Annotated in this window: 90 protein-coding genes, 3 other RNA genes, 5 pseudogenes and 1 riboswitch (2 of these 99 only partly in view); of the genes and pseudogenes, 54 read left to right on the forward strand and 44 right to left on the reverse strand. The window is 62.4% G+C overall.

Annotated elements, in window-relative coordinates:
* Positions 1-454: the start of a TonB-dependent receptor domain-containing protein gene (locus M0D43_RS15315; RefSeq protein WP_260807343.1), read on the reverse strand. 1991 nt of this gene lie to the left of the window's left edge; the window shows 454 of its 2445 coding nt (coding positions 1-454); its start codon is at positions 452-454; its stop codon lies off the left edge, out of view.
* Between the two features lie 269 nt (positions 455-723).
* On the opposite strand from M0D43_RS15315, the gene M0D43_RS15320 reads away from it, so the two are divergent.
* A complete protein-coding gene (locus tag M0D43_RS15320) occupies positions 724-2043 on the forward strand; it encodes an MFS transporter (RefSeq protein ID WP_252162088.1) in 1320 nt (439 codons plus the stop codon).
* Positions 2044-2192: 149 nt separating this feature from the next.
* Here the strand turns inward: M0D43_RS15320 and M0D43_RS15325 are convergent, their stop codons facing one another.
* The 4 genes from M0D43_RS15325 to M0D43_RS15340 form a co-directional block, all read right to left on the reverse strand.
* Positions 2193-3224: a LacI family DNA-binding transcriptional regulator gene (locus M0D43_RS15325; protein ID WP_252162089.1), complete on the reverse strand. Its 1032-nt coding sequence runs from the start codon at positions 3222-3224 to the stop codon at positions 2193-2195.
* 254 nt (positions 3225-3478) lie between these two features.
* Positions 3479-4219, reverse strand: a complete 741-nt coding sequence (gene phbB / locus M0D43_RS15330) for an acetoacetyl-CoA reductase (RefSeq protein WP_252162090.1) — start codon at positions 4217-4219, stop codon at positions 3479-3481.
* A 118-nt stretch (positions 4220-4337) separates the two neighbouring features.
* The gene (locus tag M0D43_RS15335; protein WP_252162091.1) at positions 4338-5666 is read right to left on the reverse strand and encodes a CitMHS family transporter; all 1329 of its coding nucleotides are present in this window, start codon (positions 5664-5666) and stop codon (positions 4338-4340) included.
* Positions 5667-5870: 204 nt separating this feature from the next.
* Positions 5871-7064, reverse strand: coding sequence for an OprO/OprP family phosphate-selective porin (locus tag M0D43_RS15340; protein WP_252162092.1), 1194 nt, complete (start codon positions 7062-7064; stop codon positions 5871-5873).
* 265 nt (positions 7065-7329) lie between these two features.
* Between M0D43_RS15340 and M0D43_RS15345 the strand changes: the two genes are divergently transcribed.
* The 5 genes from M0D43_RS15345 (at position 7330) to M0D43_RS15365 (ending at position 11663) form a co-directional block, all read left to right on the forward strand.
* Positions 7330-8031 carry a response regulator transcription factor gene (locus M0D43_RS15345; RefSeq protein ID WP_252162093.1) on the forward strand — a complete coding sequence of 234 codons (702 nt, stop codon included), beginning with the start codon at positions 7330-7332 and terminating at the stop codon, positions 8029-8031.
* Entirely contained in the window at positions 8024-9409 is a 1386-nt protein-coding gene (locus M0D43_RS15350; protein ID WP_252162094.1) for a sensor histidine kinase, read from the forward strand. Before M0D43_RS15345 ends, M0D43_RS15350 begins: the two co-directional genes overlap by 8 nt.
* Positions 9409-10458, forward strand: a complete 1050-nt coding sequence (locus M0D43_RS15355; protein ID WP_252165083.1) for an ABC transporter substrate-binding protein — start codon at positions 9409-9411, stop codon at positions 10456-10458. Before M0D43_RS15350 ends, M0D43_RS15355 begins: the two co-directional genes overlap by 1 nt.
* Before the next feature lie 305 nt (positions 10459-10763).
* Entirely contained in the window at positions 10764-11402 is a 639-nt protein-coding gene (locus M0D43_RS15360) for a response regulator transcription factor (RefSeq protein WP_010365497.1), read from the forward strand.
* Positions 11403-11586: 184 nt separating this feature from the next.
* A non-coding RNA gene (locus M0D43_RS15365) (sX9 sRNA) lies at positions 11587-11663 on the forward strand.
* Between the two features lie 13 nt (positions 11664-11676).
* Here M0D43_RS15365 and M0D43_RS15370 read toward each other — a convergent pair.
* Genes M0D43_RS15370 through M0D43_RS15380 form a run of 3 tightly spaced genes read right to left on the reverse strand, consistent with a single transcriptional unit; the run spans position 11677 to position 13689 of the window.
* Positions 11677-12045: an Atu4866 domain-containing protein gene (locus M0D43_RS15370; RefSeq protein ID WP_252165084.1), complete on the reverse strand. Its 369-nt coding sequence runs from the start codon at positions 12043-12045 to the stop codon at positions 11677-11679.
* Between the two features lie 11 nt (positions 12046-12056).
* Positions 12057-12602, reverse strand: a complete 546-nt coding sequence (locus tag M0D43_RS15375) for a nuclear transport factor 2 family protein (RefSeq protein WP_252162095.1) — start codon at positions 12600-12602, stop codon at positions 12057-12059.
* A gap of 16 nt (positions 12603-12618) precedes the next feature.
* On the reverse strand, positions 12619-13689 hold the full coding sequence (locus tag M0D43_RS15380; RefSeq protein WP_252162096.1) for an aldo/keto reductase: 1071 nt from the start codon (positions 13687-13689) through the stop codon (positions 12619-12621).
* A 307-nt stretch (positions 13690-13996) separates the two neighbouring features.
* On the opposite strand from M0D43_RS15380, the gene M0D43_RS15385 reads away from it, so the two are divergent.
* Positions 13997-14899, forward strand: a complete 903-nt coding sequence (locus M0D43_RS15385; protein WP_252162097.1) for a LysR family transcriptional regulator — start codon at positions 13997-13999, stop codon at positions 14897-14899.
* Here the strand turns inward: M0D43_RS15385 and M0D43_RS15390 are convergent.
* The 3 genes from M0D43_RS15390 to M0D43_RS15400 form a co-directional block, all read right to left on the reverse strand.
* Positions 14891-15658, reverse strand: coding sequence for a substrate-binding domain-containing protein (locus tag M0D43_RS15390; protein WP_252162098.1), 768 nt, complete (start codon positions 15656-15658; stop codon positions 14891-14893). The two genes, M0D43_RS15385 and M0D43_RS15390, sit on opposite strands and share 9 nt — an antisense overlap.
* Before the next feature lie 8 nt (positions 15659-15666).
* The gene (gene tcuC, locus M0D43_RS15395) at positions 15667-17016 is read right to left on the reverse strand and encodes an MFS transporter (protein ID WP_252165085.1); all 1350 of its coding nucleotides are present in this window, start codon (positions 17014-17016) and stop codon (positions 15667-15669) included.
* A 313-nt stretch (positions 17017-17329) separates the two neighbouring features.
* On the reverse strand, positions 17330-19975 hold the full coding sequence (locus M0D43_RS15400) for a hybrid sensor histidine kinase/response regulator (RefSeq protein ID WP_252162099.1): 2646 nt from the start codon (positions 19973-19975) through the stop codon (positions 17330-17332).
* Positions 19976-20083: 108 nt separating this feature from the next.
* Here M0D43_RS15400 and M0D43_RS15405 point away from each other — a divergent pair.
* Positions 20084-20160, forward strand: a non-coding RNA gene (locus tag M0D43_RS15405) — sX9 sRNA.
* A 141-nt stretch (positions 20161-20301) separates the two neighbouring features.
* Here M0D43_RS15405 and M0D43_RS15410 read toward each other — a convergent pair.
* A complete protein-coding gene (locus tag M0D43_RS15410; RefSeq protein WP_252162100.1) occupies positions 20302-21474 on the reverse strand; it encodes an OprO/OprP family phosphate-selective porin in 1173 nt (390 codons plus the stop codon).
* Positions 21475-21761: 287 nt separating this feature from the next.
* On the opposite strand from M0D43_RS15410, the gene M0D43_RS15415 reads away from it, so the two are divergent.
* Both M0D43_RS15415 and M0D43_RS15420 read left to right on the forward strand, forming a co-directional pair.
* The gene (locus M0D43_RS15415) at positions 21762-23135 is read left to right on the forward strand and encodes a dicarboxylate/amino acid:cation symporter (RefSeq protein WP_260807346.1); all 1374 of its coding nucleotides are present in this window, start codon (positions 21762-21764) and stop codon (positions 23133-23135) included.
* A gap of 198 nt (positions 23136-23333) precedes the next feature.
* A complete protein-coding gene (locus tag M0D43_RS15420) occupies positions 23334-25607 on the forward strand; it encodes an NADP-dependent malic enzyme (protein ID WP_252162101.1) in 2274 nt (757 codons plus the stop codon).
* A 299-nt stretch (positions 25608-25906) separates the two neighbouring features.
* Here the strand turns inward: M0D43_RS15420 and M0D43_RS15425 are convergent.
* A non-coding RNA gene (locus M0D43_RS15425) (sX9 sRNA) lies at positions 25907-25982 on the reverse strand.
* A 364-nt stretch (positions 25983-26346) separates the two neighbouring features.
* Between M0D43_RS15425 and M0D43_RS15430 the strand changes: the two genes are divergently transcribed.
* The 13 genes and pseudogenes from M0D43_RS15430 to M0D43_RS22205 all read left to right on the forward strand — a co-directional run.
* On the forward strand, positions 26347-27870 hold the full coding sequence (locus M0D43_RS15430) for a hypothetical protein (protein WP_252162102.1): 1524 nt from the start codon (positions 26347-26349) through the stop codon (positions 27868-27870).
* Between the two features lie 189 nt (positions 27871-28059).
* A complete protein-coding gene (locus tag M0D43_RS15435) occupies positions 28060-29091 on the forward strand; it encodes an RHS repeat domain-containing protein (protein ID WP_252162103.1) in 1032 nt (343 codons plus the stop codon).
* A gap of 87 nt (positions 29092-29178) precedes the next feature.
* Positions 29179-32280: an RHS repeat-associated core domain-containing protein gene (locus tag M0D43_RS15440; protein ID WP_252162104.1), complete on the forward strand. Its 3102-nt coding sequence runs from the start codon at positions 29179-29181 to the stop codon at positions 32278-32280.
* 20 nt (positions 32281-32300) lie between these two features.
* Entirely contained in the window at positions 32301-32918 is a 618-nt protein-coding gene (locus tag M0D43_RS15445) for a hypothetical protein (RefSeq protein ID WP_313905081.1), read from the forward strand.
* A gap of 76 nt (positions 32919-32994) precedes the next feature.
* Positions 32995-33840: an RHS repeat domain-containing protein gene (locus M0D43_RS15450; RefSeq protein WP_252162106.1), complete on the forward strand. Its 846-nt coding sequence runs from the start codon at positions 32995-32997 to the stop codon at positions 33838-33840.
* Positions 33841-33852: 12 nt separating this feature from the next.
* Positions 33853-34245 carry a PX domain-containing protein gene (locus M0D43_RS15455; RefSeq protein ID WP_252162107.1) on the forward strand — a complete coding sequence of 131 codons (393 nt, stop codon included), beginning with the start codon at positions 33853-33855 and terminating at the stop codon, positions 34243-34245.
* 73 nt (positions 34246-34318) lie between these two features.
* Positions 34319-34480 (forward strand): annotated as a pseudogene (locus M0D43_RS15460) (IS3 family transposase); the annotation flags it as partial.
* Positions 34481-34699: 219 nt separating this feature from the next.
* Positions 34700-35827 carry an RHS repeat domain-containing protein gene (locus tag M0D43_RS22200; protein ID WP_484637057.1) on the forward strand — a complete coding sequence of 376 codons (1128 nt, stop codon included), beginning with the start codon at positions 34700-34702 and terminating at the stop codon, positions 35825-35827.
* Positions 35824-36060: a hypothetical protein gene (locus M0D43_RS15470; protein WP_252162108.1), complete on the forward strand. Its 237-nt coding sequence runs from the start codon at positions 35824-35826 to the stop codon at positions 36058-36060. Before M0D43_RS22200 ends, M0D43_RS15470 begins: the two co-directional genes overlap by 4 nt.
* Positions 36061-36144: 84 nt before the next feature.
* The gene (locus tag M0D43_RS15475; protein WP_252162109.1) at positions 36145-36678 is read left to right on the forward strand and encodes a putative toxin; all 534 of its coding nucleotides are present in this window, start codon (positions 36145-36147) and stop codon (positions 36676-36678) included.
* Between the two features lie 99 nt (positions 36679-36777).
* Entirely contained in the window at positions 36778-37398 is a 621-nt protein-coding gene (locus tag M0D43_RS15480) for a hypothetical protein (RefSeq protein ID WP_252162110.1), read from the forward strand.
* Positions 37399-37497: 99 nt separating this feature from the next.
* A complete protein-coding gene (locus tag M0D43_RS15485; protein ID WP_484637058.1) occupies positions 37498-37866 on the forward strand; it encodes a hypothetical protein in 369 nt (122 codons plus the stop codon).
* 134 nt (positions 37867-38000) lie between these two features.
* Positions 38001-38207: pseudogene (locus M0D43_RS22205) on the forward strand (phosphate acyltransferase); the annotation flags it as partial.
* A gap of 18 nt (positions 38208-38225) precedes the next feature.
* Here the strand turns inward: M0D43_RS22205 and M0D43_RS15495 are convergent.
* Positions 38226-39313 (reverse strand): IS3 family transposase gene (locus M0D43_RS15495; protein ID WP_252162113.1). Its coding sequence is split into 2 segments (ribosomal slippage): positions 38226-39061 and positions 39061-39313, totalling 1089 coding nucleotides; the frame shifts between segments, so codons are not numbered across the junction.
* Positions 39314-39510: 197 nt separating this feature from the next.
* Positions 39511-42873: a GH92 family glycosyl hydrolase gene (locus M0D43_RS15500; RefSeq protein ID WP_252162114.1), complete on the reverse strand. Its 3363-nt coding sequence runs from the start codon at positions 42871-42873 to the stop codon at positions 39511-39513.
* Positions 42874-42889: 16 nt separating this feature from the next.
* On the opposite strand from M0D43_RS15500, the gene M0D43_RS15505 reads away from it, so the two are divergent.
* The 3 genes from M0D43_RS15505 (at position 42890) to M0D43_RS15515 (ending at position 45520) form a co-directional block, all read left to right on the forward strand.
* Positions 42890-43633 carry a helix-turn-helix transcriptional regulator gene (locus M0D43_RS15505; protein WP_260807348.1) on the forward strand — a complete coding sequence of 248 codons (744 nt, stop codon included), beginning with the start codon at positions 42890-42892 and terminating at the stop codon, positions 43631-43633.
* Between the two features lie 608 nt (positions 43634-44241).
* Positions 44242-44412, forward strand: coding sequence for a hypothetical protein (locus M0D43_RS15510; RefSeq protein WP_252162115.1), 171 nt, complete (start codon positions 44242-44244; stop codon positions 44410-44412).
* Between the two features lie 229 nt (positions 44413-44641).
* Complete coding sequence (locus tag M0D43_RS15515; RefSeq protein WP_252162116.1) at positions 44642-45520, forward strand: rhomboid family intramembrane serine protease; 879 nt, start codon at positions 44642-44644, stop codon at positions 45518-45520.
* Positions 45521-45815: 295 nt separating this feature from the next.
* On the opposite strand, the pseudogene M0D43_RS15520 reads toward M0D43_RS15515, so the two are convergent.
* The 4 genes and pseudogenes from M0D43_RS15520 to M0D43_RS15535 form a co-directional block, all read right to left on the reverse strand.
* A pseudogene (locus M0D43_RS15520) lies at positions 45816-46207 on the reverse strand (DDE-type integrase/transposase/recombinase); the annotation flags it as partial.
* 32 nt (positions 46208-46239) lie between these two features.
* Positions 46240-47100: an IS3 family transposase gene (locus tag M0D43_RS15525; RefSeq protein WP_252162117.1), complete on the reverse strand. Its 861-nt coding sequence runs from the start codon at positions 47098-47100 to the stop codon at positions 46240-46242.
* The gene (locus M0D43_RS15530) at positions 47097-47390 is read right to left on the reverse strand and encodes a transposase (RefSeq protein WP_252162118.1); all 294 of its coding nucleotides are present in this window, start codon (positions 47388-47390) and stop codon (positions 47097-47099) included. The genes M0D43_RS15525 and M0D43_RS15530 overlap by 4 nt, the downstream gene beginning before the upstream one ends.
* Before the next feature lie 94 nt (positions 47391-47484).
* Positions 47485-47649, reverse strand: a pseudogene (locus M0D43_RS15535) (IS3 family transposase); the annotation flags it as partial.
* A 211-nt stretch (positions 47650-47860) separates the two neighbouring features.
* Here M0D43_RS15535 and M0D43_RS15540 point away from each other — a divergent pair.
* From M0D43_RS15540 to M0D43_RS15580, 9 genes are all read left to right on the forward strand, one after another.
* Positions 47861-48139: a hypothetical protein gene (locus tag M0D43_RS15540; RefSeq protein ID WP_252162119.1), complete on the forward strand. Its 279-nt coding sequence runs from the start codon at positions 47861-47863 to the stop codon at positions 48137-48139.
* Entirely contained in the window at positions 48136-49401 is a 1266-nt protein-coding gene (locus tag M0D43_RS15545; RefSeq protein WP_252162120.1) for an HlyD family secretion protein, read from the forward strand. Before M0D43_RS15540 ends, M0D43_RS15545 begins: the two co-directional genes overlap by 4 nt.
* Before the next feature lie 87 nt (positions 49402-49488).
* Positions 49489-49689 carry a hypothetical protein gene (locus M0D43_RS15550; RefSeq protein ID WP_252162121.1) on the forward strand — a complete coding sequence of 67 codons (201 nt, stop codon included), beginning with the start codon at positions 49489-49491 and terminating at the stop codon, positions 49687-49689.
* Positions 49690-49845: 156 nt separating this feature from the next.
* Positions 49846-50223, forward strand: coding sequence for a hypothetical protein (locus M0D43_RS15555; RefSeq protein WP_252162122.1), 378 nt, complete (start codon positions 49846-49848; stop codon positions 50221-50223).
* A gap of 149 nt (positions 50224-50372) precedes the next feature.
* Positions 50373-52472 carry a peptidase domain-containing ABC transporter gene (locus M0D43_RS15560; protein ID WP_252162123.1) on the forward strand — a complete coding sequence of 700 codons (2100 nt, stop codon included), beginning with the start codon at positions 50373-50375 and terminating at the stop codon, positions 52470-52472.
* 84 nt (positions 52473-52556) lie between these two features.
* Complete coding sequence (locus M0D43_RS15565; protein WP_252162124.1) at positions 52557-52823, forward strand: hypothetical protein; 267 nt, start codon at positions 52557-52559, stop codon at positions 52821-52823.
* Between the two features lie 104 nt (positions 52824-52927).
* The gene (locus M0D43_RS15570) at positions 52928-53125 is read left to right on the forward strand and encodes a zinc-finger domain-containing protein (protein ID WP_014504522.1); all 198 of its coding nucleotides are present in this window, start codon (positions 52928-52930) and stop codon (positions 53123-53125) included.
* Between the two features lie 10 nt (positions 53126-53135).
* Positions 53136-54248, forward strand: a complete 1113-nt coding sequence (locus M0D43_RS15575) for a glycosyltransferase (RefSeq protein ID WP_252162125.1) — start codon at positions 53136-53138, stop codon at positions 54246-54248.
* Entirely contained in the window at positions 54229-55563 is a 1335-nt protein-coding gene (locus tag M0D43_RS15580; RefSeq protein WP_252162126.1) for an O-antigen ligase family protein, read from the forward strand. Before M0D43_RS15575 ends, M0D43_RS15580 begins: the two co-directional genes overlap by 20 nt.
* 55 nt (positions 55564-55618) lie before the next feature.
* Here the strand turns inward: M0D43_RS15580 and M0D43_RS15585 are convergent, their stop codons facing one another.
* Positions 55619-56539 carry an LpxL/LpxP family Kdo(2)-lipid IV(A) lauroyl/palmitoleoyl acyltransferase gene (locus tag M0D43_RS15585; protein ID WP_252162127.1) on the reverse strand — a complete coding sequence of 307 codons (921 nt, stop codon included), beginning with the start codon at positions 56537-56539 and terminating at the stop codon, positions 55619-55621.
* Between the two features lie 76 nt (positions 56540-56615).
* On the opposite strand from M0D43_RS15585, the gene waaA reads away from it, so the two are divergent.
* A complete protein-coding gene (gene waaA / locus M0D43_RS15590) occupies positions 56616-57932 on the forward strand; it encodes a lipid IV(A) 3-deoxy-D-manno-octulosonic acid transferase (RefSeq protein WP_252162128.1) in 1317 nt (438 codons plus the stop codon).
* Positions 57933-58203: 271 nt separating this feature from the next.
* Here waaA and M0D43_RS15595 read toward each other — a convergent pair whose 3' ends face one another.
* The 3 genes from M0D43_RS15595 to M0D43_RS15605 form a co-directional block, all read right to left on the reverse strand.
* A complete protein-coding gene (locus M0D43_RS15595; protein ID WP_260807350.1) occupies positions 58204-59583 on the reverse strand; it encodes a TolC family outer membrane protein in 1380 nt (459 codons plus the stop codon).
* A 20-nt stretch (positions 59584-59603) separates the two neighbouring features.
* A complete protein-coding gene (locus M0D43_RS15600) occupies positions 59604-60260 on the reverse strand; it encodes a protein-L-isoaspartate O-methyltransferase family protein (RefSeq protein WP_252162130.1) in 657 nt (218 codons plus the stop codon).
* A 128-nt stretch (positions 60261-60388) separates the two neighbouring features.
* Positions 60389-61042 (reverse strand): TetR/AcrR family transcriptional regulator, encoded by a 654-nt coding sequence (locus M0D43_RS15605; RefSeq protein ID WP_252162131.1) that lies wholly within the window; start codon positions 61040-61042, stop codon positions 60389-60391.
* Between the two features lie 217 nt (positions 61043-61259).
* Here M0D43_RS15605 and M0D43_RS15610 point away from each other — a divergent pair, with 217 nt between their 5' ends.
* The gene (locus tag M0D43_RS15610) at positions 61260-64262 is read left to right on the forward strand and encodes a ligand-binding sensor domain-containing diguanylate cyclase (RefSeq protein WP_252162132.1); all 3003 of its coding nucleotides are present in this window, start codon (positions 61260-61262) and stop codon (positions 64260-64262) included.
* Positions 64263-64304: 42 nt separating this feature from the next.
* On the opposite strand, the gene M0D43_RS15615 is transcribed toward M0D43_RS15610, so the two are convergent.
* The gene (locus tag M0D43_RS15615; protein ID WP_252162133.1) at positions 64305-65228 is read right to left on the reverse strand and encodes a LysR family transcriptional regulator; all 924 of its coding nucleotides are present in this window, start codon (positions 65226-65228) and stop codon (positions 64305-64307) included.
* A 120-nt stretch (positions 65229-65348) separates the two neighbouring features.
* Between M0D43_RS15615 and leuC the strand changes: the two genes are divergently transcribed.
* From leuC to leuB, 4 genes are all read left to right on the forward strand, one after another.
* Complete coding sequence (gene leuC / locus M0D43_RS15620; protein WP_252162134.1) at positions 65349-66788, forward strand: 3-isopropylmalate dehydratase large subunit; 1440 nt, start codon at positions 65349-65351, stop codon at positions 66786-66788.
* Between the two features lie 68 nt (positions 66789-66856).
* Positions 66857-67504 (forward strand): 3-isopropylmalate dehydratase small subunit, encoded by a 648-nt coding sequence (gene leuD, locus M0D43_RS15625; protein WP_252162135.1) that lies wholly within the window; start codon positions 66857-66859, stop codon positions 67502-67504.
* Complete coding sequence (locus M0D43_RS15630; protein ID WP_425510600.1) at positions 67501-67653, forward strand: hypothetical protein; 153 nt, start codon at positions 67501-67503, stop codon at positions 67651-67653. The genes leuD and M0D43_RS15630 overlap by 4 nt, the downstream gene beginning before the upstream one ends.
* Positions 67654-67689: 36 nt before the next feature.
* Positions 67690-68763 carry a 3-isopropylmalate dehydrogenase gene (leuB, locus tag M0D43_RS15635; protein ID WP_252162136.1) on the forward strand — a complete coding sequence of 358 codons (1074 nt, stop codon included), beginning with the start codon at positions 67690-67692 and terminating at the stop codon, positions 68761-68763.
* Between the two features lie 772 nt (positions 68764-69535).
* On the opposite strand, the gene M0D43_RS15640 is transcribed toward leuB, so the two are convergent.
* From M0D43_RS15640 to ilvC, 5 genes are all read right to left on the reverse strand, one after another.
* A complete protein-coding gene (locus M0D43_RS15640; RefSeq protein WP_252162137.1) occupies positions 69536-71098 on the reverse strand; it encodes a 2-isopropylmalate synthase in 1563 nt (520 codons plus the stop codon).
* On the reverse strand, positions 71095-72165 hold the full coding sequence (locus M0D43_RS15645; protein ID WP_243391057.1) for a threonine dehydratase: 1071 nt from the start codon (positions 72163-72165) through the stop codon (positions 71095-71097). Before M0D43_RS15645 ends, M0D43_RS15640 begins: the two co-directional genes overlap by 4 nt.
* A 129-nt stretch (positions 72166-72294) precedes the next feature.
* Positions 72295-72552, reverse strand: coding sequence for an ACT domain-containing protein (locus tag M0D43_RS15650; RefSeq protein ID WP_252162138.1), 258 nt, complete (start codon positions 72550-72552; stop codon positions 72295-72297).
* A complete protein-coding gene (gene ilvG, locus M0D43_RS15655) occupies positions 72536-74257 on the reverse strand; it encodes an acetolactate synthase 2 catalytic subunit (protein WP_252162139.1) in 1722 nt (573 codons plus the stop codon). Before ilvG ends, M0D43_RS15650 begins: the two co-directional genes overlap by 17 nt.
* 42 nt (positions 74258-74299) lie before the next feature.
* Positions 74300-75301 carry a ketol-acid reductoisomerase gene (gene ilvC, locus M0D43_RS15660; RefSeq protein ID WP_252162140.1) on the reverse strand — a complete coding sequence of 334 codons (1002 nt, stop codon included), beginning with the start codon at positions 75299-75301 and terminating at the stop codon, positions 74300-74302.
* Positions 75302-75955: 654 nt separating this feature from the next.
* On the opposite strand from ilvC, the gene ggt reads away from it, so the two are divergent.
* Positions 75956-77665, forward strand: coding sequence for a gamma-glutamyltransferase (ggt, locus tag M0D43_RS15665; protein ID WP_260807352.1), 1710 nt, complete (start codon positions 75956-75958; stop codon positions 77663-77665).
* A gap of 77 nt (positions 77666-77742) precedes the next feature.
* Positions 77743-79581, forward strand: a complete 1839-nt coding sequence (locus M0D43_RS15670) for a methyl-accepting chemotaxis protein (RefSeq protein ID WP_252162142.1) — start codon at positions 77743-77745, stop codon at positions 79579-79581.
* 6 nt (positions 79582-79587) lie between these two features.
* Here M0D43_RS15670 and M0D43_RS15675 read toward each other — a convergent pair whose 3' ends face one another.
* Positions 79588-81555 (reverse strand): alpha/beta hydrolase family protein, encoded by a 1968-nt coding sequence (locus M0D43_RS15675; RefSeq protein ID WP_425510601.1) that lies wholly within the window; start codon positions 81553-81555, stop codon positions 79588-79590.
* Positions 81556-82213: 658 nt separating this feature from the next.
* Positions 82214-82311, forward strand: a riboswitch (TPP riboswitch).
* Positions 82312-82402: 91 nt separating this feature from the next.
* Between M0D43_RS15675 and thiC the strand changes: the two genes are divergently transcribed.
* From thiC to M0D43_RS15695, 4 genes are all read left to right on the forward strand, one after another.
* Entirely contained in the window at positions 82403-84280 is a 1878-nt protein-coding gene (gene thiC, locus M0D43_RS15680) for a phosphomethylpyrimidine synthase ThiC (RefSeq protein WP_252162143.1), read from the forward strand.
* 424 nt (positions 84281-84704) lie between these two features.
* On the forward strand, positions 84705-87053 hold the full coding sequence (locus tag M0D43_RS15685; protein ID WP_252165087.1) for a winged helix-turn-helix transcriptional regulator: 2349 nt from the start codon (positions 84705-84707) through the stop codon (positions 87051-87053).
* Positions 87054-87163: 110 nt separating this feature from the next.
* Entirely contained in the window at positions 87164-88057 is an 894-nt protein-coding gene (locus M0D43_RS15690; RefSeq protein ID WP_252162144.1) for a helix-turn-helix domain-containing protein, read from the forward strand.
* 48 nt (positions 88058-88105) lie between these two features.
* The gene (locus tag M0D43_RS15695) at positions 88106-90994 is read left to right on the forward strand and encodes a TonB-dependent receptor plug domain-containing protein (protein WP_162300937.1); all 2889 of its coding nucleotides are present in this window, start codon (positions 88106-88108) and stop codon (positions 90992-90994) included.
* A 291-nt stretch (positions 90995-91285) separates the two neighbouring features.
* Here the strand turns inward: M0D43_RS15695 and M0D43_RS15700 are convergent, their stop codons facing one another.
* Together M0D43_RS15700 and ppa are read right to left on the reverse strand one after the other, a co-directional pair.
* Entirely contained in the window at positions 91286-92434 is a 1149-nt protein-coding gene (locus M0D43_RS15700; RefSeq protein ID WP_252162145.1) for an HDOD domain-containing protein, read from the reverse strand.
* Positions 92435-92547: 113 nt separating this feature from the next.
* Complete coding sequence (gene ppa / locus M0D43_RS15705; protein ID WP_005990841.1) at positions 92548-93084, reverse strand: inorganic diphosphatase; 537 nt, start codon at positions 93082-93084, stop codon at positions 92548-92550.
* A gap of 196 nt (positions 93085-93280) precedes the next feature.
* Here ppa and M0D43_RS15710 point away from each other — a divergent pair, with 196 nt between their 5' ends.
* Positions 93281-93763: a hypothetical protein gene (locus M0D43_RS15710; protein WP_101362034.1), complete on the forward strand. Its 483-nt coding sequence runs from the start codon at positions 93281-93283 to the stop codon at positions 93761-93763.
* 292 nt (positions 93764-94055) lie between these two features.
* Here M0D43_RS15710 and M0D43_RS15715 read toward each other — a convergent pair whose 3' ends face one another.
* A complete protein-coding gene (locus M0D43_RS15715; protein WP_252162146.1) occupies positions 94056-96083 on the reverse strand; it encodes a sodium-translocating pyrophosphatase in 2028 nt (675 codons plus the stop codon).
* 250 nt (positions 96084-96333) lie between these two features.
* On the opposite strand from M0D43_RS15715, the gene M0D43_RS15720 reads away from it, so the two are divergent.
* Positions 96334-96858: a hypothetical protein gene (locus M0D43_RS15720; RefSeq protein WP_252162147.1), complete on the forward strand. Its 525-nt coding sequence runs from the start codon at positions 96334-96336 to the stop codon at positions 96856-96858.
* Between the two features lie 307 nt (positions 96859-97165).
* Here the strand turns inward: M0D43_RS15720 and M0D43_RS15725 are convergent.
* The 10 genes and pseudogenes from M0D43_RS15725 to M0D43_RS15770 all read right to left on the reverse strand — a co-directional run bounded on the left by M0D43_RS15725 (position 97166) and on the right by M0D43_RS15770 (position 107932).
* Positions 97166-98351, reverse strand: a pseudogene (locus M0D43_RS15725) (Tle-like phospholipase domain-containing protein).
* Entirely contained in the window at positions 98348-99007 is a 660-nt protein-coding gene (locus tag M0D43_RS15730) for a hypothetical protein (RefSeq protein ID WP_252162148.1), read from the reverse strand. Before M0D43_RS15730 ends, M0D43_RS15725 begins: the two are co-directional and overlap by 4 nt.
* 298 nt (positions 99008-99305) lie before the next feature.
* Positions 99306-99833 (reverse strand): DUF4189 domain-containing protein, encoded by a 528-nt coding sequence (locus tag M0D43_RS15735; protein ID WP_252162149.1) that lies wholly within the window; start codon positions 99831-99833, stop codon positions 99306-99308.
* A gap of 45 nt (positions 99834-99878) precedes the next feature.
* Positions 99879-101021 carry a TrbL/VirB6 family protein gene (locus M0D43_RS15740; RefSeq protein WP_252165088.1) on the reverse strand — a complete coding sequence of 381 codons (1143 nt, stop codon included), beginning with the start codon at positions 101019-101021 and terminating at the stop codon, positions 99879-99881.
* A gap of 37 nt (positions 101022-101058) precedes the next feature.
* Complete coding sequence (locus M0D43_RS15745; RefSeq protein WP_252162150.1) at positions 101059-102411, reverse strand: Tle-like phospholipase domain-containing protein; 1353 nt, start codon at positions 102409-102411, stop codon at positions 101059-101061.
* Entirely contained in the window at positions 102408-102986 is a 579-nt protein-coding gene (locus M0D43_RS15750) for a hypothetical protein (protein WP_252162151.1), read from the reverse strand. The genes M0D43_RS15745 and M0D43_RS15750 overlap by 4 nt, the downstream gene beginning before the upstream one ends.
* A gap of 625 nt (positions 102987-103611) precedes the next feature.
* On the reverse strand, positions 103612-104139 hold the full coding sequence (locus M0D43_RS15755; protein WP_260807353.1) for a DUF4189 domain-containing protein: 528 nt from the start codon (positions 104137-104139) through the stop codon (positions 103612-103614).
* Positions 104140-104169: 30 nt separating this feature from the next.
* The gene (locus M0D43_RS15760) at positions 104170-105297 is read right to left on the reverse strand and encodes a TrbL/VirB6 family protein (protein WP_252162152.1); all 1128 of its coding nucleotides are present in this window, start codon (positions 105295-105297) and stop codon (positions 104170-104172) included.
* Positions 105298-105347: 50 nt separating this feature from the next.
* On the reverse strand, positions 105348-106109 hold the full coding sequence (locus tag M0D43_RS15765; protein ID WP_252162153.1) for a hypothetical protein: 762 nt from the start codon (positions 106107-106109) through the stop codon (positions 105348-105350).
* Between the two features lie 566 nt (positions 106110-106675).
* Complete coding sequence (locus M0D43_RS15770) at positions 106676-107932, reverse strand: 6-phosphofructokinase (protein ID WP_252162154.1); 1257 nt, start codon at positions 107930-107932, stop codon at positions 106676-106678.
* 160 nt (positions 107933-108092) lie between these two features.
* Here M0D43_RS15770 and M0D43_RS15775 point away from each other — a divergent pair, with 160 nt between their 5' ends.
* The 4 genes from M0D43_RS15775 to M0D43_RS15790 all read left to right on the forward strand — a co-directional run bounded on the left by M0D43_RS15775 (position 108093) and on the right by M0D43_RS15790 (position 111994).
* Entirely contained in the window at positions 108093-108656 is a 564-nt protein-coding gene (locus tag M0D43_RS15775) for an adenylate kinase (RefSeq protein ID WP_252162155.1), read from the forward strand.
* Between the two features lie 342 nt (positions 108657-108998).
* Positions 108999-110366, forward strand: a complete 1368-nt coding sequence (gene mpl, locus M0D43_RS15780; protein ID WP_252162156.1) for a UDP-N-acetylmuramate:L-alanyl-gamma-D-glutamyl-meso-diaminopimelate ligase — start codon at positions 108999-109001, stop codon at positions 110364-110366.
* Positions 110366-110962 carry an LON peptidase substrate-binding domain-containing protein gene (locus M0D43_RS15785; RefSeq protein ID WP_252162157.1) on the forward strand — a complete coding sequence of 199 codons (597 nt, stop codon included), beginning with the start codon at positions 110366-110368 and terminating at the stop codon, positions 110960-110962. Before mpl ends, M0D43_RS15785 begins: the two co-directional genes overlap by 1 nt.
* Before the next feature lie 147 nt (positions 110963-111109).
* Positions 111110-111994: a bestrophin family protein gene (locus M0D43_RS15790; RefSeq protein ID WP_252162158.1), complete on the forward strand. Its 885-nt coding sequence runs from the start codon at positions 111110-111112 to the stop codon at positions 111992-111994.
* Positions 111995-112545: 551 nt separating this feature from the next.
* Here M0D43_RS15790 and M0D43_RS15795 read toward each other — a convergent pair.
* Positions 112546-114633 carry a bifunctional DedA family/phosphatase PAP2 family protein gene (locus M0D43_RS15795; protein WP_252162159.1) on the reverse strand — a complete coding sequence of 696 codons (2088 nt, stop codon included), beginning with the start codon at positions 114631-114633 and terminating at the stop codon, positions 112546-112548.
* A 162-nt stretch (positions 114634-114795) separates the two neighbouring features.
* Here M0D43_RS15795 and M0D43_RS15800 point away from each other — a divergent pair, with 162 nt between their 5' ends.
* On the forward strand, positions 114796-115343 hold the 5' portion of the coding sequence (locus tag M0D43_RS15800; RefSeq protein ID WP_101362025.1) for a serine/threonine-protein kinase. 112 nt of this gene lie beyond the right edge of the window; the window shows 548 of its 660 coding nt (coding positions 1-548); its start codon is at positions 114796-114798; its stop codon lies off the right edge, out of view.

Genomic DNA, 115343 nt, shown 5'->3' on the forward strand with positions numbered 1-115343 from the left:
TGCGGTCCAGGGTGAAATCCGAGCGCAGGAAAATGTCGGAGTTGCCGAAGGCGATATCGCCGAACTCCATGACCGGCAGGCCGTCTTCCTGCAGCTGCAGGAACTTGGCGCCACCGGAAGCCACCGGCAAGCCGCGCACGGCGATGTTGGCATTGCCTTCGCCACCGCTGGATTCGGAGCGAATGCCGGGAATGTTGCGGAAGATTTCTGCGGTACTGCGTGGCGCCGATTGTTCGATCGCCTCGGCGCCGACGGTGCTGACCGAGACGCTGGATTTCAGTTTGGTGGTGGCGGTGGAGGTACCGGTGACGAACACCGAATCCAGGTTGACCGCGGCGCTGTCGGCAGCCCGTGCAGCAGCGGCGGTGTCCTGGGCCAGCGCGGCAGGCGCGCACAGGCAGGAAACGACCGCACAGGCCAGGGCATGCAGGCGCAGGGTGTGCAAGGTGGACATTGCGATTCTCTCTCTCTCACGGATGGTGGTGTGCCGACGCCTGCATCGTCCCCTCCCAGGGAGTGGCCGTGTGGCCTGCAGTGCGAGCGCAGTAATACGCTGCACTACAATCGATTGCAATCTTGCAGTGCAGCATGCGGACCGAGCGAATAAGGCAGAGATTTAAAGTGCGGCGATGTGTTGCGGCGCAGCGTTACAATCGATTGCAATGACGGCAGGGTACAGTGCGCTGCGGCCACTGGGAGCCGCACCGATGCCCAGGGCTCTGCATGTCGTCGACCGTTTCTCCGCTCTCTTTCGCGCGCATCCTGGCGCTCAATGCCGGATTTTTCGGCGTGCAGTACAGCTTTGGGCTGCAGCAGAGCAACATGAGCCCGATCTACAACTATCTGGGCGCCGACCACGCCAACCTGCCGTACCTGTGGCTGGCCGGGCCGATCACCGGCCTGGTGCTGCAGCCGTTCGTGGGAGCCTGGAGCGACCGCTCGGTCACGCGTTGGGGCCGGCGCATGCCGTACATGGTGCTGGGCGCGCTGGTATGCAGCCTGTGCCTGCTGGCGATGCCGTTCAGTACCGCGCTGTGGATGGCGGTGTGCCTGCTGTGGATGCTGGATGCAGCCAACAACGTGGCCATGGAGCCTTACCGTGCGCTGGTGAGCGACGTGCTGGCACCGCCGCAGCGGCCGCTTGGCTATCTCACCCAAAGCGCGTTTACGGGCTTGGCGCAGACGTTGGCCTACCTCACACCACCGCTGCTGGTATGGATGGGCATGAATCAGGACGCCGCCAACGCGCACCATATTCCCTACGTCACCATCGCCGCGTTCGTGATCGGCGCGGGTTTTTCCGCTGCATCGATTCTGCTCACGGCGCGCAGTGTGCGCGAGCCGGCGATCCCGCCAGCGGAGATCGCACGCATGCGCCAGGCCGGCGCTGGCCTGGGAGCAACCGTGCGCGAAATCGGCAGCGCGTTGCGCCAGATGCCACCGACCATGCGCCAGTTGGCGCCGGTGATGCTGTTCCAGTGGTACGGGATCTTTTGCTATTGGCAGTACATCGTGCTGTCGCTGTCGACCACGTTGTTCGGCACCACCGATGCCACCTCGCATGGCTTCCGCGAGGCCGGCCTGGTCAATGGGCAGATCGGAGGTTTCTACAATTTCGTTGCGTTTCTGGCGGCATTTGCGATGGTACCGGTGGTGCGTCGCTTCGGCCCCAAGTACACGCATGCGGCCTGCCTGGTCGCCGCCGGCATCGGCATGTGGCTGCTGCCGGGGATCGAGAACCGCTGGCTGATGTTGCTGCCGATGACCGGCATCGGCCTGGCCTGGGCCAGCATGATGGGTAATCCCTACCTGATGCTGGCCGACAGTATCCCGCCCGAGCGCACTGGTGTGTACATGGGCTTGTTCAACCTGTTCATTGTGTTGCCGATGCTGATCCAGATCGTCACCTTGCCGCTGTATTACGAACGCCTGCTGCACGGCGACCCGCGCAACGTGATCCGCCTGGCCGGCGCGCTGATGCTGGCAGCCGCAGTGGCGATGCTATGCGTGCGCTTGCGTAGGCTGAAGGCAGTGGTGGCCTAGTCACCACGCATGCGTTGCTGCGAACCAGGTGCCGTCGAGTGCTGTAGCGACAACGCTTAGTTGCGAGCAATTGCGCTCAGCTCGCCATCACGCACGCTCTTACGATTCCCGATTCCCGATTCCCGATTCCCGATTCCCGATTCCCCGCTTCACGCCGACTCGCGCACCACCAGCTTCACCGGCATCTGAACCGATTGCACCGTCTCGCCGGCAATCAGCGCCAGCAGGCGGTCCACCAGGAGCCGCGCGGCCAGACCCAGATCTTGCTGCACGGTGGTCAATGGCGGCTGGCTGTAGGCAGCCAGCGGGATATCGTCGAAGCCCACCAGCGAGATGTCCTGCGGTACGCGGTGGCCGGCCTCGACCAGTGCGCGGATCGCGCCAACGGCGATCACGTCCGAGGCAGCGAACAAGCCATCGGGCGGATCGGCCTTCTTGAGCATCGCGCGGGTGAGGCGGTAAGCATCTTCGCTGACGAAATGGCTGCGCGCGTGCAGCCGCGTATCGAATTCCAGCCCGTGCCGTTCCAGCGCGTGGCGGTAGCCGGCAAACCGCGGCGCCACCTCGGGCAACTGGTCATCGCCCAGGAAGGCGATGCGCTGGCGGCCGCTGGCGATGAGATGTTCAGTCGCGAGCACGCCGCCCTGGAAATTGTCGCTGCCCACGCTGATGTACGACTGCCCATCGATCCGGCTGCCCCACACCGCCATCGGCAGGCCGTCGCGTGCGGCCGCATCCAGCGCGGCATGTTCGGAACTTTGCCCGAGCACGATGACGCCGTCGGAGCGGCTGCCGCGCGCAAGTTGTTCTACCCAGCCGTCCTGATGTCGGTCCAGTTTGGAGAGCAGCATGCTGTAGCCGCGCCCGGTGAGTTCTTCTGCCAGTAGCGCCAGCATGGTCATCAGGAATGGGTCCGAGAGCGGCTGATCCAGCGCATGCATCATCGGTACCGCCACGCTCACCGTGTTGGAGCGCTTGGCGCGCAGGCTGCGTGCCACCGGGTCGACCTGGTAGCCGGCATCGGCAGCAATCTGCTTGATGTAGGCACGCGTGCGCTCTGCCACGACCGGGCTGCCTGCCAGGGCACGCGACACGGTGGATTCGGAAACACCGGCCATGCGCGCGATATCGGCCATCTGCGGGCGGGTAGTGAGCGTGGTGCGTTCTGAAGGTTTGGCCATGGCAGCGCGCTGCGGAAAAGCCAGAGTGTAATCAGTTCGCACTAGAGGCGGGTTGTTCGCGCGGTGGCGGCCGCTTGCGCGCAGCTGCGCTGCGCCGCCGCGCAGCTGCGCGCGGGTGCTGCGGTTTGATGCGCGCCCTGGGTCGGCAGGCAGGCCGGCTGCGCAAGTCCGGCACGCGTTGATGCGCGCGTGACGTGGCATGCATGGCACATGACGTCACTGCATGGCAGCAATTGCGCAGCCGTGCTGGCAGCTCAGCCCATGTAGAGCCCGCCATTGACCGCGTAATCGGCTCCGGTGACATAGGCAGCCTCATCAGACGCAAGCCAGGCACACAGGCCGGCAACTTCGATGGGTTTGCCGAGCCGGCGCACCGGCACCGAGGTGGCCAGGCGATCGAGCACATCCGGGGGAAAGCTGCTGATCGAGGCGCTGGCGATATAGCCCGGCGAGATGGTGTTGACGGTGACCCCGCGCGAGGCGACCTCTTGCGCCAACGCGCGACTAAAGCCGTGCATCGCCGCCTTGGCAGTGGCGAAATTGATCTGCCCGATCTGGCCCTTGTGCGCGCTGACCGAGCCGATGTTGACGATGCGTCCCCAGCCGCGTGATGTCATGCCATCGACCACCTGCTTGGTGATGTTGAACAACGAATGCAGGTTGCTGGCGATCACCGCATTCCAATCGTCGCGTGTCATCTGCCGAAACAAGGTGTCGCGGCTGCCGCCGGCATTGTTCACCAGCACATCGATCTCGCCGACTTCGGCCTTGACCTTGGCGAACGCGGCGACGGTGGACTCCCAATCGGCAGCATTGCCTTCGGAGGCCACGAAATCGAAGCCCAGCTCGCGCTGCTCGCGCAACCACGCCGCCTTGCGCGGCGAATTGGGCCCGCAACCGGCAACCACGGTATGCCCGCTGCGCGCCAGCTTCTGGCAGATCGCGGTGCCGACACTGCCCATGCCACTGGTGACGTATGCGATGCGGAGAGTCATTGGGTGTAACTCCTTCGGAGTTGGGGATTCGGGATTGGGGATAACGGGATTTGCAACAGCGGGCATCGGTATTGGCTTTTGCGAATCTCCAATCCCGAATGCCAGATCCCGGAAGCTGTCAGCGCGCCAACGGAAACAAGCCAAACAACAATCCGCCGGCCAGCATCAACATCGAAATCAGCACCGCCCACTTGAGTGTGAAGCGTTGATGGTCGGCGAAGTCGACCTTGGCCAAACCGACCAGCAGATAGGTCGATGGCACCAAGGGGCTGAGCAGGTGCACCGGCTGGCCGGCGAGCGAAGCGCGGGCCATTTCCACCGGGGTGATGCCGTAGTGGCCTGCGGCTTCGGACAGGATCGGCAGCACGCCGAAATAGAATGCGTCGTTGGACATGAAGAACGTAAACGGCATGCTGACGATCGCCGTGATCACCGCCAGATAGGGGCCCCAGCTGTCGGGAATGACAGCCAGAAAACTGCGCGACATCGCTTCGACCATGCCGGTGTTGGACAAGATGCCGGTGAAGATACCCGCGGCGAAAATCAGCGATACCACCGACAACACGTTGCCGGCGTGATTGACCAAGCGGCGGCGCTGCTCGGCCAGATTCGGGTAATTGATCATCAGTGCCAGCGCGAAGCCGATCATGAACAACACCGGCATCGGCAGCACGCCCTTCACCAGCGCGCCCATCAAGGCCAACGTCAACAGCAGATTCACCCACAGCAACTTCGGCCGCTTCATGTCCTCGGTGTCTTCCACGCGCGGCAGGGCGTCGTTGTCTTCGGGGATGCTGGTGTCCAGCCAGTTGCCGTCGGCCGGCAGGCGCACCACGCCCAGGCGGCGCCGTTCGCGCATGCCCAGATACCAGGCCAGCGTGAGGATGCCGGCGATTGCCAACACCATGGCCGGCACCAACGGCACGAACACATCGGCAGGATCCACATGCAGCGCGGTCGCGGCGCGGGCGGTCGGGCCGCCCCACGGAGTCAGGTTCATCACGCCGCTGGACAGGATGGTCACGCAGGTCAGATTGAGCGCGTTCATGCCCAGGCGCCGGTACAGCGGCAACATCGCAGAGACGGTGATCATGTACGTGGTGGAGCCGTCGCCGTCGAGCGAGATCAGCAGCGCCAGGATCGCCGTGCCCATCACGATCTTGAGCGGGTCGCCCTTGACCAGACGCAGGATGCGGCCGACCAATGGGTCGAACAGCCCGGCATCGATCATGACCCCGAAATACAGGATGGCGAACATCAGCATCACGCCGGTGGGCGCGATTTTCTTGATGCCCTCAAGCATCATCTCGTTGATACCGGTGCCGAAGCCGCCCAGCAACGCGAACACGATCGGTACCGTGATCAGAGCCACCAGCGGCGACAGCCGCTTGCTCATGATCAAGTACATGAAGGTGATCACCATTCCGAAACCGAGCGCGGTCAGCATGCGGGCGAATCCTTTGAGGCGTACAGCAGGGGAGAGTGGAGCGCATCGCAACACAGGGTGTGCAGCGATGACCAGGCAGGCGTGCGGTTGCTACTGCACACACGCTACTTGGCGCAGGCAACGCGTTGCACGTGATTGCACCGGTGCGCGCTGCCGCTGTGCGCAGATCGATGTTTCTGACGACCGGTGCGATGCAGCTGCGCATCAGAAATCGTATTGAAAGCGGCCGGTGACCGCCCGCGTGTGATCGACCACTGCGTCGGAGAGACGATTTCGGTTGTGGCTGTCGATCAGGTTGAGCATCACGCGCAGGTTAGGTTTGAAATACCAGTTGCCGCCCAGCGTCCACGACTGCGTGCTGGCATTGATGAAGTCCGGTTGCCCATCCAGATGCTGGTCGCCACGCATGTAGTCGTAGCGCAGTGCCAGCTCGAACGCACCGGAGGGGCGGTTGGGCGTGGCAATGCGGCTGAAGCGGCCGGTCTTGCGGTCGTAACCGCGCGATTCGCCGGTGACGAACCAGCTGACCAACCCGTAGCTGGCCAGCACCTTGGCATGCTGCGCGCCGTCGTCGAGCAGGCCGCCACTGAATTCGCTCTGCCACGACCATGGGCCGAGCACTTCGGCATATTCCAGCGACCATTTGTCGAAATCGGTATCGCGGCCATCGGCAAAGCGCGCCAGGGTGATGCGGCTGTTGTCGGCCAGATCGTTTTCCGGACGCGGGCGGATCAGCAGCGATGCCGCGCCACCACTACCGGGATGCGAATAGCGCTCGTGCGCCAGCGACAGACCTAGGTGACGCAAGCGCGCCTCGCCCATGTCCGGTGCATAGGTCAGACGCGTACCGAGCGCACCGCCCTTGGTCGACGAATTGTCGATGCTTTCCAGGCTGTAGGCCGACGTGGACCAGGTCGCATCCGGGCGATTGGCCTGCCACGAAATGGCTTTGCGGTAGATCGGCGCCAGCGTGGTCGAAGCGTAGCCGCGTTCCAGGAACGGGCCGTAGTTGGAGCCGGTGCGATCGTCCAGCGAGAAGTACTGCTTGAACTGGCCAACGGTCAGCGTACCGGCCGAAAATTTCTTGGCGATATAGACATCGCGTGCCAGGATGCCGCGGCTACCGGCTTCGTACTGCAGGCCGGCGAAATCTGCCTCGGCCTTGTAATTGAACCCGTAGAACTTGCCGGACACATCCAGCCACACGCGGCGGAACTGGGTGTCGTTGCGTTCGGGCGCACCGCGGTCGTCATTGCCGAATACGGTGAAGTCCCAATGCACACGCCCGCCGATTTCGGCAGTGACCGGGCCGGCTTCATCGGCTGCATATGCCGTTGGTGCCAGGCAGATCGCCGCGCAGGCGCTGAAGGCACGCAGACGCAAAGTGTCTTTGCTCACAGACCCTCCCAGGGACATGTGTGAATCACGTTAGCGATGCACCGCACAACCGCCGCGGCGCGTTGGCAGCAGCCTATTCCCGGGAAGCTGTCATGGACCTGTCAGCACGCGGGAATGGAGAATCGGGAGTAGGGAATCGCAACAGCGGGATCGCGGCAGCGCAATTGCCGTGGCGGAGAAGCTTTTGTTCGTGAGGCCTGTTACCTTCCGGCCGCGGCCCAACGCCGTTGCGATTCCCCATTCCCCATTCACGATTCCCACCTCCATGCGCCTGCTCCTAGTCGAAGACAACGCCGATCTTGCCGATGCCATCGTGCGGCGCATGCGCCGTAGCGGGCATGCGGTGGATTGGCAGGCCGATGGGTTGGCGGCGGCGAGTGTGTTGCGGTATCAAAGCTTTGATCTGGTGGTACTGGATATCGGGTTGCCCAAGCTCGATGGGTTGCGGGTGTTGGCCGGCATGCGCGAGCGGGGCGACACCACGCCGGTGTTGATGTTGACCGCACGCGATGGCATCGAAGACCGCGTGCAGGCGCTGGATGTCGGTGCGGACGACTACCTGGGCAAGCCGTTCGACTTTCGCGAGTTCGAGGCGCGTTGCCGCGTGTTGCTGCGGCGTAATCGCGGCCAGGCCAGCGAGGTGGTGCAGATCGGCGGCTTCGTGTTCGACAACGCCGCGCACACGCTGATGCTGGACGGCGTGCCGATCGAGCTACCCAATCGCGAATATCGCCTGTTCGAAATCCTGATCGGTCGCCTCGGGCAAGTGGTCGGCAAGGACGAGATCGGCAACGGCTTGTTCGGCTTCGACGACGATGCCGGCCCCAATGCGATCGAGCTGTATGTCGGGCGGCTGCGACGCAAACTGGCCGCGGCACCGTTGCGCATCGTGACCGTGCGTGGCGCCGGCTACAAACTCGAACAAGCCGACCCACATGCACCGGTGGAGCCAGGCACCGATGGCTGAGCCGCTGACGGTGGCACCGTCGATCCGGCGCACCTTGCTGCTGTATCTAGGCAGCCTGTCGCTGCTGGGTGCGGTGGTGCTGTTCTTTGCCGCGCGCGACTACGGCGAGCGCGCTGCCAATCGCTCCTACGATCATCTGCTGGTGTCCTCGGCCTTGTCGATCATCGACAGCGTGGCGTTGGTCGGCGGCGATTGGCAGGTGGATTTGCCATACGCGGCGCTCGATCTGCTCGGCATGGCGCCGGAAGACCGCGTCTTCTATCGCGTGTTCGACGCGCAGGGCCGCACCATCACCGGCGAGGACACGCTGCCGCTGCCGCCGCGCTCGCCGCGCGACGAGCGGCCGCTGTTGTTCGATGCGCAGTACAGCGGCGAACCGGTGCGCTTTGCGGTGGTGATGCATCGGGTGGCGTCGGCGTCGGAGCAGGGTGAGGTACGCGTGCAGGTGGGCCAGACCCGGCGCGCACGCGATGCCGTGGCGCGCGATGTGGTGCTCAACGCCTTGGTCGCGATCGGGGTGCTGTCGCTGCTGGCACTGGGACTGGTGTGGTTGGGTGTGTACCGCGCGTTGCGGCCGTTGCAGCGCATCGAAGGCGATCTGTCGCGGCGCGAACCCTCCGACCTCAAACCGCTCAATGTGCCGGCACCGCAAGAAATGCAGTTGATGGTGACTGCCCTCAACCGTTTCATGGCGCGGCTATCGACCAGCAATGAAACCCTGCGCGCGTTCATGGCCGAGGCCGCGCACCAGATGCGCACGCCCTTGGCGGCCTTGCGTGCGCAGGCGCAGCTGGCGATGGACGACGACGACCCGCGCGAGATGCAACGCAGCCTGGTGGCGATCGAGCGCAATGCTAGCCACATGAGCCGGCTGCTCAACCAATTGCTCAGCGATGCCAGCGTGATCCATCGCTCCAACCTGCAGCGCTTTGCCACCGTGGACCTGGCCGAAGTGTTGCATCAGGCCCTGTACGAAGCGCTGCCGCGCAACGAGGGCGCGCCGCGCGTGCAACTGGCGATCGACCCGCAGCCGGCGCTGCTGCGTGGCGATGCCTTGCTATTGCGCGAGGCGCTGAAAAACCTGATCGACAATGCTTGCAAATATGGCGTCTGTGCACCGCTGCAAGTGGCGCTCACCAGCGACGGCAACCATCACGTGCTGACCATCGCCGATCACGGCCCAGGCATTCCGGCTGCCGAAGCCGAGCGCGTCTTCGAGCGTTTCGTCCGTGGGCCGGATGCGCCGGCCGGCGGCGCCGGGCTGGGCCTGGCCATCGTCAAGCGCGTGGTGGAAGCGCATGGCGGGCGGATCGATCTGGCCAACCGTATTGGCGGCGGCTTGATCGCGTCGCTGCATTTTCCCGGAGGAACTGCGTGATGCGTCTGATCTGGATGCTGGTATTGCTTCTAATCCATGGCATCGCCTGCGCAGAGCCCGGCGAGGTGCGTCGCTTCCCTGCACAGGGCCCCGTACGTGTGCAGTTGCGCGTGCAGGGCTCCACCGATCTGGAAGTCTTCGGTGCAGTCATTCAGGACTACCAACGTCTGCATCCCGGTACCGAGGTGATCTACGAAGACGTCATTGCCTGGGATATCTACGATCACTACGTGCACCCTGCCCGGAATGCGATCAAGGCAGACATGCTGATCAGCGCCAGCATGGATCTGCAGACCAAGCTGGTGAACGATGGCCACGCGCTGGCGCATCGGTCCGCACAGACCGAAGCATTGCCGGCATGGGCGCAATGGCGCCATGAAGTCTTCGGCATCAGCTACGAACCGGTTGCCATCGTCTACAACACCCGCAAGCTGGATGCCGCCCGCGTGCCGCACACGCGCCGGCAATTGCTGGCGTTGTTGCGCGCGCCCGATGCACCGCTGCGTGGCAAGGTGGGCACCTACGATGTCGAACGCAGCGGCGTGGGGTATCTGTTCGCCACCCAGGACGGGCAGGTGGGCAGCATCGCCGGTGCGTTGCTGGCTGCGTTGGGGGCCAACCGGGTTGCGTTGGAAGAGCGCACCGGCACCTTGCTCGACCGCGTCAGCCGTGGGGAGTTGCTGCTGGCCTACAACGTGCTCGGCTCCTACGCGCAGGCCCGCATCGATGCCGGCGCGCCGCTGGGCATCGTGCAGCCGCAGGACTACACGTTGGTGGCGCTACGCACCGCGGTGATCCCCAAGACTGCGCCGCATGCGCTGGAGGCGCGCAGATTTCTCGACTATCTGCTCTCGCCGCGCGGCCAGCAGGTGCTTTCGCGTGAGGCGCGGCTGATGCCGATCCTGCAGGCGGCCGGTGGCCGCGGCGGTTCGGCGCAACCACCGTTCCGCCCGATCCCGCTCGGCCCCGGTCTGCTGGTGTATCTGGACAAACTCAAACGCCGCCAGTTTCTGGATGCCTGGCGTGCGAGCACGCAGCCGCCGCGTTAGAGCGTGTTATGTACTTTGAGGTGAGTGCGAAGCGTCCTGTGGCGCGTCGAGACAAGGCGTGCGCTGCGGCCCAGGCTGGCCGCCTGGGCAAGGCGCGCAACGCGGTATCGGCGCGCCACAGGGCGCTTCCCTGAGGGTTGGCCGTCAGCGGCACGGAGCGCGCGCTGCGCGGCTTGCCTTGGCGCCAGCCAAGCCGGTGCCATGCAGCACCCGCTCCGCACCGCTGACGGCCAACGCATCTCATCTCAAAGTGCATAACACGCTAGGGCAAGGCATCGGCGGCGGCCATGTGCCAGACTTGGCGCATGGCCGATCTCACCATTCTCGTCGCCGACGACCACCCGCTGTTTCGCGCTGCCGTGATCCATGTGCTGCAGCAGACCTTGCCGCACGCCAATGTGGTGGAGGCTTCCAGCGCCGCCACCTTGAGCGCGATGTTGCGTTCGCACCCGCAGGCAGAGTTGGTGTTGCTGGATCTGGCCATGCCGGGCGCTCGCGGTTTTTCGGCGCTGTTGCATGTGCGTGGCGAGCACCCGGACATCCCGGTGGTGGTGATCTCCTCCAACGATCATCCGCGGGTGATCCGGCGTGCGCAGCAGTTTGGTGCGGCCGGTTTCATTCCCAAATCCACTCCGGCCGAATCGATCGGCACCGCAGTGGCGAGTGTCCTGGAGGGTGGTACCTGGTTCCCGCCAATGACCGCCGAGCGCTCCGAGGCGGATGCGCAACTGGCCTCCAAACTCGCTCAGCTCACGCCGCAACAGTTCCGTGTGTTGCTGAGCCTGGCCGATGGCCTGCTCAACAAGCAGATCGCACACGAACTGGGCCTGGCCGAGAACACCGTCAAGGTGCACGTGACCGCAATCCTGAAAAAGCTCGACTGCTACAGCCGCACCCAGGCTGCGGTATTGGTCAAGGCGCTGGAGCCGGAAGGCGAGGGTTGATCCAGGGTTGGAGCTATTGGTTGCTGTGCATTGCGGCCTGCAGCCCGCACCACACACAACGGATGCAGGTAGTAGGCCGCGCATTAAGAGCGGCTATCAATCCTGGCGAGCAGTATTTTTTAGAGCAGCCAACAAAACGGCTGCGCGCATCGCCAGGCGGGCGCGGCCGGTGCTCGGAATCGGCATGGACCGCTCGTACACTGCGGTTCTGAGCGCGCCGTCCCCGCCCACCTGACTACTGCTCGCTACATTTTGTTAGCCGCTCTTAGTCGCTCTACGCCGGCGGCTGCCGATAGAACACCATGCCGCCGTGATGCAGCTCGTCGTCGTTGACGAAGCGTCCATCGGCGGTGAATCCTGTGTCGTCCCAGTACGCGATGTGATTGCCGGTGATCGCGTAACGGCCTTGGTAGGCGCTTTGGCGTGTGCCGCGGGCTTCGTCGTAGCGGCCGTTCGGCAGTAGTTCCTGCCGAATCCGTCCGTCGCCGGTGACCCACATGCCGAGATAGGGATGCGCGTGCATGGGATGTCCTGGTTGCTGTGTCGATACGGTGCTAGGAGCGCTGGAGGGCTGCGCAGCTGCCACGGCCGGACAGGCGAGCGCCGAGCCTGCGCCAAGCGCCACCGCAACGGCGGCTTTCATCGGCATGTCGCTCATGGGCTGGCCCTGCGTTGCATTTGGCGGTAGCCACGCTGCAGCACGGCGTCGTAGGCGGGCAGGTCGAGGAACGCATTGACCTCGACCGCCTTGCCATCGCGCATCCGCATGATCCATGCGTAGCGATTGCGATAGCTGCCGCCATCGCGCAGCGTGGCGGCGCCTTCCCACTGCACGATGACGTGCTCGCCATCGGCCCAAACGCGTTGCTGCACTGGCCGCAGTGGCGCGGCCAGGCGCTCGGTCAGCGGCCGCACCGCGGTGTCGACCAACGCGTGGCGACCACGCAAGGTGCCGGCGCTCGGGCCGGAGCCTTCGATGGTCCACACCACGTCGGGCGACAGCAGTGTCTCGAAGATGCCGCTGCCGCCGGCCTGCCACTGCCCAAACGCCGCTTCGACAATACGCTTGTTGCAGGCGGGCACCGGTTGCTCTGCACAGGTGTCTGTGGATGCAGTGTCTTTCGATGTGGCGCCGGCGTTGCCTGTGAACGATGCGGCGACAAGCAGCGCTGCCGCCGCGATGGCTGAGAGTCTGGTCATGAGCGCTCCGAGGGAATCAGGTGCGCAGCTGCACGCGATGGGTGCCGTAGATCAACTGCTGCGCCATCGGCCTGCCCATGAAGCGTTCTGGGAAAATCGGCGGCACTGCGCTGACGGCATCCAGGCGCGCGATCTGGTCGTCGTTGAGCACGATCTCCAGCGCACCGAAGTTGTCTTCGGCCTGTTGCAACGTGCGTGCGCCCATCACCGGCGAAACCACGGCCGGGTTGCGCAGGGTCCAGGCCAGCGCCACCTGCGAGCGCGACGCGCCCAGTTCATCGGCGACCGCTCCGACCACCTCGGCAATCTCCAGCGAGCGCGCAGTGAGATGCCCGGTCGAGGCGATCACGCCCTTGCGGCTGCTCGACACCTCCGCCGCATTGTCGTCGGAGAGATCGGCGCGGCTGTACTTGCCAGTGAGGATGCCGCCACCCAGCGGCGACCACGGCAATACACCCAGGCCGAGTTCGCGCGCCATCGGCAGCAGCTCATGTTCGACGCTGCGCTCGACCAGGCTGTACTCGATCTGCAGCGCCACCAGCGGCGACCAGCCGCGCAGATCGGCCAGGGTCTGCAATTGCGCCACGCGCCAGGCCGGCGTATTGCAGATGCCCAGGTAAAGCACCTTGCCCGATTGCACCAGATGCTCCAGCCCACGCATCACTTCGTCCGGTGCGGTGGTGAAATCCCAGGCGTGCAAATACAGCAGATCGATCCGGTCGGTGGCGAGCTGGCGCAGGCTGGTTTCCACCGAGCGGATCAGGTTCAGGCGATGATTGCCGCCGGAATTGATATTGTCCGCATCGCGCGCCATGGTGAATTTGGTGGCCAGCACGAAGCGTTCGCGACGGTCTTTGATCAACTCGCCGAGGATGCGTTCGGAGCCGCCGTTGGTGTAGTTCACTGCAGTGTCGATGAAATTGCCGCCGCGATCGGCGTAGGCATCGAAGATGCGCTGGGCTTCGCCCGCATCGGCGCCCCAGCCCCATGCTTCACCGAAGGTCATGGTGCCCAGCGCCAGTGGGCAGACGCGCAGGCCGGAGCGGCCGAGCAGGCGGTAGTGGTCCAGTGAGCGTGGCTGATGCATGCGTGAGATCTCCCGTCAGTGGCGTGGTGCGTGTTGCCAGCCACTGTGCCGCGGCGCGGGAAGGGAGCGTGAGCCTGGTTATCCGGCATCCTTGCCTGATCGTCCGAATGGTCGATGCAGCGCCATCGCACAAGGCAGTGCCTTGCAGGGTATGGCGCTGCGTCGCGTTCGATGTCAGTGGCGGCGCTTGCCAATTCACACGCACGCAGGACACCCGCATGCAATGACACTCTCAGCGCCACACGCAGCGCAGCAGGCAAGGGTCTATGCTATTGCGACCGCCATCGACCACTGAAACTGCGGCATCGTGACCATCAAATTCGACCTCAACGATCTGCAGGCATTCCGTGCGGTTGCCGAGAACGGCAGCTTTCGCCGCGCTGCCGAACGTATTCGCATCACGCAGCCGGCGCTGAGTCGCAGGATCGACAAGCTCGAGTCGGCGTTGAACGTCAAGCTGTTCGAGCGCACCACGCGCAAGGTCTCGCTCACCACCGTCGGCCAGGCGTTCATGCCCCAGGTCGAGCGCATGCTCGACGATCTGGATATGGCGCTGATGAGCATCGGCGATTCAGGCTCCAGCAGGATGGGCACTGTGACTGTAGCCTGTGTGCCATCGGCGGCGTACTACTTCATGCCGCAGGCGATCCACGGGCTGCATCAGCTGTTTCCGAGAATCCGCATCAGGCTGTTCGATGGCAGTGCCAGTCACGTCAGTGCGGCAGTGGCCTCCGGCGAAGCGGATTTCGGCGTCAGCTTCAGTGGCAACTTGGCGCCGGAGGTCGAGTTCGAACCGTTGCTGCAAGAGCGCTATGTGATTGCCTGTCGCCAAGACCATCCCTTGTCCGGGCGCGCACAGGTTAGCTGGCAGGAAGCGTACGGTTACGACTACATCACGCTCGACAAGACATCGGGCAATCGTCTGGTGCTGGATCGGGCGCTGTCTGCATTCACGCCGGACAAGCCGAGCATCTGCGAGACCCGGCATGTCACCACGTTGCTGGGATTGGTGGAGGCCGGCGTCGGCATTGCCGCCGTGCCGTCGATCGCAATGCCGGCCGGCCCGCATCCGGTGCTGGCGACGGTGCCGCTGGTCGAGCCAGAGGTGTCGCGCAACGTGGGAATCCTCAAACGTCGCGGACGTACGCTGACACCTACCGCGCTGGAACTGGCGGAACTGGTGCGACGGATGCCCGCACGCTCAGGGTGAGACCGCGTCTAGACCAGTCACTCGCGCAACTGCCTGCGCATCACCCGACTGCAGGTACGCAAGCAGGCGCTTGGCCGCCTCCGGATGCTCCGCGTTGACCGGAACACCCGCCGCATAGCGCGTGATCGACTGCAGCGGTTCGGGAATCTTGCCGACAAAATCCACCCCTGCCACCGGAAGCAGTTCGGCCACCTGCTGAAAGCCGAGCTGATAGCTGCCATCGGCTACCACCGTGCCCACCGGGATGCGCGGGATCTTCTTGCTCTTGGCCATCATCGGGCCTTCGATATGCAACTGCTTGAACAGCGTGGTCTCGATGTAGACGCCGCTGGCGCTGTCGGAGTAGGCCACCGAATCGGCGTGCAGCAACGTCTGTTTGAAGTGGTCGACGTTGTCGATCTTCGGTTTGGGTGCACCGCTGCGCACCACCATGCCGATTCTGGAGTCGGCCAGTTCCACCCGCGATGCCGGGTCTACCAGGCCTGTGTCGATCAGCTTCTGCAGCGCGCTACCGACCATGATCACCACATCGGCATGCTCCCCGTGGGCGAGCCGGTTGGGAATCGCTTGTGGCGTCTCGCCCATTGAAGGACCGAGCAGCGTGGTGACCTTCACCCCGGTCTGCTTGGTGTATTGCGGGGCCAGGCGTTCAAAGGCGGCCGTGAAACCCCCGGAGGTCATCACGGTCAAGTCCTGCGCGCTTGCCGCTGTCGGCAACAGCGCCGTTGCAACAATCGCAGCCAGTATTTTTTTCCACATGGTCCGTATCATTTCGTGGCTCCCGCAGCAGCATCCAGGCCGGTCGCCGTCGCTGTGTTGCCTTGGCGGCGATATAAAAACAAGGTTGCCACCAGCGCGCACACCGACGCGAAGATCAGCCAGTAACCAGGCGCTGCCTTGTCGCCAGTGACATGGATCAGCCAGGTGGACATCACCGGCGTAAACCCGCCAAAGACTGCGGTGGCCAGGCTGTAGGCGAGCGAGAAGCCTGCCACTCGCACATGTGCCGGCATGAGTTCGGTGAGTGCGGGAATCATGGCGCCGTTGTAGATGCCATAGAGGAAGGACAGCCACAGCAGCGCCTGCAACATATGCGCAAAGCTCGGTGCGGCGGCAAGGAACGCGAGCACCGGGTAGGCAGTCAGGATGCACACCACCGACATGGTCACCAGCAGCGGCTTGCGACCGAAGCGGTCGCTGAGCGTGCCGCCGATGGGGAGCCAAATGAAATTGGACACGCCCACCAGCAGTGTCACGATCAACGCATCACCCGTGCTGAGTTTGAGCACGCTCTTGCCAAACGTCGGTGCGTACACGGTGATCAGATAGAACGCGGTCGTCGTCAGCGCGACCATCAAGCCGCCGGCGATCACGATGCTGGCATTGTTCGCCAGCCCACGCATCACCTGCTTCATCGTGACCGGCTGCCTGCGCTGCGCAAACTCCGCAGTCTCTTCCAGGCTTCGCCGCAGCAAGAAGATGAAAGGGATGATGACGCAACCGATGGCGAAGGGAATCCGCCAGCCCCATTGCGCCAGATCCTGCGGGGCCATGAGCTGATTGAGCGCAAACCCGATTGCAGCCGCAGCGACGATGGCAAGCTGCTGGCTGGCCGATTGCCAACTGGCATAGAAGCCGCGCCGACCCGGTGTCGCCATCTCAGCCAGATACACCGACACGCCGCCCATTTCGGCACCGGCCGAGAATCCTTGCAACAAGCGACCGAGCAGCACCAGTGCCGGGGCCCACAAACCAATGCTGGCGTAGCCTGGCACCAGCACGATCAGGACGGTACCGCTGGCCATGATCGCCAAGGTGACGATCAAGCCTTTGCGACGTCCGACATCGTCGATGTAGGCGCCCAGGATCACCGCACCCAACGGCCGCATCAAAAAGCCCGCACCAAACACGGCGAACGTCATCATCAACGAAGCGAATTCGTTGCTCGCCGGGAAGAACGCTGCGGCGATCTGCGTTGCGTAGAAACCGAATAGGAAAAAGTCGAACTGCTCGAGGAAGTTGCCCGAGGTCACCCTCAGCACCATCCCAAGTTTCGACTGCTGTTTTGCCTCAATGCGGGAAGTCTGCATCAATCGCCCTCCACGATAGGTATGCACGTACGTATGACATCTGAGGCAGCCGATTCTGGTCGAGATGGTCGATGTTGATAATTGCTGCTTTCGCATCGACTGATGTGGTTTGAACATCAGTCGATGCGAAAGCAGTGCTAGCGCTCAGTCGCCTTGCTACCGCGGGCACGGCGCAGGTGCCGGCTGCAGCTGGAGTTTCTGCCAGGGATGGCGATGGATCGGTCTACGCTATTGCCGCAGGCGCTCCATCGTTTTGACGATACGCCGATCACCCCTGATCGGTGCATGCGCTGCCGGTGTCGTTGAAGTGCGGCCAGGCATGTAGCGCGGGCCGCCGCGCCTATCCGCGCCGCATCAGCATCTGCGTCACCAGCGCACGCAGGGCAGGCGGGCGTACCGGTTTGGACAGAAAGCCCCAGCCCAGGTCCAGTGCATGCTCGCGCAGGGCGGGGTCGGGTTCTGCGGTGACCAGGATCACGCGCGGTTCGCGTTGCCAGCGCTGTACCAGTTGCGGCAGCAGCATGGGACCGTAATGCGCGCCCATGCGCACATCCAGCAGCAGCAATTCCGGCACCTCATCTGCATTGGCAGCGTTCAATGCCTCATCCGGGCCGCCGGCAAAATCCACTCGGCATTCCCAGCGTTCCAGCAGGGTGCGGGTGGCCTCGCACACCAGTGGCTCATCGTCCACGCACCACACGCGGCAGCCATGCAGGATGGGGTCGTTGCCGTGTTCTGCCGTCGTGGCGGGCGCTGGCAGGTGGCGTGCGATTGCAGCGCGTTCGCCCAGCGGCACGGTCACCGAAAACACGCTGCCACTGCCCAGGGTGGAACGTAGCCCGATGCGATGGCCGAGCAGACGGCCGATGCGCTCGACGATGGCCAGTCCCAGTCCCGCACCGCGGTCGTTGGCCACACCGTCATCCAGGCGGCGGAATTCTTCGAAAATTTCGTGCTGCAAGGCATCTGGAATGCCGGGACCCTGGTCGTGCACCTCGATGCGCAGCCAGCCGCCGCGGCGACGGCAGCCGATCAGCACGCGTCCGCGCGGCGTGTAGCGGATGGCGTTGGAGAGAAAGTTCTGCAGGATGCGGCGCAGCAGGTTTTCATCGCTCAACACCACCGCCGAGGTGGGTACCGATTCCAGCACCAGCCCGCGGTCTTCGGCCAGGATGCCGAATTCGCGCGCCAAGGTGTCCAGCAAGGGTGCCAGCGCAAAGTCGCGCACCTGGGTCTTCAGGCTGCCGGCTTCCAGGCGCGAGATGTCGAGCAAACTGTTGAGGATGGCGTCCTGCGCCGCCAGCGCTCCGTCGATGTTGTCGACCACGCGCGCGCTGCCAGCCTCGCGCACTTGCCCACGCAACACCGAGACGAACATGCGCGCAGCGTTAAGCGGCTGCAGCAGGTCGTGCACCGCCGAGGCGACGAAGCGGGTTTTGTAGCGATTGGCGCTTTCGGCCTCGCGCTTGGCCGCCGCCAGATCGCGGGTACGTTCGGCCACGCGGTGTTCCAGCGCGTCGGCCAGCGAGCGCAGTTCGCGTGCGGCGTTCTTGTAGCTGGTGATGTCGGCGTAACTGGTGACAAAGCCGCCATCGGGCAGCGGATTGCCGCGGATTTCCAGCACCGTGCCGTCTTCTTTTTCGCTCTCGCGCATATGCGGTTTGCCGCTGCGCAAGTGATTCAGGCGCCGCTCGATCGCCGCTTCGATCGGTCCTGGCCCCAGCAAGCCGCGGCGTGCATTGAAGCGGAACAGGTCTTCGATCGGGCGGCCGATCTTCAGCAGCTCCTGCGGGAAACGGAACAGTTCTACATAGCGCGAATTCCACGCCACCAGGTTGAGCGCCTCGTCGATCACCACCACGCCTTGCGGCAGATGTTCCAGGCTGCGACTCAGGCCGGCATTGGCCTGCTGGGCGGCGGTGACCACGCCGTCCTGCGCGGTGCGCAGTTCTTCGGCGTGTTGCTGCAACAGGGTTTCCAGTTCGTGCCGGCTACGCTGGCGCAACGCCGACAGCCGCCGCCGTTGCTGCACGAACAACCACAGCAAGGCCAGCGCCAGCCATGCGCCGGCGGCGGCAATCGCCGCGGCGCGGCCGGCAGCGGCGCTGGCGCGGGTGTCGTGCAGCAGGTGCAGGCGCCAGCCGCTTGCGGGCACTTCCAGGGTCTGCCACAGCACCTGCGCGCCGAGCGGCGGGTCGCGGATGTCGGCCAGCACACCGCCGTAGCCGGTCTGCTCGATCAGCCGGCGCCGGAGCGGCAGCAACTCCTGATCGGCGTACTGGCGGGTGCTCTGCAGTTCGCGGCGATCGCGGTCGCTGAGCGGGGCCAGCATGCGGTAGCGCCATTCCGGCCGGCTGGCCAGAAACACCACATCGTGTGCGTCCGATGCCAGCACGATATCCGGGGTCTGCAGCCACTCGCGTTCCAGCGCAGCCAGCGCAATCTTGATCACCACCACGCCCTGCACCTGGCCGGCACCGTCGACAATGGCCTGCGACAGGAAATAGCCTGGCTCGCTGGTGGTCATGCCGATGCCGTAGAAGCTGCCGCTGCCGGTGGCCAGCGCCTGCTGGTAATACGGCCGGAAGGCGTAATCCACGCCAACGTTGTTGCGCGGCGCCCGCCAGTTGCTGGCCGCCAGCGCCACGCCATCGCGGTTGATCACGGTCAGCGTGGACGATTGGGTGACGTTGTTGGCGCGTTCGAGCTTGCGATTGAGCGCATCCACCTGGGCCGGCGACAGTGGGCCTGACACGGCGGCACGTAGCTCCGGGTCCAACGCCAGAATCTGCGGCAACGTGCGATAGCGGTCGATGCGCTGCTGCAGCGCCTGCGCGTACAGGCGCAGCTGGCGGCGCACAGTGGCGCTTTCATCGTGCAGCGCGCTTTGTTCGACGAAGCGCCCGGCCGCGACCATGGCCACCACCATGCCGCCCAGCACGATGGACAGGGTGAGCAGCAGACGGCGGCGTTGCGAAGCGTACATGGCTGCAAGTATGGCGGTGTGCCGGCGGATCGCGCAGCCATCACTGAGAGCGGCTAACAAAACACCTGTGCGCATCGCCAGCTGGGCGCGGCTGGTGCTCGGTACGGCATGTGCCACTTTGGCACTGCGGTTCTGAGGGCACGGTCCACGCCCGCCTGACGGCTGCTCGCGACGTTTTGTTGTTCGCTCTCATCGCAGGCTGGACCAGCGCCCAAAACGACAACGGCCGCACCCGTGATGGATGCGGCCGTGGCAAAAGCCTGTTGCGAATCGCTACAGAGCGCGCCGGAGCGAATCGCCGGCGTGCTGCAGAGCCTCAGTGTTGCTTAGAACTGCACCTGCGCACGCAGTTCCATCACGTGCGGGGTTTCATGTACGCCGTTGCGCGAGGAATCCACCCAGCTGTAGTTGGCCTGGAACTTGAAGTGGCTGGTGAGGTACCAGTTGGCGCCGATGGTGGTGTCGTGCTGACGGCCGCCATGGACGTTGTTGTCTTCCAGGTTCAGGTGGCTGTAGCGGGCAGTCAGCTCGACCGCGCCGTAGTCGTGCGTTGGCTTGATGTTGCCCGGCACGCCGCCCGCATAGCTGCGCGACTCGCCGGTCAGCGACCAGGTGCCGTAGATGTACTGGCCCTGGGCGATGAAGTGCGGCTGGTTCGCGTTGCGCGCCACTTCGGCACGCAGCGCTTCGCTCTGCAGCGAGAACGGGCCGTGGATCCAGACCCCTTCCAGGCCGGTACGGATCACGTGGTCCACATCGAGGATGGTGCCGGTGTCGATCAGCCGCACGTCGGTCAGGCCCGCTTCCGGGCGCGCCCGTAGACGCACGCGCGGGCTGAAGGACACGCCGCGGCCGTCGGTGTAGCCACGCGGGTTTTCGATTGCGCCGGCAAAGCCCAGGTGCAGCACGTCGCCTTCGCTCTTGAACGGAGTCCACACCGCATGCACGGCCTGGGTGGTGCCCGGGTTGTCGCCCTGCAGGTCCTTGCCGCCGTATGCGCCGGCCTGCAGCAGGTATTGCTGGCGCTCCAGCGTCCATTCCACGCCGGTACGCCGGCCCTCGAACACTGCCTGGCTCGGCAGACCCAGTTCCATGAAGCTGCCGGCTCGGGAGCTCTGCACCGCTTCCAGGCCCACCGGCACCTTGATGTAGCCCAGGCGCACGCGGCCGTAATCCTGGCCAAACAGGGCCTTGGTCTCGAACCGGTAGAACACGTCCAGCCACAGCTTGGATTCGAAATCGTAATAGACCATGGCGTCGTAAACGCCCTTCTTCTTGATGGTGGCGCCGAATTCCTTGCGGCGGAAGTCGGTGCGGTCTTCCAGGCGGTCGTCGCCGGAGAAGTTGTTGTCGTCGTAGGCGTAGTTGCCGGTCAGACCCAGCTCGGTGCCATCACCGAAGGTGTACTTGGTCGGCCAGTTTTCGATCGAGGTGGCTGCATTGGCAGCGGCGGGGACGATGGCGGCAGCCACCGCGAGGACAAGTAGATTGAGGCGCATAGGTATGGTCTTGGGCAATGAAGAGGGGCCGGGCGTCCTGCCATGGCGGTCGCAATGAATGTCTTCAGCAAGCGCGCAGGGTCCGGGCGACGGCAGCACAGAAACGGGGGTGTCTGCGTTAAACGGAATTAACGGCCGGCGGCGGCGCGGCTGAAGTGTAAGCTGACGTTCAGCCGCTGGACATGGAGTAGTACCAATGGGCTATCGGCCAGGGCTGTGACGTATGGCCAGAATGCGCGCAACGGGTACCTGCTCAGGCACCCCCTCTCGTCCCTCGGAGTGGTGTCATGCACATCAGCAAGCCTACCGGTCCCCTGCCGGCATCCGTCCCCTTCTATCGCCAGCTGTATTTTCAGGTGGTGGTGGCGATCGTTCTGGGTGCCCTGCTGGGCCATTTCGAGCCCGCCTTCGCCGAAAGCCTCAAGCCGCTGGGCGACGCCTTCATCAAGCTGGTGAAGATGATCATCGCCCCGGTGATCTTTCTGACCATCGTCACCGGCATCGCCGGCATGACCCACCTCAAGACGGTGGGCCGGGTGTTCGGCAAGGCGATGGCCTACTTCCTGTTCTTCTCCACCTTGGCCCTGGTGGTCGGTCTGGTCGTCGCCCATGTGGTGCAACCCGGCGCCGGCATGAACATCAACCCGGCCGATCTGGACCAGAGCGCGGTCAAGAGCTATGTCGAGAAGTCGCACGACCTGACCCTGGTCGGCTTCCTGATGGACATCATCCCCAACTCGCTGATCGGCGCCTTCACCGGCGATCAGGTCGTCAACGGCAAGCTGACCGGGCCGAACATCCTGCAGGTGCTGTTTGTGGCGGTGCTGTTCGGTGTGTCGCTGGCGTTGGTGGGCGAGCGCGGCAAGCCGGTGTTGAACCTGCTGGAAGCGCTGATCGCCCCGGTGTTCAAGCTGGTGCACATTCTGATGCGTGCCGCGCCGATCGGTGCGTTCGGCGCGATCGCCTTCACCATCGGCAAGTACGGCGTCGAGTCGCTGGTCAATCTGGCCTGGTTGGTGGGGTCGTTTTACCTAACCTCCTTGTTGTTCGTGCTGGTGATTCTGGGGGTGGTGTGTCGGCTGTGCGGGTTTTCGGTGCTCAAGCTGATTCGCTATCTGAAGGCCGAACTGCTGCTGGTGCTGGGCACGTCCTCGTCGGAGTCGGCGTTGCCGTCGCTGATGGAGAAGATGGAAAAAGCCGGTTGCGAGAAGTCGGTGGTGGGCCTGGTGGTGCCGACCGGGTACTCGTTCAATCTGGACGGCACCAACATCTATATGACGCTGGCGGCGCTGTTCATCGCCCAGGCGACCAATACCGAGCTGACCCTGGGCCATCAGATCGCACTGCTGGCAGTGGCGATGCTCAGCTCCAAGGGCGCAGCCGGCGTCACCGGTGCCGGCTTCATTACCCTGGCCGCCACGCTGGCGGTGGTGCCTGAGGTGCCGGTAGCCGGCATGGCGCTGATCCTGGGCGTGGACCGTTTCATGAGCGAATGTCGTTCGTTGACCAACTTCATCGGCAATGCGGTGGCCACTGTGGTGGTCTCGCGTTGGGAAAACGCCTTGGACCGCGACCGCCTCAAGCTCGTCCTGGACGGCGGAGAACCGCCGCTGCTGGCTCCTGTCGGCGAACCCGGCGTGGCGCCTGCCACCCTGCGTTGATGCTTCCTACGGCCCTGTCTTCCGTCGGTATTGCCGGCGGGAGACAGGGCCGTTCTGCTTTGGCCTGCACCTCGGCTGCGCCGCCCGCCGCGCCGCAGCATGCGATCTCCCTGCCGCGCTGACAGCTGCGCGACAGGCCCTTGTTCAGGCAGGAGGGTAGAATTCAGTTCTCCTGCGCCTTCGAGACACACACAGCCGATGTCCACCGACGACTTCAAACAGGCCGCCCTCGACTACCACCGCCAGCAGCCGGCCGGCAAGATCAAGGTCACCGCGACCAAGCCGATGCTGACCCAGCGCGATCTGTCGCTGGCGTATTCGCCAGGCGTGGCCTTCGCCTGCGAGGCGATCGTCGAAGAACCCACCCAGGCCAGCGAGCTCACCGCGCGCGGCAATCTGGTGGCGGTCATCACCAACGGCACCGCCGTGTTGGGCCTGGGCAATATCGGCCCGCTGGCCTCCAAGCCGGTGATGGAAGGCAAGGGCGTGCTATTCCAGAAGTTCGCCGGCATCGACGTGTTCGATATCGAGATCAACGAGAACGACCCGGACAAGCTGGTCGACATCATCGCCAGCCTGGAGCCGACCTTCGGCGGCATCAACCTGGAAGACATCAAGGCGCCGGAGTGCTTCATCGTCGAGCGCAAGCTGCGCGAGCGCATGAACATCCCGGTGTTCCATGACGACCAGCACGGCACTGCGATCATTGTTGGCGCGGCCGTGCTCAATGCGCTGGTGGTCACCGGCAAGAAGATCGAAGAGGTCAAGCTGGCCACCACCGGCATGGGCGCGGCGGGCATTTCCTGCGTCAACATGCTGGTTTCGCTGGGCCTGAAGCCGGAGAACATCCTGGCGCTGGACCGCGATGGTGTGATCCACACCGGCCGCACCGACCTGGATCCGGACAAGCAGCGCTACGCACGCGATACCGACAAGCGCACCCTCGCCGAGATCGTTGAAGGCGCCGATATCTTCCTGGGCCTGTCGGCCGCCGGCATCCTCAAGCCGGAGATGGTCGCCAGCATGGCGCGCCAGCCGGTGATCTTCGCGCTGGCCAATCCCAACCCGGAGATCACCCCGGAAGCGGCCAAGGCGGTGCGCCCGGATTGCATCATTGGCACCGGCCGTTCGGACTACCCGAACCAGATCAACAACGTGCTGTGCTTCCCTTACCTGTTCCGCGGCGCGCTGGATGTGGGCGCCACCGGCATCAACGAGGAGATGAAGATTGCCTGTGTCAAGGCCATCGCGGCGATGGCGCGGCGTGAGGCCTCCGACCTGGGTGCGGCCTACGGCGGCGAGACCCCGAGCTTCGGTCCGGAATACCTGATTCCGCGTCCGCTCGACCCGCGCCTGCTGGTGGAACTGTCGTCTGCCGTTGCGCAGGCGGCGATGGACTCGGGCGTGGCCACGCGCCCGATCACCGACATGGAGGCCTATCGCGACAAGCTCGGTCAGTTCGTCTACCGCACCAGCCTGATGATGAAGCCGGTCTACGACCGCGCGCGTGCCGACAAACAGCGCGTGGTGTATGCCGAAGGCGAAGAAGAAGTGGTGCTGCGCGCAGTGCAGAGCGTGGTCGACGAAGGCCTGGCGTTCCCGATCCTGATCGGCCGCCCGGACGTGATCGAAGCGCGTATCGAACGCATGGGGCTGCGCCTGACCGCCGGGGTGGACTTCGAGATCACCAATATTCTCGACGACCCCCGCTTCAACGATTACTGGCAGTACTACCACGCGCTGACCGAGCGTCGCGGCGTGACCGTCACTGCGGCCAAGGAACTGATGCGCTCGCGTCCGACCCTGATCGCCGCGGTCATGGTGGCGCGCGGCGAAGCCGACGCGATGCTGTCCGGCGTGGTCGGCCGCTTCCACAAAAAGCTGGGCTATGCGCGCAGCGTGATTCCGCTGGAACCGCGGGTGAGCTCCACCTCGGCGATGACGGGTGTGATCAACCAGCTCGGTGTGTTCTTCTTCCTGGACACGCACGTGCAGGAAGACCCCACCGTCGAGCAGGTGGTCGAAGCCACGCTGCAGGCCGCGTACCGTCTCAAGCTGTTCGGCATCGAGCCCAACATCGCGTTGCTGTCGCACTCCAACTTCGGTAGCCACGACTCGCGCGACGCGCTGAAGATGCGCCAGGTGCGCGAAGCGCTGCTCAAGCGCAAGCCCGAGCTCAACATCGACGGCGAAATGCAGGGCGACACCGCCTGGGACGAAGCGCTGCGCAAGCAGATCATGCCCAACAGCACGCTCAAGGGCCGCGCCAACCTGTTCGTGCTGCCGAATCTGGAAGCGGCCAACATCGCCTACAACCTGGTGCGCGTGTTCACCGACGGCGTGGCGATCGGTCCGATCCTGATGGGCATCTCCAAGCCGGTGCATATCCTCACCACCAGCGCCACCTCGCGCCGGGTGATGAACATGACCGCCATCGCGGCGGTGGATGCGCAGATCCGCAAGCAGTTGTAGGACGAGCAATTCGGCAGATTTGCCCGCTGCGGCCGTTGGTTTCTCGCACTCGGGCCCTTGGTCGCTCTGCACACAAGTTGGGTGCAGAGCGATAGCAAATCGATTTGCATCATCTCCCGGCATGCCCGTTCGCGGATGGTTGAAGCACCCCGATAACTGAAGCGAACCACGGCAGCCCCTGCGGCATAAGAACCTCATCGAACAATATTCTCGTGACCTTCTTCATTGCGGTAACGAGCAGTTCGCTGTTGGGCTCGACACGCTGCTGCGCGCTATAGCAGGGATATGCAGCTTAGGGTGGCTAACGAAACGTAGCGAGCAGTTGTCAGATGGATGTGGACGGCGCGCAGGAACCGGAGTGTACGCGTGGCACATGAGGATTCCGAGCACCAGCCGCGCCCGCCTGGCGGCTGCATGGTAGTTTTGTCAAACGCTCTTAAGCTGAAAGAATGCGCCGATGCGTTGTCCTCGCGCGCAGTGAGCTCTATCAGCAACAAGCCCGCCTGCGGAGGTTGCGCCGATGCTGAACGCGGCACCTTGCTAGTTTTCATCGGAAGAGGCTGCATCACCTCGCACGGCAACCTCCTTTGCAAGATCGGCTGGAGCGATGGCGGGCAAGGTTAGTTACGATGAAATTCCATTTTTTATATTACTTATTATAATTTAAATTATTTCTTGACGCCTGTGGCGGCGTGCCTGGATGATTCGGGCCAGACAGGGATGCCAATGGAGACCCGAAATGCCTTTGAGCTGGAAACGGCTTGTAGTGATGTGGGGAATTTTCTTCTCAGGATTGGCCGGCGCACAGTCGAATGGCAAGGCGCCTTGGGAAGAGTACGACAAGCTGATACACAACCGACAGGCCCTGACCGTGCTTGGGCCGACGCTGTTCGGCGATCAGGTGGATCTTTATAGCGGAGCGCTGAGTTTTTCCTCGGTCGATATCGAGGTGCCGGGCAATGCGCTGAATTTGAATGTCGGCCGTAGTTTGACGGTCGGCAACCGTCAGGGCTACGCGATCAACGACCTTCCGTTCGCAGACTGGGATCTGGAGGTTCCGCGCCTTTCCGGGGTCTTTGCCAGCACGACGGGCTGGGCGAGTGCCTGCACCCACAATGGCAATGGCCAACCGCCGATGGTCGGGTCTTCCGGCAGTGGCGGTTTGTTCCTCGCCAGCGAGTATTGGCACGGCAACCAAGTCATCATTCCCGGACGCGGGCGCCAAGATATGCTCGTCGCCAGCAATGGTAATTTGCCCAAGCCTGGCAGCGGCGGTCCCTACACCTGGCTGGCGCCGGATTTCACCTATTTTTCGTGTATCCCCCAGCAGAAGAATGCCTCTGGCGAGGGCTTCCTGGCGATCACCCCAGATGGTGTGAAGTATTGGTTCGACTGGCAGGCGCAGTATATGGAGCCGATCTTGGAGCGTCCCGATCCCGATGGCAGCGTAAAAACGCTGGGGAGGCGCCAGGCGGTGCTTTACGCCACCAGGGTCGAAGACCGCTTCGGCAATTGGGTCAACTACACTTATACCAATGCCGCCAATGCGCCTGCCACGCTGGCCTCCGTTTCCAGCAGCGATGGTCGTGCTATCGCGTTGAGTTACAACGAGCGTGGACATATCTCGCAGATCCGCAACGGCACCCAGTCGTGGACATACCATTACAGCTATCCGTCGGCTACCGCAGGACATCTGAGCGCGGTCGACTTGCCTGATGGCAGCCACTGGGCATTCGATCTGTCAGGATTGGCGTCGGCGGCCATTTTTTATGAGCAGGCAGTCTCGCCTGGAGATATCGTCCGTACCTGCGGCTATCCGGGATTTGTCGTCAGTCCGCCCAACGCAAAAGGGACGATCACTCATCCTTCCGGTGCAATCGGTGAGTTCACTGTCAGCGTCGTAGCACGGGGACGTTCGAATGTGCCACGTGTGTGCAACAACTACACAGCACGCAACAACGATCCCAACGACGACATCGCGCGTTATGCGATGACTTACGACGGCTTTGCCCTCACCCAGAAACGTCTATCCGGTCCGGGTATCGATGCGGCGGAATGGAATTATGCGTACGGCGGAACGGCCTCGTTCGCCTCCGGTACCGGTCCCACTTGCACCAGCGGCGAGTGTGGCGCAGTGATCTGCAAGTCGGAGAGCTGTTCAGGCAGCCAAATAACCCAAGTCAGCGAGCCGGAAGGAATCTGGGTGCGCTACACCTTTGGCAATAGCTATCGCTACAACGAAGGCAAACTGCTAAAGGTGTAGAAAGGGTCGGGACCCACCTCCATCCAGCAAGTCGATACCTTCACCTACCTATGGCCTTTCGAGGGTCAGCAGTTCGCCACCAGGATCGGAAACACCCAACAGGAAAGAGGCGATGGATTCTCCTCGGAGTACTTGCGTCCGGAAAGCGCAAAGAGTGTGTCGCTTGACGGCGTTACGTTCAATCGCAGCGTGAACGTGTTTGATGCGATGGCAAGGCCGCTGACGACGACGCGATGGAGCAGTCTGGGTTTCAGCCGTCAAGACGTGTTGACATATTACGATCAGCCCGCGCTCTGGACGATGGGGCAGATCCTGCGTCAGGTCAATTCGGAAACCGGAAAAGTCGTTGTCAGCACCGACTACGACGACACCACCGCGCTGCCAGTCCGGCAATATGCGTTCGGCAAGCTGCAACAAACGCTGTCCTATTCTGCCAATGGCTTGGTGGCGAGCGCCGCCGATGCGGGGGGCAATACGACCACCGTGTCCTCATGGAAACGCGGGATTCCCGAGTCGATCCGTTATGCGGATGGTAACGTCGTGTCCGCCGCGATCAACGACATGGGCTGGATCGAGTCCACGACCGATGCCAACGGCTACGCGTCCACCTACGGTTACGATGCGATGGGGCGCTTGACGCGATTGAGCTATCCCGCCAGCGATGAAACCGCATGGAATCCCCTCATATCGGATTTCCGAATCGTCGCCAGTTCGGAATTGGGGCTTGCACCCGGACACTGGCGCGTTACCACGACACAAGGGAACAAGCAGGTCATCCACTATCTCGACGCGCTGTGGCGTCCGGTAGTGGAAGAAACGTTCGATCAAGCAAATCGAGCCGCGACGTCGATGCAGGTGATCAAGCGTTATGACCGCGCCGGGCGTTTGGTCTTTCAGTCCTACCCGCAACGGGGGATTACCGACTACTCCCAATCCGTACCGGGAACACGCACTCAGTACGACATGCTGGGGCGTGCCACGCGGGTGGAACGCGACGCCGAAGGCGGCGTGCTCGCCACCACCATGGCGTATCTGGCCGGCTTTCAGCGCCTGACCACCGATCCGCGCGGCAACACGACCGCCGAACGCTTCCAGGTCTTCGATCAGCCCAGCGACGCGCTGCCTGTGACGATCGACGAGCCGGAAGGCGTTTCGACTGTTATCACCCGTGACATCTTCGGCAAGCCGTTGGAGCTGCTGCGCTCCGGGCCGGACCGTTAACCGAGAAGTGCGATCGAAGGGAACTTGGCACCGCTGGGCTCTGACGGGCCTGGCGGCAGGCATTGGCTAACATCGAAGGCAAGCCGAATGTTGCGTCGTTTACTTATATTATGCGGCTGGACGCTGCTGTCCACGGTCGCGTATGCGCAGAAAGTCAACCCATACGTCTGGGTACAGCTTGGCGCCCCCGCGGCCAATACCGTGCTGACCGCGCCGGCTAGCGTGGTGGTCAGCGCCTCCGCCGGCACCATCGACGATGGAGTCAACGTCTCCTCCATCACGCTCTATCAAGGTGGTGCCGCGATAGCGCAAGTTGGCTACAAGGAGAGCATCTCGTTCGTCGTCAATGGATTGCAACCGGGCACATACAACTTTTCCGCACGCGCGACCAGCGATCATGGCGGTTCGGCGACCACGCCGACGCGTGCAGTCAGCGTCGTCGCTGCGGGCGACAAGCCGCCCAGCATCAGCCTGTACGATGCAATCGGCGGGCCCTTCTTTGCACCAGCAATTGTGGGTCTGGAAGCCAACGCCTCCGATAGCGATGGCAACGTGGTACAGGTCGACTATTTCGCCGATGGCAACGCCATCGGCAGCAGCACCATTTCTCCCTACTACCTGTCATGGACAGGGGCGCCAGCGGGAGGCCACAGCATCACCGCGCGCGCGACCGACAACAACGGCAAGCAAACCACATCGGCGCCACTGTCGGTCACCGTCGAGCAGTCGGTCATTACCGGCAACATCGACGGGGTTGCGGCCGCGCAAGGTGGGCCGTACAGCATCGGTGGCTGGGCATGCTCGACCGGCCGTAATACGTCGGTAGACGTCCATGTCTACCTCGGCGGCCCGGCGGGCAGCGGCACGTTCTTCACTGCCGTGACCGCCAATCAAGCCAGCGATGCAGCAATTGCCGGCGCATGTCGCGCACAGGGCAGTGCCTATCGCTTCTCGATTCCGCTGGATGCCGCAGCACGCCAGCGCTATGCCAATCAGGCGATCTATATCCATGGCATCTCGCCGGTTGGCGGGGGGAACAATCTGCTCGCCAATTCCGGCATCTTCAAGGTTCCCGCCCCCGCATCGGTCGCGCGTCGCTACGTGTACGACGAATACGAGCGCCTGTGCAAGACCATCGAGCCGGAGACCGGTGCCACGGTGGTCGATTACGATACTGCTGGGAATATCGGTTGGACGGCCGGAGGCCTCTCGCTTCCTGAGCTGCACAATTGCAACCGTGAGGAGGCATTGGCATCGGGGCGTGTGGTCCTGCGCAACTACGATGTACGCAATCGATTGTCCTGGCTCTCTTTCCCCGACAAGAATGGAGATCAGCGCTGGAAATATACCCCCGATGGTTTGCCAGCGCGGATCGAGACCAACACGACCGATGGTGGCGGCAAGGTGGTAGTCAACACCTATAGCTACAACAAACGGCGTTTGCTGACCGGCGAAGGAACCGACGGATGGACCAGTCTAATGGTCGGCTACGCCTACGACGCCAATGGCGCGTTGGCACGCCTGCTGTATCCGAGCAGCCTGTTGGTGGACTATGCGCCCAATGCGCTTGGTCAGCCGACTCAGGTTGGCAGCTTTGCCTACGGGATCAGGTACCACCCCAACGGAGCGGTTGCTCAATTCACTTACGGCAACGGTGTCGTCCACAGCATGTCCATGAACGTGCGCCAGCTGCCAGCAGTGGTGTCCGATTCGGGGGTACAGCAATATCAATACAGCTATGATCCCAACGACAATGTCACCGCGATTCTGGATCAGACCCAAGGCGATACGTACAGCCGGACGTTGGAGTACGACGCACGCAACCGGCTGAAAGTGGCGGCCTCGCCCAGCTTCGGCGGCAACGGCGTGCATCGTTACAGCTATGACGGACAGGACAACCTGCGCACGCATGCGACGGGAACGACGAGCTACGACTATTACTACGACAGCGCCAACCGCCTGACCAACCTGACGGAGACAACGACCGGCGCGAGCGTGGTGGGCCTGGGTTACGACGCGCAGGGCAACCTGACCAACAAGAACGGCCAAGCATACAGCTTCACGCTGGGCAACCAACTGCGTTCGGTGGTCGGCAAGCAATGGTATGCCTACGACGGGTACGGCAGGCGTGTCATCGCCTGCGGCTCGGGGCCTTGCACCTACCAGTTGTATAGCCAGGCGGGCGCGTTGCTCTATACCCAGGATGCCAGGAAGAGCATCGACACCGATTACCTCTATCTGGCGGGCAGCGTCGTGGCGACGCGGGCGCGCCCTGCGGCGGGCGGCGCGGAAACGGTGACCTACCAGCACACCGACGCATTGGGCAGCCCGGTGGCGACGACCAACGCAGCCGGGCAGGTGGTCGAGCGCACTCAGTACGAACCCTACGGCGCGGCGATCGGCAAGACGGTGGACGGCATCGGCTACACCGGCCATGCGATGGATGGCGGGACCGGGCTGATCTATATGCAGCAGCGGTATTACGACCCGGCGATTCCACGGTTCCTGTCGGTCGATCCGATGACCGTTGACACCACCAGCGGTGCCAACGTCAATCGTTACTGGTATGCGGCTAACAATCCCTATCGGTTTACCGATCCGGATGGGCGCTGCGAAAAGCCCACTGGCTCGAACATCTGCGCAAGCGGCGGATACTCGGGCTCCACGCCCCAGGGCGGCGCTGCTGGGGAGAAACGATCTGCCAGTGCTGGCTTCGCGGCTACCTCATCCAATAACGGGTTCGTCTCTGCCTTCACCGACCGGAACTGGCTCACAGGTGACGGAAGCCTTACCGATTTCGGTGCGATCGCGCATGATGTCTGGTACCCGTTGCTCGATATGCCGGAAGGGGCTGGCTTCAAGCTGGCGGGTGGCGGTTTGATGGCTGTCAGGCTTGGTAGGATGGGCGAGGACGCGGTGCGTGCTGCGTATGACATTGGAGGTAAGGAATTCTTCGTCTTAAATGGAAGGCTAAGGATGCCTGATGGTATAAATTGGACGCTCGGGACAATTAGTGAGGTCAAAAATACACAATCCTTGAGCTACACCAGGCAGTTACGAGACTATGTCAGTTTTTCTAAAGCGAATGGCCTTGATTTTTATCTCTATGTGAGGCCGGGTGCGAAAATTTCAGCCCCACTTCGTCAAGCGGAAGCGGCAGGCGATATTGTGATAAAGGATATTCCGTGAAAAAAGATAAATCCGGCTGGATGACTCTTCAGGAGCATCACGCGCAGCTTAAAGCTGAGGGTAAATGGGACGATTATCTTGCAATGAGGGCGGCCAAGGAGGAGGCTCGTCAGAAGACGATAGAGGAATATGTAAAAAATTCCGCTCCTGTCGTCGCCGCCTTAAGAAGGGCAGGTGTTAACGTCAATTCCATTGAGGAGTTGGGCGGAAACGGTGAATTTGATCCGAGGGCCGTTCCTGTATTGCTCGAACATGTGTCATTTGATTACCCAAAACGAGTACGGGAGGTAATCCTACGGAGGCTGGCAACGCCCCATGCACGCAAGTACTGGGATCAGCTCGTAGAAATCTTCGAGAAGAACACCCTCAGCCTTGCGCCGGAAATCCGTTACGTGGCAGCGCTTGCCTTGAGCGGCGCAGCGGACGATACGGTGCTGGACGATGTGATCCGGTTGTTGGACGAAAAGAGTCTTGGGCTGGATCGCGCTCCCTTGCTGATCGCCTTGATCCGCTCCAAATCGCCGAAGGCGAAGATGAAGCTGCTGGAGCTGCGCGACGATCCGGATCTTGGCAAGCAGATCAAGATCTTTCGTCGGCTGGAAAGACACCAAAAAGCGAGCGGCACTCTCTCCCTGTGAGGAGCCAAAGGATCTCTATCTGGCGAGCAGCGTCGTGGCAACGCGGGCGCGCCCTGCGGTGGGCGGCGCGGAAACGGTGACCTACCAGCACACCGACGCGCTGGGCAGCCCGGTGGCGACGACCAACGCAGCCGGGCAGGTGGTCGAGCGCACCCAGTACGAACCCTACGGCACGGCGATCGGCAAGACGGTGGACGGCATCGGCTACACCGGCCATGCGATGGATGGCGGGACCGGGCTGATCTATATGCAGCAGCGGTTCTATGACCCGCAACTGGGTATGATGCTAAGCGTTGATCCAGTTACTGCTTACGATAAGCCGATAACGAACTTTTGTCGTTACTGCTACGCACGCAATAACCCATACAAGTTCGTCGATCCAGACGGAAACGAAGGGAAGGTGGCTTGGCTTGTCAAGCTCACTGCTGACGGCATGCGTAAGTTAGGTCGGATTACGCAAGAACAGGCTGTCCTCGCCAGACGCGCGGAGCAAAACGTCGTGGCGGACAGAAGACAGGTGGCAAGCCAGATTGAAACAGCAGCCCATGGTGGCAGAGATGGTCAGTTAAAGCATGCGGCTCATGAATTGGAAGATGGAAGCAAAGGGTTGCCTCATTATCAGGTCGAGGGAAAGCTAGGCCATACGTTCTGGGGTAAGTTAAGTGTCGCCACGATTGCGGCGGCAGGTGCCCTAGATCAAGTCGCTGAAGCTGCGGAATACATGCCTGACCCTGCCCCAAGACCCGCCGAGCAATCAGATGTATCGCGTTGGAACAATGCTATGGGCGCTATAAGTGATGCGACTGGGGTGCCAATGCCGGGGGTCAAGATGGGGCAAGACGGTGGTTTCCAGGGCTACTTCCGAGTGGAGGGTCGGCTTGACTCAAAACGTCTATCTGAAGAGTTGGATAAGAAGAGATAAGTACACATCTGCATGAACGCATATCAAATTATGATAGAAGGGGTGTTTGTGAAATCCCCGGAAATGGGTCGGCTTACAGGTGGGTTCCATACCACTTTCTTTGTCATAGCGGTCAATGCTGCTAATGCCTCGCATAAGGCAAAAGAACTGCTGGAAAAGAGAATGGCAGCGCACTCCGTAGTTGGTGTTGGTGCAGGATGGTTTGCGTCTTATTACTGGGTTCACGACATATGGGAAGTCACTGCGGGAAAGTACTCAGAGAACGAGGGGCATGATTCTGGCTTCACCTTCTTCCTCATCGGTCGGATGGAAAAGTTCTTTTTGGCTGCTCGTCGGCTGTTTTTCAGTAACTATCGTCAGTGGATTTTGGTCCATCCGGAACTGGCGGAGTCGGAACCTAAGTAGGTGTTGTTGTAATGATCCACAGGTTTTTTTCAGGTTATGCGGTTAACGTTGCGGCATAGTGAATCGCCCACCGGTGTGCAGCATGAGTCGGCGCGGCAACTGCCACGACAATGCGCCGGAGGAGAGCTTATTTGGCTTGCTCAAGCGCGAGCGGATCAGACGACGGACCTATCCAGCAAAGGATACCGAACGGGCTCAAGCGTGCGACTACATCGAGATTTTCTACAATCCGAGAGCGTCTCCACCAACATACTCAGGGACGCGTTCGGCAAACCCACGGAGATCGATCGCGGAGGGCTGGCGCGATGAGCATCGATGCATTGCCCACGCGCAAGCCGCAGATGACCCGGTGGACAAGCGGCTGGGTCGGCTTGCTGCTGGCCCTCGCGACCGGCCCTGTGCTGTGCGCCAGCACAACTACTGGTACGACGCCAATCAACGGCTGACCAATGTGGTGGACGATGCCGGCGCGACCATCGTGGGGCTGAGCTACGACGCCCAGGGCAATCTGCGGCAGAAGAATGCGCAGGCGTACACGTTCGACTACGGCAACCGCCTGCGCGAAGTGCAAGGCAAGGAAACCTACCGCTACGACGCGCAAGGCCTGCGGACCAATGCGCTGGATGCGTCAGGTAGCCGGTTGAAGGCGTTCTACAATAAGTCCGGGCAGCTGCTATACGAAGAACGGCGCGGACAAGGCACCATGGAGTACGTCTACCTGGCCGGCAGTCTGCTGGCCACGCGCAGCAACGGCACGGTGACCTACCAGCACACCGACGCCCTGGGCAGCCCGGTGGCGACGACCAACGCGGCCGGGCAGGTGGTCGAGCGCACCCAGTACGAACCCTACGGCGCGGCGATCGGCAAGACGGTGGACGGCATCGGCTACACCGGCCATCCGATGGATGGCGGGACCGGGCTGATCTATATGCAGCAGCGCTACTACGATCCGGCGATTCCTCGGTTCTTGTCCATCGATCCGGTGACGGCGTATGAAAAGCCCGGCCAGAACTTCAATCGTTACTGGTACGCAAACAATAATCCGTATCGTTTCTCCGATCCAGATGGTCGTCAAAGTGTCGGCGAGATGATCGATGAAAATGCGATGGCTGCGGCATCGCGTGGCGATAATGCTTCAACCTATGGTTGGGCATTTGCAGGGACGACCTGGAATTTCTTTGGGGCGGAAGGGCTGAGTCAAGTTGCTGACAAGGGCGCTGCTGCAGGGAAAGGCAACGGCGCAATGGCCATTCTTGAGGTTGCGACCTTGGGGAAAGGCGGGGCTGTCTTAAAAGCAGGCGAGGCAGTTGCAGAAGGTGCCGCAAAGCTATCTATTAAAGGTATGACCGCGCACGCGGTTGATCAGGCAATCAATCGAGGAGTTAAGCCTGGTCAGATTTTAGATGCTATCAAGAATCCATTGAAAGTGGCTGAAGCAAAAGTCGATGCATTGGGACGCCAGAGTCAGAAAGTGGTGGGGTCGCAAGTTACAGTGGTAGTTAATCCTGAAACGGGGAAGATTGTCACGGTGTATCCTACATCGACGAGGACAGCCGAAAAGTTGCTTGAGAAGCAGAGATGACCATTGAAATAACAGCGTTCGTTAGTGACTTGCTTCTGTCTCATCCTGAGACAATGGCAATTGCTGAGAGGCTTCTTGTTGATAAATCCCTTCTTATAGGGACGGAATCGCAGTACAACGAGATGAGAGATGCGTGCTCTGATCTTCTCCAGCGCATTGGTTTTGACGAGAATTATGAGCCGACCAAGGAAGGGGTTGCCCTCGAAAGCCTGATAGATAGGCTGCTTATATAGTGACTGGCGTCCAGTTGTCTAGTGTGCCTGTCGCTTCTACGGCTTCGCTGGCGGCGCGAAGAACGCCCGTTCTCGGATGGCGACATGCGTCTAGTACGAACTCTGGATCGCCATTGGTATGCGGCCAGCAATCCCTACAGGTTCACCGATCCGGATGGGCGTTGCGAAAAGCCTACCGGGTCGAATATCTGTGCGTATATCGGAAATTCGGGTTCCAGGACGCAAGGCGGGGCGACGGGAAGTGCCCAGTCCGCTAGTTCGACGAATGGATTCATCTCCGCTTTCACTGACAGGAACTGGGTCACTGGCGATGGCAGCATCACCGATTTCGGTGCGATCGCGCATGATGTCTGGTACCCGTTGCTCGATATGCCGGAAGGGGCCGGATTCAAGTTGGCGGGTGGCGGTTTGATGGCTGTCAGGCTTGGTAGGATGGGCGAGGACGCGGTGCGTGCTGCGTATGACATTGGAGGTAAGGAATTCTTCGTCTTAAATGGAAGGCTAAGGATGCCTGATGGTATAAATTGGACGCTCGGGACAATTAGTGAGGTCAAAAATACACAATCCTTGAGCTACACCAGGCAGTTACGAGACTATGTCAGTTTTTCTAAAGCGTAATGGCCTTGATTTTCATCTCTATGTGAGGCCGGGCGCAAAACTTTCAGAGCCGCTTGAGGATGCAGTTAAGTCTAAGGAAATAATGTTGAGGGATATTCAATGAAGGACAGAAAAACAGCTGCAGAGTTGATGGCTGAACTGAATAAGGACGAAGAGTATTTGGCGCTGAGTCGCGCTAAAGAACTGGCTCATCAGAAAGCGATAGAGGAATATGTAAAAAATTCCGCTCCTGTCGTCGCCGCCTTAAGAAGGGCAGGTGTTAACGTCAATTCCATTGAGGAGTTGGGCGGAAACGGTGAATTTGATCCGAGGGCCGTTCCTGTATTGCTCGAACATGTGTCATTTGATTACCCAAAACGAGTACGGGAGGTAATCCTACGGAGGCTGGCAACGCCCCATGCACGCAAGTACTGGGATCAGCTCGTAGAAATCTTCGAGAAGAACACCCTCAGCCTTGCGCCGGAAATCCGTTACGTGGCAGCGCTTGCCTTGAGCGGCGCAGCGGACGATACGGTGCTGGACGATGTGATCCGGTTGTTGGACGAAAAGAGTCTTGGGCTGGATCGCGCTCCCTTGCTGATTGCCTTGATCCGCTCCAAATCGCCGAAGGCGAAGATGAAGCTGCTGGAGCTGCGCGACGATCTGGATCTTGGCAAGCAGATCAAGATCTTTCGTCGGCTGGAAAGACACCAAAAAGCGAGCGGCACTCTCTCCCTGTGAGGAGCCAAAGGATCTCGTTATCGTAATCGCCAGAGCAAACGTTCGCCCAGCTTCGGCGGCGCCGGCGCGCACCGTTACAGCTATGACGGACAGGACAACCTGCGCACGCATGCGACAGGAACGACGAGCTACGACTATTACTACGACAGCGCCAACCGCCTGACCAACCTGACGGAGACAACGACCGGCGCGAGCGTGGTGGGCCTGGGTTACGACGCGCAGGGCAACCTGACCAACAAGAACGGCCAGGCGTACAGCTTCACGCTGGGCAACCAACTGCGTTCGGTGGTCGGCAAGCAATGGTATGCCTACGACGGGTACGGCAGGCGTGTCATCGCCTGCGGCTCGGGGGCCTGCAATTACCAGCTGTATAGCCAGGCCGACGCATCGACACCGATTACCTCTATTTGGCGGGTAGCGTCGTGGCAACGCGGGCGCGCCCTGCGTCGGGCGGCGCGGAAACGGTGACCTACCAACACAACGACGCGCTGGGCAGCCCGGTGGCGACCACCAACGCAGCCGGGCAGGTCGTCGAGGTAACTATCATCTGTATGGACAAGCAGGCGCAGCGTCACGTAAGTGGCGGCCTACCAACATACCGGGCCTATAGCCTGGTGCGCGTGTTCACCGACGGCGTGGCGATCGGTCCGATCCTGATGGGCATCTCCAAGCCGGTGCATATCCTCACCACCAGCGCCACCTCGCGCCGGGTGATGAACATGACCGCCATCGCGGCGGTGGATGCGCAGATCCGCAGACAGCGCGACGCGGAAAAAGCTGCAGCCGATAAGGTAATCCCCCGCTTTTAGCGTTCGCCAAAAGTGGAGCTACGCGGCCATCGCCAATTTCATTGCTGGGGTGATACCGCCGAGCGCCATGTTGGGGCGCTCATGGTTATACGTCCATAGCCAGCGCGTGGCCTTGTCCTGAACCTGCTCGATGGTGTCGAACAACGTTGTGGCCAGCCAAGCGTAGCGGACGGTGCGGTTGTAACGTTCGACGTAGGCATTTTGCTGCGGTTTGCCCGGCTGGATGTGCTCGATCCGAATGCCGCGCTGCTGTGCCCAAGCTAGCAGCGCGCCGCTGATGTACTCCGGGCCGTTGTCGCAGCGAATGGCGTTTGGCTTGCCGCGCCAGTCGATGATCTGATCCAACGAGCGGATCACCCGGGCCGATGGCAGCGACAGGTCGACCTCAATGCCCAGACCCTCGCGATTGAAGTCGTCGAGCACGTTAAATAACCGGAAGCTGCGACCATCGGCTAACTGGTCGTGCATGAAGTCCATCGACCAGACCTGGTTGATCGTCTCCGGTACCGACAACGGCTCTGGACGCTCACGTACCAGCCGTTTCTTCGGCTTGATCCGCAGGTTCAACTCCAGCTCCCGGTAGATGCGGTACACCCGCTTGTGGTTCCAGCCGAAGCCCTTCACGTTGCGCAGGTGCAGAAAGCATAGGCCGAACCCCCAATCACGATAGGTCGTGGTCAACCGGACAAGCCAATCGGCAATCTGGACGTTCTCCTCGCTGGCCTTGGCTTGATAGCGGTAGCAGGTCTGGCTGACCTCAAACGCCTGGCAGGCATGCCGGATGCTCATCGCCTTGTTCGCCACCGCCCATCGGGCCATCTCCCGGCGTTGAGATGGCCTCACCATTTTTTTGCCATCGCCTCACGAAGTACTTCGGCAGCCATTTGCGATTCGGCGTACATCTTCTTCAGGCGCCGGTTCTCGTCCTGCAGCTCCTTGAGCTGGGACATCAGCGACGCATCCATGCCGCCGAACTTGCTGCGCCACTCATAGAACGTTGCCGAGCTGATGCCGTGCTCTCGGCACAACTCCGGCACTGACGTGCCGGCCTCGGCCTGTTTGAGGACGGCGATGATCTGGCTGTCGGTGAAACGGGATGTCTTCATGGAACCTCATCAGAAAAGGGTACGAGAAAATTCCACTTCTGGCGTCAGCTAACCTGTGGGGGGATTACCGGGCCCAGCCCCGGTCTCGAATCAGCGCTGGCATAAAAAGCTGAAGCCGAAAGCACGGATTCAACGCAAGCAACAATGCTTGCCGATCAGATGTCAGCGAAAACCAAACGCACTAAAACTGCCCGGCTTCATCGCGTCTGCGGCACATCGCTCAGTAACTCGATTTCTGCCAGTTCCGCACGCGCCGGCATCTTCAGTCGCAGCCGATACTCCGCATACGCACCAGGGGTTTTTATCCGGAATGGACGCGTCTGCAGCGGCCACTGAAACCGCTCGTCGCTGCGTTGATCGACGATCTTCCACGCACCGCCCGCAGTGCGTGCTTCCAGTGTCCATGCACTAGCGCCAATTGCCGCAGTGCCACTGGTCAAGGTATACAGCGTCGGTGTGCCGTTCTGGAGTCCACTCAACGTGATGGTGGACGCACGCGACACCGCCACCACCGTCCCCGCATCGTCGTCATGCAATGCTGCTGCATCGCCACCATCGTCCAGCGCAACGCGCGCATCCGTCCCAAGCAGATCGGCCAACCGGGTAGGGGGTTTCCCCGGCGCGGTCAACGACGGCGGCACATCGTCCGCTCCGCTGCCCCAGCGCGAGGGCGTGGGCCCCATGTCGAAGTCCAGCGTCGCACCCTCGGCAATCGCCGCATGCGGCAACCAGGTCTTGCGCCACGGTGTGCCATTGAGCCTGAGCGATTGCACATACACATTCTGCGGCGAATTCTGTGGCGCATTGACGGTCAGCGTGCCGCCGCCAGGCAGGCGCACGCGCGCCTGCTTGAACGATGGAGAGCCGATCACGTACTCCGGCGCGCCCATGCGCAGCGGATACAGCCCCAGCGCGGCGAACAGATACCACGCCGACATCTCGCCATTGTCTTCGTCGCCAGCGTAACCCTGGCCGATCTCGCTACCCAGGAACAGGCGGGCCAGGATCTCGCGGGTAATGCGCTGTGTTTCCCACGGTTGCCCGGCATACAAATACATCCACGGAATATGGTGCGCAGTCTGATTGCTATGCGCGTACATCCCCATGCGCACATCGCGCGCTTCGGTCATCTCGTGAATCGTGTTGCCATACGAGCCTGCAAACTGCGCTTGGGCAGTCTCGGGCGTGGCGAAAAACGTGTCCAGTTTTGCGGCCAATGCGGCGCGGCCACCATAGAGCGCAGCAAGACCTTCGCCATCGTGCGGCGCAGTGAACGCAAACGTCCACCCGCTGGATTCGGTGTAATCGTTGCCCCACACGCGTGGATCGTACTGTGCCGCATCCACGCGCCATGTCCCATCGGGTTTGCGACCCTGGAAGAAGCCGATCGCCGGATCGAACAGTACCGCATACCCCGCCGCGCGGTGGCGAAAATACAGCGCCTCGGTCGCATACCGCTCGCGCGCTGCCGCGGTGGTCGTCTGGCGGGATAACGCCTCAGCCATATTGGCGATGCCGAAGTCGTTGAGCGCACCTTCCATCGACCACGACATGCCTTCGTGCGTATCGGTATCGGTGTAGCCGCGGAAGGTCGAGCGCGCCATACCCTTGCGCCCGACATGCCGGTCCGATGCAACGACCGTGGCGTTTTTCAGCGCAGCGGCGTAGGCCTCGGCGGGGTCGAAGCCTTGCACGCCTTTTCGCCATGCATCGGCAAACGCCACATCGGAGCTGGTGCCCACCATCAGGTCTGCATAACCAGGCGATGACCAGCGCGCAATCCATCCGCCCGCCCGCGATTGCTCTATAAACCCCTGCACCAAGGTGCCGGCATCGTCGGGCGCGAAGAGTGCATACGCCGGCCACGCCGTACGAAAGGTATCCCACAGCCCGTTGTTGACGTACACCCGGCCATCGCGGATCGGTGCGAAGCTGCGCACCGCGCTGCCGTCGATATTGTCGTCCGACCAGCTGTTCTGGCTGGCGTAGCGCCAATCCGGCGCACTCGCAGTGCCCACGTTTTCATGCGCTGAGTTCGGATACAGGTACAGCCGGTACAGGTTGGAATACAGCGTGGTTTTCTGATCGGCAGTGGCATCGGGCACCTCGAAGCGCCCCAGTAATGCATCCCAGGCATCCTGCGCGCGCGCGGCGACCTGCTCGAAATCCGCGTCTGCTGCAATCTCCAGTTCCAGATTGTGCTTGGCCTGATCCACCGACATCAGCGAGGTGGCGATGCGCATCTGCACCTGTCGCGCGCTGCCAGCATCGAACTTGATCCAACCGGTCGGGCGGCCAGTGTCGAGCAGGCCGCTGCTGTGCCAGGGCGCATCGAAGCTGGCATAGATGTACATGCGCGTCGCACCCGTCGACAGACCACTGCGCACATCGGTGTAACCGGAGAGTGTCTGGGTTGCCGCATCCAGTTGCAGCCCGCCGCGCGCATCCACGTTGTCGAACAGCAGATTGGCATCGCCCCGCGCCGGGAAGCGAAAGCGAAACAGCGCCGCGTGATCGGTCGGTGCGATTTCGGCATGAATGCCGTTGTCCAGCTGCACGGCATAGCGATAGGGGCGGGCCTGCTCGTCGTCATGCGAAAACCCCAGCGCCCGCTTGCTGCGATCGGCTTCCGGCACGCCGGCAGTAAGCGAAGGCATCACCTGAAACGTCTGCCGATCACCCATCCACGGACTGGGTTGGTGACTCAGCGATAGCGCCTGCAGGCGCGGGCGATTGTCAGCACCGTTGTGTTCGTTCCAGCGGTACAGCCAGGTCAGCGTTCCCGCATCGGTCACCGGCGTCCAGAAGTTGAAGCCATGCGGCAGCGCCGTCGCAGGAAAATTATTGCCGCGCGAAAACGTGCCATTGGATTGCGTGCCGCGCGTGGTCAACACCCAATCTGATGGCCGCCCCGGCGTTGTCGGCGGCACCTCGGCAATGGCGATATCGTCGATCCAACCGGCCGCGCTGGCGCCGGCCGGCGGCGTCACTTCCAGCTCGATCGCACGCACGCGGCGCCCGCGCAGCCCGGCCACCTCGCCCAGCCGCACTTGCTTGCGCGCCCACTGCTGCGGGTACAGCGTCTTCGAATCGCCTTGCGCTTTTGCACCCAGCGCAACGCCGTGCTGATCGCGTGCTGCGGTGCTCGATAGCCGAGTGCCATCGTCGAACACGAGATCCAGCGATACATAGGTCGAGGCCACATGATCGCTGCCCAAACTTTCCGGCAACACTAACCACGACACCGTCGTATCGGCACCGATCAAGAGATCGCTGGTAAACAACGTCCGCCGCCCGCCTGCACCACCACTGTCGTAGCGCAGTGCATGCGCACCGCTGTAACCAGCGTTGGGCTTGGCCGCATATGGCACAGCAGGGCCGGTGCCGATGGCGATTCGCACATTACCCACTGCCGCGCTCACGGGCCGAGGCTGACCATCGTCGAATCCGCTTGAAAACCCGGTCGCCGCGCTCAGCGGCTGCGAAGCGGCGCCGGTCAGCGCATACACGATCATCAGCGCTAAACCACGCGGGCGTAGCAGGACAGCGGGCAACGTCATGTAGCGATATCTCCTGTTGGCGCGAGCGGGTCGCGCGTCCATCCGGCTGGAAGCGCGACTAGCCATTCGCCAGCTCGGTGGTGGCCTACCCTGCCAGCATTGTCGTGCAAACCCGAGCCAGACAGCACAGCAGCGCTGCCGAACCGGAAGCGAAGCATACCTTCGCTATGCGTTAGTAGTAGAAAATATTTCTTCTATTTTCGATTTGGTTAATCAATCGAACGTCGGTTTGCGTGGCGCCGTGGCGAGGAAAACGACGGTACAGGCTGGAGATGATCCGTCACCGCGGTCCAGCGCCATCGCCGCAACGATTGACAGAGTTCGCAGTTTGCGCAGAATCCAACTGGGCGCATGGGTGGAAGCCGATGCGTATGGAAGCTCTCAACCGGAGGGTCGTCAGGTGGATCATGCTGTGATTGCGGGACGCATCAAATCGGCACGCAGGGCGCTGGGCATTTCGCAAGGAGCGCTGGCGAACAAGTTGGGAGTACATCGCGCCACGATCGCGCACTGGGAGCGCGAAGGCGGCTTTGTTCCAAGCGTCGACAATCTGCGCGCGCTGAGCCAGGAGTTGCAGGTCGGCTTCGAGTGGCTCGCAGTCGGCGAGGTCTCGCCCAGACTGGCAGTGCACAGTGGTGCCCGATTCGCGGCGCCGCCTGGAGTCGCGCATGCTGCAACTTTCCCGGCACGTTCCGGTGTCGTTCCTGGCGACGGTGATCGCGCTACTGGAAAGCGCGTCGGCCTACCTGGAATGACATAAACCGTCGGGCTGGCATGCAGGGTGGTTTTCATGCGATCTGCATCGCCAGACGGCCAGCGGTACCGTGCAGATCTGGCCTGGTGGGTCGATTGCCGATGTCGCATCAGCGCGGTGTGCTGGCATGCAGATGTAGGGGCTGGCCTAGCTCTTGGCAGGAGCGGGCGCTGGCCGGCGCTGCATGTCGTGTCGGTCCGACATGGCCCCGAGCGGCTGTCGGTTCTGGCACACCATTGCGCTTGAGCTTCGGCGGGCTCAGGCCCCTAATTGAAGCGCAGGACGGGAACCTTCGGCGCGGTCGAAGCGGGAATCTCGTCCGGTCAGCCCGAGGACTGTGGCTTGCTTTATTTTTGATGCGGATATTGATCGGCGCGCCTGCGGAATGGCAGATGATCGTCGGCATTGCCGGGCCGAGAGGTAATAAACCAAGTCGGCAAGTGATGATCGCAGCGGTGATCGGTTGCGCGTTTTCGCCTTGCATCCAGTCTGGGTTCGAACTTTTTGAGTCATTCGTTTACTATATTAAGTTAATTTTTTAATTGGTAAAATTTTTGGGGTCAGCCCGAAACCCGAGGCACGGGGCACTGTGTCAGAAGAGAAAGGAGACGGTAATGCATGAACTAGAGGAAGCTGAAATTGAGCAGGTCGACGGCGGCATGAGCGACTTTACAACCGGTGGTATTGCTGTCATTGGCATCGGCTTTGCTGGTGGCCCGGTGACTGGAGCCTTTGGCCTGCTGGTGGGTGGTGCGATGCTGATCGTTGGGCACTATCAGCAGTAACTTTTTTTTAAACTGTCGCCTCGCTGACCGCTAGGCGACAGTTCTCATCGTAACGTGGAGTGGCATGTACTGGAATTCCGACAAAAGCTTTCCTCCCGCATCAGGTAGTTGGTCTGTATGGCGTCCTCCTTTCGGTAGGCAGCTTGACAGTGAATCTGCGGTACGACGCGCGACGCTACGTTGGCATCCGTTTGATCCAGTATTGGTCTCGGTGCCTGGTGATGCTCGCATGCTTCCTCCCATCTGCATCAAGTCGCTTTCAGAGCGACTCCAACAGAGAGCCTTGCGGCAGTATCTTCTATTGCTCTTGCTGATGGTGTGCATGGCGACAGGATTTTTTACGGCCAGTGTGGTGATGCAAGACGCTTTCTTCGCCAAGGCTGGTGGAGCAATCGTCTTGCTTGCTTTATTTGTCGCTTTCCAATGGGCTGTGATATTTCGTCGGCGCGTGAATATTTGTGAATATTCGCGATTTTGCGCCTGGTGTTATTTGCAGCCCAATCGGCAATTGGTCGCCATTGCACTCCTGATGCTTGCGATAGGGGGAGCGCAGTTTGCTTTACAGGCAGGTTCTGGCGATATTCTCAGCTTGATCAATCAGTATGGCCTGGTTTTCGAACGTGCGCACGACGAACCATGGCGCTATCTGTCAGGGCCATTTCTGCATGCAGGACTGGTCCATTGGATCTCCAACGTGTCCTTGCTGATGGTGATAGCTGGTTTGTGCTTCGCAATTGGTCGAGCATATGCCATCTGGCTGGTTTTCCTTTCTGGCGTTCTGTTGCCGTCGTTCATCCTGGGATTTCTCCCGCACTGGGTGTCTTCGGATGCTTTTTTGGGAATGTCCGGCGGGGTGTTCGCACTGTATGGCTGGTTCATCGGTTTGACTATTCGCCATCGAAAGATATTTCCTTCTGCACTGGGATGGATGATCGCCTACTTCGCATGCGCGACACTGGTGGTTTCCTCGTTGCTGGATCCCAGGTCAAGTTGGTTCGTGCATGCAGCCGGGTTGCTATTGGGTAGCATTGCGGGTTTTCTGGTATTCGGATTGAAAATTGATATTGACCAAGATATGCATCGGCTTCAACTTCCAGGGATGCCTTGACTTATGCGAGCAATCGTCCAATCTGGAACCATTGAATGTGGCTTGGCTGCGATTGCCATGGTCGTCTCCGAGAATGGAATGAGAATGCCTCTGACGAAGCGGAGGCACCGTTTCTCAGTTTCGCTGAAATTTTTTGAGAATGAGACAGATCATTCGTATTGCGCAAAAGTTGGGATTCTCTGCTCGTCCGTTACGACTGGATGTCGAGCTCTGAACCGCCCCAGTTTTTCAGGAGGCCCGTTGGTTTGAGTCATGCCGACATGACGGACTCAGGGGAGTGCGAATGGTAGTGGGCCTAAGCCTCGGTCAGTGGGATATTGCCGATCGGCTCCAGCAATCGGCGGTTGTTGAACCAGTCGACCCAGGAGAGCGTGGCCCGCTCGAAGTCCTGGCGCGTGCGCCAAGACCACTTGCGATGGCCTTGTAGAGACCGTTGATGATCTCGGCCAGCGCGTTGTCGTAGGAGTTGCCCACGTTGGCGGTAGGCGGCTCCAGGCCGGCCTCAGCGAGCCATTCTGTTTAGCGGATCGACACGTAATGAACGCCTCGGTTGCTGTGATGGATCAAGCAACTCGGGCCGGCCGGCCTTCTTACCTAGAGCGCCTGTTCGAGCGCGTCCAACACGAAGTCGGTCTGCAGCGAGGACGACGCCTTCCAGCCCACGATGCGACGGGCGAAGAGGTCGATGTGAGCTACCCCCGATTTCTCGGACAGGTTAATTAGGGAACAACAACCATCTTTTCGAACTCGGCCGGCGAGCGGTAGCCCAGCGCACTGTGCAACCGCTGCCGGTTGTAGAACGCTTCGATGTACTCGAACACCTTCCCGCGCGCTTCGTCGAGACTGGCGAAGCGCTCGTGGTGCGTCAGTTCCTGCTTGAGCGAGCTGAAGAAGCTTTCCATCACTGCATTGTCGTAAGGCATGCCCTTGCGACTCATGCTCGCGACTAGCCCGGCTTCCTGCAATTGCCGCTGATATGCACCGCTGGTGTATTGCGTGCCCTGGTCGCTATGGTGGATTGCGCCCTGCGCTGGCCGCCGGCGGTGCAGGGCCATGGCCAGTGCAGCGCTGGCCAACGCCTGGTCGGCCCGCTCACCCATCGCCCAGCCCGCGATCTGCCGGCTGTGCATGTCCAGCACCGCCGCCAAGTACAACCAGCCCATCCGGGTCGGCACGAAGGTGATGTCCGCCACCCACACCCGATCTGGCCCCGGACTGACGAACGGCCATGCCAGCCGGTTAGGCGCCACCGCCACACGCTGATAGGTGCTGCGCGTGCGCAGGTAGCGTTGCCGCCGTTTGGTGCGGATCGCATGTACCCGCCGCAGGCGCCGCACCCGATGCCGGCCGCAGGTCTCACCTTGCTGACGCAACGCGCGCCAGAGGCGCTCGCTGCCATACGCCTCGCGGGTGTGTGCGTGCAACTGCTCGATCCGCTGCAATAGCCGGGCATTCTCCTGTGCGCGCGGCCCCGGACGGCGAGCGCACCACGCGTAGTAGCCGCTGGGCGATACGCCCAGCGCATGGCAGAGCCAGCGCACCCGGTAACCTCGCTGGTCTCGGATCCAGGCGTACTTCACGGTAGCTCCCGCGCAAAGTACGCCGCCGCTTTTTTTAGGATCTCGTTCTCTTGGCGCAGCCGCTCGTTCTCGCGCTGCAGCTTGGCCAGTTCATCCGGGTTGGCCTTGGGCCGGCCACTGCCGCCAAAGGCGCCAGCGCCCTTCGCATCGAGATCCGTAGCCCACTTGTAGAGACGGTTGCGCGGGATGCCTAACTCCCGCGCGATCACGGCCGCTGGCCGATCTCCCGCCTTGAGTAACCGCACTGCTTCCCGCTTGAACTCCGCCGTGAACCGCTGCCGCTTCTGCATCGAACACCTCCGTGCGAGGATTGTCCTCGCTTTCAGGTGTCCGAGTTATTAGGGGTGGCTCAATGACGAAGGTGAGATAGACCCATCCCTGTCACATCGAGACGTAGGTGAATTCGCTGACCTACAGCGCATTAGGCCGGTCGGCCTTGAATTTTCGTTTCACATGATCGAGCTGGCACGGCGCCTTCGGGCCACTTACCGTCGTGCGCGGCGTCTTGCCCCGTATGACGCCGCGCAGACCCTGCCGCTTCATCAGCCGCAATATAGGGGCTGGCCTAGCTCTTGGCAGGAGCGGGCGCTGGCCGGCGCTGCATGTCGTGTCGGTCCGACATGGCCCCGAGCGGCTGTCGGTTCTGGCACACCATTGCGCTTGAGCTTCGGCAGGCTCAGGCCCCTAATTGAAGCGCAGGACGGGAACCTTCGGCGCGGTCGAAGCGGGAATCTCGTCCGGTCAGCCCGAGGACTGTGGCTTGCTTTATTTTTTGATGCGGATATTGATCGGCGCGCCTGCGGAATGGCAGATGATCGTCGGCATTGCCGGGCCGAGAGGTAATAAACCAAGTCGGCAAGTGATGATCGCAGCGGTGATCGGTTGCGCGTTTTCGCCTTGCATCCAGTCTGGGTTCGAACTGTCGCGACACCTGTTCCTGTTCTTTGCTGGATGCGTAGGCCTGCGCGTCTACCTGGCGGTGGCGTTGTGGGGCAGGGACACGCTGCATTCTGGTTCCAGCTGCGATGCCGCTCGATGAATCAGCCCTTGTTCCGCGCAGAAGTTTTGCAAGCGCGCCGCGCCGGTTGGCTTGGCGGGATCTCCCTGGCCCAGCCGCTACGCAGCTGGGTGCTTGGGGCGGCTGCCGTATTCGTTGCGGTGTCCGCGATGACGTTCCTTTGCATCGGGACCTATGCCCACCGTTCCATCGTCACCGGGCAGCTGGTGCCGACCAGGGGCCTTGCTACCGTCATGGCGCCTGCTACGGGCGTGGTGACCCGGCTCGACGTCAGCGAAGGACAGCGCGTGAAAGTCGGGCAGCTCCTTGCCGTGGTGACTGTCCCGCGTGCAACCCTGGGGAGTGGAGATACGGAGCAAGCGCTGCAACATCAGTTGCGTCAGCGCGGCGAAGGGTTGAAATCATCAGAGCAGGCGCAGTTGCAACAGCTCGATGCGCAAGAACAAGGGCTGCGCGCACAACTGGTTAATGTGCGCCAGGAGTTGGTTCAGGTAAATTCCGAGATCTCCACCCGCCGCAGCCAGGTGCTGCTTGCCAATGAGGTTTTGCAACGTTGGCGCCAATTGCAGGACGACAGATACGTAAGCGCCCTGCAGATCAAGCAGCAGGAATCCAGCGCGCTGGAGTACACCGGCCAGATGCAGGCCTTGCAGCGTCAGGCAACGGAAATGCGCCGCAACGCGGCGCAGATCGAACAGCAGCTGCAGGTCCTGCCGGGGCAGCGCGATGGCGTGCGGGCCGACTATCGACGGGATGCGGCAACCGTGGAGCAGGAGCAGGTGCAAACCCAGGTCAATGGCGCATTGGTGGTGACCACGCCGGTGGCAGGAGTGGTTGCGACCCAGATGGCAAAGCCGGGGCAAGCGATCCAGCTCGGGCAACCGCTAATGAGCGTGGTGCCGGGCGATGGACGCATGGAAGCCGAGCTACTGGTACCCAGCCGAGCCATTGGCTTCATCGCTCCAGGGGATACGGTGTTGCTGCGCTATCAGGCGTTTCCTTATGAGAAATTTGGCCTCCAGCAAGGGCAGTTGAGCCGGATCAGCCGCAGCGCCCTGAGTCCGAGCGAATTGGGGGCGTTGATCGGCAATGCCCAGCAGGGGGAGCCGTATTACCGTGTAACCGTTGCCCTGAAACGGCAAAGCGTCATGGCATACGGCAAGCCCGAAATGCTCAAGCCGGGAATGCTGTTGCAAGCCGACATCATCGGGGAGCGCAGAAGTCTGATCGAATGGGTATTCGAACCGCTCTACGCCCTGCAAAGTAAGTTGCTTGGGACATGATCGGAAGTGAAATGATTCCCGGCGTATTCCGGTCCTGCAGCGCAAGGTTTGCGCACTTAATATAGATTTAATCAAAAGGAATTTATCATGCGTGAAATGACAATGATGGAAATCGATGCTGTAAGCGGCGCCATGAGTGACGGGCAGACGTCGGCGGTATATGCGGGAGTTGCTTCAGCTTATGCCGGCGCAGCGGCCATTCCCAGTCCACTTTCGCCGGTCCTTGGTCTTATTGCAGGCGCGTCAGGGGTCGCGGCAGCCTACTACGCCTATAAGGCAGCAAACTAAGTAGGTTCGATTTTTTGTGGCTTGGCTGCATGTCAGGCCACGATTACAAGGGGTTAATTTATGTTCTTGGTTAAAAGTAACGGTTCAAGCGCAGTAGTGCCGGGTTTCCTGCTGGCATATCACGGCGAGGCAATGATGCCTGAGTACCATCGATACATGTCTACGCTGCCAATCATCCTGGCAGCAAACGTTGTATGTGCCATTGTGAGTGCCTACGCACTGATCAATGGAGGGGGGCACTCAGCGTTCATGGCATTCGCAATTTTTATGGCGATATTCTCTGTGAAAATGTTCACTCAACGTCTGGTTCGGGTTGATTTCACTGAGGTCGAGAAAAGCGTGAAGTCTGCGCCGTTTGCGGTCAAATTCAATAATCTATTAACTGGTGTTTGTCTTCTTATGATGGGTGTTGGATTTTTGCGATTGACAGGTGATTTCGATTCAATTTTCTTCAAGGTATTTGGAGTGACCATGATCGGAATAAGTCTCGCCTTTGCTCTTGCCTTTCGTCGCGGAAAATCCGGGTTACGGTAATCATTCTTTGAATATTTCTCAGGGGGTATCCACTGGTCATTTGCGTTATCGACATGGTGTATATATAAATATTGGAATTAGAGCGGCTGACGACCGCTCGCTACGTTTTTTGGTAGCGCCTAGTGTGATTATCTCATGATGGTAATTGAATGAAGTCGATCATTCACCAGTCTGAAGCTGCTGAATGCGGGTTGGCTGCGTTGGCTATGCTGCTGTCCGTGCACGGGATGCAGGTGGGATTGGCGGAATTGCGCCGCCGATTTCCGTTATCGCTCAAGGGCGCCAGACTCAGTCACCTGATCACTATCGCCCAGCAACTCGGCTTTGCGACCCGCCCACTGCGGTTGGACATGGAACAGCTGAGCCAGCTCCAACTGCCGTGCATCCTGCATTGGGATCTCAATCACTTCGTCGTCCTGGCAAAAGTCGGTAAGGTCAAGGTGACGATTCTCGACCCTGCCATCGGCGAGCGGATCTTGTCGCTTGATGAAGTATCGAGATACTTCACCGGTGTTGCGCTGGAGCTCACGCCGACTGCGGAGTTCAAACCAGAAAAGGCCGCGCGTTCCCTTTCTGCCCGCCAGCTCACCGGCCCGATCCGCGGACTGTGGGGCGCGCTCTCGCAGATACTGCTGTTGTCTGCTGCGTTGCAGGTCTTCGTGATCCTGGCGCCGTTCTACATGCAGTGGGTGGTGGATCAGGTACTGGTGTCGGCCGACCGCGATCTGCTGGTCGTCGTCGGCCTGGGCTTTGGTCTGGCGTTGCTGCTGCAGATCGGCATCGGTCTGCTCCGCGGGTGGTCGGTGGTGTATCTGTCTTCCCGGCTGGGGCTGCAGTGGATGGGGAACGTGTTCGCCCATCTGATGAAGCTGCCGCTGGACTTTTTCGAAAAACGCCATTTGGGCGATATCACCTCGCGGATGGCGTCGGTGCAGACGATCCAGCGCACGCTGACCACCAGTTTCGTCGAGTCCATCATCGATGGGCTGATGGCAGGCGTCACGCTGGGACTGATGCTGGTCTACAGCTGGAAGCTGGCCTTGGTAACCCTACTGGCGGTCACGCTGTATCTGGCCATTCGAGCGCTTGCGTATCGTCCGGTGCGCGACCGCACCGAGCAGCAACTGGTGGCTGCCGCCAGGCAGCAGACGCATCTGCTGGAATCGTTGCGCGGCATGCAGAGTCTGAAAATAGCCGGCGAACAATCGCAGCGTCGTTCTACCTATGAGAATCTGCTCAACGACACCGTCAATCAGGATGTGAGGTTGGCGCGGATGGGGCTGGGGTTCAACACGATCAGTCAATTGGTCTTTGGCCTCGAACGCATCGCAGTGATCTGGATCGGGGCCACACTGACGCTGGATAACGTGTTCTCGGTGGGCATGTTGGTTGCCTACCTGGCCTACAAGGATCAGTTTGCCATGCGTGTGAGCGGGCTGATCGACAAGTGGATCGAATTCCGCATGCTACGCCTGCATGGCGAACGGCTGGCCGACATCGTGCTGACGCCGCCTGAACACGATCACGCGCTGCCGGAGGCGCTGCCACCGGCCGAGCCGCGCATCGAAGTGGAAGGGCTGTCGTTCCGGTATGCGGAGGGCGAGCCCTGGGTACTCAGGGACTGTAGTTTCAGCATTCAGGCCGGTGAATCGGTGGCGATCATCGGCTCGTCCGGCTGCGGCAAGACCACGTTGTTGAAGCTGTTGCTTGGCCTGCTCCAGCCAACCGAAGGCGTCATCCGCATCGGCGGTCATGACCTACACAAGATCGGCCCGCGCACTGTGCGGGCGATGGTGGGTGCAGTGATGCAGGACGACCAGTTGTTCGCCGGAAGCATCGCCGACAACATCGGCTTCTTCGACCAGGACTTCGACCTTGCGCGGATCGAGGCGGCAGCGCGGCTGGCGGCGGTCCATGAAGATATCGCCGCGATGCCGATGGGGTACCACGGATTGATCGGCGACATGGGCAGCTCGCTGTCTGGTGGCCAGAAGCAGCGGATCATCCTGGCGCGTGCGCTGTACCGTCAACCCAGGTTGCTGGTTCTGGATGAAGCGACCAGCCACCTCGACGTGATGCGCGAGCGACTGGTTAACGCGGCGGTAAGGCAACTGAAGTTGACCAAGGTGATCGTGGCGCATCGTCCGGAGACCATCGCCAGTGCCGACCGCGTGATCGTGCTTGAGCAAGGGCGCATTGTGCAAGAATTCCGGCCACAGGCAGCGCAGGCGGACATGGTTCCTGTGTGATGTATCGGCAATGTTCGCTGACCGGCTCTCGTACAGGTGTTCAGAAGCCGGGTTGGTCCACGTGGTTGAACGGGAGAACGCATGATGAACAGGATGACCGATGTCTGGAGCGCGGCGGTGGCGACTACCTTGCTGTTGTCGGGCTGCGCCAATAACGACTGGGATGCGGCGGGCGCATCTTCCCCGCCTGCCGATTGCCTGGTGGGCAACGACGATGGCCCGGTGGCGCCGGCTGGCGCAACGGGTGCGCGCAGCCAGCACGATTCGCGCTGCGATCCCGCCAGGCGAGTGGAGTCCGCCGGCATGCGTGCCGATCCGATCAAGCCGAACTTCGGCAAGCGGAACGAGTGAGGCGCCAAGCGGCGTGCTGCGGCACCGATCGGCGCCGCAGCCGCTCTTGCAACGGCCAGCGCTGCTAGAATACTGGCCGTTCCCCACCGCTTGCGATGTACGCCATGAGCCAGACCGCCACCGCGCCCGCCAATGCGCAAACGCGTTACACCGTGCACCGCGGCGACCTGCCGCTGAGTTGCCCGACGCCGCAGATGGCGCTGTGGAACTCGCATCCGCGGGTGTACCTGCCGATCGAAGACGAACCCAACTGCGAAGCCAAGTGCCCGTATTGCGGCGCGCTGTTCGTTCTCGCCGACTGATCCTGGCCGGATGCACCGCCTGACCGTGGTGCAACTGCTGCCGGCGCTGCAGTCCGGCGGCGTCGAGCGCTCCACGTTGGAAATCGCTGCCGCCCTGGTGCGCGCCGGTCATCGCGCCGTGGTTGTGTCGGCCGGCGGCCGCCTGGTGCAGCCGCTGCTGGATGTGGGTGGCGAACATCTCACCCTGGATATCGGTCGCAAGTCGCTGCTGACGCTGCGGCATGTGGTTGGTTTGCGCCGCTTGTTCGCCGAACTCGGGGCCGACATCGTGCACGCACGGTCGCGGCTGCCGGCCTGGCTGGGGTGGTACGCGCTGCGCGGGATGCCCGAGGCGACGCGGCCGCGCCTGGTCACCACCGTGCACGGGCTCAATTCGCCCAGCCGCTACAGCGCGGTGATGACCTACGGCGAGCGGGTGATTTGCGTGTCGCAGACGGTGCGCGATTACGTATGCACGCACTACCCGCAGACCGATCCCGCGCGCCTGCGCACCATTCCGCGCGGGGTGGATATTGCACAGTTCCCGCGCCGGCTGCGGCCGGACCGCCATGCACGCGCATGGGCGCAGACCCTGCTGCCTGGCCTGCCTGCCGATGCCTCGCTGCTGTTGCTGCCGGGGCGCGGTACACGCCTGAAGGGGCACGCCGACGGTCTGCAGCTGCTCGCCGATGTCCGTGCTGCCGGCGTGCCGGCGTTCTTGTGGTTGCCCGGCGCGCGCGAGCCGGGGCGCGAGGCCTATGTGCGCGAGCTGGAAGCCGAGGCCGCGAGATTGGGGGTGGCCGACGCAGTCGCCTTCACCGAGCCCACTGCCCGTATCGCCGAAGCGTATGCCGCCAGCGACCTGGTGCTGCAACTCTCGCGCAAGCCGGAAGCTTTCGGCCGTACCGTGGTGGAGGCGCTGTCGGTCGGCCGCCCGGTGCTCGGCTGGGCGCACGGCGGTGTCGGCGAATTGCTCGCCGAATTGCAACCCAGTGGCGCGGTTGCCGCCTTCGATGCCCAAGCCTTGCGTACACAGGCGCTGCATTTGCTGCAGCACGCGCCGACAGCGCCGGCCGTCCTCCCCTACACGTTGCAGGCCATGCAGATGGGCACCTTGAAGGTCTATGACGAACTCCGCCGCTGAGACCCTCCCGCAGGCGCCGGTGTTGACCCCCGATGCCGGCCGCTGGGCGCCGCTGTGGGTAGTTCTGTTCGTGGCGCTATGGCCTATGCCCGGCTTGGCGGAAACGGTGTTATCGCTCGGTGCGTTGCTCGCGGCGTACCGCTTGCTGCACACGCGCTTTCGGGGCGGCACGCGCCTGCTCAGCGGTGCGGCCTGGGCGCTGACAAGCGTGTTGTTTCTGGCGTACTGGCTGCCGCAGATAGTGTCCGCGTTCGATGCGATGGATGCCGGTCGCGCGCTGCGCAAGTCGGCCAGCGATCTGCGCTATCTACCTTTCATGTGGCTGTGCGCGATCGCGGTTGCGAATGCGCAGCGTCGCCGTCGCACCTTTACCGGGCTGGCGGTGATCGGCGCGGTGTGGACACTGGATGCGCTGCTGCAGGCGGCGTTCGGCAGCAGCCCGTTGTTCTTCGGGCTCGATCAGATCAAACAGCTGATCAGCGGCCATGGCATGTGTACGGCCCAGGAGCTGGCGCTGGTGGATCGGCTGAGTGGCGTACTGGGCCCCTGCAATCTGAAATTCGGGCAGACCCTGGCTAGCCTGTCGCCGTTTTTGTTGCTGGCGTTGGGGCGGCGTCATGCCTGGACCTGGGCGGTCGGTGCGGCGGCGGTCGGCATCGTGTTGGTCTTGGCAGGCTCGCGCGCGTCGTGGATGACCTATGGCGTGATCGTGCTGCTGTCGGGTTGGCAGCTGCTGGGCGGGCGTCGCTTGCTGGCCGTGGCAGTGGCCGGCGCGCTGTTGGCCGTTGCGGTGGTGGCGGTGGCGCCGCAGGCGCGCGAGCGCATCCAGCGCACGACGCTGGCATTCGGTAATGGCCAACAAGGCGTGGATCAGGCCTTGTCCGGGCGTGCCCAGATCTGGGGTGCGGCGTTGTGCATGATCCGCGCGCATCCGCTCAACGGCGTGGGCGTGCGCGAATTTCGACAGGCGTATCCGGCCTGCAATCCGGCGCCTGCACAGGCGTCGGCCTGGGGCGATGGCCCGGCCTTCCACGCGCATCAGATCGTGCTGGAAATCCTGGCCGAGACCGGTGTGATCGGCTTGCTGCTGTGGCTGGCCGGCGCGGCGCAGGCGTGGCGCGCGTGGCGCTATTCGAGTGTGGCCGCGCGCGAGCAGGCGCGGCCGGCGATGATCGCGCTGGTGGCCACGGTCTTTCCGCTCAACACGCATCTGGCGTTCTATTCCAGCTTCTGGGGCGCACTGAGCCTGATGTTGGCCGGGCTGTATGCCGGCGCCTTGCTCAACGACGACGCAGATCAGCCGCCGATGGGCTGATTCGCCTCACATCCTTGCGCTGCTGCATAGAGCGCATGCGTGAGACCCGCCGACATCAGCGATAGAATTCGCTGCGCCCGCCCGGCTGGCGCTTGAAGCGGCGATGGATCCACAGGTACTGGTCCGGCGCCTCGCGCACCATGTCCTCGATCGCCGCATTGACCTGCGTGGTATCGGCGATCACATCGTCGGAGGGGATGTCTGCCAGCGGCGGTGCGATCTTGAGGATGTAGCGGCCACCTTCGCGCCGATGGAAGTACGGCACCACCGCGCAGCCGGTCAGCCGCGCCAATTGGTGGGTAGCGGTGATGGTGGAGGCCGGGTGCCCGAAGAAGGGCACGAACACGGTGTCCTTGCCGCGCATGTCCTGATCCGGCGCGTACCACAGGAAACCGCCGCGCTTGAGGTGCTTGATGGTGGCGCGCAGATCCTCGTTGGCGAACATGTGCGTGGCATAGCGCAAGCGTCCACGCTTGACCGCCCACTCGAACACCGGGTTGCGATGCCTACGGTACATGCCGGCCAATGGCACGTGGTCGCACAACAGCCGCCCGCACATTTCCAGTGTCATGAAGTGGCCAGACACCAGCAGTACGCCGCGCTGTTGTTCCTGCAACTGCTGTAGATGCTCCAGTCCTTCGATCTGCACGCCTGGGCGAATCGCATCGATGCTGCCCCACCAGGCACGCGCGAACTCGAACAGGCCCACACCCAGTGCGTCGAAGCTGTCGCGCAATAGCCGTGCTCGCCACGCGTCGTCCTGCTCGGGGAAGCACAGTGTGAGGTTGACCTCGGCCGCGCGCCGACGCGTGCCGGCCAGGCGCATCGCAATCCAACCCACGCCGCGGCCTATTGCACGCTGCAGGGTCCACGGCAGGCGCCCGGCCGCCACCATTACTGCCAGGCCCAGATACATCGGCCAGTGCTTGGGGTTGCGCAGGGAGGGGCGGACGGCGACGTTGGCGGACTCGGACATGCGCCAATTCTAAGGGATTGCGCCCAGCGGGCAGCGTGCACATGCGCACGCGCGGAGGCTCCCGTATCCTGCACCGATGCGGAAAGACCCGATCGAATGGCTGTTGCGCGGGCTGTACTCGGCGCTGCTCTACCTGTTGCTGCCGGTCACGGTGTACCACCTGGTGTGGCGCGGTTTCCGTGTGCGCGAATACTTCAATCGCTGGAACGAGCGTTACGCGTCCTACACGCACGCTTGCGGGCGTCCGCGGGTGTGGGTGCATGCGGTGTCGGTGGGCGAGGTCAATGCGGCCGCGCCGCTGGTCAATGCGCTACGTGCGCAGCGCCCGGATATCCGCTGGGTCATCACGACCATCACCCCGACCGGTTCCGAGCGGGTGCGCGCGGTGTGGGGCGATGCGGTGGACCATGTGTATCTGCCGTACGACGTGCCGGGCAGCGTGGGGCGGTTTCTCGAACACTTCCGCCCGCGTCTGGCATTGATCCTGGAAACCGAGCTATGGCCGAACATGCTGTTCGGTTGTCGCGACCGCCAGATTCCGGTGTACATCCTCAACGCGCGGCTGTCGGCGCGTTCGCTGCGTGGCTATCGGCTGCTGGCACCGTTGATCAGTCGCGCGCTGCAAACCGTCACCTGCGTGGCTGCGCAGTCGCAGGACGATGCCGAGCGGTTCATCACGCTGGGCGCCCGTCCAGATCAGGTGATCGCGCTGGGCAATCTCAAATTCGATATCGCCGCGCCGGCGCAATTGCAGGCACTGGTTGCGCAATTCCGCATGCACGTGCCGGCCACGCGCCCAGTGTGGATCGCCGCCAGCACGCACGAAGGCGAAGAAGCCGTCGTTGCCGACATCCACGCACGTTTGCTGCTGCAATTTCCGGAGTTGCTGCTGTTGTGGGCACCGCGCCATCCCGAGCGCTTTACCAAGGTCGAGGCATTGGCACGCGAGCGCGGTTGGCGCGTTGCCACACGCAAGGCGCAGCAATGGCCACAGGCAAGCGACAAGGTCTTCGTCATCGATACCCTGGGCGAGCTGATGAGCTTCTATGCGTGCGCGCAGGTGGCCTTCGTCGGCGGCAGTCTGCAGCCGATCGGCGGGCACAATCTGCTCGAACCGGCGGCGGTCGGCACGCCGGCAGTCACCGGCCCGCATCTGCACAATTTCTCGGAGATTTCGCGGCGCATGCGCGAGGCCGATGCGGTGACCATCTGCGAAGATGCCGATAGCGTGTATCACGATCTTGCGCGCCTGCTCGGCGACCCTGCCCAGCGCGAGGCGATGGCCACCGCAGGCCTGGCACTGGTCGCCAACGGCAAGGGCGCAGTGGCCCGCACGCTGGTACAGATCGCCCCGGATCTGCCATCGGTGGCCAGCGAGGGCGCTGCGGCGTGAGGTGGTCGTGGTCAGTGCATTGCTGACCGCATTGCGATCTCGCTGATGCTTGTCGCCAGATTGCAGCGGTCATTGCACTAGCAGTGAGAGTGTGCGCCGGTGACTGCTGCGAGCTTGGTTGCATCGCCTTTATCTGGCAGCCAACGTCGTAGCGGCCGCTGTCGCCGCACGAACGTCCCTGCAGCAGCCGCCACAAAAGACGCGCATGCGACCTCACCGCGCACAAAAAAGCGGGCCTGGGCCCGCCTTTTTTATGTGCATCCAGCTGGTCTTACTGCAGTGAACCACTGCCCTGCAGCTTGGACTCGGCATCCTGCGACAGCAGGCGATTCACATCCTGCAAGTCGGTGATGTCGAGCTTGCCGATCGCCTGGCCCAGCAGCAGACGGTTTTGCAGGAAGTTGTAACGCGACTGCGCGTAGTTCAGCTGCGCCTGGAACAGCGTGCGCTGGTTCTGCACCACGTCCAGTACGGTACGCGTACCCACTTCCAGACCCACTTGCGAGGCGTCGTAGGCGGCTTGCGCCGACACCACCGCCAGACGGCGGGCTTCCACTTCACTGATGCCGGCAACGACAGTCTGGTAGGCGTTGCGCGTGTTGCGATCCAGCGCGCGCTTCTGCTGCTCGTAGGTGTCCTGCTGGATGTCGCGCTGCGACAGTGCCTGACGCACGGCCGACTGGGTTGCACCGCCCGCGAAGATCGGAATCGATAGCGTGATGCCGATGGAATCGGTATCGATGTTGCGGCCTGCGGTGGTGAAGTTACCTGCCGCCTCATCGACCGTTCCCTGACCACCCCAGCTGTTGCTGCGGCCGACATTGGCACCCAGGCTCAGAGTGGGCAAATGGCCAGCACGCGCGGCACTGACCTGCGCCTCGGCGGCACTGACCTGCAACTGCTGCGCCTTCAACGCGGGGTTATCGGCAATGGCGGTGGCGACCAACTGATCGACATTGCTGTAGGCGGCCGGTACTTCCGGGCGGAACTCTTCCGGCAGTGCGCGCAAGCCGACCACGGGCTGGCCGGTGAGCTCGGTCAGTGCCTGGTAGTAATCCTTCAACGTGTTGCGGGCATTGATGGTGTCGGCGCGCGCCTGGTCGTACTGAGCGCGGGCTTCGTGCACGTCGGTAATCGGCGCCAGGCCCACTTCCAGACGCTTGTCGGCGTAGTCGAACTGTTTCTTTGCTGCCGCTTCGTTGGTCTCGGCTGCCGCCAGCGACTCGATACCCACCAGCACCTGGAAATACGCCGCCGAGGTACGGGTGATCAGATCGTTGTTGGCCGATGCCAGGGTGAAATCTGCAGCCTTGGCCACTTCGCGCTGCGCACGCAGGTTGGAGAACTGCGCCCAATTGAAAATGGTCTGGCTGCCCTGAATTGCGTACTGGCGCTGTTTGGTCGTGGAGCGTCCGACGCCCTCCAGCTCACGATGTGACTGGGTGTAGCCGGCGCTGCCGTCCAGCTGCGGCAGCAAGGCCGCACGCGCCTGTACCTGGCCTTCCCGATTCACCAGACGCGTGGACTCGGCCACGGCCAGCTGCGGATCGCCGTTGCGGGCCATTTCGTAGACCTGCAGCAGGTCGGTGGCGTGCGCAGCCATGGGAGACAGGGCGGCAGCCAGGGCCAGGACGAGGGATCGGCGGATCATCGGGGAAGCTTCCTTGGGAATCAGAATTGGAATCGGGGCGTCGGTGCGGCGCCCTGGAGATAGGCGAGGTCGGTTTCGAATAACGACTCGATGCGCGGGGCGTTGACGTCGCCACGGACCAGCACCGCTTCCATCACTGGTTCGTGACCGCGCACGACGAACAGCCGGCCGTTCGGGCGCAACCACTGCAGCCACTGCACGGGCAGCGTATCGACCGCGCCGGTCACGCAGATGGCATCGAAGCGACGCTCGCTCTGCCAGCCGAACACGTCGGCGGTTTCGATACGGACATTGCTGCCCAGGCCGGTACGGTCCAGATTGGCGCGCGCGGCGGCGGCCAGTGCCGGGTCGATCTCCAGGCTGACGACTTCACGCGCGAGCGCGGCCAGGCAGGCGGTGGCGAAGCCGCTGCCAGTGCCCACTTCCAGCACGTCTTCGCCCGGCTGCAGATCCAGCGCCTGCAACATGCGGCCTTCGACGACCGGCTTCATCATCTTGTGACCGGCCGACAGCGGAATTTCCACGTCGACATAGGCCAGCGTCTTGTATGCCTCCGGCACAAAGGCTTCGCGCGGCAGGCGCGCCAGCACGTCGAGTACGCGCAGGTCCAGCACGTCCCACGGCCGGATCTGCTGCTCGACCATCTTTTCGCGGGCCTGGGTGAAATCGATCGTCATGGTGCGGTTATCCAACGCGGTGGGGCAAACATTTTACCGGTGCGCGAGGCACCTGGCGCATCTAGCATCGCCGTGCGCTGCCATCCGGCGCAGTGCCGGAAGTCATCGCCACCAAAGGCCGGTGGCCCTCAGCGCGGCGCATATGCCCTCAAAAAGAAGTCCACGCTGGTGTCGATGTGCGCATCCACCTGCGCGCGGGTGGGCTGGCCGTGCAGGCCGCACATCATCAAGGCGTACAGCTCGCCCTTGAGCAGGCAGAAGAATTGCGACGCGGCGCGCGCGACGTCCGGAATCTCCAACTGGCCGTCGGCTACCTGCGCGGACAGGAAATCCGCCAGCGCCCGCTGCGTGCGCTTGGGGCCCGCATCCCAGAACATCTCGCGGATATGCACGTCGCCGGTACCGGGCGCCATCATCATGCGGTGGGTGGAGATAGCCGACTCCGTGCTGACCATGGCAAAGAACGCATGGGCGATCTCGGTGAGCTGGTCGCGCACTGCGCCCTTGGGGGCATGGTCGAACAGGTCGTCCGGCATCATGTGCTGGCATTGCGCGCGGATCGCCTCGGAAAACAGGCTCTCCTTGTCGCCGAAGTGGCTGTACACGGTCAATTTGGAGACGCCCGCCTGCGCGGCGATCCCATCCATGCTGACCCCTGCATAGCCCTGTTCCATGAACATGGTGCGGGCGGCACCCAGGATGGCGGCACGCTTTCCAAGGTCCTTGGGACGGCCGGGGCCGTTGCTCTTGGCTTTGGAGTTGAGGGGGGGCGAGCTGGACATGCCGTCAATACTAGACCATCGGGTTCTATATTTATACTCGGCGTCGACGCGCTACGTTAACGATTCCGTCTGTCTGGCTCCCGGTGTCATGGAGCTCCCGGCAGTTGTCAGGGATCCACCGAAGGCAGCGGAAAAACCCCGGTGATAGATTTGCGGCAGACCTGCCAGTGCATACCGGCAGGTATCTCCAGCGAATACGGACGAGGGGACGGGGAGCGTGGGAAGGGGTGGTCCGCATGCGCATACAAGCTGCGTTCGCAGCACGTGCGTGCGGCGGATCGGGCGCGCGTTGTCGTGGCTGCTGGCGTGCTGCGCAGTGCTCGGCGCCTGGCCAGCCGGCGCGCAGGCACTCAAGCGCACGGCGTACCACACGGTCACGCGCTGGACCATGGACGATGGCCTGCCGCACAACCTGGTGCACGCCGTGGCCCAGGGCGAAGACGGGCTGATCTGGCTGGGCACCTGGGAAGGCGTGGCGCGCTTCAATGGGCGCGACTTCACCGTGTACGACCGCCAGAACACTCCCGGCGTCGAGCTGGGCGGAGTGTTCCTGGTGGCACGCGACAGCACCGGCGGCATGCTGTTCGGTACCGCGTTCAACGGCGTCTACCACTATCAGGACGGCCACTGGCAGCAGCTGGGCGGCGCCTCGGCGCGGCATCTGGCGGTGAGCGCCTTGCTGCGGCGCGCTGATGGCGCGCTCTGGGTGGGCACGCCGCAGACGCTGTACCGCATCGAGGGCGATGGGCGGGTGGTCGATATCGGTCGCCAGGCCGGGTTGCCGCGTGCGCGGATCACGGCGTTGTCCGCCGACGAGGGCGGCGACCTGTGGGTTGGTACCGAGGTCGGCCTGTATCGTCTGCCGCGCGATGATGGCCAGGCTGCGGCCTGGGGCAGGGTGCACGGGATGCGCGACGCGCCGGTGCGGCGGCTGGCCAGCGACCGTCAGGGCGGCCTGTTGGTCGCCGGCGACGATGGCGTGTGGTGGTGGAGCCGTGGCGGCGGCCTGCAGCGTTTCCGCCAGGGCCAGCGCGTCGATTCAGTGTTGCTCGACCGCCGCGGGCACCTGTGGATGAGTCTGTCTTCGGGAATGCTGGTGGTGCACAGCGGCCCGGACGACCCGGACGAGCAGATCGCCATTTCCGGCGTCGCCAGCCCGGCGCTGCTGGAAGACGCCGAAGGCCTGATCTGGGTCGGCAGCACGCACGGGCTGTTCCGGGTTGCCGAAGGCGCTGCACACGGCGTCACCCACGACGAAGGCCTGAGTTCGGACTACGTGCGCTGTGTGCTGCAGACCGGCAACGGCACCGTGTGGGTGGGCAATGCCGTTGGCCTGGATCGTTGGCGCGACGGCACCATCAGTCGCGTGTCGTTGTCGCCCAGCGACGGTGGGCGCGTGCTTGAGCAGTCGGTGCTGGCGCTGGCCGATGCCGGCGATGGCGGCGTGTGGGCCGGCACCTACAGCCAGGGCGTGGTACGTCTGGACGCGCAAGGCCACGTGCTGGTGCGCATTGGCGCGGCCGATGGCCTGCCGTCGAGGTCGGTGCGTGCGGTGCTGCCGGATGGCGAGGACCTGTGGATCGGCACCACGGCCGGGCTGGTGCGCTGGCGCAATGGCAAGGCGCGCCGCTACACCGCCGCCGACGGTGTGCCGGACGGCTCGGTGCATGGGTTATACCGCGATGCGCAGGGCATCGTGTGGATCGGCACCGATCGTGGCATGACCGCGCTGTCGCCGGACGGCAGCACGCGCGCCTGGCTTGGCGAGCAGGATTTTCCCGGCCAGAACGCATTCGACTTCCTGCGCGATGCCGCCGGCGATGTGTGGATTGCCAGCGATCGCGGCTTGCTGCGTCTGCGCGGTGACAGCTTCCATGTCTACGACCACCGGTTCGGGCTGCCACGCGACAAGGTGTTTCGGGTGATCGACGACGGCCGCGGCTATTTTTGGTTGTCGAGCAACCACGGCGTGTTCCGCATCGCACGCAAGAACTTCGACCAGATCGACGCGGGCACGCGCGAACAACTGAGCGTGGAAGTGGTCGACCGCAGCGACGGTATGCCGAGCAACCAGGGCAACGGCAGCAGCGCACCTGCTGGTTGGTTGACCCAGTCCGGGCAGTTGCTGTTTCCCACCGCTGCAGGCCTGGGCGTGATTGACCCGACACGGGTGGGTGCCTTGCAAGGCCATCGCGTGCCGATCGTCTTCGAGCGCCTGCTGGTCGATGGCATGGCGCAACCGCTGAGTGGCGCGCATCGGTTCGGTGCACAGACCCGGCGTCTTGCAATTGGCTATGCCGGGCTGAATTTCCGTGGCCCGGACAAGGTGCGGTATCGCTACCGACTGGAAGGCTTCGATCCGGATTGGGTGGATGCTGACAGCACCAGCGAAGCGGTCTACACCAATCTGCCGCCGGGTCGCTTCCACTTCCGCGTGCAGGCGATGTCGCTGCCGGTGGATTGGCGGCAAAGCGATTTGTTGGGCGAAGCCAGCCTGGTCATCGCGCTGGCGCCGCCGTGGTGGCGCCAGCGCGAAGTGATCGGCCTGGGCATCCTTGGCCTGGCCAGCGTGGTCTACGGGTTGTATCTGTGGCGGACCGCCAGTTATCGCCGGCGTCAGCGCCAGCTCAATACCGTCATCGACCGGCGTACGCGCGAACTGAGCGACAAGAACCTGGCGCTGCAGCAGGCCAGCCAGGAACGCGAAGCGTTGATGCGCCAGCTGGAATACCGCGCCAGCCACGACGTGCTGACCACCTTGCCGAACCGACGCGAAGCCGAGCGCGTGCTGCAGCAATGGTTCGATGATGCGCATGCAGGTGGCGCTGCACTGGCGCTAGCGTTGATGGATATCGACCACTTCAAGCGCATCAACGACAACTACGGTCACGAGGTTGGCGATGCGGTGCTGTCGGCCATCGGCCAGGCGTTGAGCGAGCAGGATCAGGCGCACTGCTTCGCCGCGCGGCACGGTGGCGAAGAATTCCTGCTGGCGGCAACCGGGCTGGATGCGGCACAGGCGCGCGCGCTGTTCGAGCGGATGCGGCAGCGACTGGCCGACATCGAGGTTGATGCGCAAGGCACGCCCGTGCGTTGTACCGCCAGCATGGGCATGGCGATGAGCGACGAAGCGCCGAGCCGACGCGAATTGCTGGCGTTGGCCGATGGTCGTCTGTATGAAGCCAAGCGACAGGGCCGGGATCGCTTGATCGGGCCCTAGGATGGTGCGCGATTGCGGAGCGTGCCGAGCGCGGGCCCGAGGTCATCGGTCGCCGCCATGTGCGACACGCTGCACACCTCGCGCCCCCTGCGCGTGATCCGCCTGCGCTCGCAACAACGCGACAAATGCCTGCGCAGCACGCGACAAGGTGCGCCCGCCATGCGTGACGCAACCCAGCTCACGCGATAACGCCACATCGGCCAGTGGCAGCGCCATGATCTGATGGTCGATCATGCGCTCCGGCAAGACGCTCCACGCCAGGCCCACCGACACCAACATCTTGATCGTTTCCAGATAATTGGTGGTCATGCGCAAACTCGGCGCCAGACCGCGTTCGGCAAATAGGTTGGCGACGATGCGATGGGTGAAGGTGCCCGGATCCGGCAAGACTGCCGGGTGTGCAACCACATCGTCCAGCGACACCTCGGACAGTGCTGCCAACGGGTGATCTGGCGCAACCACGAACTGCAAGCGGTCATGCCAGATCGGCTGCGCGCGCAGTGGTGTGCGCGTGTCGGGCGCCAGAGTGGTCACCGCCAGTTCCACCTCGCCGCGCAGCACCGCCGCGTACGCCAATTCCGAATCCAGGAACTGGATATCCAGCGCCGCCTGCGGATGTTGTGTCGCGAAACCGCGCAACAAGACGGGCAGGCGGTGCAGACCCACATGGTGGCTGGTGGCCAGACTCAAACGACCGCCAACCGCCGCGCCCAGATGCTCGAGCACGCGGCGGGTGTCCTGCAGCTCGGCCAGGATGCGTTGCGCGCGCGGCAACAGTGCCTGGCCGGCTTCGGTCAGCACCACTTGCCGGCCTAGGCGGTCGAACAGGCGCGCCGACAGTTGCGCCTCCAGCAGGGCAATGCGTTTGCTCACTGCCGGCTGGGTCAGGTGCAAGGCCTCACCGGCCGCGGAGAAGCTGCCGCTTTCGGCGATCGCCACGAATGCATTGAGGCTCGCCAGGTCCATTGTTATTCCTAAAATTCATTTCTTGAATAAACAATATGAATTTGCGTAATCCAAGGCAAGCTCCTAGCATCGACCTCAGCCAGGTGGGCGCACCCACCATCCGCCATTCGGATTGCCGCGATGACTGCCAAGACCCTGTACGACAAGCTGTGGGAACTGCATGAGGTCACACGCCGTGACGATGGTTCGTCGCTGATCTATATCGACCGCCACATTCTGCACGAAGTGACTTCGCCGCAAGCCTTCGAAGGACTGCGCCTGGCCGGGCGCAAGCCGTGGCGCATCGACGCCAATATCGCAACGCCCGATCACAACGTGCCGACCACGCGCGCCGAGCGCCAGGGTGGGCTGGAGTCGATTTCCGACGAGGTGTCGCGCCTGCAGGTGCAGACGCTGGACGAGAACTGCGACGAATTCGGCATCCTCGAGTTCAAGATGAACGATGTGAGCCAGGGCATCGTGCATGTGGTCGGCCCGGAGAAGGGCGCCACCTTGCCCGGCATGACCGTGGTCTGCGGCGATTCGCACACCTCCACGCATGGCGCATTGGGCGCACTGGCGCATGGCATCGGCACCTCCGAGGTTGAACATGTGCTGGCGACCCAGTGCCTGATTACAAAGAAGATGAAGAACATGCAGGTGCGCGTTGAAGGCACGCTGCCGTTCGGGGTGACTGCCAAGGACATCGTGCTGGCGGTGATCGGCAAGATCGGCACCGCCGGCGGCAACGGGCATGCGCTGGAATTTGCCGGCAGCGCGATCCGCGCGCTGTCGATGGAAGGCCGCATGACCATTTGCAACATGTCCATCGAAGCCGGTGCGCGCGTGGGCATGGTGGCGGTGGACGACAAGACGATTGCCTACGTCAAAGGTCGCCCGTTCGCGCCCAAGGGCGCCGACTGGGATGCGGCAGTCGCGCTGTGGAGCACGCTGGTGTCCGACCCGGACGCACACTTCGACACCGTGGTGGAACTGCGCGCCGAAGACATCAAACCGCAGGTCAGCTGGGGCACCTCCCCCGAAATGGTGCTGGCGATCGATCAGTACGTACCGGACCCGGCCACCGAGCAGGACCCAACCAAGCGCGATTCGATCGAGCGCGCGCTGAAATACATGGGTTTGCGGGCCAACCAGCCGATCACGGATATCCGCCTGGATCGCGTGTTCATTGGCTCGTGCACCAACTCGCGTATCGAAGACCTGCGCGCCGCCGCCGCAGTGGCCAAGGGCCGCAAGGTCGCTTCCACCATCAAGCAGGCGCTGGTGGTACCCGGCTCAGGCTTGGTCAAGGCGCAGGCAGAGGCTGAAGGCCTGGACAAAGTGTTCTTGGACGCCGGTTTTGAATGGCGCGAGCCGGGCTGCTCGATGTGTCTGGCGATGAATCCGGACAAGCTGGGGAGCGGTGAACATTGCGCTTCGACCTCCAACCGCAACTTCGAAGGCCGCCAGGGCGCCGGTGGCCGCACGCACTTGGTTAGCCCGGCGATGGCCGCTGCGGCGGCGGTGAGTGGGCATTTTGTCGATGTGCGTGGCCTGCAGGGAATCGAGAATCGGGAATAGGGAATCGCCAAGTCCCGCTCCCTGCTTTGCTTATTCCCCATTCCCCATTCCCCATTCCCGGCATTCCAATGACCCCTTTCACCCAACACACCGGACTGGTCGCGCCGCTGGATCGCGCCAACGTCGATACCGACCAGATCATTCCCAAGCAATTCCTCAAATCGATCAAGCGCACCGGCTTCGGGCCGAATCTGTTCGACGAGTGGCGCTATCTGGATATCGGTGAGCCTGGTCGCGACAACAGCACGCGCCCGCTGAATCCGGAATTCGTGCTCAATTTCCCCCGTTATCAGGGTGCCAGCGTGTTGCTGGCGCGCGAGAACTTCGGCTGCGGTTCTTCGCGCGAGCATGCGCCGTGGGCGCTGGACGAATATGGCTTTCGCACCGTGATCGCGCCGAGCTTTGCCGATATTTTCTACAACAACAGTTTCAAGAACGGCCTGCTGCCGATCGTGCTGGCCGAAGCAGAAGTCGATGCGTTGTTCGAACAATGCCTGGCGACCGAGGGCTACCAGCTCACCGTGGATCTGGCCGCGCAACGCGTGCGCCGCCCCGATGGCGTGGAGTACAGCTTCGACATCGATGCCTTCCGCAAACACTGCCTGCTCAACGGGCTGGACGATATCGGCCTCACCTTGCAGGACGCCGATGCGATCAGTCATTTCGAGCAGGGCCACCGCGCGCGCCAACCGTGGTTGTTTGGCGCGCTGCAGTGAATGCGGTCGCCAAAACCACTGATCCGTCGGCCCTGAGCGAACACGTTGTTGCGCAGTTTGGACCGCAGGCCCGTGCCTATCTGCACAGCGATGTGCATGCACACGGTGCCGAGTTCGCCGAGGTCCGTGCTGGTCTGGCGGATCATTGATTTCAAAGACGCTGCGGCGTCACTCACGAGGATGGCATGAGCAAGCAGATTCTGATTCTTCCCGGCGATGGCATCGGGCCGGAGATCATGGCCGAAGCCGTCAAGGTGCTAAAGCGCGTTGACACGCAGCACGGCCTGGGTTTCGAGCTGGTGTACGACGAGCTGGGCGGCGCGGCCTACGATAAATATGGCAGCCCGTTGGCCGATGAAACACTGGAGCGTGCGCGTGCTGCCGATGCGGTGCTGCTGGGCGCAGTAGGTGGCCCGCAGTGGGACACCATCGACCCGGCGCTACGCCCGGAGCGTGGTCTGCTCAAGATCCGTTCGCAGCTGGGTTTGTTCGCCAACCTGCGCCCGGCACTGCTGTATCCGCAGCTTGCAGATGCGTCCACGCTGAAGCCGGAGGTGGTGTCCGGGCTGGATCTGCTGATCCTGCGCGAGCTCACTGGCGGCATTTACTTCGGGCAGCCGCGTGGTAACCGCACGCTGGAAAACGGTGAGCGCCAGGCTTACGACACCTTGCCGTACAGCGAGAGCGAGATCCGCCGCATCGCCAAAGCCGGCTTCGAGATGGCGCGTTTGCGCGGCAAGAAGTTGTGTTCGGTCGACAAGGCCAACGTGTTGGCATCGAGTCAGTTGTGGCGTGCAGTGGTCGAAGAAGTGGCCAATGACTACCCGGATATCGCGCTGTCGCATATGTACGTGGACAACGCGGCGATGCAGTTGGTGCGCGCGCCCAAGCAGTTCGACGTGATCGTGACCGACAACATGTTCGGCGACATCCTCTCCGACCAAGCATCCATGCTCACGGGCTCGATCGGTATGCTGCCCTCCGCTTCGCTGGATGCCAACAGCAAGGGTATGTACGAGCCATGCCACGGTTCGGCGCCGGACATTGCCGGCAAGGGCATCGCCAACCCGCTGGCGACGATCCTGTCGGTGGCGATGATGCTGCGCTACACCTTTGCACAGGCCGATGCAGCGGATGCGATTGAGCGTGCGGTCGGCAAGGTGCTCGACCAGGGTCTGCGCACCGCTGACATCTGGTCGGAAGGCACCAGCAAGGTCGGCACCGTGGCGATGGGCGATGCGGTGGTGGCTGCGCTTTAGGGTCTGCGTTCGTCGTTTTGATGATGGAGATGCCGGCGGCTATCGTTCGACGACGATGGCCGCGTTCGTTTGGTGGTGCTTGAGTTAGAGCATGTTATGTACTTTGAGGTGAGTGCGAAGCGTCCTGTGGCGCGTCGAGACAAGGCGCTCAAAGCGGTATCGGCGCACCACAGGGCGCTTCCCGGAGGGTTGGCCGCCAGCGGCACGGAGCGGGCGCCGCGCGGCTGGCCTTGGCGCCAGCCAAGCCGGCGCCACGCAGCACCCGCTCCGCACCGCCGGCGGCCAACGCATCTCATCTCAAAGTGCATAACACGCTCTAGGCAGTGTGTTGGTTGAAACGACCGGAGTGTGGCTAGCACTGCCTGCGATTAAACAGCTCCGGGCCGGCGGTGATTGCCCGAGAGATCGGTCGAGGCGCGGTGCCGCATCCTGAGCCGGGACACGCCGTAATCCATCCTCGGAGGCTCGATGGCGGCATCCATGCTGCCAACGGTCCCGGCCCCCGAGACGGCACCACGCTTTCCTCAGTGCGGCTGCTGCATTGAAAGCAATGCTCTCAATCGTGACGCTCAGCGCGTCAGCCAGCGCTGTTTTTCATGGTGCTGCTCGCCTTATTGGCCCCTTTCGATAGCGGTGGCTGTCGCTTGCGGCCAACGCGCCACGTCTAGCGGTCAGCACAGCAGGGCAGGGATGGATTGAAGATCAAAACCAAAACGGCCAGCAGATCACTCTGCCGGCCGTCAGACATCAATCGTCTAGCAACGAACGCGTGCTATGCCACCGCAGCGGTCTTGCCGGCGATGACGCCACGCTCGCGCTGACGCAACAGACGATTGGCCACGTCGAGCCATGCGAGCGCACTGGCTTCGATGATGTCCTTGCTGGTGCCGGTGCCTTCGTATTCCACGCCGTCGTGGCGCACGCTCAGGCTGGCTTCGCCGCGGGCGTCTGCGCCGATGCCCACGCTGTGCACCTGATAGCTGTCCAGCTCCAACTTCACGCCAGTGGCCGAGGCCAATGCACCGAATAGCGCATCCACCGGCCCGTTGCCCTGTGCGGTTTCAGCCACACGGTGACCTTCCGGATCGGACAACTCCACAAGCGCATTGGCGCGGCTGCCCACATCGCTGATGGTCATCGATGCCAGGCGATAGCCCTCCTGCACGGTAGCGTCCTGCATCAATGCCTGCAGATCGGCATCGGTCACGACGCGCTGCTTCTCGCACAATGCCTTGAACTGCTCGAACACCAGCTTGACCTCTTCCTCTTCCAGCAGATACCCCAGCGCGCGCAGACGCTGCTCGACGGCAGCGCGGCCGCTGTGACGGCCCAGCACCATCTGCGACGATTCCCAGCCCACATCTTCCGGGCGCATGATTTCGTAGGTGCCGCGATGGCGCAGCATGCCGTGCTGATGGATGCCCGATTCGTGCGCGAACGCGTTGCCGCCGACCACGGCCTTGTTGCGCTGTACCGGCATGCCGACCAGGCGCTGCAGCAACTGCGAGGTGGACACGATACGCGGCGTATTGATCGCCGAATCGATGTTGTAGAACGCACCGCGCACCTTCAGCGCCATGGTGATTTCTTCCAGCGCGCAATTGCCCGCGCGCTCACCGATGCCGTTGATGGTGCATTCCACCTGACGCGCACCGCCTTCGATGGCGGCCAGCGAGTTGGCCACCGCCAGGCCCAGATCGTTGTGGCAATGCGCGCTGAAGATCACCTTGTCGGCACCTTCCACGCTGGCGATCAGGCGCGAAAACATGCCGCGGATTTCTTCGGGCGTGGTGAAGCCCACGGTGTCGGGCAGATTGATGGTGGTAGCACCGGCGGCGATCGCCACGCGGGTGACCTCGGCCAGGAAATCTTCTTCGGTGCGGGTTGCATCTTCGGCAGAAAATTCCACGTCGTCGATGTAGCCGCGCGCCAGCGCGACATGCCGGTGCACCGATTCCAGCACCTGCTCGCGGCTCATGCGCAGCTTGTGTTCGCGGTGCAGCGGGCTGGTGGACAGGAACACATGCAGGCGCGGGTTGGCCGCAGCTTCCAGCGCCTTTGCCGAGGTTTCGATATCGGCCTGCAAGCAGCGCGACAGCACGGCCAGGGTGGGGCGGCGCAACTCGCGGCCCATCATCGCCACCGCTTCGCGGTCCGAATGCGAACTGGCCGGAAACCCGGTCTCGATGATATCCACGCCGAGTTCATCCAGCGCGCGCGCCATGACCAGCTTTTGCTGGGGCGTCATGCTGCAGCCGGGTGATTGCTCGCCGTCGCGCAGGGTGGTGTCGAAAATTCGGATATGCGGGGTCTGGTTGGATACGGTCGTGTTCACCAGGAAGACTCCTCTGCGGCGATGGCGGTGACAGGCGTTGAAGCGACTGCGGATGGGCGGGAAAGAACGGGTGTATCGGGTGGTGGCTTGGCGCTGCGTTCGTTGCGAAGTCGCTCGGTATTGCGACGGCGCGGCTTGCGTGGCGGACGCGGCCGCACTTCAGACAAGAGTGTGGCCAGCACGGTTGCGTCGATATTACCGCCAGAGACCACTGCACATTTGCGTTTGCCGGAGACGCGGCGGCCGGCGGCCAGGGCCAGCGCACCGGCGCCTTCGGCGATGACGTGTTCTTCCAGCGCCAGGCGCACCAACGTTTCGCGCAATTCAGCTTCGCGCACGATCACCACATCGTCGAGCAGGCTCGAGCAAAGGCGGCGTGTAAGGAAGCCGGGGATCTTGACCTTGACGCCATCTGCCAGCGTCGCAACCGGGGTGATTTCGCGCAGATCGCCGCGCACGGCGCGTGCCATCGAATCGACGCCTTCCACTTGCGCCCCGACCACACGCACGCCTTGCGACTTCAATGCCAGCGCCACGCCTGAGGCCAATCCGCCGCCGCCGATCGGCACGATCACCACGTCCGGCGCATGCGCCGCCAGCTCGATGCCGACCGTGCCCTGGCCGGCAATCACATCCGGGTCGTCGAAGGCCGACAGAAAGCGATAGCCGTTCTGGTCGGCCAGCTCGCGCGCAAACGCGAATGCCTCGTCGTAGCTGTTGCCATGCTGGCGCACGGTGGCGCCCCAATGCGCGACACCGGCGATCTTGGTCTGCGGCGCGCCGTACGGCATCACCGTGATGGCCTGGACGCCCAGCCTGTACGCCGACCACGCCACGCCTTGCGCATGATTGCCGGCGGAGGCGCAGATCACCGGGCGCTCATCGCCGCGCTCCAGGCCGGCCAGCAATGCATTCAATGCGCCGCGCACTTTGTAGGAGCCGGTGCGCTGCAAATTCTCCAGCTTCAACCATACACCGAAGCGTTCGGCGTAATGCAGCGGCGTGGGCGACAGGTACTTGCGCAGGCGGGCCTGTGCCGCCAGTACGTCGGCCACGCTGACGGCCACGTCGCTTACCTCTGGCTCCTGTGGGGAGGCGGAAGAGCGGCCGGAATCAGGCATTGCGGCACGCGCGCGGCCGATCTGGAAGAAGACACCTCCGAACGGCAGTGTGATCGTCGCGCGAGGTCTGCATGTTCATGCCGCGGCCTCGACCGATTCCAGCGCGGTGATCATCACCGATTCGCAGTCGTAGACCTTTTCCAGCTGCAGGCGCAGCGTTTCCGGTGGACGGTTGCTGTCCACATCAAGCTGCAGATGCCAGCGGCCGGCATCGTCTGGGACTGCCGCACCCTGGATCGCGCATGGGCGGAAGCCGCGGCGCTCGGTCATGCCGATCACCCGCACCAGCGTGCCTTCTGCCGGCGTCAGCACCAGATCAAGCCGGTAACGCATGCGATGTCTCCTTGGCCGCATGTGCGGGATTGCTGTCCAGCATGGTGCTGTTGGCGTTGTTGGGCGGTACCAGCGGCCACACATTGGCGCGCGCATCAATGGCGACATGCAGCAGGCCGGGACCGGGCTGCGCCAGCAGTTCGGCCAGCGCCGCGTCCACATCGCCGCGCGCGATGATGCGCTTGGCCGGGATGCCGAAGACCTGCGCCAACGCCGCGAAATCCGGGTTGTCGGACAAGTCGATTTCGCTGTAACGCTCGGCAAAGAACAGCTCCTGCCACTGCCGCACCATGCCGAGCGAGCTGTTATCCAGCAGCACGATCTTCACCGGCAGCTTGCAGCGCGCAATCGTCACCAGCTCCTGCACATTCATCATGAAACTGCCATCGCCGGAGACCAGCACCACGGTGCGATCGGGGCAGGCGAACTGCGCGCCCATCGCCGCCGGCAGGCCGAAGCCCATGGTGCCGAGCGCGCCGCTGGTCAGGTGATTGCGCGGATCGTTGAAGCGGCAATGCTGGGCCACCCACATCTGATGCTGACCCACATCGCAAGCGATGATGGTGTCGGCAGGGGCCACTTCGCTCAGGCGCTTCAATAGCGCCGGTGCGTAGATATCGGTACCGGGCGCGTCGTAACGCGCGCCGAATTTTTCGCGGTTCGCAAAGCAGCGCGTACGCCAGGCCTGGCAGTTGCCACGCGCCGCACTCAAGGCTTTCAGGCTTGCTGCCACATCGCCGGGCACCGCGATATCTGCGGTGCGCAGCTTGGAGATTTCATAGGCGTCAGCATCCAGATGGATGACGCGCGCAAACGGGGCGAACTCGCTCAGCTTGCCGGTGGCACGGTCGTCGAAACGCGCACCGACAACGACCAACAGATCGCATTCCTGGATCGCCATATTGGCCGCACGCGTGCCGTGCATGCCCAGCATGCCCAGGTAATCCGGATGCGCAGGCGGCAACGCTCCCAAGCCGCGCAAGGTCAGCGCGGTCGGGATGCCGGTGGCTTCGACAAAGCGCCGAAACGCCTCCACCGCATCGGCCAACGCGATGCCGCCGCCGCCGTACACCACCGGGCGCTCGGCGCTGGCGATGGCCGCCAGTGCTTCGGCCAATTTCGCGTCCGCCGGCGCCGGCGGCGGCAACACCGCTGCCGGCACATGCGCTGGCAGATGCGAGGCATTGGCCAGTTGCACGTCCTTGGGCAGGTCGATCAGCACCGGCCCGGGACGTCCTTCGCGCGCAATGCGGAACGCTTCGCGCACCATGCCCGGAAGATCCTCCACTCGCCGCGCCAGAAAGCTGTGCTTGACGATCGGCATGGTCATGCCGAACACGTCCAGCTCCTGGAACGCATCGGTGCCCAGCAACGGCGTGGCGACCTGGCCGGTCAGGCACACCATCGGCACCGAATCGAGCATTGCGTCGGCAATGCCGGTAACCAGATTGGATGCGCCCGGGCCGGAAGTGGCCACGCACACGCCCACCTTGCCACTGGCACGGGCGTAGCCGTTGGCGGCGAGCGCGGCGCCCTGTTCGTGACGGACGAGGATGTGCTTGAGCCTGGAATCCACCAGGGCGTCGTAGAACGGCATGATGGTGCCGCCCGGATAACCAAACAGCGTTTCCACGCCCTCGGCTTCCAGGGCCTGCGTCAGCCAGCGCGCGCCGTTGCGGGGCGTGCTGTGTGCGGAGGTGTTCATGCGTTGCGGACCTTCGGTGTTAGCGGTGGGGGTGCGGCGGTATTACGCCGCTTGTTGATTCGCAGGTGTGGCGGCGGCCTGCTGTTCGCCGTTGAGCCACACCATCTTGGCGCGCAACTTCTTGCCCACTTCCTCGATCGGGTGTTCCAGATCGGCCTGCTTGAACTTGGTGTAGTTTGGCAGGCCGGCGTCGTACTCGGCCACCCAGTTCTTGGTGAAGGTGCCGTTCTGGATATCGGTCAGCACGTCCTTCATGCGCGCCTTGGTGCTGGCGTCGATCACACGCGGGCCGCTGACATAATCACCGTATTGCGCGGTTTCGGAAACGAATTCCAGCATGCGGGTGATGCCGCCTTCGTAAAACAGGTCCACGATCAACTTCAATTCGTGCAGCACTTCGTAATACGCGATTTCCGGCTGGTAGCCGGCTTCCACCAGCACTTCGAAACCGGCCTGCACCAGCGAGGATGCACCGCCGCACAGCACGGCCTGCTCGCCGAACAGATCGGTTTCGGTCTCTTCCTTGAATGTGGTCTTGATGATGTTGGCGCGCGCGCCGCCCAGGCCGCCGGCGTAGGTCAGTGCGAATTGCTCGGCCTTGCCGCTGGTGTCCTGGTAGACCGCGTAGATGCACGGCACGCCGCGGCCGATTTCATACTCGCGACGCACCAGCGCGCCCGGGCCCTTCGGTGCAACCAGCACCACGTCCAGATCGGCGCGTGGGGTGATCATGTCGAAATGCACGTTCAAGCCATGCGCGAACAACAGGCAGGCACCCTGCTTCATGTTCGGCGCGATGACCTCCTCGTAGAGCTTCTTCTGCACCATGTCCGGGGTCAGGATGGCGACCAGATCCGCGCTCTTGACCGCCTCGGACGGCGCCACGACGGTGAAGCCATCGGCCTGCGCCTTGGATTCGGTCGGGCCACCGGGACGCAGGCCGACAGTGACGTCGAAGCCGGAATCGCGCAGGTTCAGCGCATGCGCGCGGCCCTGGCTGCCGTAGCCGATGATTGCGATTTTCGGTTGGGTGTCGTTGCTCATGGAATGTCCTTGCGGGTTGGCAGTGGAGATGGGCGGTGAATAAACGGATCAGCCGGCAGTGCAGGCACTGGCCGGCTGAGCAAAGCGGGGACGAACGATGGCACGGCGCAGGCAACCACAGGCAGCCGCGACTGGCTGGGCATTGCTGGGTCGTTTGGCGGAAATGGCAGTGATGTCGTTCATGTCATTCGAAACTTTTGGTGATCCCTGAAACGCGAAACCCCGCGCCGTTGCCGGTGCGGGGTCTGATCGAAGCCTTGTGTGTCTGTTGCCTACACGAAGTCCCGTCCCGCACCGGTTGGCGAGGTAATAAGTACGAGCACGAGAAGCGGCGCAGCCAACGCGCCGGAGGGCGCGGACATCGGGGCATTCGAGGTGGTGTGGCGGTGCGACATGGCTTGAGATAACCATCGCAGCAGCCAGGGTGTCAACCCTTGCGCATGAAACCGCCGCATCGATGTCCAGACATGCGTGCAAAGCCTCATTGCAGCAGCATGGTTACCGCTGAAACAGGATGGGTTCGGTGCAATCATCGCTGACGGCGGTCACCATCTGCGCGGCATCAGGCACGCGTCCAGGCGCCGCCCGCACGGCACGGCGTGGCCCGCTGGTATGGTTGGCACCTCATTCTTAGTGTCATGGGTGCCATCTGTGATGCGTCGCGTACCTGTGTTGTTGGTGTCCGCTCTGGCGCTGCTTGCGCCGCCCCTCGGCGCTGCCGACCGCGTCACCGGGCAGCCGTTTGCCACCCGCTCGGAAGTGATCGCGCCGCATGCGATGGCCGCCACCTCGCAACCGCTGGCGAGCCAGATCGCGTTGGATGTGATGAAGGACGGCGGCTCGGCGGTGGATGCGGCGATTGCCGCCAATGCCGCGCTGGGCCTGATGGAGCCAACCGGTAATGGCGTCGGCGGGGATCTGTTTGCGATCGTCTGGGACCCCAAGACCCACAAGCTCTATGGTTACAACGGCTCGGGCCGCTCGCCCAGGTCGCTGACGCTGGCCGAGTTCCAGCGTCGCGGCTTGAAGGACATTCCGCCAACCGGCCCGCTGCCGGTGTCGGTGCCAGGCGCAGTGGACGGCTGGTTCGCGTTGCATGAGCGCTTCGGGCGCAAGCCGATGGCGCAGAATCTGGCGCCGGCGATTCGCTACGCCCGCGAAGGCCATCCGGTGGCCGAAACCATTGCCTATTACTGGGATCGCTCGGTGCCGCGCCTGTCGCAATATCCCGGTTTCAAGGAGCAATTCACCATCGACGGCCACGCCCCGCGCAAAGGCGAGCTGTGGAAGAACCCGAACCTGGCCAACACGCTGCAGCAGATCGCCGATGGCGGCCGCGATGCGCTCTACAAGGGCGACATCGCGCGCACCATCGGCGCGTACTTCAAGGCCAATGGTGGTTACCTCAGCTACGAGGATATGGCCAGCCATACGGGCGAGTGGGTGGAACCGGTGTCCACCAACTACAGAGGCTATGACGTATGGGAGCTGCCGCCCAACAGCCAGGGCATCGCGGCGCTGCAGATGCTCAATATTCTGGAGGGATACGATTTCTCCAGGATTCCCTTCGGCTCGGCCGAGCATGTGCATTTGTTTACCGAAGCCAAGAAGCTGGCGTTCGCCGATCGTGCGCGTTTCTACGCCGACCCGGCATTCCAGCCCGCGCCGCTGGCCAGGCTGGTGTCCAAGGAGTATGCCGCCCAGCGGCGGTCGCTGATCTCGATGGACAAGGCCTTGAAGGAAGTACAACCGGGCACGCCCAAGCAACTCGAAGAGGGCGACACCATCTACATGACCGTGGCCGATGCCGACGGCATGATGGTCTCGTTGATCCAGTCCAACTATCGCGGCATGGGCAGCGGCATGGCGCCGCCGGGGCTGGGCTTCATCCTGCAGGACCGCGGCGAGATGTTCGTGTTGAAGAAGGATCATCCCAACGGCTACGCGCCGGGCAAGCGGCCGTTCCAGACCATCATCCCGGCCTTCGTTACCAAGGACGGCAAGCCGTGGCTGAGCTTCGGGGTGATGGGCGGAGCGATGCAGCCGCAGGGGCACGTGCAGATCGTGATGAACCTGGTGGACTTCCATATGAATCTGCAGGAAGCCGGCGACGCGCCGCGCATCCAGCATGAAGGCTCCACCGAGCCGACCGGCCAGGCCACCGCGATGAGTGATGGCGGCGAGGTCAATCTGGAAACCGGCTTCTCCTACGACACCATCCGCGCGCTGATGCGCAAAGGCCACCGGGTGATCTTTGCGGACGGCCCGTATGGCGGTTACCAAGCGATTGCGCGCGACCCGGCCAGCGGCGTGTATTACGGTGCTTCGGAAAGCCGCAAGGATGGCCAGGCGGCCGGATACTGAGCGCACTGGCACGGAGGCGGGCGCTGTTCAATTCCCAGCGCAGCCCGCCGCTAATCAATGATGGAGCAGGAGCCCTCATGAATTCGATGCAACAGCCCGACCCGCCGTCGCAGACCCAGACGGCCGTGCTCCCTGATGCGCCGGTTGCCTTGCTGCGGCTGTCTGCAGAGGCCTGTCTGGTGGCCTGCAACCGGGCCGGTCTGGATGTGCTGGGCAAAACTGCCGCCGAGTTGCAGGGGGCACCGGCCTCGGTGGTGTGGGGATTGAGTGCGGCCGATCTGGTTGGCGAAGACGGCGTCTGGGCTGCCCCGGGCGAGGACCCGGCGCGGCGCGTGCGTTATGTGCGCGACCGCGAGCACGGCGGCTGGATGCTGTCGCTGCCACATGTGGAAACCGCGGTCCTGCTGCGCGAGGCCACGCGTCTGGCCGACGGCAGCCGGCCGGTACCGATCTCGCCTCTGCTGCAGCCACTGGTCGCGCGCCTGCAGGCCGAACACGAAGACCGTACGGTGCTCGAACGCACCGCGCAGGCGTTGGCCGGCTGCGAACTCGAACTCGCGTTGCCGCCGGGGCTGGCGGAAACCGAGATGGGCCGCCGGCTGCAGGCGGGTTTCGGCAATCTGGCCGAGGCCATCCGCCAGGCAGTGGCCTTGTCGGTGCAGATCGCTGCCGAAGTACCGCCGCTGGTGGCCGAAAACGACGAGATGGTGCGTCAGTCGCAAGCGCAGACCGAAGCACTGGACGGTGCACGCACCGCGGTGGAACGGCTGTCGTCGAGCCTGCAGGACGTCAACGCCGAGTTGGCGCAGGTCATTGCGTTGGCCGCCAGCGCCGATGACAGCGCACGGCAAGGCGTCGCTGCGGCGCATGCGCTAGGCCAGGCCATGCACGAAGTGGAACGCCGCGCGGCACGCGCGGGCGAAGTCATCGAGGTCATCGATTCGGTGGCGTTCCAGACCAACATCCTGTCGATCAACGCCAGCATCGAAGCGGCGCACGCCGGCGATGCCGGGCGTGGCTTTGCAGTGGTCGCCACCGAGATCCGGCGTCTGGCTGAACGCGCCGCCGCCGCGGCACGCGACGTCCGCGCGATCCTGGCCGAAACCAGCGCCGCAGTGGGCGAGGGCGCGGCGTCTGCACGTGGTACCGAGGCGGTGCTTGATGGCATCACCCGCGTGCTCGGGCAGGCTAGCAGCGCGATGACCACGGTGGCCGGGCGCATCCAGGCGCAGGATGGCGAGATTCGCGGGATCGAGCGTGCGGTGGATGGCGTGGTGGCGTTGGGCCGCAGCAATCTGCAGCACGCCGCACACGTGGCCGAACGCAGCGAAGCACTGGAGCGCGGCACCGAAACCCTGCGCGATTGCGTGGGCTTGTTCCGCTTGCCGCCGGACCCGCTGCAAGTGCCCAGGCACGCGCGGGTCAAGGAGCTGGCTGTTGCCACCGCCGGCAAGATCGGAACCGCCTTGGCACAAGCCATTGCGCGCGGGCAGATCGACGAAGCGGGGTTGTTCGCGCGGACCTATACGCCGATCGCCGGCGTGGAGCCGCCCAAGTTCAGCACCGACTTCGATGCGCTCTGCGACCAGTTACTGCCCGCGTTGCAAGAGCCGCTGCTGGACGCGCACCCGTGGATCGTTTTCGCCATCTGCGCCAATCCCGATGGCTATGTGCCCACCCATAATCTGCGCTTCACCCAACCACTGACCGGCGATGCCAAGCGCGATCTGGTCGGCAACCGCACCAAGCGCAAGTTCACTGATCGTGTTGGCCGCAGCGTGGGCGCGCACACCGACCCGTACCGCTTGCAGGTCTACCGCCGCGATACCGGCCAGATCATGTTCGACCTCTCCACGCCGATCTTCGTCGGCCGCAAGCACTGGGGTGGCTTGCGGGTGGGCTATACGCTGGAGTGACGCGGCCTACGGCGTTGCAGCGCGTGCTGCGGTTGCAGGCGTGGCGCCTGGACCGAGCTGGTGGGCAAGGAACTGCTCCAGCGTGCGATAGAACGCGATCTGGTTGGCCTCCTTGTAAAACCCGTGGCCTTCCTTGGGCACGGACATCCACTCCGGTGCATTGCCGCCACGGATGAGGGCTGCGCGCAGGCTCTTGGCCTGTGCAAACGGCGCGCGCTCGTCTTCTTCGCCGTGGACCAGCAGCACAGGTGCCTTGATGCGGTTGGCCAGCGAGACTGGAGAATGTGCAGCGAGGTCGGCGGTGTCGCGACCAATGACGCGTTCGAGATAATTCACGCCGTAATCGCTCTGATTGATGTCGCCCTTGGTGTACATCATCTGCAGGTCGTAAATACCGGCGACCCCCACCGAACAGCGAAACAACTCCGGTGCCTTGACCTGCACCATCATTGCGGCATACGCGCCGAAGCTGGCGCCGTAGCTGCAGATGCGGTGTTTGTCCGCCAGGCCTTTGTCGATGGCCCAGCGCACGCCGTCGACAAGATCGTCCTGGATGCGTTCGCCCCATTGGCGATACCCGGCGCGCTCGAAGCGATTGCCGCGTCCGCGTCCACCGCGGAAATTGACCTGCAGCACCAGATAGCCGCGGCTGGCCAGGAATTGCGCATCGGTGTCGAAGGACCAGCCATCGCCTTCGGAATGCGGCCCGCCGTGCGGAAGCAGGATCATCGGCAGTGGCGCATTGTCAGGCGCGCCTTGCGGCACGGTCAGGACGGCGTCCAGGGTCAACCCATCGCGTGCCTGGAACGTCACCATGCGGCGTTCGTTCATCTGCTCCGCGCGAAGTGCCTCGCGTGCCTTGATGACGCGCTTCAACGTATTGGCCCGGCGGTCGTACACGTACCAGGCGCCTGGGTCGCGATCGCTGTAGGCCTTCAACAACAGCCCGTTGCCGTCATCGGTGAAATTGACGAAGTCGACATACTGGCCGCTCAGCAACGTGCTCAATTCCTGATGGAGTTTCGCTTCCGGGCTCTCGCCGTCGAAGTAGCGTAAGGCCGGGCGCCCCGGCCCCAGCCGGGCCGCGAACGGTGTCTTCGGCGCCACACCCCATTGCAGATCGTCCACGCTGTAGAACGGGTCCGACGCGAGGACCTTGCGCTGTTGGCCGTCCGGGTCGGTGGCGACCAACGCATCGGGGCCATCAGACTCGCTATACCCCCCGTAGACACGCCCGGCCTGCCGCGCAAAACCAATCGGCCGCCAATTCGACTGCACCTCGGTCATGGGCGACCATCCATTGCCCTTGCGCCGAAACAGCAGCGATTGATCGTGCTCGTCGGTGCCGTAGGCGTATTGCGCAACGCCGTCCTGGTCCAGGACGAAGCGTAGATCCGGCACATCGATATCGGCCATGAGGCGATGGGTACTGTTGGTCGTATCGACGTCGTAGAGCATCGAATGCCGCGAATCCAGCGACAACCGCCGCATGTAGAAATGCCCATTACGCGTGCTCGGAATTCCCTGGATGTACCCGAATCCGCGCTCCAGGCCCGCATTGCGCGTGCTCTGTTGATAACCGTAGACGTAGCGCTGATTGCTGCCATCCAGATCGGTGGCGATCACTTCGCCCATCGGCATCGGTTCTTCCAGCGACCCGAGTTTGCGGCCCTTTCCGATGACCAGGCGCCTGTCGCTGACCCAGGCGATCTGCACGGGAAGTTCGTAACGCGGCAAACGCAGAATCGTGGTGTATTGCATGTCGGCGATGCGGTACACCACCAGCGCGTGACTGCCCTCGCCGAGATCGGCACTGACCGCGAGGTGTTTTCCGTCCGGAGACATCGAGGGCGAGGAGATCGGCCCGGACTCGACGAAGGCTTCGATTGGAGGAGCCGCCCCAGCCACTGCGATTCCCGCCCACTGCACCACGCACAGCCCCGCCACACACGCCAGCCATTGCATCCGCTGCATCGTCGATCGCCCTTCCCCCTGGTTCGATGAACGATAGCTAAGCGGGCGTGCCGCTGGCAAGAAAAAAAAGCCGCCGAAGATCGGCGGCAGGGAGAGAGCAGTTTCTTGTTGTAGTGATTGCAGGCTAGCGGTGCGCTATGCCGTGGACATGTCCGGGCATGCCGCCATCGCCTTGCCGTGTGCCAAACGATCGATTGCGTGTTAGCGCTGTCACAGAGGCAACGACCTCCCGAAAGAGGGCGTTGTGACAACAGCTGCTCCAAAGAGCATGTTCAACAGCGCTGGGTCTACTGCAGGTAGCGATAGCGCCCGGGATGGCATAGGCCGAATCGAAGGAGTTGCCGAGGCGCTGAGCGCGACCGGCGGGTCGTGGTCGAACACGTTGTTCAAGCCCACGCATCCATCGGTGCCTTATTGCGCTGCACGCAAGGGCGCGCGATGCAGTGCCTGGTCGACGCTGGGCGTGTGCTGCCAAGGCGTGAGATGGCCTGCGCGGACATATGTCGCTGTCGAAAGCGCCCCCTGCGGCCGTCAACACCAGGCATGTGCGGGCGCCGCGTTAAGGCGGTATGGCTCACTCACGTACTCAGTGCCGTGCGCGTCGCCAAGAGCCCGCGACATTAGTTTTCGCCGTGCAACCTACGATGTGGTTTAATCGCCACCGAAGTGGGGGTACCGCAGCGTGCTGCGGTTGAGATAGTCCCTTCGAACCTGATCCGGCTGATACCGGCGTAGGGAAGCTTCGTCAGATGCGATGGTTCGTGCGTGCACGAGCGATCCGTATCGAGCGCCGCCGCTTCGTCCGCACTGCGACTTCCTCGCAGCGCCAGCCATTAGGACGAACGCCATGAATGCCGCGCCCACCGTTTTGCTGCAACAAGCCCAGTCGTTGTCCGAGGCTGTCACCCAGCCGATTCCCGGCTCACGCAAGATCTTCGTGCAAGGCTCGCGCGCGGATTTGCAAGTGCCGATGCGCGAGATCGCGTTAACGCGCACTCCCACCTTGTTCGGTGGCGAAGAGAATCCGCCACTGAGTGTCTACGACACCTCCGGGCCGTATACCGATCCACAGGCGGCCATCGATCTGGCCGCCGGCCTGGCGCCGCTGCGCGCGCAGTGGATTGCCGAGCGTGGCGACACGGTGGCGCTCGACGGATTGAGTTCCAGCTTCGGGCGCGGCCGCGAGCACGATGCGCGCCTGGATGCCGTGCGCTTTCCGGGGCGGAGCTTGCCGCGGGTCGCGCGCGAGGGCGCCAACGTCACCCAGATGCACTACGCGCGCCGCGGCATCATCACTCCGGAAATGGAGTACGTGGCGATCCGGGAAAATCAGCGCCTGGAGGCGGTGACCGATGCGAGCTTGCGCAAGCAGCATCCGGGCGAGGCATTCGGCGCCTCGATCCAGCAGCGCATCACGCCGGAATTCGTGCGCGAGGAGATCGCGCGAGGGCGCGCGATCCTGCCCAACAACATCAATCACCCCGAAAGCGAGCCGATGATCATCGGCCGCAATTTCCTGACCAAGATCAACGCCAACATTGGCAACAGCGCCGTGTCCTCGGGCATTGCCGAAGAAGTCGAGAAGCTGGTGTGGTCGATCCGCTGGGGCGGCGACACGGTGATGGATCTGTCCACTGGCAAGCACATCCATGAAACGCGCGAGTGGATCATCCGCAACTCGCCGGTGCCGATCGGTACGGTGCCGATCTATCAGGCGTTGGAAAAGGTCGATGGGCGCGCCGAAGAACTCACCTGGGAAATCTTCCGCGACACCTTGATCGAACAGGCCGAGCAAGGCGTGGATTACTTCACCATCCACGCCGGTGTGTTGCTGCGCTACGTGCCGCTGACCGCAAAGCGCGTCACCGGCATCGTGTCGCGCGGCGGTTCGATCATGGCCAAGTGGTGCCTGGCGCATCACAAGGAGAATTTTCTCTACACCCACTTCGAAGACATTTGCCAGATCATGAAGGCCTACGACGTGGCGTTCTCGTTGGGCGATGGGTTACGCCCCGGCTGCATTGCCGATGCCAACGACGCCGCACAATTCGGTGAACTGGAGACGCTGGGCGAGCTGACCAAACTGGCCTGGAAGCACGATGTGCAGACCATGATCGAAGGCCCCGGCCATGTGCCGATGCAATTGATCAAGGAGAACATGGACAAGCAGCTGCGCGAATGCGGCGAGGCGCCGTTCTACACCCTGGGGCCGCTGACCACAGACATTGCGCCGGGCTACGACCACATCACCAGCGCGATCGGCGCGGCGATGATCGGCTGGTTCGGCACGGCCATGCTCTGCTACGTCACTCCGAAAGAGCACCTGGGACTGCCCAATCGGCAGGACGTGCGCGACGGCATCATGGCTTACAAGATCGCTGCGCATGCGGCCGACCTCGCCAAGGGGCATCCGGGTGCTCAGGTGCGTGACAACGCCCTGAGCAAGGCGCGTTTCGAGTTCCGTTGGGACGACCAGTTCCATCTCGGCCTGGATCCGGAAAAGGCCAAGGAGTTCCACGATGAGACGCTGCCCAAGGACGCCCACAAACTGGCGCACTTTTGTTCGATGTGCGGGCCGCACTTCTGTTCGATGAAGATCACCCAGGACGTACGCGATTACGCAGCCGAGCACGGTATGGGCGACGAGCAAGCGCTATCGACAGGGATGCAAGAGAAATCGGCGCAGTTTCTGGCACAGGGCGCGCAGGTGTACCGCCCCACGTGATGCGTTACATCCAGTCGTTTCATGAACGCCACGCAGCGTCCGCTTAGGAAAAATTCAGTTTGGTGTGAAGCAGGTCGCATCGCGGTGCGCAAGTGCCGCCGTGCGATTGGATTGCAAGCGATTACAGCGGATAAGGGTTTCCACGGGTTTAGCTGAATCGCAGATAAAAAAATCGCGCCAGAAGGCGCGAAGGAGACATCGTAATTATTTGAATTCGTCGGCGAGAGAGAGAGAGCCTGACGCTGCCGCCTGTCATAGGAAGCAACGAGGCATAGCGTAAAATTTGCACCAATCGGATGCATGACACAGTCAGTCGTGGTCCTTTGCTGAATTTGGCGTTTCGCGCATTGTGCGATGCGCTCTTTGCGGTCCTTTGCATGCCAATGCGTGTTCTTTGCCGATGAGTGTTCCTCCCGTAACTGCAATGCCATCGGACCGGCTGCGTGTCGGTCAGTGCGTGGTCGACGTTGCCTCGCGCGAGGTGCACGCGCCGGGCGCAAAGGGACCGCTACGTCTGGCACCCAAATCCCTGGCGGTGTTGCTGACACTGGCGCGACAGCCGGGCCAGGTGGTCACGCGCGAGCAACTGCTTGCCGAGGTCTGGCCCGATACCTTGCCGACCAACGATGTGGTGACCCAGGCGGTCACGCAGCTGCGCAAGGCGTTTGCCAGTCACGGCGGGCAGCGTTCGGAGCATATCGAGACCATCGCCAAGACCGGGTATCGCCTGATGGCGGCGGTTGCGTGGGAAGCGCATGCAACGACGGGATCGACAACGCTGCCGCTTGAGGCACCTGGTGTGCACTCGCCCGAGCCGGCGCAAACGGACGATGGGGCTGTATCCGTATCCGTATCCGGCCAGTCCGGCGCTGCTGCGCAACACATCCACGCCGCGTCTGCGCAGCCTGTCGTCCCGGTCGCTGCGAGGCCGGCCGTGTCACGGCGGCGGCGTTGGATGGCGCTGGCAGTTGCCAGCGTGGCGTTGCTGGTCGTGCTGGGCCTTGCGGTACAAACCATGTGGCTGCGGGTTCCGGCACCTGAGGTTGCGCAAGCGTCTGCCGTGTTGGGCAGCCCTGAACGGCCGTATCAGGTTATCACCGCAGGCGGTGGATTCGATCTCACGCCGAGCCTGTCGCCGGATGGCGCGATGGTGGCGTACGCCTCATTGACCAGCGATCGTGCCGGCACCTCGATCCTGGTCAAAACCACCGACAATGCCTATCCGCGGGTGCTGGAGACGCCAGCGCCGGGCGTCTCCGATCGTTTGCCGGCGTGGTCGCCGGATGGTCGCGAGATCGCGTTTTCCAGGCAGTCCCAAGATGGGAGCTGCCGGGTCATGATCGCCGCCGCCACCGGGCCTGCAGCGGCGCGCGAAGTGGTGCGGTGCGACGGTGCGGACATGCTGAGTTTCAGCTGGTCGCCGGATGGGCGCGCGCTGGTGTTCGGCAGCATGACCGGCACGTACGGCGCAGCACGCATGCGGCGTCTGGATCTGGAAACCGGGCAGTGGCAGACGCTGAACTATCCCGCGCAAGCCGGTGATTTCGATTACGCGCCGCACTCTTCGCCTGATGGGCATTGGATCGTCTTCCTACGTAATCCGCAGCTTGGCGATCTGTGGCGGATTCCGGCCGAAGGCGGCGCTGCCGAACGGCTCACCCACGACAACGCCGATATCCGTGGCTGGAGCTGGCTGCCCGACGGCAGCGGTTTGATCTTCGGGCGTCGCGTGGACAGCGAGGCGCGGCTGTATCGGCTCGATCTGCCCGACCGCAGCTTGCACGACCTAGGCGTGGATGATGCGCAGGCACCGGATGTGGCGCATGGCCATCTGGTGTTCGTGCAACGCAAACCGCAATTCGGCTTGTATCAAGTCATTCGCAACACAATGAATGGCGGCTACATTCGACGCCGCCTGTTTCCTTCCAGCGGGCGCGACGATCAGCCCATGATCGCGCCGGACGGGCGTCAGTTGATCTTTGCCTCCAACCGCTCCGGTACGTACGGGCTATGGTGGGGCGATGTCAGCAAGCCCAGCTCGGTGCGCCTGATCGAAGGGCTGCGCCCGGATTCACGTCAGGCCGCCGACTGGTCGGCCGATTCGCAACGCGTGCTGGTCAGCGGCAGCGATGCGGCCGGGCATGCGGCGCTATTCGAAGTGACCCCAGGTACCGGCAAGGTCGTGCGACTGCCGGTGCCGCAACCGCGCCCGTTGCAGGCGATTCACCTTCCTGATCCCGACCAGTTGCTGGTACTTGCTGCCGCCAACGACGGGCATACCTTCGCAACGCTGTACGACCGGCGCAGCAGCCCGTGGCGTGCGCTGGCAACGCTGCAGGACGTTTCGCAGTTACGACTAGACCGCGTCAGCGGACAGGTGTTGCTGACCCGTCTCAGCGGTGGAGGTGTCTGGCAGATCGCTCCGTCGCTTGCCCCCGATACCTTGCAAGCCATCGATCCGAAGCAGCCCTCGCGCTGGCGCTATCGCAGTTGGGCGGTGGGGATGCATGGCCAGCTGCATTATCTGTCTTCGACCGATACCTGCGCCACCTATGACGGCGAGCTACGCGGCGGTCGCGGTCAGTGTCTGGATGCGGTCAAGTTCACCACGATCAACGGTTTCAGCCTGGACCAGCACGATGGTGCGCTCTATGTGGCGCTGGCAGAAGAAGATGGTAGTTCGATTGCCTATATGCCGCTGCCGCAGCGTTCCGTTGCGTCCATCGGTGTCTTGGCTAACCTGTTGTCCGTATTGAGAAAAATCGCCTCGTAAATTCTTCGGAAAGGCTTCGTGGCAATTTCGGCACAGTTTCGTCAGAACTTCCTGACTGACGCCAGAGTCGGCAAAACACTACGCCCTCTTTTGTATAGGGGGCTGCCAACATGCAACAGGTCATCACTGCAGATCGCGGACTTGCGCTCGCGTTGGAGAGTGCCAGCGAGTCGACATCGACCACCTGTCTGGCGGTCTCTCGGCTCGGCAGCATCCGCACCAACGCAGCAACGTTTACGTTGTGGGTGCAGCTGCGTGGGCGCGCGTGGGTGGAGTCCAAGGAGGGACGGTTTCGTTTGCGTGCTGGCGACTGGATTGCCTTCGATAAAGACTCCCATCCCACCGTGCAGGCAGACCGCAGCGCGCTGTGTGTCGGCGTCAGCCTGGACAACGATAGCCTGCAATCACTCGCCGAGCTGACCGATGCCACGCTGTATCCGGGCCGGGCCCAGTTGTCGCGCAGCGATCTGCGTATTGCACTGCGGCTGTGGCGTAACGCTGCAGCACTGAGCGGCAGTGCATCCGCCCGCCCGCTGCTGCTGCATCTGGCGGCGATGCAGCGCGACTTCACCGAACAAGAGCAGCGTTGCCCGGGCCGCTCGCGCAGCCGTCGGCGTCAGGTGTTCGGCCGCATGCAACGTGCGCGGCTGTACCTGGAAGGCAACAGCGATCGTGTAGTGCGCATCAGCGAACTCGCGCAGCTGACCAACTTTTCAAGTTGGTACGTTTCCAAGACGTTTCAGAGCTTGTATGAAGAAAGTCCGCAGGCGCTATCCGCACGCTTGCGTCTGGAACGTGCATCGGACTTGTTGCGCGATACCTCGATGATGATCGGCGAGGTAGCAGCCGCAAGCGGCTTCGACAATTGCTGCAGCTTTGCGCGTGCGTTTCGTGCGCGCTTCGGTGTCTCCGCATCGCACTACCGCGACCAAACAGCAAATCCGCCAGATTCGGCAAAGCCAGGGAGCGTGACGCGCAAAGCGACGGCGTTCACGCAATCGTAATTTGCACAGGGGCGCTTAACGCGCCACTAACGAACCCTGGAGAGATTGATGAACCTTCGCACCTCCGCAGTGCGGCTGGGCCTGTTGCCCGCCGGTATTGCGATCGCGTTGACGCCGGCTTTCGCCGCCAATGCACAAGAGCAGTCCGCCCCGTCGACCACGACGCTGGATCGCATTGAAATCACCGGCTCGCGCATCCGTTCGGTCGACGTTGAAACCGCACAGCCGGTATTCACCGTGACCCAGCAGGACATTCAGAAGTCGGGCTTGGTCAGCGTTGGTGACATTCTCCAGAACCTGTCGATTGCCGGCACCCAGACCTATAGCAAGGCTGCCGTGCTGACCTCGAATCCGGAACAGGGCGGCCAGTACGTCAACCTGTACAACCTGGGCGAGAACCGTACTCTGGTGCTGGTGAACGGCAAGCGTTGGACCAGCAGCCTGGCTGGCCTGAGCGATATGTCCACCATTCCAAGCTCGCTGATCGAGCGCATCGAAGTGCTGAAAGACGGCGCCTCGGCAATCTACGGCTCCGACGCCGTGGCCGGTGTGGTCAACATCATCCTGCGTAAGAACTATGACGGTGCAGAAGCTTCGGCGTACTTCGGCCAGAACGGTCGCGGCGACGGCTCCAAGGAGCAGTACTCCTTCACCGCCGGCACCACCACCGACCGCGCGTCGCTGGTGTTCGGTGTCAACTACACCAGCGAAGACCCGGTGTGGGCCAAGGCTCGCCCGCTGACGCGTTACTCGTCTGGTCCGAACCACATTGAAGACGGCTTGAGCGCAACCGGCCCGTGGGGTCGTTTCACCTCCGGCGGCGAAACCTACGTCCTCAACCACACCGGTTCGTTCGACGGTAAGGGCGTGGGTGCAGATTCGCGCAATCTGGCCAACTACCACAACGACATCACCACCGACGACTACTACAACTCTATCGATCAGATGATGTTGCAGCAGTCGAGCAAGAATAAGTCGATCTTCACGACCGGCAGCTACAACATCACCGATAGCATCACCTTCAAGTCGACGGCGATGTATTCCGAGCGCGACTCCAATCGCCAGATTGCCGGTTACCCGCTCAACGCGCGTTCGCAGCCGCAGTTTCCGGTTGCGATCAGTGGCAGCAGCTACTACAACCCGGTCGGCCAGGACATCACCAGCTGGTTCCGCCGTACGGTTGAACTGCCGCGCACCACCGAAAGCAACGTCAAGTCCACCCACTTCGATGCGGCTCTGGAAGGCGTGTTCGACGTCGGCAGCCACGGCTGGAACTGGGACGTGGGCTTCAACTACAACAAGTACGATGTGACGCAGGTTTCGCGCGGCAACATCAACTTGCTGGCGCTGCAGAAGGCACTGGGTCCGTCGTTCCTCAATGCACAGGGTCAGGTGCAGTGCGGTACCGCGGCCAGCCCGCTGCCGCTGGGCACCAGCAATGCGTTGGGCCAGTGCACACCGTTCAACATCCTGGGTGGCCCGTCGGCGTCTACGCCGAACGCGCTGCAGTACATCAACTCGCTGGGTCAGGCCACGCAGCAGAGCCTGAGCAAGCAGTGGACCGCCAACGTCACCGGTGGACTGTTCGACCTGCCGGCCGGTGAGCTGGGCTTTGCAGCAGGTGTCGAACATCGCGAGATCAGCGGTTACGACTACCCGGATCAGCTGTCCAGCGCTGGTTACACCACTGACCTGGCCGCGCAGCCTACCGAAGGTCGTTACCAGACCAATGAAGCCTACCTGGAGTTGCTGATTCCGGTGCTGAAGGACCTGCCGGGCGCCAAGGAACTCTCGTTCGACGTCGCTGCGCGCTACAGCAACTACAGCCGCTTCGGCGACACCACCAATAGCAAGTTCAGCTTCACCTGGAAGCCGATCGACGACTTGCTGGTGCGTGGCACCTACGGCACGGGTTTCCGTGCGCCCACCTTGGATGACACCTTCGGTGGTGGCTCGCAGAGCTTCGATGCCTTCACTGATCCGTGCGATGCCACCTTCGGTTCTCTGGGCAATGCCGGTGTGGCAGCGCGTTGTTCCGCCGAGGGTCTGGCGAGCAACTTCCGTCAGACCGACACCGCGAACAACCCCGTCACCAAGCGCGACGTGCAGGGCAACTCCCCGTTCAATGCCGGTGTTGGTAATGCCGAACTTGAGCCAGAACGCAGCATCACCCGTACAGTCGGCATGGTGTATAGCCCGCATTGGGTGCAGGGCCTGGACTTCTCGCTGGACTGGTACCGCATTTCGATCTCCAACATCATCACCGCGCTGTCGGCCAATGATGTGTTGAACAACTGCTACCTCAACAGCCTGGCCACCTACTGCGCCGATTACGGCCGTGACCCGATTACCGGTCAAGTCACCACGCTGAGCCGCGGCAACGTCAACCTGGGTCGTCTGGAAACCGAAGGCTACAACTTCGGCGTGCGTTACCGCATGCCGGAAACCGCCTACGGCAAGTTCGCGTTCAACCTGGACACCAACTACCTGGCGACCTACAAGTCGCAGGCGCAGTCGGATGCGGATTGGGCGAACTCGGCGGGCTACTGGAACTTCCCGCGCGTGCGTGCCACCTTGGGTCTGGACTGGTCGCTCGGTTCGCTGTCGGCTAACTGGGATCTGCGTTACTACGGCGGCTTCCGCGATTACTGCTGGGACGCATCGGCAGGCATCGAGTGCAACGACCCGAACTACCAGACGCCTAACCCGGGTTGGGGTGGCGGCACCGGTTCCAACAAGAAGGGCTCGATTTCCTATCAGGACGTCTCGGTCACTTGGCAGGCTCCGTGGGATGGCAGCGTGACGGTTGGTGCCCGCAACATCTGGAACAAGCAGCCGCCGATCACCTATTCGATCACCAACAGCAGCACCGCTGCGATCGATCCGATGCTCGACTACGACCGCTTCCTGTTCGTGCAGTACAACCAGCGCTTCTGATCATCGAAGCGACGTAACGAAAAGCGGGCCGAAAGGCCCGCTTTTTTTATGCCCTTTATTCCTGGAGCCGCGATGCGCCGAACAGAACGCTTATGCGCTGTGTCGTTCGCCGGCGTTGAGTCGACCTTTGCATCGCCACTCGGAGGGGTGCATCCCTCGTCCGGGAAGTCCTGCAAAAGCTGCACGCTGCAACGGATGCTGCACCGCTCCGCGCTATCGGCAGCGCCAACGAAAAAGGCGCGAACATGTCGCGCCTTTTATCGTTTTATTATTTGCAACCGGTGCCGAAACTCACGCCTCAGCAAGCCCCAGCAACGTGTCGGCCTGTTCGCGCCAACTCGGCAGGCGGGCGATGACGCCGACCTTGCTCAGATACTCTTCGTCCACGCTTTCGCCGCTGGCCAGTGCCGTGGCCACATGCACTGCGCCGGTGACCCAGAAGCTACGCAAGCTGGAACGCTGCGGATGGCGGTGGAAGGCCACCGCTTCGATGATCGGCATCGGCAGGCCCCACAGGCCGAGCAGGTAGGCGCCGGCTTCGGTGTGGCCCAGGCGTTCGTCGCCGCCTTCGGCCGGCGGTTCGCGCTCGTCGCGCACGCCGGGCAGCAACAGGCCAATATCGGCCAGCAATGCGGCAGTCGAGCCGAGTTCGGCGCTGGTCGGCGGCAATACCTTGGCCGCAAGACGCGAGGAGAGCAGGGCGCGGCGCTGCATCGCGTTGCGCTCGGCCGGGGTGAGCGTCTGCACCGAAAATACTTCGCTGGCCAGTACCAGGTCGCGCAGCGTCGCCACGCCCAGGCGGGTGACCGCCGTGCGCAGGTCGGTGATGCTGCGTCCGCCGGAAAAGAACGCCGAATTGCACAACTGCAGCACCTTGGCCGCGATCGCCGGGTCGCCGGAGATGAGTTTGGCGATGTCGGCCGCATCGGCGCCATCGTCTTCTTCCAGAGCGTGCATCAGGCTCAGATACAGGTGCGGTGGCGAGGGAAGTTTCTCGATGCGTCCGATGGCCGCGCGCAGGCGTGGATTGCTGAGCAGGTCGCGCAGCTCTTCCAGGCTGGTGACGGCTTCGAGCAGCACTTCCGGTGCCAGCGGCATCGGCAAGAAGCGATGCGCCACGCCGATGATGCGGGCCGGCGGCGTGCGCTGGCCATCCTGCGCATCGATCAGCGCAATACGAATGGTGTCCGGGCGCAGCGTGCGGATCTGCCCCAGCAAGGTGGCGGCAGTCAGGTCCGGCAATACCGGCGCAACGATGACGGCGTCGAATGGCGACAGCGCGGCAGCTTCGATCGCCGAATTGCCATCGGCCACCTGTTGCGCCTGCCACTGGTCGCCGAGATCGGCAACATAGTCGACAAGGTCGGACGGAAGACTGGCTTCGTCCCCAACAAACAGAATACGCAAGACACTTCCCCAGAAGTCACCGATGACAGACACCGGCCAAACGCTTTCGGCACTGTACTCAATCTGCCGACTGCGGTCACCGGGATCACGCCAGAAGCGTGATCCCGGTCGCCCCGTACATGCAGGGCAGCATCACGATCGATAGATCAGGGTGCGTCGGAATTGTAGCGTTCCACCGACTCCACCAGGATGCGCTTGGCCTCAGCCGCGCCGCCCCAACCATCGAGCTTGACCCACTTGCCCTTCTCCAGGTCCTTGTAGTGTTCGAAGAAGTGGCCGATGCGCTCCATCCAGTGGCTGGACACCTGGTTGATGTCTTCGATATGCGCGTAGCCGGAGAAAATCTTCTCGATCGGCACGGCCAGGATCTTTTCGTCGCTGCCTGCCTCGTCGCTCATGCGCAGCACGCCGACCGGACGGCAGCGCACCACCGAACCCGGGACCAGCGGCAGCGGCAGGACCACCAGCACATCGGCCGGATCGCCATCGCCGCACAGGGTGTTGGGCACGTAGCCGTAGTTGCAGGGGTAACGCATCGGGGTCGACAGGATGCGGTCGACGAAGATCGCCCCGCTGGCCTTGTCCACTTCGTACTTGACCGGCTCGGAATCCTTTGGGATCTCGATGACGACGTTGATTTCTTCCGGCAGATTCTTGCCAGAGGTGACCAGTTCAAGGCCCATGCGGTTAGCTCCGAGGCGTCAGCAGTGTGTGGAGCGCGATTCTACGCGTTCGGCTGTTGCGCTGCAGCGACACTGAATGGGCAATCTCCTGACCGCTGCGTGCGGCATAGCCCACGTTCATCGCGGGCGGCTCCCCGATCGTTGCGGCCCGGCTGGCGGGGCACGCTGTCGGCTCATCCCTCGCATAGGAAGTGCCATGTCCAGGCTCGCGCGTTTGCTCCTCGTTTTGCTGCTGTCCCTTACCGCCCAGATTGCCGCTGCGGCCACGCCTGCGCCCAACTTCGTGGATGCCGTGGATTGGCCTGCCAATGGCGAAGGCTGGGAGACGTTCATCGATCTGGAGCAGCGACTGGATCGCGATTTCGACAATATCTGCGGCGATACCTTTTGTGCTGGCGAATTCAGCGACTACCAGCCGCTGCGCTTCCGGTGCTCCGTGCATCGCATCACCGGAGTGGTGCGTAGCTGCATCTGGACCTTCGGTGCCAGCGAGGTCAGCGTCGACCCCCGCACTGGCTACCTCCGCTCGGACAGCCGTGTCTGGCGCTGCACGGCGCCATTGAAGGACGGCACCCGCCTGGACGAGATGTATCGCACGCTTGCGGTCACCAATCCGCTGTTCGAGCCACTGCCGGGTGGCGCGCCGCCGATCTACGACGGCTTGATCGGCTGCCTGTGATCGATGGCCGAAGCCGGAGGCCTTGCCAGGGCTGGCGGGCCTCTTCTGCGAGGCACGCTACCGTCGCATCAAAGATGGGCGTCACCACTGCAGCAGCGGGCGTTCTGGCGATCCTGAGCTGGGCAGTGCAGCTGCCGAGGCGGCCTGGTGGCGCTCTAACTGGCGTCGTCCCCAGGCGGTAGCGTCGCCATTGACGGCAATGACGGGCTGCGATCTGCTGCAACTCACCTCGTTGGTCTAGTGCTTCCCGTCATCATGGCCGCAGGTCTTACGACCTGCGGCCACTGCACCGTTACAGCAGTGGCACGAGCAATAAGGCCACGATATTGATGATCTTGATCAATGGGTTGATCGCCGGCCCCGCGGTGTCCTTGTACGGGTCGCCGACCGTGTCGCCAGTGATTGCGGCCTTGTGCGCCTCGCTGCCCTTGCCGCCGAAGTGACCGTCTTCGATGTATTTCTTGGCGTTGTCCCAGGCGCCGCCACCGGTGGTCATCGAAATCGCCAGGAACAGGCCGGTGACAATTGTCCCGATCAGCAGGCCACCCAGCGCACGTGGCCCAAGCAGTAGCCCGACCACGATGGGGACCACCACCGGCAACAACGAAGGCACGATCATTTCGCGGATCGCCGAGCGGGTCAGCATGTCGACGGCGCGGTCGTACTGCGGCTTGGCCGTGCCGGCCATGATGCCGGGGATCTCGCGGAACTGACGGCGGACCTCTTCGACCACCGCGCCGGCTGCGCGGCCCACCGCTTCCATCGCCATCGCACCGAATAGGTAGGGAATCAGTCCGCCGATCAGCAGCCCGATGATCACCGTGTGGTCGGACAGATCGAAGGCGAAGACCTCAGCGGGATGGGCCGCCTGCAGGTTGTGGGTGTAGTCGGCAAACAGCACCAGCGCGGCCAGCGCCGCCGAGCCGATCGCATAGCCCTTGGTCACTGCCTTGGTGGTATTGCCCACCGCATCCAGCGGGTCGGTGATCGCGCGCACCTCCGGTGGCAGCTCGGCCATTTCGGCGATGCCGCCGGCGTTGTCGGTGATCGGGCCATAGGCGTCCAGCGCCACGATCATGCCGGCCATCGACAGCATTGCCGTTGCAGCGATCGCGATGCCGTACAGTCCACCGAAGTGGAACGCGCCCCAGATCGCTGCGCATACTGCGATCACCGGCAGCGCCGTGGACTTCATCGAGATGCCCAGGCCGGCGATGATGTTGGTGCCGTGTCCGGTCGTGCTGGCAGAGGCGACATGCTGCACCGGCGCGTATTGGGTGCCGGTGTAGTACTCGGTGATCCACACGATCAGGCCGGTGAGCACCAGGCCGATCAGTGCGCAGGCATACAACGCCGTTGCACCGTGGGTGTTGTCGCGCATCAGCGACTGGGTGATGGGCCAGTAAGCCAAGGCCGCCAGCACGCCCGACACGATCACGCCTTTATAGAGCGCGCCCATGATCGAGCCGCCGGCTTTGACCTTGACGAAGGCCGCACCCACGATCGAGGCGATAATCGACACGCCGCCCAGCACCAACGGATACAGCACCGCATGTGGCCCGGTCTCGGTCAGGGTCAGGCTGCCGAGCAGCATCGTGGCGATCACGGTGACTGCATAGGTTTCGAACAGATCTGCGGCCATGCCTGCGCAGTCACCGACGTTGTCACCGACGTTGTCGGCGATCACTGCAGGGTTGCGCGGATCGTCTTCGGGAATGCCGGCTTCGACCTTGCCGACAAGATCGGCGCCCACATCCGCGCCTTTGGTGAAAATGCCGCCGCCCAGGCGCGCGAAGATCGAGATCAATGACGACCCGAACGCCAAGCCGACCAATGCGTGCAGGTTTTGCTCCAGCGGCAGCCCCATCGCTTGCAGCGCCGCAAAGTAGCCGGCCACGCCGAGTAGCCCGAGGCCGACCACCAGCATGCCGGTGATGGCGCCGCCCCGGAACGCGACATCCATCGCGCGGCCGATGCCATGCCGCGCCGCTTCAGCGGTACGGACATTGGCGCGCACCGACACGTTCATGCCGATATAGCCGGCCAACCCCGATAACACCGCGCCAAGCGCAAACCCGATCGCGGTGTACCAACTCAGGAACAGCCCAACCAACACGAACAGCACCGCGCCGGCAATCGAAATGGTGAGGTATTGCCGGTTGAGGTAGGCACGCGCGCCTTCCTGGATCGCGGCGGCGATCTCCTGCATGCGTGCATTGCCGCTCGGCTGCGCAACCACCCAGCGCGCCGACACGATTCCATAGACGATTGCCAAAACCGCACAACCCAGCGCAAGCCACAACCCGTAGTGTTCCAGCATGACCCCTCCCAAGAGAATGGATGTCGTCCGGTCAGGACGAACCAAGGGCGATGCACACAACGAGTGGACTGACAAATACGGACTCGACGGCCGCGTGGGCCGTAATGCGCGTCGCGAATGTTCAGGTGGCCGGATCGCGACCGAGTATGCGCCGCAGCTTGCATGGCTACCAGCGCTGCGGCTTTGGCGCGTCGTTCAGTTGCGGCATGACAGCCTGCGGCCAACGTGATCCGGCCGACCAGGAGTCTCCATGTCTCACCATGCTGCGCAAAAATACGCCGCAATGCTTGCAACGCTGTTGCTGACCAGCCAAGCGTTTGCGGCAGATCCCACGCCTGAGCTCAAGCAGCGTGCGCCCGGCTCCGCACAAGCGGTTGGTGCAGTGCACACCTTGCGGCAGATTCCGGAAGCCTGTGCGCGTCTGGAAGGTGTGTTCACCGGCAATGCCGCACAGCCATACACATTGTCGGTGGTACGCAGCAGCCCCACCTGCCAGCCGCGCGCACGCTTCGTCGATTTCGCAAAGGCTACGCCGAGCGTCGCCTCGGGATGGATCTTCAATGATGTGATCCGCGTACCGAGCGCAGCCTGCCCGGCACAGCAAGCCGTCGTACGCGTTTGGCGCAAGCCGGTGGATGCCAAGCCGCAGCTCGACGGGCAAGGCCAGTCGCGCATTTACCTGGAAGATGCCAAGCAACAGGCCGCTGCCGGCAAGATTCCGCAGGTGCCGATGTTCGCTGCGCAGATGACGGTAGAAGGTAAGGCGTGTCAGTAAGAGCGGCGAGCAAGCCCGTTTCACAGCAGGCAGACGGATGGGGCCGGGGTTCGTGAGTTGCATATGCCACTTGCATAACTGAGTTACCGCTCGTCATCTGTATCCAGGCAGATGCTTGCTACTTTCCTCCGCCGCTAAAAGTTAGTAGATGGCGCTGACGACACGGTTGCGCGCTCGCCAGACGGGCGAAGTCGCCGAGATTGGCGTCCGTCAGTGGCTGCAACCGGTTTGTCGCACACAGCGCACATGGGGCTGCAATGGCAGTCAGCATCGTGGCAGTCATCGTGCGATCCGTTCGAGCATGGCCTTACATTACACGCGCAGGCGAGGGCTGGGCCATCTCCTGCGATCGCTGGCTGTCTAGCGCCTGTGACTGGCGCAAGCTTTCCTGCACGGGCGGTACTTCCGCCGTCAGATCGATCTTGGTTCGGATCATTGGATATGGCCGCCGCGCCCGGATCTACACAGCGCTCGGGGGTATTGCCCAAGGGCAGCTTCCAGCCAGGGGGAACATAGACTGGCGTGTCTTCGCGCTCCATGCGCTGTTGCATTTCCTTCCAGCGCTCGGCAGCCATCTCCGCCGCGCCGGCACCGGGTGCGAGGGGGCCGCGCAGATGATTAATGCCATCTGCCACGTTCATGGACTGCATGTGCCGTGATGCCAGGGTCAGGCCGCCGCGCAGCAGCGCCACATCGTCGCGATACTTGTCGATCATTGGTGCGTACTGCTGCGCCAGCTGTTGCGACTTGGGATTTTCCAGTACCGAGCGATCTGGTTTGCCATTGCCGTCAACGGGCAGAAAGTTATGCATGCGATGCGAATCGCCCAACTCCACAGCGACAAGCGGGTTGCGGTCATCCAGCACACTGCGGTCGTTGGCATAACCAGCCTTCTGAAGGGCGGTGATTTCCTGTGGCGCGGCGTAGATCCTGACCTGGCCGTAATGCCTACTGGCAGCGCTGACCGCATCGCCAGCCATTACGTGATTGATGACATCGGTGCCGCCTTCGGAGATACGCCGATCAAGGCTGACCGCGCCATAGGCGTTAAAGGTCTCGCCCTTTAGGCCGTAGTAATGCGCGGTAACTTGGGCCAGATCGCCGCCAAGCGAGTGACCGGTAACGGTGACTTGAGGGGCTGGTTGGCCAGTCTTGAGATGTTTTTGCTCTGCATACATCAACGCATGACGGGTCAAGTCGATCGCATCAGCGATCTGGTTGTTGTGACGTGTTGCAACCATGCCGCCGTCGGTATACACGCCATCTTCTTTTAACTGTCGCTCGGTCTCTGTGCCGCGATGGGCTGCGATAATCTCGCCTGTGTCTATCCTCTCATAGATAACACCCTGATAACCTGATGGGCGATCCATATATTCAAGGCGCCTAACTAGGAAGTCGCCAAGATTCACTGGCTTACTATCGGGGCCCGTCTCGTTAGGGTTTTTATACGCATCGCTTGCAAGCAGTGCGTACTGCTGATGTGTCAGGCTCATTTGGACACCTTTTCAGACTTTAGCGTTATCTGAAATAAGTTGCTCCTGTTGGGTTCTGAGTATTTGTCCGCGCTATATTCGCCGGTGTCTGGGTAGTTATCCATCTCACTTCGCGGATAACCGCCTTTCCAAAAGTAGAACTTTACCGGTCTTGCGTCGTGTATCTGTGATTTGAAGAGCGCAGGCTGAAACCGTGTTTCCTGTTTCTTGCCTGTCGCTCGAAGAGAGATGCCGATTCCATCTAACTCAAATTTGCATACCCCTTTTTTGTAATAGTCAGCATCAACCATGCCATCGGCATAGATCGTCCCAACGTAGGTGGATGCATCACGCTTCTCAAAGTGTATGGGAATGCCATCTTCGTCAGGCTTGTTCCATACACCGGCAATGGGCTCAATTGGCGTGCATTGCTTGTGATTGGTCATTTGGTAGTAGGCTGTCCCTGATACCCGCTCGAACGTCCCCGGCGCATCCTCGATTATCATAGTGATCCGGTACGCCTGCGTCGGATTTGAATTCTTGCTGTAGACCTGATCGCCTTCGGCAGCAGTGTTGCTGGTCTCGTGCCTTTCGGGAGTAACGTCCATGGGCTTGCACCCCACTAAAAGTATCAAGAAAAGATAGCCAACAATCTTTATTTTCAGATAAGCGTTCATGCTGCCATTATACAAAGGACAGACCACTTAGCGGCAGCAATGGAATTGTAGAGCCGGCGAGTGCTACGGTTTATATTAACGCTGTGCAATACGAGGGCAATCAGTAGGAGGCTGCTACCAATCCGATCTCATAAACTTGCATTATAAGATGCATCGCCAGCGGGATGGGTGCAGCGATAACTGCCAGTAGCAGCATCAGCGCAGTCGTGCCTGTTGTCCTTGAAGGTAGTGTGGCGCAGTTGTCTTAATTCCGTGGTCTGTTTGTCTTGGCTGCGTAACCTTTGTTAAAGTTCAGTCATCAGTAAGCTTTGAATATTGGCTCTGAGCAGTTCTGATATATCACTTTGCATTCATTCACTGAGTTTTCTTTTATGCAGTCTGAAATTGCGGCTTTACTTGCAGACTCTATCGAAGGGCCAGCAGAGTAGCTAGTTAGTATATTCCCGGTCTGTGTAGGAGATCCCGTCTGCGCAGGCTCAGAGATTGCTGCGCAGCGATTTTCGTAAACGTAAACCACACGGCAATTTGCTTCTCTTCGGCTTGTTTGTTTGCATTTGTCTAATGCAACTTTCTCGGCATCTGCTTTCTTGATTTTTCCGGTAGATACACCGAAATTATTATTGCTATCATTGGCGATTGCGCCCCAGGTTTTTATCCATTTCCCGCTGGGACGTGGCTCCTGCTGGATTTCGTTTCCTTGCGGAATAGGTGCACAAGCCACAGCCCCTTGCCCACCGATTTGATATTGCCCCACTGGGCAACCTTGCGCCCAGGCAGATATCGGGATAAGCAAAGTTAGGAGTACTAATAGGAGGGGAATCCTCATGGCTGTGTTTACCTATGTCGATAAATAAAATGTATGGAAAATCAACTAAATACTCTGATCGCTACCTCGCGCCGCTTGTCCGCGTGAGCCGATCGGAGTTGATGCTTGAGTTGGTATCTCGCCTGTGATTCTCGCTGTTTGATTCGCAGAATTCTCGCCCCTACTTATTTGCTGTTGATCACCCCGAGCTATCTGCTGCGGCACATACGACCCAGCCGGCTGCCCCTGTGGTCCGGGGCTGGCTGCAGTCCCAAACGCCGAGTAGGCCATGAACGTGCCCATATTGCCCTGCCACAGGGCTGCGGCGATGGTGGGGACGGTGACGATGAGCATGGTCATGATCAGGCCGATACCGCCTTGCTGCAGGGCCTGGCTGGAGAGGCCTTCGGCATTGCCGAAGGGAATGAACTTGACCGCCCAGTAGGCGGCGGCCACCTTGGCGGTGAACTTGAGCACCATGGACGTGACCACCGACAGCATGGCCATCGAGAACAGCGTGCCGATGATGTAGAACAACCACTTTTTGAACAGATCCTTGGTCTGGTCGAAGATCAGCGCCAGGATGAAGATCGGCCCGATGCCGATCAGGAAGGCCATGGTGAACTTGAACAGCAGCAGCATTGCCCCGGCCGCCATCGGTGGGCTGGCGGTGCCGAAGCCGGCCAGCATGACGGCCCGGCCCTTCTTTTCCAGCATTTCCGGCTCGGTGGACTCCACTCGCACCGCATCCAGCGCGGCCAGCGCGATCTGGGTGTAGGCCAGGTTCTCGTCGATGGCATCAGCAGCGGTGCCTTCCTTGCCGGTGAACAGGGTGTGGATCTCCTTGTCCAGGTTCTGGGTCATGCTTTGGTGCAGCATGGCGCCATTGGCGCCCAGGGCCGAGGCAAAGCTGATGATGAGGGCGACCTTGCCGGCCTTGATCATGGTGGCCATGGCGCTCTCGCGCGATTGCCCGGTGGCGATGCGGTAGCCCAGGATCAGGATCCAGAGCGTGGTGACGGTCAACGCGATGGCGCTGACCCAGCGCATGGCGCGCCCCATCAGATCCATGCCGAATTCCTGGATTTCACTGTTGAAGTAGTCATTGACCAACTTGAAGAAGACGAAGTCGCCGAGATTGGCATCCGCCAAGGGCTGCAACCGGTGTGTCGCACGCGGCGCACACCGGGCTGCCGTGACAGTCGGCATTGGGGCAGTCATGGGTGCTACCCGCTCGATCATGGCCTTACATTACACGTGCAGGCGATTGCTGAGTCATGTCCGCCTGCGACCGCTGCGCGTCCAGTGCACGCGAGTGTTGCTGGCTCTCTTGCAGCGGCGGCACGTCAGCCGACAGGTCCACCTTGGCGCGGAAGCCCGGCGTGTTGCCGACGATCCACGCATTGCCGTCTTGTAAGGTCACACTGCGCAGCTGGTTAACGTCCACGATGCCAGCGCGTTTGGCTTCGACGGTGACGTACATGGCCTCTGCCGGCGAAGTGCCTGCGGGGAGCTTGCTGTGGATGGCCTGGTAAAGAGGATCGTTGGGTATCGATGCGGGCGTGGGCTCAACGCAGCGCTCAGGCGCTCCGCCTAACGGCATCTTCCAACCTGGCGGGACATACGTCGGTGCGTGCTGGGTTTGCATCCGCTCTTGCACCTCCTGCCAGCGCGCCGCTGCTATCTCCGTATGTCCGGCGCCTGGTGCCAGAGTGCCGCGCATGTAATCAATGCCATCGGCCAGGGTCATCGCCTGCATGCTACGTGCACCGAGAGTGGCGCCAAGTCGCATCGACTCAACATCGTCGCGATACTTGTCGATCATCGGTGCATATTGCTGGGCCAACTGCTGCGCTTTGGGGTCTTCCAGTACTGAGCGATCCGGCTTGCCATTACCATCCACCGGCAGGAAATTGTGGATGCGGTGCGAGTCGCCGAGCGGAATGGCCACAAGAGGATTACGCGCATCCAGCATGCTGCGGGTATTGTCGTAACCGGCCTGTTCCAGCAAAGCGATCTCCTGTGGCGCGGCATAGAGCTTCACTTGGCCGTAGTGCTTGCTGGCAGCACTGACCGCATCGCCGGCCATCACGTGATTGATGACATCGGTGCCGCCTTCGGGAATGCGCCGGTCCAGGCTGACCGCGCCGTAGGCGTTGAAGGTTTCGCCCTTGAGGCCGAAGTGGTGGGCGGTGACCTGGGCCAGGTTGCCGCCGAGGGAGTGGCCGGTGACAGTGACTGCCGGTGTATGCCCGTCACGCTTGCCTCGCCGCTCAGCTATCTCCATTGCATGCCGGGTGAGTTCAATTGCATCGGCAGCTTGGTTATTGTGACGAGCTGCAACCATACCACCATCTGCGTAGGCGCCATCTTGTTTGGGTTGACGATCAAATTCGGTGCCGCGATGGGCGACGACAATTTCGCCTGTATCTATTCGCTGATAGATGATGCCTTGATAGCCGGATGGAGTATCAACATATTCGAGCCGCTTATAGGGAGCGCCGCCGATATTTGCCGTTCGACTATTTTCGCCCGTTTCATTTGGATTTTTATAAACATCGCTTGCCAGCGCAGCATATTGTTGTGCGGTCAGAGTCATGGTGCGTCCTTTCTGGCTATCAACGTCACTTTGAACAACTGCTTGCGCAAATCTTCCTTGAATTGACTTGGGTCTGAGTGGCCTGAGTCGGGGTAGTTGCTCATCTCATCTTCGGGATACCCACCTGACCAGAAATAGGTCGCAGCCGGAATGCCGCTCAATAATTTATCTTTGTATAGACCTGGCTGAAACCTGGTTTCTTCGTGTCTCCCGGTAGCCTTTAACGAAACATCTATGCTAGTGAGTTCCCATCGGCAGACTCCCTTGGCATAGTAGTCCGCATCAACCATACCATCGGCGTAGATCGTCGCGACGTATGTGGATGAATCGCGCTTCTCAAAGTGGATGGGGATGCCATCTTCATCAGGCTTGCTCCACACCCCGGCAATGGGCTCGATTGGAGTGCATTGCTTGTGGTTGGTCATCTGGTAGAAGGCCGTGCCTGAGATCCACTCAAACGGCCCCGGCGCATCCTTGATGGTCATCGTTATCCGGTACGCCTGCGTCGGATGCGGGTTCTTCTGGTAGACCGGATCGCTGGTCGTCGCGTCGGATTTTGAGGATGGGGCAGTCATGGGCTGGCATCCTGCAAGTAAGAAAGGAAAGAGGAAAATGAAGCAGCTGACAGTCTTGAATATCATGGCCTAGCTTCTGTTGTTGGCGTGCACTTCGTAGTGAAGGGACGCGGCGTAGGATGCGAAGCTTGCTCCCTAGCGATCCACTCTGCCGCCGCGATGCATCAGTTCGATAACCAAGACAACTGATAGCAAGTAGTTCAGTCAATAGGTAATCTATCATGGTGCTAGCTGCTGAAAGACCCGCGATTCTTTAAGCTGCATACCACGGCTGTAGTAAATGCAAACTACTGCACGGTCCGCTTGTTGAACTCTGCGGGTTACCATGGCGATGGGCGGTGGAGCAAGCGCGGGGAGACATGTCAACCGACGCCACGTTGAAGCGGTACGGGTTGAAAGCCGCAAAGGTATCGGTGGCTAGATCGATAGGGAGGTAGTCATCAGTCATCACCCCAAGCGTGCAAAGTGAAGGGGTCGTTGTGTAGTAGGGGCCACTTCGTAGTGGCCGTCTGCATTAGGCTGAGCTGCTTACTAAGGAACAGAAAAGTACATAAAAAAAACAGTAAAAATTTTACGATTTTAATGGATGCCTTTGATTGAAGGTATGTCGTGATTTTCTAGTAAGTTAGTATTTTTTAAATATGGGCTTCGTACATTCGGTATAGATGGATCTGCATTTTGCGGCTGGGTTATTCTTTTCGCAGAAAGATAGTGCGTTAGTATTAGCCATTTCTTCAGTTGGAGCCCCCGCGTATGCCATGACGCCTGGAATGGCCTTTTCATCACGGTAAGGCTCTACAATTGCGGCGCATTGATTGTAATAGGTGAACTCAATTTTGCACTCTTGATTGCTTTGTTCTTTACACTTTAACAGGGCGGCATCTTGAGCACTTTTTTTCCCCCTTTCGCCTACTGAGACACCTAGATTATCGCCGCCGTCGCTTGCAATTGCCCCCCAGGTATTAATCCACTTTCCGATCGGTCTCGGTTGCTTCTGCACCGAATCTCCTTGAGGGATTGGCGCGCAGGCAGCGGCTCCCTGTCCGCCTATCGGGAATTGACCTGGCGGGCATCCTTGCTCCGCATTAGTCTCGGGAATTCCGAGTGTAAATAGCGCGATGCCAAGCAAGCTAAATCTGGTCAAATAAGTCATTTAAAATTATCTCCTGACCACGTTGGGAACTTAACCTTGGTCACGGGTATTCTGCGCAGCAAGTCCTCTTGAGCCAACTGCAGCGGCTTCGGGCTGTTCCGACCGTGCTATAGACTTAGTTGCTGCTTGGATAGTGTTGCTCTGTCCGCCTTCAACTGATGTCTGATTGTTTTGTCTATGCTGCGGCATATACGACCCAGCTGGCTGCCCCTGTGGTCCGGGGCTGGCTGCAGTCCCAAACGCCGAGTAGGCCATGAACGTGCCCATATTGCCCTGCCACAGGGCTGCGGCGATGGTGGGGACGGTGACGATGAGCATGGTCATGATCAGGCCGATACCGCCTTGCTGCAGGGCCTGGCTGGAGAGGCCTTCGGCATTGCCGAAGGGAATGAACTTGACCGCCCAGTAGGCGGCGGCCACCTTGGCGGTGAACTTGAGCACCATGGACGTGACCACCGACAGCATGGCCATCGAGAACAGCGTGCCGATGATGTAGAACAACCACTTTTTGAACAGATCCTTGGTCTGGTCGAAGATCAGCGCCAGGATGAAGATCGGCCCGATGCCGATCAGGAAGGCCATGGTGAACTTGAACAGCAGCAGCATTGCCCCGGCCGCCATCGGTGGGCTGGCGGTGCCGAAGCCGGCCAGCATGACGGCCCGGCCTTTCTTTTCCAGCATTTCCGGCTCGGTGGACTCCACTCGCACCGCATCCAGCGTGGCCAGCGCGATCTGGGTGTAGGCCAGGTTCTCGTCGATGGCATCGGCAGCGGTGCCTTCCTTGCCGGTGAACAGGGTGTGGATCTCCTTGTCCAGGTTCTGGGTCATGCTTTGGTGCAGCATGGCGCCATTGGCGCCCAGGGCCGAGGCAAAGCTGATGATGAGGGCGACCTTGCCGGCCTTGATCATGGTGGCCATGGCGCTCTCGCGCGATTGCCCGGTGGCGATGCGGTAGCCCAGGATCAGGATCCAGAGCGTGGTGACGGTCAACGCGATGGCGCTGACCCAGCGCATGGCCCGCCCCATCAGATCCATGCCGAATTCCTGGATTTCACTGTTGAAGTAGTCATTGACCAACTTGAAGAAGACGAAGTCGCCGAGATTGGCGTCCGCCAAGGGCTGCAACCAGTTCATCCCGCCCTGAAAAATAACGTCCATTGCTGTCTGCCTGTGTACCGTAGTGAGGCTGTGGTTGCCTGCTAATCCATTTACTTAGACAGCGCAATCTTCAATGCGGCTGCTTGGATGACCTGCCCAAAAAGGTTGTTCTTGTCGCCATCGAGCGCGCGCTTGGCTAGCAGGCTCTGGTCATCCTTGAGGCCTGCGATGTAGATGTCATAGGCCTTCATCCTGGCTTCCCAGTGGCTCAGTTCCATCGCATTGCGTGCTGCATAACGCTGAACTTCGTTGTCGTTTGCTGCGAGCGCACCCTGCTTGTCACCGCCCCCATCGCGCTGGCGTTGCACACGTTCGAAGTCTCTGGCGCGTTCCATCAGGCGCTGTATCATCAAAATCGCTTCGTTGTACTGCGAGTTTTGTGCTATCACAATTTGCTTGCAAACTTCTGTTTGCTTTTCTCGCAAATTGTTGCCAGTTAGCGAACCCAATGAAATCGGTACCATTTTTTCTATAACGCCCCCAATGCCGGAAGCTCCGGGGCAATAGGCGTCCATTCCGTAATACGTATCGCGCAGGACGAAGTTATTTTCCAGTTGGGGCTCATTGAACTGCAGGCGCTGCAACTTAATGAGCTGCTGCTGATAATGCTGCAGCTGCTGTTCATACTGCTTGATCGTCTCGGTCCAGCGCTTGGCCTGTTCCGCATATTCCTTGAGATCCTTTGCCATCCCCGTAGGGTTGGTGACCACCACCTGCGCGTTGGCAGATCCTGCACACAGCCCGATGCTTAGCAGCAGGCCGGCGGCGAGGCGGGAAATCGGATGGCGGAGGCGGCGGGAACGTGCGGTCATGGCGAGTCTCGTCGATCTTTTCAGTGCAGATGGATGATGGCGGTAATAGCGACAACAGAAATCAGGAATGGAGGCAGATACGCGTTGGCAGACTTGCCCAACTTATACGTCATGCGCTCGTGGTGAATGAGTGAGGCCGTTTCTTCAGCACACAGGCACCCCGCGACAGAGAATGCCGCCTTGGGGCGTTGGGAGAGGGTTGCCTGCTGAAGCCATGATCCTTATGCGCGATGAGGCAGGTTTGGAGCGAACTGTGGCACACACTTAACCAAATTTCTACCAAGCCAACAGGGCCGCGCCGGCCGGCACTGCCGCCGAGATGCAGGCCTGTCTTGGTCTATCTGGTATCTGTAGGAAAATTCCTACAGTCAGTCGCGGCATTTGCCTGCGTGGCATCTCTACGGTGATGTCAACGGGCGGCCGGGTGCCCACCGAAGTCGCCCGCAGCTTGACGATGGTCTTGGGTGCCGGCCCAGCATGCTTTCAGCAGCTGCGCCGGTTACATGCCTGAGCAGGCGAGCCTTTGCTGTGGCAGCTGCTCTCTGGCTGGAGACGGTCGTTTCGGGTCACCCCTCCCACGCCGGCAATTTTTTCGCCACCGCCACGTTCTTCAACGTCACATACTTCGGTAACCCATCGTTGCCGTAGGTCAGCGGGGCTTCGCCCTTGATCAATGGGGCGAAATAGCGGCGGGCACGCTCGGTGATGCCGAAGCCGTCCTTGCGCAGGAAGCTGGGTGGCATCTTCTTTTCGTGATTGGCCACCTTGTGCAGCGGGGCGGGCACGATCTTCCAGCGATAGGGGGCGTCGCTGACGCGTTCGATCACCGGGATCACCGCGTTCATGCCCTTGAGGGCGTATTGCACGGCGGCCTTGCCGACGGCCTGGGCCTGTTCCCAATCGGTCTTTGATGCGAGGTGACGTGCGGAGCGTTGCAGGTAGTCTGGCAGCGTCCAGTGCACCTTGTAGCCGAGTTCCTGCTTGACCTGTGCGGCCAGGAACGCGGCGACGCCGCCGAGCTGTGCGTGGCCGAACGAGTCGGCCGCACCGCCGGCATCGGCGACGAAGCTGCCGTGTGCGTCCTGGATGCCTTCGCTGGCGACCACCACGCACCAGCCCACCTTTTCTACCACGTGCTTGACCTTGGCCAGGAACGCGGCCTGGTCGTAGGCGCGCTCGGGCAGCAGGATGATCTGCGGTGCCTCGTCCGGTCCTTGCCCAGCCAGGCCTGCGGCGGCGGCCAGCCAACCGGCGTGACGGCCCATCGCCTCGTAGATGAACACCTTGGTGGAGGTGTCGGCCATGGCGGCGACATCCAGTGCCGCCTCGCGCACCGACACCGCGGTGTATTTGGCCGCCGAGCCGAAGCCGGGGCAGGTGTCGGTCACGGCCAGGTCGTTGTCGATTGTCTTGGGCACACCGATGCAGTGCAGCGGGTACCCGTAGGCCTTGGCCAGCTGCGACACTTTCCAGGCAGTATCGGCCGAATCGTTGCCGCCGTTGTAGAGAAACCAGCGCACATCGTGTGCACGCAGCACATCGAGCAGGCGCTCATATTTGGCGCTGTCCTGTTCCAGCGACTTGAGCTTGTAGCGGCACGAGCCAAATGCGCCGCCGGGCGTCTGCGCCAATGCGGCAATGGCTGCGGCGGATTCTTTGGAGGTGTCGATCAGCTCCTCGCGCAGCGCGCCCAGGATGCCGTTGCGGGCAGCCAGGACCTTGATCTTGCGCGCACGCGCTTCGGTGATGACGCCGGCGGCGGTGGCGTTGATGACGGCGGTAACGCCGCCGGATTGGGCATACAACAAGTTGCCAATAGTCATAAGGGGACGGGCTCCTCACATGGGGACATGGCGCAGGGGGACAGTGCCGGGACATTCCCCGGATGCGGTAAGCTGCACGACCATACGGTCAGCGCTGGCGAAGGCTTGAGTCTAACGCCGCCAACCGCAACGCGTTTTTATTCGAAAGTGGAGTCCACTGATGCGATTGGTTCTATTGGGACCGCCCGGTTCGGGCAAGGGCACCCAGGCGACACGTCTCAAAGACACGTTTGATATCCCGCATATTTCTACCGGCGACCTGTTACGCGCCGAAGTGGCCGCCGGCTCGCCGCTGGGTCTGAAGGCCAAGGAAGTGATGGCACGCGGTGATTTGGTGTCCGACGATATCCTGCTCGGCATGCTTGAGGCGCGCCTGGGCCAAGCCGATGTCGCCAAGGGGTTCATCCTCGATGGCTATCCGCGCAATGTGGCACAGGCCAATGCGCTGGATGCGCTGCTCAGCAAGATCGGTCAGCCGCTGGATGCGGTGGTGCAATTGGATGTGGCCAGCGAATTGCTGGTCGAGCGCATCGCCGGGCGCGCCAAGGCCGAAGGCCGCGAAGACGATAACCCGGAATCGGTGCGCAAGCGTCTGCAGGTCTATACCGATTCCACCGCACCGGTGATCGGCTTCTACGAGCAGCGCGGCAAGTTGGCGCGGGTGGATGGCGTGGGTTCGCTGGACGAGGTGCTGGAGCGCATCCGCAAGGCGCTCGGCCGCTGAGTCGGCAGGGACCGGGCGCAAGGCCCGGTCGTTGGCAGTCGCCACGTCTGGCCGCGCTGCGTTCTCGTCGGCATCGCCCAAAAGAAAAACCCCGGACGTACAAGACGTCCGGGGCAGAATAACGCCAGCAGTAGGCTTGCTCAGAGCCCCAACAGCATGAGCTCCCTGGGGATTTGGCCTCTTGGGGAGTAGGACCAAAGGGATGCTGCGACTGGCGTTCAGCATGGTGATGGATGTGACGCAGTTCGCATATCGGGAAATTCCCGACAGTATGGTAGGAATTCCCCGACACCTGGGCTTGCGTTGGATTGGAATGTCCCGTAACTCCGGTGATCGGCGACAATGGGCGGCATGACCAAACTCCACATTCTCGGCATCGCCGGAACTTTCATGGGCGGTGTGGCCGCCCTGGCGCGTGAGCTGGGCTGGCAGGTGGAAGGCAGCGACCAAGCCATCTATCCGCCGATGTCCACCCAGCTGGAAACGCTGGGCATTGCGCTGGCGCAGGGCTATGCGCCGTCCAATATTTCGCCGGACGCGACCGATGTCGTCGTCGGCAACGCCTTGTCGCGCGGCAATCCGGCAGTGGAGGCGGTGCTGGATGCCGGCCGCCGCTACACCTCGGGTGCGCAATGGTTGGCAGAGCAGGTACTGCCTGGCCGCGACACGCTGGCGGTGGCAGGCACCCACGGCAAGACCACCACCACCACGATCCTGAGCTACCTGTTGGAGGCCGCTGGGCGTGCGCCGGGGTTTCTGATCGGTGGCGTGGCCGAAGATTTCGGCGTGTCGGCGCGGCTGGGACAGGGGCGTGAATTCGTGGTGGAAGCCGACGAGTACGACACTGCGTTTTTCGACAAGCGCAGTAAGTTTGTGCATTACCGGCCACTGGTGGCGATTCTCAATAACCTGGAATACGACCACGCCGATATCTTCCCGGACGTGGCAGCGATCCAGCGCCAGTTCCATCATCTGGTGCGCACAGTGCCGGCGCGCGGGCGGCTGATCGTCAATGGCGAAGACGCGCACCTGGCCGAAGTGCTGGCGATGGGCTGCTGGACGCCGGTGGAGCGCTTCGGTTTCGATGCGTCGCTGGACTGGAGCGCGCGTTTGATCGCGGCCGATGGCAGCGCGTTTGCGGTGCTGCACCGTGGTATGGAGATTGGCCATGTGCAGTGGCCGCTGGTTGGGCGACACAACGTACTGAATGGGTTGGCGGCGTTGGCGGCGGTACATGCGGTTGGCGTCGATCCGGCGACGGTGATGCCAGCGTTGGTGCACTTCCAGAGCGTCAAGCGACGGCTGGAAGTCATTGGTAGCGCGCGTGGGATCACCGTGTACGACGACTTTGCACACCATCCCACCGCCATCGCGACGACGTTGCAGGGCTTGCGTGCGAAGGTCGGTGCAGCGCGCGTGGTGGTGGCGATGGAGCCGCGCAGCAATTCGATGCGACTGGGCGCGCATGCGCAGGCGTTGGCGCCGTCGCTGCACGATGCTGGCGCAGTGGTGTTTCTGCATCGGCCGGAACTGGCCTGGGACGCCGCACCGATCATTGCGCAGGTCCGAGGTGAGGCGCGCGTGGTACAGAACGTGGATGCATTGCTGCAGACGCTGGGTGAGATCGCGCAGCCCGGCGACCATGTGGTGTTCATGTCCAATGGCGGTTTCGATGGCGCGCCGCGTCGCTTCCTGGCGCAGCTGTCCTGATGGTGCCGCTCATGTCCGCCGCCGAGACCGGCGCCTTGCCGTTGTTTCCCTTGCACAGCGTGTTGTTGCCGGGCGCGGCGATGGGGTTGCGTGTGTTCGAGCGCCGCTATCTGGATCTGGTGCGCGAGAGCGGCCGCAATGGCACGAGCTTCGGGGTCTGCCTGATTCTGGACGGCACCGAGGTCGGTGCGCCGGCCACGCCGGCTGCCTTCGGCACCGAAGTGCGTATCGAGGATTTCGATGTCGGTGCCGACGGTGTGCTGGTGCTGCGCTTGCGCGGTACGCGTCGCTTCCATGTGCAGCGCTCGCGCATCCGCGACAACGGCTTGGTGGTGGGCGAGGTGAGCTGGTGCGAGCCTGACAGCGACGACGAATTGCGCCCCGAACATGGCCTGCTGGCCACGGTGCTCGAGCGTATGCTCGAACAGGTGGGTGGCGAATTCGCCTCGGTGGGGCCGGGCTTGCTGGACCAAGCCGCCTGGGTGGGCTGGCGGTTGGCCGAGCTGTTGCCGCTCACCGAACAGCAGCGTCTGTCGCTGTTGCAGCAGGACGACCCGCATCAGCGGTTGGATCAATTGCTTGCGTGGATGCCGTGAGACGCTGACGTACAGACGCTGACCGCCCCATCACCGCACTTGCACTGCTGCAACGGCACACTCACCGCGCTTGAGTGCGCTGCCGATGACATCCACGCTCTGGATGCGCGCAATGGCCGCACTCGCTCTCGATCCACGGAGTGAGCCTTGATCATCGATGTCAAACCGCGTGTGTCGGATGTAGTCAGTCAGGTCTGGCGGACCCTGTCTGTGTTGTTCGTGTGGGATGTGTTGATCACGATCATCTACTACGTGTTGCCGTTCCGTGCGCCGGCGTTGCCGCTGACCATCTTCGGTTCGGCGCTGGCGTTATTCCTGGGTTTTCGGGCCAATTCGACCTATCAACGTTGGTGGGAAGGGCGCGTGCTGTGGGGGCAGATGATCAACGCATCGCGCAATCTGGTGCGTCTGAGCATGAGCATTCTGTCCACGCCGGACGCCGCAGCGGTGGGGCGCACAATTGCGCTGCGTCAGATCGCTTACGTCAACGTATTGCGCTGCCAGTTGCGTCGGTTGCCCGTTGCCACAGCACTGCAGTCGCGTCTGGATGCCGATGAAGTGGTCGCGGTGAGCACCCGCACCAACGTGGCCAACGGCTTGCTCGACATCACCGGTCGCAGCGTGGAGCAGGCGCGGCGCGAAGGCTGGATCGACAGCATCCAGCAGGCTAGCGTGGAGCGTATCCTGGTGGATATCGCCAACGCACAGGGCGGTATGGAGCGTCTGAAAAATACCCCGCTGCCGTACCAATACCGCTTCTATCCGAACCTGTTTACGCGGCTGTTCTGTGTGCTGCTGCCGATCGGGTTGGTGGAGACGCTGCAATACGCCACGCCGGTCGGTTCGACCGTGGCCGGCTTGATGTTTCTGGCGGTGCTCAAGATCGGCGACGAGCTGGTCGACCCATTCGCCAACACCATCCACGACCTGCCGCTCGACACGATGTGTCGCACAGTGGAAATCGATGCGTTGCAAGCCATCGGCGACCCGGCGCCGGAGCCGATGCAGCCGGTGGATGGCGTGTTGTGGTGAGGCATTGCACGCTCGACCAACGCAGCCTGCGCACATTCGAACGGCGTTGAAGCGCCATAGCCCGGTCGCCTTGCGAGACGATTGAACGGTTCGAATGGTGGTAGAGCGGCTGGTGTGCCGGGTCCTTGTGGGCGGGCAAGCACCCGTCGAGATGGTCGGTGTGTCAGTGCAGGCGACAGGCGACGTTCGCTGGCGATGTGACAAGGGGTGGCCCGTTGGTAGCGCCCAAGCAGGAAGTCCAATCCTCTCCGCATGAAGAGCTGCTCTCTCGCGCCACCAGCCAACTGTCGGGTGCGATGTCCTGGCCGATCGCGGGACCGTTGGCGGCATGGATCGCGCCATCGAGCTTCCAGGGACGGGTTCAGCGCGTGCCCCGCGAGCGGCGAGGGCACCGCGCACTCGAAGAGCTAAGCTTTCACCCAAAAAATGCGGGTGTATCCAGACGGCGCCAGCACGCTACCGCGATCGCTACAGCGTTCAACTGGCATTGCTGTCAGCCCTCTCTACAGTACTGCGCGATCGTGCCCCGCTTGCTATTGCTGCAAGATCAATCAACGACGCTGTTGTGGCGGCCCCGATCCAGCAGGATTGGACACAGTGGTTTCTGCCCGCGGTGCAACGTTGTCTTTGTTCTCGCCACACACCGCACTGCCCGAGGTGGTGTCGATCAGGATCACCGGCACCTGCGAGCGACGACGCTGCTGCATGCGATGCGGCAGCGGGCCGAGTGCGTCGCGCAATGCGCTCAATGCTGGATCGACGCCGCGCAACGGGTACCACAAGCCGATCAGGCTGAAGTGGCGGCTGTAGCGCAAGGTCTGGGTGCTGCCGACCCATAGCGGTTGTGCATTCGGTTGCAGGCGTGCGGCCGCCGGCCACAGACGCAGCACATGCACATGGCCGGGTGCAGCGTGGCGCACCATCAATAGCGCTTCGACCTGGGTGTCCAGCGTGGCTGGCAGAATCGGTACTTCGTCCGGGCGGCCGCTGACATCGAGCAGATGCAGCGCTTGTTCCCAGCCAGCCTGCGGCTGAGCCCGCCAGCCGCGCGCTTCTAGCTGGCGCTGCAGCGGGGCGAGCGGACCGGCCAGCTGCACGTCCAGCGGCCAACGCTGATCGTCGTCGAATTCGTTGCGGCGTGCCGGCAGCAGGCGCCATTGGCCTTCCCACCAGGCGTTTGCCGGCAACTCCATCAACAGCGGTGGCGGCGGTTCGAACTTGGCCAGCTTGGTGTCGAGATTGCGTGGCGCAAAGAAGATCGCGCAACTGACGAACACGCCGTAGAAGATCCACGACACCGGCTTGACCCAGAACGCGCGCGTCGCGCGGCGGCGATAGGCGATGCCCAGCACAAGCAGCCAGAAGATGCCGAACAACATGCCGCCGACCACATCGCTGAGCCAATGCGCGCCCAGGTACAGGCGCGCGAAACCGATCAGCGACACGATGGCGCCGCTGACCAGGTACGGCCACACGCGGCGGCGGCCGGGCAACTCGCGCGCGATGAGCAGCGCGAAAAAGCCGAAGCCAATGGTGGCCATGGTGACCGCCACGGACGGAAACCCGAAGCCGCTACTGGCTGCAGGCGGGCGCACCACCTGCACGGTGGCGCCGAGGAGTTGAGTCAGCGCAAGGCCGAATGCCAGCGCGATGACCCAATGGGCCACGGCCATCCAGCGACGGCGCCAGGCCAGGTAGCCCATCGCGGCGGCAATGGCCGGCAACAGCACTTGCCAGTCCCCCAACGAGGCCAGGGCAACCATCGGGTAGTCGGCCAATGGGTTGCGCAGCGCCAGCATCAGGTCGTGTACCGCCAGGTCCACGCGCAGCGGCTCGCCATGCGCCAACACCACCATCAGCAGCACGAACCAGCCCCAGCCGAGCAGCAACAGCATCAAGGCCATCATGGCCAGCGGCACCGATTCGCGACGGCGCGGATCGAATACGCTGACCGACCAATTGCCCAGCACCGGATGCCGATGCGACCACTCCAGCAGCCGCGCCAGCAGGGCATCCAGATGGCCTGCCGACCAGCGGTACGAATACAGCACCACCGCCCAGGCAAGCCCGATCACGGCCGCCAGCAATGCAACCACGACGAATAGCCGCCCGGCCACCGCGGCGACTGCATCGTAGGCGGTGCCCAGCACCCAGCCCGGCACCAGGAACAACAACGCCCACGACACGCAGGCCAGGCCACTGGCGACCAGGTAACGCTTGAACGGCATGTGCGACATGCCGGCGATGGCCGGCACGAACGGCCGCACCGCGCCGACGTAGCGCGCGATCAGGATGCTCTTGAAGGCATTGCGTCGGAACAGCAGCTCGCCGCGTTCCAGCAACTGGGGATAGCGGCGGAACGGCCAATACGTGTGCAACTGGTGACCCCAACGATGGCCCACCCAGAAACTCAGCGCATCGCCGACGAACGCGCCCAGGGTGGCGCAGACCACCGCATACGGCCCGTTGATCTGGCCGAGCCCGATCAGCACGCCGATGGCGAACAGCAACGGCAGCGCGGGCACGATGGCGCCGAGCACGATCACCGCATCACAGAATGCGATGGCAAAGATCACCACGCCAGCCAAGGTGGGGTGGTGTCCGATCCACTCCAGCGTGGCGTCGATCCATGAGTTCATTCCCGAATTATAGGTGGGCATGGCGACGACTGACTTGCGCCACGCTCACATCGGGCGGTTGGCTTCACCTGCGGTTGCAACCAGGCGGCCGCGCGCGCCGATGGCATCGGCGTGCACATCAATGGCGGTATGGCGATGCCGGCCGCCCGCCTACAATGGGGGATGAGTCACGAGCCCACCGGCAATCTGCCGCTGAAGTCCGATACGTTCGGACGCATTTTGTTGATCCGCGATGGCGAGCACGTGTTCGTGCGGCGCGACCTGAGCGTGGCGCCGTGGCTGTTGCGCGGCGTGGCCTGGTGGCTGGCACGTCGCGAAGCGCTGGCGCTGCGGCAGCTGGATGGCCTGCCGCACACCCCACGTTTGCTGCAGTGGGACGGGCGCCATCTGGACCGCAGTTATCTAGCCGGCGCTGCGATGTACCAACGCCCGCCGCGCGGCGACCTGGCGTATTTCAGGCAGGCACGCCGGCTGTTGCAGCAGTTGCATCGTCGCGGCGTGGCGCACAACGATCTGGCCAAGGAAGCCAACTGGCTGGTACAGGACGACGGCAGCCCGGCAGTGATCGACTTCCAGCTGGCAGTGCGTGGTCACCCGCGCGCGCGCTGGATGCGTCTGCTTGCCCGCGAAGATCTGCGGCACCTGCTCAAGCACAAGCGCATGTACTGCCCGGCCGCACTCACCCCGGTGGAACGCCGCGTGCTCAAACG

The organism is Xanthomonas prunicola, assembly GCF_025266575.1.
Classification (GTDB): domain Bacteria; phylum Pseudomonadota; class Gammaproteobacteria; order Xanthomonadales; family Xanthomonadaceae; genus Xanthomonas; species Xanthomonas prunicola.

What these genes read in the sequence shown, in the direction of transcription:
- M0D43_RS15320 (WP_252162088.1), top strand. Translation starts at nt 724, where the DNA reads ATGTCGTCGACCGTTTCTCCGCTCTCTTTCGCGCGCATCCTGGCGCTC.
- M0D43_RS15325 (WP_252162089.1), bottom strand. Translation starts at nt 3,224, where the DNA reads ATGGCCAAACCTTCAGAACGCACCACGCTCACTACCCGCCCGCAGATG.
- phbB (WP_252162090.1), bottom strand. Translation starts at nt 4,219, where the DNA reads ATGACTCTCCGCATCGCATACGTCACCAGTGGCATGGGCAGTGTCGGC.
- M0D43_RS15335 (WP_252162091.1), bottom strand. Translation starts at nt 5,666, where the DNA reads ATGCTGACCGCGCTCGGTTTCGGAATGGTGATCACCTTCATGTACTTG.
- M0D43_RS15345 (WP_252162093.1), top strand. Translation starts at nt 7,330, where the DNA reads ATGCGCCTGCTCCTAGTCGAAGACAACGCCGATCTTGCCGATGCCATC.
- M0D43_RS15350 (WP_252162094.1), top strand. Translation starts at nt 8,024, where the DNA reads ATGGCTGAGCCGCTGACGGTGGCACCGTCGATCCGGCGCACCTTGCTG.
- M0D43_RS15355 (WP_252165083.1), top strand. Translation starts at nt 9,409, where the DNA reads ATGCGTCTGATCTGGATGCTGGTATTGCTTCTAATCCATGGCATCGCC.
- M0D43_RS15360 (WP_010365497.1), top strand. Translation starts at nt 10,764, where the DNA reads ATGGCCGATCTCACCATTCTCGTCGCCGACGACCACCCGCTGTTTCGC.
- M0D43_RS15370 (WP_252165084.1), bottom strand. Translation starts at nt 12,045, where the DNA reads ATGAAAGCCGCCGTTGCGGTGGCGCTTGGCGCAGGCTCGGCGCTCGCC.
- M0D43_RS15375 (WP_252162095.1), bottom strand. Translation starts at nt 12,602, where the DNA reads ATGACCAGACTCTCAGCCATCGCGGCGGCAGCGCTGCTTGTCGCCGCA.
- M0D43_RS15380 (WP_252162096.1), bottom strand. Translation starts at nt 13,689, where the DNA reads ATGCATCAGCCACGCTCACTGGACCACTACCGCCTGCTCGGCCGCTCC.
- M0D43_RS15390 (WP_252162098.1), bottom strand. Translation starts at nt 15,658, where the DNA reads ATGTGGAAAAAAATACTGGCTGCGATTGTTGCAACGGCGCTGTTGCCG.
- M0D43_RS15400 (WP_252162099.1), bottom strand. Translation starts at nt 19,975, where the DNA reads ATGTACGCTTCGCAACGCCGCCGTCTGCTGCTCACCCTGTCCATCGTG.
- M0D43_RS15410 (WP_252162100.1), bottom strand. Translation starts at nt 21,474, where the DNA reads ATGCGCCTCAATCTACTTGTCCTCGCGGTGGCTGCCGCCATCGTCCCC.
- M0D43_RS15415 (WP_260807346.1), top strand. Translation starts at nt 21,762, where the DNA reads ATGCACATCAGCAAGCCTACCGGTCCCCTGCCGGCATCCGTCCCCTTC.
- M0D43_RS15420 (WP_252162101.1), top strand. Translation starts at nt 23,334, where the DNA reads ATGTCCACCGACGACTTCAAACAGGCCGCCCTCGACTACCACCGCCAG.
- M0D43_RS15430 (WP_252162102.1), top strand. Translation starts at nt 26,347, where the DNA reads ATGCCTTTGAGCTGGAAACGGCTTGTAGTGATGTGGGGAATTTTCTTC.
- M0D43_RS15440 (WP_252162104.1), top strand. Translation starts at nt 29,179, where the DNA reads ATGTTGCGTCGTTTACTTATATTATGCGGCTGGACGCTGCTGTCCACG.
- M0D43_RS15445 (WP_313905081.1), top strand. Translation starts at nt 32,301, where the DNA reads ATGACTCTTCAGGAGCATCACGCGCAGCTTAAAGCTGAGGGTAAATGG.
- M0D43_RS15455 (WP_252162107.1), top strand. Translation starts at nt 33,853, where the DNA reads ATGAACGCATATCAAATTATGATAGAAGGGGTGTTTGTGAAATCCCCG.
- M0D43_RS15470 (WP_252162108.1), top strand. Translation starts at nt 35,824, where the DNA reads ATGACCATTGAAATAACAGCGTTCGTTAGTGACTTGCTTCTGTCTCAT.
- M0D43_RS15475 (WP_252162109.1), top strand. Translation starts at nt 36,145, where the DNA reads ATGCGTCTAGTACGAACTCTGGATCGCCATTGGTATGCGGCCAGCAAT.
- M0D43_RS15480 (WP_252162110.1), top strand. Translation starts at nt 36,778, where the DNA reads ATGAAGGACAGAAAAACAGCTGCAGAGTTGATGGCTGAACTGAATAAG.
- M0D43_RS15500 (WP_252162114.1), bottom strand. Translation starts at nt 42,873, where the DNA reads ATGACGTTGCCCGCTGTCCTGCTACGCCCGCGTGGTTTAGCGCTGATG.
- M0D43_RS15510 (WP_252162115.1), top strand. Translation starts at nt 44,242, where the DNA reads ATGCATGAACTAGAGGAAGCTGAAATTGAGCAGGTCGACGGCGGCATG.
- M0D43_RS15515 (WP_252162116.1), top strand. Translation starts at nt 44,642, where the DNA reads ATGCTTCCTCCCATCTGCATCAAGTCGCTTTCAGAGCGACTCCAACAG.
- M0D43_RS15530 (WP_252162118.1), bottom strand. Translation starts at nt 47,390, where the DNA reads ATGCAGAAGCGGCAGCGGTTCACGGCGGAGTTCAAGCGGGAAGCAGTG.
- M0D43_RS15545 (WP_252162120.1), top strand. Translation starts at nt 48,136, where the DNA reads ATGAATCAGCCCTTGTTCCGCGCAGAAGTTTTGCAAGCGCGCCGCGCC.
- M0D43_RS15550 (WP_252162121.1), top strand. Translation starts at nt 49,489, where the DNA reads ATGCGTGAAATGACAATGATGGAAATCGATGCTGTAAGCGGCGCCATG.
- M0D43_RS15555 (WP_252162122.1), top strand. Translation starts at nt 49,846, where the DNA reads ATGTCTACGCTGCCAATCATCCTGGCAGCAAACGTTGTATGTGCCATT.
- M0D43_RS15560 (WP_252162123.1), top strand. Translation starts at nt 50,373, where the DNA reads ATGAAGTCGATCATTCACCAGTCTGAAGCTGCTGAATGCGGGTTGGCT.
- M0D43_RS15565 (WP_252162124.1), top strand. Translation starts at nt 52,557, where the DNA reads ATGAACAGGATGACCGATGTCTGGAGCGCGGCGGTGGCGACTACCTTG.
- M0D43_RS15570 (WP_014504522.1), top strand. Translation starts at nt 52,928, where the DNA reads ATGAGCCAGACCGCCACCGCGCCCGCCAATGCGCAAACGCGTTACACC.
- M0D43_RS15575 (WP_252162125.1), top strand. Translation starts at nt 53,136, where the DNA reads ATGCACCGCCTGACCGTGGTGCAACTGCTGCCGGCGCTGCAGTCCGGC.
- M0D43_RS15580 (WP_252162126.1), top strand. Translation starts at nt 54,229, where the DNA reads ATGACGAACTCCGCCGCTGAGACCCTCCCGCAGGCGCCGGTGTTGACC.
- M0D43_RS15585 (WP_252162127.1), bottom strand. Translation starts at nt 56,539, where the DNA reads ATGTCCGAGTCCGCCAACGTCGCCGTCCGCCCCTCCCTGCGCAACCCC.
- waaA (WP_252162128.1), top strand. Translation starts at nt 56,616, where the DNA reads ATGCGGAAAGACCCGATCGAATGGCTGTTGCGCGGGCTGTACTCGGCG.
- M0D43_RS15595 (WP_260807350.1), bottom strand. Translation starts at nt 59,583, where the DNA reads ATGATCCGCCGATCCCTCGTCCTGGCCCTGGCTGCCGCCCTGTCTCCC.
- M0D43_RS15600 (WP_252162130.1), bottom strand. Translation starts at nt 60,260, where the DNA reads ATGACGATCGATTTCACCCAGGCCCGCGAAAAGATGGTCGAGCAGCAG.
- M0D43_RS15605 (WP_252162131.1), bottom strand. Translation starts at nt 61,042, where the DNA reads ATGTCCAGCTCGCCCCCCCTCAACTCCAAAGCCAAGAGCAACGGCCCC.
- M0D43_RS15615 (WP_252162133.1), bottom strand. Translation starts at nt 65,228, where the DNA reads ATGGACCTGGCGAGCCTCAATGCATTCGTGGCGATCGCCGAAAGCGGC.
- leuC (WP_252162134.1), top strand. Translation starts at nt 65,349, where the DNA reads ATGACTGCCAAGACCCTGTACGACAAGCTGTGGGAACTGCATGAGGTC.
- leuD (WP_252162135.1), top strand. Translation starts at nt 66,857, where the DNA reads ATGACCCCTTTCACCCAACACACCGGACTGGTCGCGCCGCTGGATCGC.
- leuB (WP_252162136.1), top strand. Translation starts at nt 67,690, where the DNA reads ATGAGCAAGCAGATTCTGATTCTTCCCGGCGATGGCATCGGGCCGGAG.
- M0D43_RS15650 (WP_252162138.1), bottom strand. Translation starts at nt 72,552, where the DNA reads ATGCGTTACCGGCTTGATCTGGTGCTGACGCCGGCAGAAGGCACGCTG.
- ilvG (WP_252162139.1), bottom strand. Translation starts at nt 74,257, where the DNA reads ATGAACACCTCCGCACACAGCACGCCCCGCAACGGCGCGCGCTGGCTG.
- ilvC (WP_252162140.1), bottom strand. Translation starts at nt 75,301, where the DNA reads ATGAGCAACGACACCCAACCGAAAATCGCAATCATCGGCTACGGCAGC.
- ggt (WP_260807352.1), top strand. Translation starts at nt 75,956, where the DNA reads ATGCGTCGCGTACCTGTGTTGTTGGTGTCCGCTCTGGCGCTGCTTGCG.
- M0D43_RS15670 (WP_252162142.1), top strand. Translation starts at nt 77,743, where the DNA reads ATGAATTCGATGCAACAGCCCGACCCGCCGTCGCAGACCCAGACGGCC.
- M0D43_RS15675 (WP_425510601.1), bottom strand. Translation starts at nt 81,555, where the DNA reads ATGCAGCGGATGCAATGGCTGGCGTGTGTGGCGGGGCTGTGCGTGGTG.
- thiC (WP_252162143.1), top strand. Translation starts at nt 82,403, where the DNA reads ATGAATGCCGCGCCCACCGTTTTGCTGCAACAAGCCCAGTCGTTGTCC.
- M0D43_RS15685 (WP_252165087.1), top strand. Translation starts at nt 84,705, where the DNA reads ATGCCATCGGACCGGCTGCGTGTCGGTCAGTGCGTGGTCGACGTTGCC.
- M0D43_RS15690 (WP_252162144.1), top strand. Translation starts at nt 87,164, where the DNA reads ATGCAACAGGTCATCACTGCAGATCGCGGACTTGCGCTCGCGTTGGAG.
- M0D43_RS15695 (WP_162300937.1), top strand. Translation starts at nt 88,106, where the DNA reads ATGAACCTTCGCACCTCCGCAGTGCGGCTGGGCCTGTTGCCCGCCGGT.
- ppa (WP_005990841.1), bottom strand. Translation starts at nt 93,084, where the DNA reads ATGGGCCTTGAACTGGTCACCTCTGGCAAGAATCTGCCGGAAGAAATC.
- M0D43_RS15710 (WP_101362034.1), top strand. Translation starts at nt 93,281, where the DNA reads ATGTCCAGGCTCGCGCGTTTGCTCCTCGTTTTGCTGCTGTCCCTTACC.
- M0D43_RS15715 (WP_252162146.1), bottom strand. Translation starts at nt 96,083, where the DNA reads ATGCTGGAACACTACGGGTTGTGGCTTGCGCTGGGTTGTGCGGTTTTG.
- M0D43_RS15720 (WP_252162147.1), top strand. Translation starts at nt 96,334, where the DNA reads ATGTCTCACCATGCTGCGCAAAAATACGCCGCAATGCTTGCAACGCTG.
- M0D43_RS15730 (WP_252162148.1), bottom strand. Translation starts at nt 99,007, where the DNA reads ATGAACGCTTATCTGAAAATAAAGATTGTTGGCTATCTTTTCTTGATA.
- M0D43_RS15735 (WP_252162149.1), bottom strand. Translation starts at nt 99,833, where the DNA reads ATGAGGATTCCCCTCCTATTAGTACTCCTAACTTTGCTTATCCCGATA.
- M0D43_RS15740 (WP_252165088.1), bottom strand. Translation starts at nt 101,021, where the DNA reads ATGCCGACTGTCACGGCAGCCCGGTGTGCGCCGCGTGCGACACACCGG.
- M0D43_RS15745 (WP_252162150.1), bottom strand. Translation starts at nt 102,411, where the DNA reads ATGACTCTGACCGCACAACAATATGCTGCGCTGGCAAGCGATGTTTAT.
- M0D43_RS15750 (WP_252162151.1), bottom strand. Translation starts at nt 102,986, where the DNA reads ATGACTGCCCCATCCTCAAAATCCGACGCGACGACCAGCGATCCGGTC.
- M0D43_RS15755 (WP_260807353.1), bottom strand. Translation starts at nt 104,139, where the DNA reads ATGACTTATTTGACCAGATTTAGCTTGCTTGGCATCGCGCTATTTACA.
- M0D43_RS15760 (WP_252162152.1), bottom strand. Translation starts at nt 105,297, where the DNA reads ATGGACGTTATTTTTCAGGGCGGGATGAACTGGTTGCAGCCCTTGGCG.
- M0D43_RS15765 (WP_252162153.1), bottom strand. Translation starts at nt 106,109, where the DNA reads ATGACCGCACGTTCCCGCCGCCTCCGCCATCCGATTTCCCGCCTCGCC.
- M0D43_RS15770 (WP_252162154.1), bottom strand. Translation starts at nt 107,932, where the DNA reads ATGACTATTGGCAACTTGTTGTATGCCCAATCCGGCGGCGTTACCGCC.
- M0D43_RS15775 (WP_252162155.1), top strand. Translation starts at nt 108,093, where the DNA reads ATGCGATTGGTTCTATTGGGACCGCCCGGTTCGGGCAAGGGCACCCAG.
- mpl (WP_252162156.1), top strand. Translation starts at nt 108,999, where the DNA reads ATGGGCGGCATGACCAAACTCCACATTCTCGGCATCGCCGGAACTTTC.
- M0D43_RS15785 (WP_252162157.1), top strand. Translation starts at nt 110,366, where the DNA reads ATGGTGCCGCTCATGTCCGCCGCCGAGACCGGCGCCTTGCCGTTGTTT.
- M0D43_RS15795 (WP_252162159.1), bottom strand. Translation starts at nt 114,633, where the DNA reads ATGAACTCATGGATCGACGCCACGCTGGAGTGGATCGGACACCACCCC.